Below are 115,343 nucleotides of genomic sequence, written 5' to 3'. Positions count from 1 at the left end.
CGAGACTTCATTGCCGACCAAGTAGGAGATGCAGTTGTTATCGTCCCTTCTCGCGCCTTAATCGCTGAATATGTAAACACCATGAAAAGGAAATTTAATGGTGATAAGGGAGTAATGATTTCAGCCTTTGTTGATAATATTTTTACAAGCCGAAATTTAAGACGAATTTTCGTGCTTACACCCGAAAGAGCACGAGATCTATTCCTAAGTAATCTTAAGTTAAACATACGTGTATTTTTCTTCGATGAGGCTCAGGTTTCAGAGGAGAAAATACGTGGAGTTATGTTTGATGTACTTGTTAGAAGAATCCAAAAAATATTTCCACTTGCAAAACTAATATTTGCTCATCCTTTCGTCGATAACCCAGACGCACAATTTAAGAAACATAACATATCTTCAGTAAACAGCTACGCCCGCTCATACACTCATGGTGCAGTTGGAAAGCTATGCATTCATCGCCACGCAAATGGTAGAACTTACTATTTTTCCCCATACATTAAGAGTGGCCATACTCTTAAAAATTGTAGTGAATTTCCAGATAGCTTCGAGGCCTTTGCCTTTAACGGCAATCATTCAATTTTAATTTATGTCTCCAAGGCATCCATCTACAACGGAACATTCATCGAAAACTTTCAAAGTCATATAGATGCATTTACCGAAATTACTCATCCAGAGGCAATTGAAATAATCGATACCGTGGAGCACCTTCTCGGCGCAGACCAGAGTGACCATAAGTCTAGAATGGTTTCACTTTTAAAGAAAGGTATCGTTATCCATCATGGATCAGTCCCATTAGAAGTTCGTTTTTTGCTCGAAGACTTCATAAGAGGAAAATTCGCAAAAATCTGCTTCGCTACAAGTACCCTGGCGCAGGGCGTCAATATGCCGTTCGATATTGTCTGGTTAGATAATATGCGATTTCTTGGTGACGGAGACGATGATAAGTCTTTGGCTTTTAAAAACCTCATCGGTAGATCTGGCCGCTTATCCACAGAGCAGCGATTCGACTACGGATACGTGTACACAGCCAACCCGAAACTATTTATCGAAAGAATCAACAATAATTTCAAACTAAACGAAAAATCCGTTATTGACTTACCACTTGACAATGAAAACTCCGACTCCAAAGAACTCATTGAGTCAATCAAAGGTGAGACATTTGATGATGATCTACATCTCCCCACATCGAAAGCGGAAAGGTTGATAAAAGCAGAAGTTCTAGCTCATGCAAAGAGAATACTTGATATCATATACCGCTCTGGCGGAACTATAAAAGATAACATTGGAGGACAGTCGAATCTAGGCGCTAGGACCGAGTTAGTTCAATGCTTTAAATTTATATTCGAAGTCGCCCTTGATCGCAATTTGTACGATGGAGAGAGCGCAGTATTTGAAACCGCAATAAATTTATTTATACAGTCCATTCAAGGTAAATCATTTAGAGAAATCGTGGGTGGCCGTTACAGTTATCTTTCGCGTAGGGATGAAGGGAAAAATGGTACTGCTAGGTTTTCACAACCAGCAAACAAGCTGCCCGATAGTACATTAAAGCGGAAGTTCTCCCTTTTCCCTAACATACCGGCAAAAGAAGTAAGTTATGATGCAATTGTATTTGATACCTACGACTACATGGATCAAGTAGTGTCATTCTCACTTTCAGACACTTTTACTGGCACCTTTAAAATATATTTAAGGCAAGCTCATGATCCACGAGCCGAAAAAATCATTGAGCTGCTTCGATTCGGAACCAACAATGTCGTACATACATTATTGATGCGTTATGGGTTCCCTCCGGAAGATGTTGCAGAAATAACCCCATATATCCAATCCATAAACGAAGCAAACATTATATTCAATAAAAATATAGATGATGCACCTTCTTACATCAGGCAGCTTTCCGATTGGTATCGCGGTTGATTAGTAAAATTCTAAAATCTTGAAACCTGGCAGTATGCACGCCAGGTTTAGCAGACTATAAACCCATTGACGCTGACAACAAAAAAGCAGCCCACACTTTCACTTCTTGTCCGCAATCGAATTGATGGGACGGATCTGAAGTTTCTTCGTATATAACGGGACTTTAAAGTACTGGTCAACTTTTTCAGCCGTTTCTATTAGCGCATCAATTTTCTCCTCAAGCCCGTCGTCCTTATAGGTAGTAGATCGATCATTTGCCGAGAACGGCAAGTCAGGATTCGATCTGAAACTTGGAAGAGAGGCATGCTCAATTTCTCGCAGATACTGAATAAAAGCGCCCTCTGCCATTACCAAACCATAACGACGCCACGCATATTTTTTACCCCAGCAATATCCATCTGTGACGAGCCCGCTACCTATCAGCTAACTCATCAATCTTAGCCGCGCTTAACTCATGAACTGCTTGGCTTAGCTTTTCCGCCACTAATTGTTCAAAGCCTTGGATATTATTGATACCGGAATGGGAAATGTCGACAATTAGTTCGGGGGAGTCGATAGGCTCGTGAGTGAAAGATAAGAGCGGATTGTCCCCCACTATCTGAATAGCGTTACCGACATTAAACAGGGCCAACCGAGCGGTTTTCCCTATATTTTTCTTGCTGGCCAGCACCCGCCGGATCTCTAACAATCTATTTTCATGGCTATACTGCTCGAAATACTCCAACCAATTTACAGAGAGATAGGACTCCTCATCACGAAGCATAAAAGCACCAGGGCCCGGGCATCCTGTCTCCGGATCTAGGTGAGAGCCGCCACATAGGCGCACTACATTATCGGTGTTAGGTAGAGTGTCTCCGTTCATTCTACAATCCACTCATGAATGCCCAGTGCGTTCGCGGTTTCCCTAAAAGAATCAACCATCGTTTGACCAGAAAAGTGATCGATTCGCTCTTCGTGTGTTGAGTTCCGTTTAAAGAGAATCCACTTAACCTCACTGCCTGCCAGAAACTGGATCCCTAGTCTTTGACTCTCATCATGTTTCCACTGCACATAGAGTTCTCCAGCGGGGGTTGCCGTAATAGTAGGAAACTTAGAGTTCGGATGGAAATTCAAAAAATCAATAAATGTAGCAAGAGACGAAGAAGACAACGCCTTCCCGTCATAATCCTCTTTATACAGCTCAAGTAAGTTGGCGGTACGATCAGCAATTCTATCGGCATGCCTGATAGACTTCTGCTCTCTCAGAGCATGTACATAGAACTCTATACCAGTAGTATCTGTTCTCCGGCGATCCAGTTCATCGAAGGCGGCGACTGACTGAGCATCGCAGAACAAGTCCTGAGAGGAGAAAACATCCGACGTAGGGGACATCGGGACAGCCCCCCTACAGATTGCCTTGGCAACGCGGATCGCATCACCATGATGACTATGTGACGTCCTTTCTGTTCGCGTACCCAGCGATGTGAAGTCATTGGCATCGCAGACAGCAAACGCCGTTAGTGCATCTTTCATATCTCGCGCCCCCACAGATCATGTGCTTCCTTACTCGTAAGATCAGTAAAGCCCCTTACAATCCACTCCCTAGCTAGGTCGAACCACTCTTTCATGGCAGCTTCCGAACGGTCTTTCACTGGGCCTCGCGCTGCGAGCTCAAAAATTTGAACCTTTGTTTCTTCGCCTTGAACTCTTCCGTTACCGAACTTTACCACTAAAGTTCCAGAATCATCGGGCATGTTAAATGTTGCTGCCCACGCTGGGTTCACAGGTTCAGGTAAGAACCGATCCGGATCTCGCTCCCAATGGAGATCTCTGAACATTTCCGCCAACGAATTAGGGGCGCCATCAAGGAGCACATGGTTTGTATATGTCAGTTCCCAAACCGTCGGATTAAATGCTCCCAAGCTGTTTTCGGCGACAAAATGCCCGAGGGTTTTGAAGTGTCGCTCAAAGCAGTTAAAAACCTCTGCGTATCGCGGATACGCCAATTCCCTTTCTCTTTTACGCCAGTTGTAATAGAACCTGTCCGGTTGAAATTGAATCAATCGGCTGTCAGTATTGTTGATGAACCATGTTCGAAGCGAAGGTAGATTGGTTTCTGGGTCTTCGGGTGGAAAGCCCTCAGCATTTGCGATGGGAAGGGCATGCTCGACCTTAGGAAAATCCTTTTTTAGTCGGTTCCACAGATCCCCAAAATGAGTCACCTTAAAATCCTTCAGCTGTTCAAACTGACACCCACAAACCACTTCATTTATTGGAGGCTTTTTAAAGCTAGGAAGTGGCTGATTCACTGACGTAGTCATTTGCGCCCCACGCGAGACAGCAGCGAAAATTGATGTGTGTTGCGATGTACATTAGCACGTTGATTGGAAAGCATGATCAATCGTTAAGGTCACTCTGTGCTACGTCGTTGCTGACGTTAGGTGGATCTCCCTCATGGGTTCAGCCCGGAGCTGGCTCATCAGTACCGCTTTTGACCCGCGGCTGCCTGCCTCACGTCCGGTGGCCTCAGATCGCAACCGGGCCTCGAAGTCTCAAATCCATGGAGGACTCGGCGGGATGAGCTGCCACGTGGATAGCACAGAGGCTGCTCCAGATAGGGTTCAAAAGGGGGGGATGACCAAATTTCCACTGCATTCCAGACTCCCATAGAATTGATATGATCCATACGCTATCTCCCTATGTAGTGGCACTAAGACACCACTCAGCCCTCCGGATGACTTATTCCAGCTCTGCCTATTTGCAAGAGATCGTCTATAGCCCAAGCTGGTGGTATAGCTCTGGCTCAGCACCCGAATTCGATTCCACTGAAAGCCATAACTAGCTGATTTATTTATAGTTACTAGTTGGGGTACGCCGAATTTTCCAGCGAACTCCAGATGCCCGAAAAAACTAGTCTCGCCGAAACATACCGTTCGTCTGGTGCCGGCACCATACAAAACGAAGCCTCTGCAGAAATGCAGGGGCTTTGTTGTTTCTGGCGTTTGGAACTCCCTAGGGGCTTCCGCATTGCTGCGACAAAACCAACAACGCCTTCTTAATCAGCAGAGCATACCTGCCCGCGCGCCTCGACCCGTTACAATTTCACATCAGCCCAACATTGATGGGCTCTTACACCTACCTATAATGCACCCCAACACACCCGCCAAGCCTAGGTTGACCCAGTCAGCAAGCTCAAATCGTGCGGGTTTTTTTTTGCCTGGAGAAAACTACATGAGGCCCTTCGACAAGCCGGCCCTCAGCGCAGAACAGCAACTGGAACTGCTAAAGCAACGGGGCCTGCAAGTCGCAAACGACGACCGCGCCATGCGTTTCCTGGAAGTGGTCACGCTGTTTCGCCTGAGCCCCTACATGCGCCCTTTTCAGGAAACAAACCCTGAACACACCTTCAAGCCTGGTAGCACTCTGAAAGCAGTCGTCGACATCTACCGCTTCGATGGCTCGTTGCGACGCATAACCATGGATGCTATCGAACGTGTCGAAGTCTCCATACGAGCGACTATCAGCAATCACATGTGCCCGAAGTACGGACCTGACTAGATAGCTGATGCGTCAATCTTCTCCTCGTCATACTCACATTCGGATTTATTGCGGCCCCTGCGAGATCAACTGAGCAAGGAACGCAACAAACTTGGACGTGAGATTGATCGTATAAAAAAGAGCAGCCGAGCAGATCAGATCCAGCAGCAGCGAATTGAAAATCGCACGCGCGATAACTATTTTCGATTCTACGGATCAACCTATTCCCATACCGAGTTGCCGCCCGCCTGAGCTGTTCTGGAAGAGCTCAGCCTTGGAACGGTGTCCACCCTTTTCAATGCCATAGGCAAAAGCGTCGACAAAAAAACGATCGCGAGCAGATTCAATCTCCCCTTCGAAGTACTGGCCTCCTGGCTCCACACTCTGACCTTCATTCGCAACTGCTGCGCCCACCACTCACGACTATGGAACAGAGAACTCTCGATTCGACCATCCTTACCTAAAGAATGGGTCATCCAAAATGCACCTGGCGATCGGCCTCAGCCCAAGCAGCGGCTATATATAGTGCTAACGATGCTGGCATATCTAACCGATTTGATCAGTCCAGACAGTCAGTGGAAATTTCACCTGGCCGAAATGATGGACGAAAGAGAGCCGGGTTATTTGAAACTTATGGGATTTCCAGATGACTGGAAACGGCAACCGCAATGGTGTTTGGGGTAAGGGAAGCCAGACGTCATGTTTTTTGCCATTGCGCCCGGAGAAGTATCAGGAGCGAAAGCTTGCCTAAAGCAAAATGTGGTGCGTAAACCACAGATTGCTAAATATGGACAATTTCACACAAAGCCGCAGAACTCCCAAAAAGTTCGACCCATAATCCGAATTATCCACAGGCGTAGAAAGGATCGGGCAAAGCGCTGTCGTTGACAGCAACCCAGGTAGCCAGAACCTTTAAGGCTACGCCACACCGTGGTAGTTCTCCCAAAGTGCGATTAGCGTCCGGTGGCTCGCACGGTCACAGCGATGTGATGGATGCCTACTTTTACCAGTGCCCACTGCGGCAACTTCCCCCTTTCATAGCTGCCCTGCAGCAACCTATCCGCTTGGCCATTCCCGTGCGCCAACCTGCGCCCGTCTCTTTCTCCCGGAAAGAGACGGGCGCTCCTACCACTGCTGCAGCCCAACTCGTACAAGGCTTTGCGGCATTCCCCCCGTGACAATCGGCGTGACAAACACCGAAGTCACCAGCAACAGCGATGCAGATGATCGTGCCGCAGCCCAAGGAATGGACTGCACCTGACTGACAGCCAGGCATGCCCCGGTAATCGCTTCACTGCCTTCACCCGACTCAGGATCTCGCGGCACTGGTCTCGTCAGCAAGTGCAACCTCCACCCGCCCACTTCTTCGGAAGTGCTCAGGAGGTCAGATCATGAGATGCCCAAGCTCTTGGTCGTAAGGAGCCGCGAGTCCCGCGTTAGTGGACAACCCTCACAGGTCGCAGGGGCCTTGATCCCTGATAACACTCAACATCCTGGCGGGATGACGTGGGGAAAGTTCCAAGGATTTGGCTTTCAGAGGAGTTTGATCATGGCGTTGGTAGACGGGATGGGCAGAATTTTGGCTATGGCCGGCAATTGAGTTATGCCCTAGCCGGACCGCAAGCACTACGGGATATGTTTGGCGGCGGGCATCAAGGGACCATCAAAGGAAACGCTACAAAAGTCTCGATTTTTGGGAGAGATTTCCAACAGCTTTCAAGGTTGCCGAGTGGAAAGGTATATGGATAGTTCCTAAGGTCACTGCCAATGCGTCTCGGTCGAAGTCAATCAAAGCGCGCATAGCACCATAATTTCCTTATCAATTGGTGACTTTTTTATCGTTTACTGCTTTGCGTTTTTGCGGCTGTCCGCGGGATACCTTTGGGTATGCCGGGTTTCTTGACTCCCTATCCGCACACAAAAACTGACAGTCCTGCCTCCATTAACTCCATTTGCTAATCCACGCGAAAAAGATCCAGAACAAACATCGAAAGAATTTCTCAACAAGCCCCGTACAAAATCCTCTGATACATGGTAAATTCCCAGTCATCCCTATTGACGCTTGCAGGATGCATTGTGAACTCCAGCCAAAGAGCAGAACAACTAACACAGCTGTACGAATTAGTGACAAATTATAGTCTTTCAAAACATTTAGAGAAGCAACTAAACATTGACCACAATTCATTCAAGTGGTTTGAGCAATTTAAGCTGTTAGACTCAAAAACCTGGAAAACAGCTCCCGAGAAAATACCGTACATTGCAGCCACAACACTAATAGACTCATACTCATGTCTCCCTAAACGCCCTGATATGGCGTTCACTTATCTATGGACCGCCGTAAATAGCTGCTACAACGATCTTTTCCTAAAAACAAACACCACCAGTGCGAAACTAACAGACACTGGCTCGATTTCAAACTCTATAAACATTATATCTACACATCTACAGACCGAAATACCGAACACCCAATCAGCAGCCTCTCAGACCATAGACGAAACTATCGTCGATTTTGCAAAACGTATTCCAGACAAAACTCTGCATTTCGTGGCAACTTACTTACTCAAAGGCATCGCCATAGAAAGCTATAACAAAACCTGCTCAAGTAACTCAGCGCAAAAAATCAGAGACATCCACATAAGTTCGACATACTCCAGCTTCAAGAAAAGATTTGGCGTAATTCACAACTATGTCGAGTGGATGTTTGGAAAAAAATACTCAGCGATTTGCTCTATATCTGAGGCTTCCGGAAAGACAGACGTAGACTTCGGAATATCCACAAAAGACAAAATCAAATCCAGAGATATAATACACGCTCTCGGAAAAGAACTTCAAAAGATCATCATTGAGCGCCCTAATCTTTCTCAATATAATGACAAGGGTATCAAGACCTCAGACGCCCAGTCGATTGGAACCGAAGCTCAGCGCCTCGAGCTCTTAGTCTTCGGTATTCTCTATGCATCCAGAAACAACAATGCGCACGGAAATGTAGCATCTCGCATAAACAGCATTTACGCCAACGCTGAAAGCATAAAGTCCGCGACATGGGTCTATCTTTTTTCTTACTTTTATCTCTCACTACTACTCTACTGCTTAAACTCTATCCTGATAGACGACTTAGAAATTCACACTTCAAATCTAACACTTCTGCGTCTAACCAGTAAAACCCTGCCCCATAAACCTTGATTTACTCTACAAAAAACTGGACGAATTTATTGTTTGCCGATACGATCTGGCGGATAAATAAAGCTGTCCATTTTCACTGTCGAATTTAAATTAGCAACCCTAGATGACAATCAAACCTTAACTGTAATTTCGCTGACTGTCTCGATGCCCCACTAAAAAAGCAAAGGTAAAAAATGGACTTTAATAATATCCCCGACATTCTAAGAGAGCGATACAAAAATATTTCCGGCATAAATTATGGGCCAATTAAAATTACTCTCCTTGAAGAGTTAAATAAGAAATGTATGCCACTAAGCCCTGCGCACGACAGTAAGTCATATGAAGTTTTTGCTAATGAGTTTAATTCAACTATGCTGACTGCTCATTTTTTTGAGAACTTAGTAATATTTGAGGATAGATGGCATGAGCGAGAGGGGTACCATGACTTTCATTTAAAGATACCAGAAGTCTATTTTCAGCATCCCAGCTTCAATAGCCCCCCATCAATTGATGAAGCTGACGCCAGCGAAATATCGAGAACATTGGTGGCCATAAAGGAAAAGCTCCACTACTCACAGGATCAATCATTTATTTTAAGTCAACTACACAAGCTCGAGTTTCTCTCAACATACTCCCATTTAGAGGCATACATCGAAAGCTTGCTAGTGGAGTTTCTGAATAAAACACCCGCAGAAGCCGCTGCAAAAGTACGCCGAGACCCCCTCCCATCACTGATGAAGGAAGTATTTGATTGTATTGATCCTAGGATCACATACTCCATAGCCACCTTAGAAAAAGACGCTTTAAAATTTATTGATTTTTGCCGAAAAATAAGAAACTTGCACACCCACAATCTCGGCGTAGTAACGGAATACTTTTTTAAAGAAGGCATAGAAAATGAATTTTTATGTCACGACACATACGCCGAAACATCGGAGCCCGTCCTATACTACGCTAGACCTAATTTCAGTTTTTTAGACTATATATTTGAAGTCGGTAGACACGTAAATCTAACTAGCATATCCCAGCCATTTCGACTTTTTGCGAGAGAGATAGTCCACATTTCAGAGGTATTTTGCAAAGAGAAGCACGCGGATTAGCTCAGATAGGTTCATCCTATGTGCTCGGCTCTCACGCGGAATGGATGGTAAAATTTTATTATCAAGGAATGTCGACTTTGCCGGCTCCGGTCATTCGCGACTGGCAGCAAACGACCTAGGCGATGTGAAAAAGTATGCACCGTTTTGTGGTCTGCGTTGCCACGTAAAATCTATCGACGTTTGGTGAGTCAGTAGACCAAAAAAGTTAGGTAGGAACGCGATTTTCGTTTCAATTCTGACTGTAAAACTTGTTCTAGAACGCTTTCATATTACCTGGCCCATAACTGCCAATTACCGCAAACAGTAATCGGCAAAAACTAAGCGTCATTGTGTGTCTATGGATCTCGAGCAATCACCTGGAAAGACATCATCAGATCAGCGCACCGCTATAATAGCCTCTTTAAGCGTCATAAGCTGGTCAGCCGCTTCTTCAGCCGCCTTGGCCGGACTCTAGACATCCGCTCTACGCAATACCATCCAGTCTTCGTCCTGCTTGCGCGTGCGAATGCCATTATCGAATCAACGTCACCTTAGTCATGTGAACCGTTAGCGAAAGAGGTGGCGGTAGACAGTTATCGCTAAGGCGAAAATCAGGTCTTGACAGGCAACCGTAGTGATATGCTAGTGTGCTTAATGAGGCTTACAGGCAGATTTTTTGCCACGGTTCGTGGTATTTGAAACATTCGTTCGGGAGATTGCTCCTTCGCGACTCACAGTTTGACGCTAAGATGAATAATCCTGGCGGACGCATATGAGTGCCTGTAAGCCTCTTTATTTACTCAAGGATGGGTTATGTCGGACCTACACAAACTTCAAAAAGCTTCGACCCTACATGACCTTGCTGTAATCCTGAACTATGAACCAAAATTCCTAGCCTACTTAGTATATAAAAAAACCAACAAGTACTCACAATTTACTATTCCAAAAAGCAGCGGAGCACCTAGAAACATCTCCGCGCCGTGCGACGAATTAAAAGCGCTGCAGCGAAAGGTAAAAATACTTCTAGACAGATGCCTAGAAACAATAACGCTCCAAATACCTAACTTAGCAACACTTTCGCACGGATTCAGAAAAGATCACTCAATCATTACGAATGCTGACAAGCACAGAAAAAAGCTTTACGTGTTCAATATCGATATAAAAGATTTCTTCGGATCCATCCATGTTGGGCGGTTACGCGGGTTCTTCATTACAAATAAAAATTTTTCCCTGCAGCCAAAAATCGCCACTATCTTAGCTCAGATCATGTGTCATGAAGATGCTCTACCGCAAGGAAGCCCTACGTCTCCGGTAGCATCGAACCTTATCGGTCACTTGTTAGACATCAGAATGGTCTCGCTAGCGTCAAAAAACGGCTGCATATATTCAAGATACGCCGATGACATTACATTCTCGACAAATAAAATTAAGTTCCCACAAGCGGTCGCCTACAAAATTGATGAAAGTCACGATTGGATCCCTGGCTCTGACTTGTTGAAAATAGTTAGCAAGAGCGGCTTCGGATTAAACCATGATAAAACACGCATGCAATACAGCCGAGCTCAACAAACCGTAACAGGTCTCATAGTAAACAATGTAACACATACCCCCGCAAATTTTCGCCGCACCGTTAGAGCTATGGCGCACAAGCTATTTCTGGATGGTGACTACTACATCCAGGAAAAACCAAAGCACTTAAAAAACGAGAAGATCTCAATTCCTCGAGGGCAATTGAAAAAACTTGAGGGGATGTTTAGCTACATCTACATGGTAGACAATTTCAACAGATCCAAGATCGTAAGCAATAGCAGTAAAAGACAAGAGGAATTCCCACTAAAATCCATAGAACGAATACATGGAGACTTCCTATTTTACAAAAATTTCTATGGTTCATCTGCTCCAACCATTATGTGCGAAGGCAAAACAGATAACGTATACTTAACTTGCGCCATAAAGTCACTTCACACCAAGTATCCCGAGCTTGCGTCGCCAAACAAAGACGGTAAAACAAAGCTCAACCTACGCTTCATTAACTACTCCAACTTAACACATAGAGTTTTAGGGCTAAATGGCGGCAGCGCCGACATAGGTCTTTTCATTAGGAACTATGCAAGGCAATGTGGCAAATATAAGGCACATCCACCATTGTATCCGACCATCATAATCGTTGATAACGACAGTGGGTCAAAGCCTATATTCAGCGCCATCAAAGATGTCACCGGAAACACATATGCGATCCCCAAAGGAAAAGGAACCGTTTTAGATACGAGCAAGTCATTATATAAGATAGCTCAAAATCTCTATGTTATCCTCACGCCTAGAACAGGCGGCAAAGACACCATGATGGAGAATTTTTTTCCGGCTGCAATTTTAACAACACAACATAAGGGAAAAACTTTTGAGGTCGTAAGAAGCGGCCCACCAAGTACTACCTATAGCAAACACGTATTTGCACAAAACATCGTAAAAGCCAATCAGAAAAATATCGACTTCTCTGGTTTCGAACCTATCCTAGACTCAATCAAGCTGGCCTTAAAGGATTACCCAGCCATCAAAGCACCCTAAGTAACAAAAGTATTCTTTAATACAATAAATTTCAACTTTAACCTTTCCCTCCTAGGCATGCGACCGCAAGCTATTACTCAAGCACGCGGCACCGTGCACGTCCATTCAAGCCCAAACCGCCACCATCAATAATTAGTTTCAAGCCCCTAATGGGGCTTGAATTACTTGACGAGCCTTAATACTGCAGTAGGCTGAGAGCACGGAGTATCCCCCGAAGGCTTTGGCACAATTTCTGATAAAAAATCTGACGTAACACCTAATTGTTCAGCTAAAGCACTATGATTTATACCGTGATATTCACGAAGAACCTTTAAAGCCGCAGGTATAGTTTCGGCTTGCTCCCTTTGACAAAAGGCGTCTTCTTTCTCCTCAATATTCTCACCTTGATTTTTCAGGTAGATTACCGCACCTCGATACTGATAATCATCTATAACACCCAAGGATTTAGCTCGGTAGAGAATCGCGGCTTTTGAAACTTGAAAATCCATCTTCATCTTGCTTATCCCAACCCAATCTAACCTACTACCTCGTCGGGGAAAAGCTTTTACAAAAGTTGTTCTTGGCAACAAAAAAGCAGACGCAAACCGGTTAGCTTCGGATTCGGTTTTCCTATCACCGGTTACTTGCCCTTCGTGTAAGACTAAATGACCTAATTCATGGGCAATATCGAAACGCAGTCTAAAGGGGCTCTGCTTTGCATCATTTCTGACTATTACTGGTCTTCGTGACACAATAGAAAGAGCATCTACTTCTGTTGAAGCATCTTGGAAAAATGCAATTACAGCACCTGCCCGCTCCACAACCCTAACCATGTGTGAAACAGGCCCAAGGCCAAGTCCCCAATAGGTGCGAAGGCGCTCCGCCGCCTGCTCAATCTGCTCGGCAGTTTCCGCACCCGACTCATCAGGAAAATCAACAGTAGGAAGCCGCACTTTAGTGTCGATGAACTCTACCAACTGATCAAACAATGTTCCACGAGCTAAAACTTTCTGCTTCACACTAGCTTTTGTAGTTGCCAACTTACGAAAGTGAGCTTGCTCCTCAGACAACGAAGCCCCGACAGGCTTGAAAAAAAATGTCGGGGCTACTTTTAATGATTTTGCTAAAGCATCTGTAATTTGATCCTCTAACTTCAGTTTACCCTTGCCAGTTTCCAATTGAGACACGTACTGTCTAGTACATCCAATTTCTTCAGCAATGTCATTAAGGGTTTTACCCCAGTAATGACGGGCAAGCCGAAGCTGACTACTCTTGAATATCCCGTCCTGCACCATTGACGGCTTCATAATCTTCGCCTTCCGCCGTATCTTCATCTATAGGAGAGAGCTTAATAGGTTCAAGCTCCGTAGCAGCCGGTATGTACGAATCGACCGCTGCTAGAGTCCTTACACCATCATCGTTGTAGCGCCACTCAGCCACCAAATTGCCATCTCGCTCGGAGTGGGCTTCGTAGCCGACAAAGTAGACCTGGTGGTCTTCATCGTCTGTAACAGCCTTTTCGATAATAAAACGCCACAAAAATTCCGAATGGGCATCATCTTCGAAGAGTTGAATCTGTTTGGCTTCAGCACTTGTGGGGTTCAGCACCCTCAATTTCTTAGGTTGTTCATGATCATCAAGGAAAAACCGCACAGATTCCTGTCCGATACCAAGAACCAAATCATTACCTGAGTGCTTAACCGTCAGCCAAGAATGCTCGGCGGATTTTGCCATCTGAAGAAGGGCATTTTTTATTCGCGCCCATGACAAGGTCCCTCGACTGTAGGAGCAGTCGAGATCAGTGCTCGCCGTGCGCAAGGCATCGTCAAGGACATCCAGTATTCGCCGGGAAATGACGCTCAAGCGGTCAGATGAAAGACTCACAGATATTTCAGATGGTTTCAGCATGCTCACCGCCTAAACGTTCTATTTCCAATTTTTGTAAAGCGATTTTTGTTCCAAAATTTATTTTTGTCAAGCTTCTTACCGCTTTTCGCCCATATGCCCTCCTTACGAGGTCGACGTACGTAGAAACCCGCTGACACGAATAGAGAAAACCTGAGCGAAGGGGAGACAGACGCAGCTTGTGTTGAGCGACGTCTTGCTAGAGAAATGACGTGCCAAAAAGGATAAATTTAGGGATAGAAGAATACGATTTTAATTTTATTATCTTATTTAACAGTGAGTTGTGGAGTTATTCGACTCCTGGTGCCGCACCATACAAAACGAAGCCCTCGCAGAATACGAAGGCTTTTTCTTTCTGGCGTATTGATATCCCTACCCCCTGCCTCCGTCGCAACTCGCCAAGACCTATGCACACTTTAATTTCGCAAGAAATCCAGGATCGCTTGACTGGTAGCTTCCGCTTTTTCCTCAAGCACCCAATGCCCAGTATTTTGCAAGATCAAGGAATGGGGCTGCGAGGTAATGTGCTGCACTTGCTCGGCCAACGTCTTGCCTCTTGAGTGATCTCCGCCAATGGTGAGGACCGGGAGGGTCAGTTTATTTTCAGCGAATGCCTGATTGTCATTTGCGTCATGCTCTATCCAGGCCGAATAAAGCTTGAAAGCCGCGCCCATGCGCCCTGGCCGGGAATAATCGTTCAACAAGGCCTCACGCACCTCTTGCGTTACCTTGGGATTTCCTGGGTAAACGAACTCATCGAAAAACATGTCCAGGTAAATTTTTTCTTTGCCCTTGATCATTTTTTCGGCAGTGCTTCCAAAGAAGCGAAAATGCCACTTGCTGGAGATACCGGTTGCGGGATTGCCATTAAAAGGAATCTCCCACCCTGGAATACCCGGGATAAAGCCGTCCATTAAGACGATGTGTTTGGTTTCATTGGGATAAAGTGCGCCGTAGGCATAGGCGACAATCAAACCCATGTCGTGACCCACAGCATCAACCCGATTCATCTGCAGTTTTTTAATCAGCTCATGCAGATCCAGCGCCATGTTCTTCTTATCATAACCACTGGCTGAAATATCCGTTTCTCCGGCGCCACGATAATCAGGAACGACAGGGGTGTAGCCAGCGCGCACCAAGCGTCCCATCACGGCCTCCCAGTTCCTCCAGCTTCCCGGAAAGCCATGGATCAGGAGCACCGGTCTTTCACCGTTACCGCTCACCAGATAGTGCATGCGAATGCCGTTCACATCCGCGTATTCACTTCTAAATACTTCACCGTCAATGACCATGCCAGACCCTTCCATTAATGGAATCGTTGCATGCGACTGGGCGGACAAGGCTGGAAAAGCCAAGATGTCGGAAAGAATAAATTGCCTCATCCTGAAGACCACCTTGAGCCAGATGACTTCTCCCACACTGTGCCCAGACTGGACAAACCTAGCTTGGATGTATCCCCGATAAATTCGCTACTGTCAGAACTGACAGTGGCGACGAGTGGGCATTGATGATGAAAAGAAGGTTTCAGACTACTGGACTCCCGCCAGTTAGAAGCTACACGCCAGGTAAAATCTGGATACGTAATTTCGGATTCGCCAGCATCGCGCCACGATTGCCGCTGCTCCAATCGCTCACTACTCTTCAGCAGTCGCTGCCAATTCAGCGACCGGGCCTGAGAACCCGAGTAAGATGCAGGCGCTACAGCGCCCGAACCACGTTTTGCGGCGTTTTTTTATGTCCGCATTCCGTGCTATGGCGGCTGTGCGTGGGAGACCTTCGGGTCTGCCGGGTTCCTGTATCTCCGGTTTCTCAGCCTGCGCACAGCTGCCACCCATTCGCCTGAGAACGAACGTGGCAGCTCTCATCTGATATGGGAGTTTATCGATGCATGCCATGGATCTGCTGCAGCCTCGCTTTATCGCTTTGCTAGTCACCCCCCGTCGCCATTTGGTAACCGGAGGTGCGCAATGACCCATCCAAAAGACCTCAAAACCCCAGGCCTAACCCCCTTCTGCTACCACGCCGACCGCCCGCTCTTCCGCGTCAACAGCGGTATACCCATCGGCGAAGCCCTGTCCCACGCTTCCGACCTGCTCCACGTTGCCAAGGTCCTGGCCGAGGATGCGGCGATGATTCGCGGCACGGATCGGTATGCCTGGGCGTCGTGTTATTTGCAGGATATGAGCAAGGCCGTCATCGATGACGTGGTGAAGGTGCTGGAGGCGCCAGGGAGCAATCCTGCTTAAGAGCCGCAGGCCCAATGCTGCTCACTGGGTCGGGCAGCATTGGGTTTTTCTGTATGACGGAAAATATTGAAGAAGGGCTGCTTCGCAGCCCAGCGGGAGCAAGCTCCCTCACCACGAGTTTGCGGCGTATTCATCTAATCAATTCCCCCGCCGATAGCCTCAGATAAGAGCAGGCCTTGTCCCCAAGGCTCCGCTTGCGCTCGACTACACTTCCCAGAATTCCCCCGCTCCAGGAGCAGTAAGCGATGAAGATCCGCACCAAAGTCATAGGCTCGGGGTTGGTCAGTCTTTCTTTTGCGTTGCTGCTCGGCGGGATCGGGCTGTGGGGTTATCACTCCATGACCGAGGCCTTGGTGCAGAACGAGACCAGTATTTCGGCCATGCGCAAGCACATGGAAGCGGACATGATGCACGACGCCATTCGTGCCGATGTGCTCGCCGCCTTGCTGGTGAAGCCGGGGGATGCCCAAGGGGCGAAGGAGGTGTTGGAGGCGTTCGATGAGCATACGCAGCGGATGCGCAAGGTCATCGCCGAAAACGCCGAGGCGAAGTTGCCGGGGGATGTCGCCAAGGCGATTGGCGAGCTCAAGCCACAGGTCGAAACCTACATTGATAAAGCCAAGCAAGTGATTGGCAAGGCGCTGGGCGGTGCCCAGGATGGCCAGGCGTTGCGGGCGGAGTTCGACGGCGCGTTTTCGGCGTTGGAGGAGCGCAACGAGGCGGTCAGTGAGCTGATCGAAAACCAGGCGCAGACGTCCCGCGAGCATCAGGACAGCAGTATTCAAAGCTCGGAGCGTTGGCTGGTCGTAACATTGCTGGCCACCTGCGTGGCGCTGGCGCTGTTGTCGTGGAGCTTGCTCAAGGCGGTGCTGACGCCGCTGAACAAGATCATCCTCAATACCCAGGCGATTTCCCAAGGGGATTTGCAGCGCTCGATGGGGGCTCAAAGCAAGGATGAGTTGGGTCAGTTGCAAGGTGTGATCGAGCAGATGCAGACCAATCTGCGGCAGATGATCGCCACGATACGCGGCCAGAGCGATGAGTTGCACGGCACGTCCCGGCATTTGGGTGATACGGCGCGGCAGATTGTGTCCAGCGCCGACCAGCAGGCCCAGAGCGCAACCAGCATGGCGGCGAGCATGGAGCAGATGATGGCGAACATCAGCCAGATCCATCAGCACGCCGACAGTGCCCGGACGATTTCGGCGCAGTCCGAGCATTTGGCGAGCAGCGGTGGCCAGGTGATTCTCGGGGTGGTGGAAGGCATGAACCGGATCGCCGAGGTGGTCAACCAGTCGTCCAGCAAGATCACGGCGCTGGATGCCTCGTCCGAGGACATTCATTCCATCATCCAGGTGATCAAGAGCATCGCCGAGCAGACCAACTTGCTGGCCCTCAACGCCGCCATCGAAGCCGCCCGCGCCGGTGAGGCGGGGCGTGGTTTTGCGGTGGTGGCCGATGAGGTGCGCAACCTGGCGGCGCGCACCACCCAGTCCACCCAGGAAATCACCGCGATGATCGAGCGCATCCAGTCCAGCGCCCGGGACGCGGTGGCGAACATGCAAGCGTGTGTCAGCCGTGTGGACGAAGGCGTCAACCTGGCCCAGCAGGCCGGGGTGTCCATCAGCGAAATCCGCACCGGTGCCCGGCATGCGGCCGAAGTGGTGGAGGAGATTTCCCAGACCATCGCCGAGCAATCGAAGGCCAGTGATGAGATGGCCCAGCGGGTGGAGTCGATTGCCGAGCAGTCCCGTGAGAACACACGCTCGATTCACAACCTGACGCAAACGGCGGATCAATTGAACGATGCGGCGGGGTCGATGCAGGCTTCGGTACAGCAGTTCAAGATCTGATCAATCGGCACTTGTGGCAGGGGGGCTTGCTTCCGCGGGCTGCACAGCAGCCCTTCAGTCCCTACTGATCAGCGAGCAAACGTTTCGCTTCCAGTCTCCCGCAAATCTTATGCTAAATTATGGCTCAGCAATAATTATGGCTAATCCATAAAACAGGATAATTGCATGAGCAGCATTTTTCAGCGCCCGGAACTGGCTGAAAGCATGGCCAACCAGCTTCTTAATCCGGGGGTTCTTGACGAAGGTTTGCGTTCAGGTCTGTTTCTGTCCGGGCTGCGCAGAACCGGCAAAACGACCTTTTTGCGAAGTGACCTGATCCCAGCCCTGGAAAAAGAGGGGGCGCTGGTCATTTATGTGGACCTCTGGAGCGACACCCTCGCCAACCCAGCCACCTTACTGCATGACGCCATTCGTAAAACGCTACAGGAATTACAGACCCCCGCCTCTGGGCTGCTTGAAAAACTCAAGCGGGTCAGCGGCGTCGATGTCGGTGCGGCAGGATTCAAGTTCGGGTTCAAACTTGAAGGAATCGGTGATGTTGGGGGCACGACGCTCGCGCAAGCGTTCACCGAAGTTGTCGATCAAGCCAAGACTGACTTGGTGCTTATCGTCGACGAGGTACAACACGCCATCGCCTCTGAAGATGGAAACCAGATGTTGCTCGCGCTGAAAGCCGCTCGTGACGCCATCAACCCTCGTCCCAATACTCCGGGTTACTTTCTGTTCATCGGCACCGGCTCTCACCGAGCGCAGGTCAGCGAACTCACGGCAAAACGTAACCAGGCTTTTTCCGGCGCAACTTCCACGGCGTATCCCGTCTTGAAGGGCGATTATGTCGAGTATCTGTTGAACCGCCTGGCAATGACTGTCAGCCAGCACAAACTGCCGTCGCTTGAAGTCGCAACGGAAGCTTTCAATACACTTGGCAACCGCCCAGAAGAAATGCTTAAGGCCCTTAGGCAAGTCTTGCAACAAGAGGGGAATCCAGACCTATTCTTGCCTGTCATCGCCAGTACGCTGCGCTCCGCCGCAGCCAACATAGAGCTCGAGAAGGTTGAGCAACTGGGCAGTCTGGCTCAAGCCATCTTCAATAAAATCGCCTCGACAGCAGGTGATGCTCGCGGCATTTTTTCCGTTGACGCGGCAGCAGAATACTCAAAGGCCGTGGGTCGCGATGTTCGTATAGAAGAAATTCAACCCGTGGTGATTGCCCTGGTGGCCGAAAATATCATCATCCGTCGCGGACATGGGATCTACGCGATTACAGATCCGTTCGTTCAGGAAATATGGCTGGAAGAACAAGCGTTGATCGCGGCAAGTTGACTCACAAACAGGGCTGCTGCGCAGCCCAGCGGGAGCAAGCTCCCTCGCCACGAATTCACTCCCTGTAAGTAGCACTGCTGATTCTGTCAGGTGTTTTTTTATTCCAACTCACACCTGACTCACCTCGAACACAAACGAAATCTCCCGCTTCTGGGCGCTCCAGACGTACCGAATATGCTTGCCCTGCACCGGAATCGACACTGCCGGAGGGCGAAACGCGGCCACGCATTCGTGGCCAGGCAGGCGGACGCTGTTGTACAGCAGCCCCCACGACAAGGTTTCACGCAGTTGCCGGGCGAACACTTGGGACGGACCATAGGCCGTAGGGTCCGGGTCGTGGAGGTGGGGGTAGTCGTGGCGGATGTCGTGCAGGGGTTTGACGACCTTGTTGACGTAGGTACGCATGGTCAATTCCAGGTCTGGCTCGTTGGTCGCCCCGAGGAAGCGTGCCTGGTGGTAGCAGGTTTCGGCGATGGCGGCTTCCTGGCTGCTGGCGGCGTAGTAGACGCCGAAGGTGCCGTCGCTGAAGCGGCTGCTTTTGCCGATGTGGGTAAACGCCGCCATCACGGGCGAGGAGCCGGGCCCGGAAACGCGGTCTTCGGGGCGCACCCGCGACAGAACGCCGGCTTCTGCCATGAGCCGGTCATTGGTCAGTGCTTCAAGGGCATACGCAGTGGGCAGGTCTTCGGGGTCGAGCACGTCCTCAAACAGTGTGATCGGCGGGAAGCTGCTGTTGACGATCCGATAGGCCCGTTTCCATTGCGGGTCCGCCAGTGGTGGCATCATCAACCGCGCACTCCGTCGAGGTAGCGCCGCACATCAGCGATGTCCACCACTCGACCGGTGAGCATGTAGGACAGCGCCGACTGGCCGTTGAACGGTGCCGCGGTGTTCGGGCTGCTGATCCACTGGTAGGCACGGTCCCGGCTGTTGCTGAAGATAATGCTCAGTGCCTTGTGGATACCCATGAGGTAGGAAATGCGCTCGAGCGTATCGCGAGGCAGCTTCACGTTTTCCGGCAATTGTTTGTATTTGTAGAAGGTCGTGTTTCCCACCTTGCCCAACAGCGTGCGCTGCTGCTCGACGCTACAGCCCCACAACGCCATGAGGTTGAAGAAAAACTTCAACGCAACTCGACCCGCATCCGGGGAATCCAGTTGTTGCTGCGCATTGAGCGTGATGGAGGAAGTCGCCATGGGTTTGGCTCCTTTATCGCGGGGTGGTGCTTAGAGGATAGTACAGATATGGATTGTTTTTAAGTTTTTATTCGCATGCGTACTCAGTCGATTCTATTTGAATAATTCGGCGTGGCTTCCCGCAGCTACTGGGCAAAATCCCCAAATCCCGCATAAGCTCCAACCATCGACTCCCGGCGCTTTTCGGCACAGTATCGCGACAAGCGCGGCAAGGTGCATGATGATAGCCAGCATGGCCACCTGGCCCGGCTCAGGTGCACAACAATAGCGAGCCCACTTAAGCAGAGGGCATTACCTCATGGATAGCAGAACCCTACGCAACCTCATGCGTATCGTGCAGACCGGCTCGTTGTCGGCAGCGGCCGAACATTCGTGCCTCACGGTGCAGGCATTGGCGGCGCAGTTGAACAAGGTCGAGGAGCAGTTCGGTTTCCGGCTGTTCCGGCGCTCGAACAAGGGCCTGACGTTGACGAGCCAAGGCTCGGAACTGACCCCCTTCATGGATCAGGTGCTGAAGGCCACCCGGCAATTGGAAGAAAAAGTCGCGGCGCTCAAGACACCGCGACAGCGCACGCTCAAGGTGGCGCTCAACACCACCCTGCCGGCAGAGTTCAACCGACGGATGATCGATCGGTTGATCGCCGTGTTCCCCCAGTATCAGCTGGAATTCAGCTACGCCGAGTCGATGGAGAACCTGAGCAAGCTCAGGAACGAAGATTTTGACCTGGCGATCCTGATTGGGCAGCAACAGAGCGGTTTTACCAGCATCACCATGCCGGACGTGCAGGTTCAGGTGGTCGGTGCCCATTGTGGCGACGAGGACGACTCCCTTGGCCTGCTCGGAGACAAGTTTCAGGTTCGTCCGGCAGAAGAGTGTCCGTATTCCCACAGTTTCCTGCGCTTTCTCGACGCTGGCCTGGGTGAATACGGGTCGAGCCAACGCATGGTGTATTCCTGCAGCGAGACGCTGACGCTGTCGTTGATCACGCAGCTCGATGGCCTGGGGCTGGTGTCCCGGGAAGCAGCGCTGCGCAATGACCTGGCGATTTTCCCCGACTTCGAGGATTTCCTCGAGGTCCGCCTGGCGGTGAACAATCCCGAGCTGTCCACGCAGGCGCTTCACGATGTGGTGGACCTGACCCTACAGGAGCGAACCGAGCGCGATGTACGCCGCCGTGCCCAGCGCCACACTGAGAAACAGATTGCGGCTGAAATACGCACATAACAGCGTCGGAATCGCGGCATAAAACTCAGGGCGATCGAGTTGTATCTGCTGGTCCTTGATCAACAACGGGGTCAGGCTGATGGCAGCGACGATCGCCACTGGCAGGTATTCCAGGGCACGGGCAACGAAGGGCGGCCAGTGGTCGGTATTGATCTGCAACGGCAGGGCCCGCGGCAGGAAGGTCACGGCCATCATCAGGACCACGACCAGGATCAGGAACGTTTGGTCAGGCATACGCCCACCCCGCAGCCAACGAACGTGGCAATGAAGACGTTGAACGGCGAACTGCCCAGCAGGCTCAGCCCGCCCATGCAGACGACAGCCGCCAGGGCCGCGATCAGTTTGTTGCGGGTGTCGCACAACGAAACCAGCACATAGAGCATCATCGCTGTCAGGGCATAGTCGAGCTGGTATTTGATGAGGTGCGCCGCGTATTGCGCGCACACCGCGCCCAGCAAGCCACCGAGCACCCAGGAGGTGTGGCAGAACAGGTTGAAGCCAACCAGGTAGCGCACGCTCACCGGTGCCCCGCTGCCAAGCTTGACGCTGTGGAAAGCGAACGACTCGTCCGTCAGCCCCGCCGCGTAGCACCAGCGTTCGAAACGACTGAGACCCAGTGCACGCAAGGCCTTGGCCATGTAGACCGACATCAGCATGTGCCGGGCATTGATCAGGAATGTGGTCAGTACGATGGTGGTCAGCGAGGCACCGCTGGAAATCAACGCCAGCGCCGCGAATTGTGAAGCGCCCGCGTAAACGAACAGGCACATCGCTACCGGCAACCACAGGGGCAGCCCGGCGTTGACCGCCATCAGACCGAACACAAACGAAACCGTGAAATAACCCGCTACCACCGGACTGGCTTCAGCAAAGGTACGCGAGGCTTGTGGTTCGACCGCCAGCGGCTGGCTGGAAGTCTTGTTCATAAATCCCTCTCGAAGGTGATTTCACCCCGGGGTTCACAGAACCCCTGGGCGGCCCAGAAACGCTTGCCGGCCAGATTAGCATCGTCGACAAAAAGGAACATGCGCAAGACGCCTACCCGCTTCATATCAGCCGATGCGGCCTCGACCAGGCGCTGGCCCAGGCCCTTGGTGCGATGCTGCGGGCTGACCGCCAGGTGATTGATCGTGCCGCGGGTACCGAGCATGCCGCCGATCACCGCGCCCACCACCTCGCCGTTCGCATCGATGGCCAGGTACGCGGTGGTGGTGTCCTGCAACAACACACCGCGCAAGAATCGGGCGTCCTGCCATTCGCAGAACGACACTTCGTCGAAACCGCGAAAGAACCGCTCCAGTCGCTCGGCGTCCCGGACCATGGCCCGACGCAACAGGACCTGCTGCGTCGAATCGTCCATGGGTTCGAGCTGTTCAGCGAACAATGTCGAAAGCGGTCCCGGGCCGCGAGAAGGAAATGGCCAGGATCTGCCGGTACGCCATCTCATGGCTATGGGTGTTGCGAGCCGGGGTCACGTAATGACGCATGTCGCGATCCAGGAAGAACGTGGTGTCGAGGATGTCCTCGTAAGTGGTCGCCGCCAGTTGTTCTTCCTGGGCGGTGTACAAGCGGCTCTCCGCGCCCGCCACATTATGGCGGCCCCAGAAATGCACGCCGCTGAACGGATAGCCGTCGCAGTGAATCCCTTCGGGGGTAATTTCCAGCTGTTTGCCCGGCTTGATCTCGATGCGGATCTGATGGATCTGGCACTGCCAGATTTCATCGTGCAGTTCCTGTGGCAGGACGTGCTTGTATACCTCGAAGTCCGTGTCGATCAGGCTGCGCATCACCGGCGAATTGATCACTTCGTTGGAGAAGTCCTCGAAGTGCCGCTCCAGTCCGCCGACATAGCTGTTGTTGGCCTTGGACTGAACGTAGGCCCGGTGCTCGAGTTGCGTGAGTTCGCGGGTCGTCGGGTTGTACTCGAAGTCGCTGTAGCGACGAAAACGCATGCCTGACTCGGCCTGGCCGTAGTAACTGTCGGGCTCCATGTTTTCCCAGCTCTTGGTCAGCCGGACAAAATCGCCGAAATGACCGTAGAGGTTGAAGTCCCCACCGCGAACGTTGACGTATTTGTCACGTCTCAGCGCTTCGCCCACTTCCCTGTTCAGAACGATCATTTTTCATAGGTCTCCACTGCATTGAGCGGCCTAATCTAGTAGGTGCAGGATTTACGTCCATGAGAAAGTATTTGAGGCATTTCAAGCGGCGCTTGAAACGGTGGACAACATGACATGATTGCGACTTTTTCTAGGGAAAACAGGCGATTTCAGTGGCTTTTCTTGCGCCAAAAGCCAAAAAGACCCGAGTTCGGCGTCGTAGCGCGATTCACTTCCCAGGTATGAATCAGTCGTGGCGAGAGGGTAGCCCCACTTGAGTACGCAGCGCTCACACCACAAGGGTGCCGCGCAGCCCAGCGGGAGCAAGCTCCCTCGCCACGGTTCTATACGCTTGTTACCTGTTCAGGCATCAGAAGACGCTGATCGGGTAATCCACGAACACCCGCAGCTCATTGCCGCTGACGTTGTACTCGCTGGACTTCTGCGACACCCGCAACACAGAGCTGCGCAACCTGACGCTCAAGTCCTTGGCCGGGCCGTTCTGGACCACGTACTTGAACTGGTTGAAGATCTCGCGCTCGGTACCGCCTTCGCTGGTGGACGTGGTGATGTTATCGCCACGCACATAAGCAACGTTATAGGTCAGGCCCGGTACGCCGAAGGTGGTGAAGTCCAGGCCATAGCCCAACTGCCAGCTGCGCTCATCCTCGGCGTTGAAGTCGGACCAGTAGGAGTTGGCCAGGTAGATCGTGTTGCCACCATCCCCCACACGATTCTGCCCACGCTGATAGCCACCGTAGGCGTAGCCCAGGTTGCTGTCGCCGGTGCTGCGCTGGTGGGCGAGCGTGAAGCTGTGCGGGCCGGTGGCGAAGGTGGCGGCCAGGCTCCAGATCTTGTTGTCGTCGCCGGTGACGTTGTTTTCGCGAACGTAGCTGTTGTCCAGCTTGGTGCGATAACCGTTGAAGTCCAAGGTCAGGGACTGATCCTTGGCCAGCGGGAACACATAGTTGGCGTTCACGTATTGCTTCTTTAATACGTCCTCGACATCCGAGGCGTAGAGCGAAGCCTTGAACTGCTCGGTGAACTGATAGCTGCCGCCCAAGACGTTGATCGACTTCAGGCCACCGCTGTCGCGGCCTTCGGCGCTCTTGCGCGATTCAGCGGTGAAACGGCCGGCATTGAGTTCCAGGCCCTTGATCTCCTTGGAGGTGATCAGCGTGCCGGTATAGCTTTCCGGCAACAGGCGCGAGTTGTCATAGCTCAGCACCGGCAGGGCCGGCATCTGGTCACCGTAGGCCAGTACGGTATTGGAGACGCGGAACTTGACCGCCGCACCGAACTTGGACAAGTCATCGGCCGCGTTGCCGCTGTCGCCTTGCTTGAAGAAATCGATGCCTTGCGCACCACTACGGCCCTTGCCGCCGTCCAGACGCAACGCGTACAGGCCAAAGGCATCTACACCCACGCCCACCGTGCCCTGGGTGAAACCGGACGAGAACGTACCGATGGCCGCCTGGCCCCACTCGGCCTTGTCCTGGTTGCCATCTTTATAGTCGCGATTGATATAAGCGTTGCGCAACAGCACTTTCAAGCTGCTATCTTCAACGAACCCTTTTGACTCCGCCTGATCGTTGGCCATGGCGTGTGTCGTGCTCAAGATCCCCAGTGCGATCAAACTAATGCGTTTGTTCAACATGATTATTTTTCCTTGTACGGGTTGATACGCACCGTGGCGAGCAGCCGAAATGGCGCTTTTGCGCTCTTTTTCGGACTCTTGCTCCTGAAAATAATGAAAAGGCCCGCCCACGTCTGATCGTGTCGGGCCTTTTTATTATTTAAGAGTCATGGCTGTCAGCCACAGGCGTAGGACGAATCCTAGTCTCGCCCTCATCGGTGTGTCAATTTCGTGAATCGTCTGTAATTAGGCGGAAAAAATCTAAGAATCGATCAAAACGAACAACCCTCCAGACCGCAGGCCACGGACGGAGTGGCGGCCTGCACCGGGAAGGTTTGCGTCAGCCATTGGGCAAATGCCTCGGGCTTGCCGAGCCAGGGGCCGATGTCGATCAGCGTGAACTGGCCATCCCGCTCCAAGGCCAAGGTTGGGAAGCCCTGGCCGCCGACCTGGGTCAGCAAGGTTCGACTGGCCTTGATGTGCCCTTGCACATCAACCGTTCTGAACGCCTCCAGGAACGCCTGGGCCGGCAGGCCAATGGATTGCGCAAGTTCCAGCAGGACGGCTTCGTCAGCGATGCGCCGGCCTTCGACGTAGTGTGCGGTTTGCAGGTGCCCGAGCAATTGCAGGCCGTGGCCGCCGAGCTGTTCGGCAACGAGGATGGCGGCCGTCGGCGGCGTCGAATCGAACACGGCGCTGTGGTCTCGCAGCAAACCTTCGAAATAGGCCTCGCCAAATGGCTGCCCGGAGTATTCAGCGATCCGCCGGTCGTGGGGCATCACGTAATTGCGCAATTGCGGCGAGACCTGCTGGCGATTGGCTCCGGTCATCATGCCGCCGCCATGGGCGATCACCGGCAGCACCGCCCGGGCGGCCTGCACCAGCGGTTTGGCGCCGTAGCACCAGCCACACAGCGGGTCGTAGATGTAATGAAGGGTGGTCATGGGGGACTCCGCTAACCATGGGGTTTGGATGGCAGCAGGATAGTCTTGGGAGCGCTGCGGAAAAACGCTGGAATGGCTTTCAATCTGTTTCACGGATCGTTCGAATGTCCTGTGGGAGCGGGCTTGCTCGCGAAGACGTCGGGTCAGCTATATATACAGTGACTGACACACCGCTTTCGCGAGCAAGCCCGCTCCCACAGGGTCTGTATCAGTCCATAGATCCTTCGGACACAAAAAAAGCGCTGCCATCACGGCCAGCGCTTTTTATCAATCCGTCGAATTCTATCCTTGCATTACATCCCACAACGCTTCCAGCTCAGCCTCACTGAACAGGCCAGCGGGGTAGCGCTCAACGATCATCCGGCGCGGATCAGGTTCTCTGATCTGACGCGTTCCGTTGGACTTCAACCACTGCGCCAAGGCTTTAAGCGACTCACCATTTACGGCCAAGGGATGGCATGTGCGCTCGCTTGTCATATTCATTCCAGCGCCCTCTCCTGGTTGATGAGCGGCTAATTTATCCAAGGTTTATGACAAAACAACTCAGCTCCACTCCCCGGAACTGCTACTGATCCAATACAAGAGCTATGCCAATGTGTTCACGCTCACGTATGAACAGGCATAAAAAAACCCACGGCCCAATCGGGCCGCGGGCTTGCCGGGATGGATCCAAAATCGCCCATTCAGAACCGGTGCAGGCGCTCTCAGCAGGCTGTTACATCGCCACTCATTTTACGTGGGGCGCCGGCTGCTGTTGGGTAAGGCAATGGATATTCCCACCCCCCAGTAACAGTTCGCGCCCTGGCACCATGACCACTTCGTGCTCTGGGAACAGGTTCTGCAGGATATCCCTGGCCTGGGCATCCAGCGGGTCGTCAAAACTGGGCGCGATGATGCCGCCGTTGACGATCAGGAAGTTCACATAGGAACCGGCCAGCCGCACGCTCGGATTACGCTCCTGGGAACCCTCCACCGCATCCACACCCGCGCATTCCTCTTCGGTGGCATACAGCGGCCCCGGGATCGGCATTTTGTGCACTGTGAACGGGCGTCCCTTGGCATCAGTGCTGTTTTGCAGGACGTTCATCGCCGCCTGGCAGCGAGTGTAGTTCGGGTTTTGCGGGTCATCGGTCCAGGCAAGCAGGACTTCGCCAGGCCGTACGTAGCAGCAGAAGTTATCCACATGGCCGTCGGTTTCATCATTGAACAGACCGTCCGGCAACCAGATGATCTTGTCCACCGCCAATTGCGCGCTGAGCACCGCCTCGATTTCCTCACGGCTCATGTGCGGGTTGCGATTGCGGTTGAGCAGGCACTCCTCGGTGGTGATCACCGTGCCTTCGCCATCCACGTGGATCGACCCGCCCTCGAGCACAAAACCTTCCGTGCGATAACGCGGGCTGCGTTCGATCTCCAGAATCTTGCCGGCCACTTGCGAATCACGGTTCCACGGCGCGTACAGGCCGCCGTCAAACCCGCCCCAGGCGTTGAAATCCCAATCGATGCCGCGCACTTCGCCGCTGTCATTGATCACGAACGTCGGGCCGGTGTCGCGGACCCAGGCGTCGTCGCTGGACATTTCCACCAGGCGGATATTCGGCACGTCCAGGCGCGCCCGGGCATTTTCGTATTGGGCTGCCGACACCGCCACGGTTACGGGTTCAAAGCGGGCAATGGCCTTGGCGACCGCCACGTGAGCAGCCTGGGCGGGCTTGCCGCCCAGGCGCCAGTTGTCCGGGCGCTCAGGCCAGATCATCCAGACCTGGGTCTGAGTCGCCCATTCGGCAGGCATGTGGAAACCATCCGCACGCGCAGTGCTGTGCAACGTTGTCATGAATCAGGACTCCAGAGAGCAATGCGAAAAAGAGGAAACGCACGTATGGCGTGCTGCGTGGACTTTATAAGCGATAAAAATCGGCTTTTAAAGTACAAAGCCATGAGAACCATGAAAAAAAGGCTAAAAACATCGACAAAAATCGATATTAAACCCTGTGAGAGCGAGCCTGCTCGCGATACGATTTTCCAACCGATTCGTAGTCGTCTGGCTACCGCTATCGCGAGCAGGCTCACTCCCGCAGGAGGATGTGTATGCCCCTCGGTGGTTACAACCCTTCCTCCAACACCTTAGTCAACATATCCACGAAAAAGTCCACGCTCTGGCGGGTCGTGACCATCGGCGGCTTGATCTTGAGGATGTTCAGGTAGTCGCCCGTCGGTTGCATGAAAATCCCGAGCTCACGCAAGCGATTGCACAGCGCCGTGGTTTCTTCAGTGGCCGGCTCCAGGGTTTCGCGGTCGCGGATCAGCTCCACGCCCAGGTAGAACCCGGAACCGTGCACCGCGCCGACCAACGGATACTGGTCGATCAAGGCCTCCAGCCGAGCCTTGAAATGCCCGCCAACCACCCGGGCGTTTTCCCAGAGGTTGTCTTCCTCCATGACATCCAGCACCGCCATGCCGATCTGGCAACTGACCGGACTGCCACCGGCCGACGAGAAGAAGTACCCCTCGGCCTCCAGCGCCTCGGCGATTTCCCGGCGGGTGATCACCGCGCCCAGTGGCTGGCCGTTGCCCATGCCCTTGGCCATGGTGATGATGTCCGGCACCACGCCTTGTTCTTCGAAGCCCCAGAAAAACTCACCCATGCGCCCGTAACCGACCTGCACCTCATCGGCGATGCAAACTCCACCGCGCTCGCGCACCATCGCGTAGACCTGCTGCAGGTAGCCGGGCGGCAGTGCGATCCCACCGGCGTTACCGTACACCGGCTCGCAGATGAAGCCGGCGAGCTGACGCTTGCTCTCGGCAATTTTCGCCAGATTGTGCTCGACACTGCGCACGTAGTCCGGCGCACTGTCGGGGCCACGGAATTCGCCGCGATAGGTGTTCGGTGCGGTCACCGGGTGCACCCAGTCGGGACGGCTGCTCAGGGCCTGGGGGTTGTCGGCGATGGAGGTCGACACCGCATCGGCGGCCACCGACCAACCGTGGTAGGCCTCCAGCACGCTGAGCATGTCCCGTCCGCCGCTGTAGGCCCAGGCCAGGCGGATTGCCAGGTCGTTGGCCTCGGTGCCGCTGTTGACCAGGAACACCCGGTCCATGTTGGACGGCGACAGCGCCAGCAGGCGCTCGGAAAACTCGGCGATCGCCGCGTAGTGGAAACGCGAGTTGGTATTGAGCAGCGACCATTGCCGGGCAGCCACCGCCGCCATGCGTGGATGGCCGTGGCCCAACACGGCGACGTTGTTGAGCATGTCCAGGTACGAACGACCTTGCATGTCGATCAGGTGGTTGCGCCAGCCGCGCTCGATGCGCGGCGGATCGACGTAATAGTGTTTCTGCGAACGGGCGAAGCTCGCATCGCGACGGGCCAGCAGCGCCTCGGGATCGATCTCCGGCTCGGCATCGCACGCCAGCCCCAGCAGCACCGCCGGCGAAGGACACAGCGCCTGCCAGGCCTGGGCCCTGGAGGGCGTGCAGAACAGCGGCGGATTCACCTGGGCGCCGCGGCACAACTGGACCCGCAGCGGCCCCGTCACGTCGCCCAGCACCTGCCCCTTGACCAACGCCGCACCGGAATGCAACGGCGATGTCACCCCCCACAACCGCACGCTCAACTGCGCACTGTCCAGTTGCAACATGCCATCGGCAGTCTTGTGCACGACCCCGGCGAACGGCGATTCGAGGGGCGTGCCTTGGGGAACACTCAACGCCACGTGCAAGGGATAAGTGTCGGGTTCGACGGCACTGTCCGGCCGGGTGCGAGACAAGCGGTACTGCCCGTAGCGGCTGGCGGCCAGGCCGTGAACCCCGGCGGCTTCCTCCAGCAGTCGCTGGTCGATCCCCGGCTGTTCCCAATTGCCGGCTTCGAAATGCGGGCTCAACACCCCCAGGTCAATCAAGGCGAACTCACGCCCTACCAGGGTCGGCAACAGCGGTGCAAAGCCGTCGCTGGCAATGGCCGGCAGGCTATGACCGACGGCAGTCAGAATGGCCGCTTCCATCAGTTCGAAGGGCACCGAATGGGCGACGCGGAAAATCTCCCACTCATGGGCCAGGTTGTCACGGCTGTATTGGTTGTCCGGGTCGATGGAAACCTGCTGCTCACCGCTGAGCACCAGGACCGCGGCGCGCGCCACGATCAGCGGCCACAGGGCCAGCAGCTCCTGGCGTTGCAAGGGGTTGACCGCGTGGTAGGCCTGGATCGCCGGCAAGATGAAGAACGGATCGCCGTCGGCGTGATGCAACAGGGCTGCGCACGTTACCGACAAGTCAGTGATGCGCCAGGTACGGACCAGGTCGCCGAAATCGATGACGCCCTGCAATTGCCATTGGCGCTGGGCATCGCGCTGCCAGACCACGTTGTCATCGGTGATGTCCATGTGGATCGCCTGCACCGGCAGGCTGGCCTTGAGCGGCAGCAAGCGCCGCTCGGCCTGTAGCGCGACCTCGGCGACCAGATGGCGCCGTTGTTCATCCTCGATGACAGGCAACAGGTACTCGACCAGGGCCGGCGCATGGCGCGCGTCCCACTGCAGGGTGCGCTCCAGGCCCGGGTGGTCGAATGTCGCCAGGGCCAGGTCCATTTCCGCACACAGGCGGCCCAGACCGGTCACCAGCTCGGGCGTCAGGTGCTTGAGTTGCGTGAGGGACTGGCCGTCGATGTATTCCAGCAGGCGCATGTGAATCGCTTGGCCGTTGACGTCCAATGTCAGCAGGTCCTGCCCGTTGCTGGCCGACATCACTCGCGGCACTTTCACCGTGTCGTGCCCGGCCAACTGCTTGAGGGCGGCATGTTGGGCCTGGATTTCCTGGATCGCGTAGTCACCGTGGCAAATTTTCAACACAAAGCGCCCGCGCTCGCTGTCGACGCGGTAGTTGAGGTCCTGGTTGCTGCCAAGGGGTCGCAGGTCGCCGCTGAGTCCGTAATTCGAGCGCAGCAGCACCAGCGCTTGCTCGGCGCTGATCTGTGGGCTTGGCAAACTGGCGCGATGAACCAACGTAGCGAGTGGCATACATGACCCCTGAGGTGGTTTTGTTCGGATGCCTATCTCGCCACTGAGTCAGGGGATAAGCAACCCCTACTGTTCAAATATATGCACAGCCGCCTGGAAAGCTGTCGAGGGTGTGTCCATGGGATATTGCTTGCACCGCTCCCGCCATGCCGACAAGCTATGCTCCTATGCTTTGTCGTCCCACGGAAAAAAGGCTTAACTTGGATGCGCATTCTCATCACTGGCGGTGCTGGCTTCATCGGCTCGGCACTCATACGGCACTTGATTCTCGAGACCGAGCACCAGGTCCTGAACCTCGATAAGCTGACCTACGCTGGCAATCTCGAGTCGCTGAGCAGCGTCGATCACGACAGCCGCTACGAGTTCGTCCAGGCCGATATTGTCGATCAAGCGACCGTCAGTGCGCTGCTCGCGCGATTCAAGCCCGATGCCATCATGCACTTGGCGGCCGAGTCCCATGTGGACCGCTCCATCGATGGCCCGGCGGACTTCATCCAGACCAACATCGTGGGCACCTACAGCCTGCTGGAGGCCACACGTGCCTATTGGCAGACGTTGGCCGAGCCACAGAAGCGCGCGTTTCGCTTCCACCACATCTCCACCGATGAAGTGTATGGCGACTTGCACGGCGTGGATGACCTGTTCACCGAAACCACCGCCTATGCCCCAAGCTCCCCGTACTCGGCGAGCAAGGCGGCGTCCGACCACCTGGTCCGCGCCTGGCAACGCACCTACGGTTTGCCCGTGCTGTTGACCAACTGCTCCAACAACTACGGGCCGTTTCACTTCCCCGAGAAGCTGATTCCCCTGGTGATCCTCAACGCGCTGGCGGGTAAACCGCTGCCGGTCTACGGCAACGGCCAGCAAGTGCGCGACTGGCTGTTCGTCGAAGACCATGCCCGAGCGCTGCTCAAAGTCGTCACCCAGGGCGCGGTCGGCGAGACGTACAACATTGGCGGGCACAACGAGCAGAAGAACATCGACGTGGTGCGCAGCATCTGCGCGCTGCTCGAAGAGCTGGCGCCACGCAAACCCGAAGGCGTCGAGCACTATGCCGACCTGATCAGCTTCGTCCAGGATCGCCCCGGCCATGACCTGCGCTACGCCATCGACGCCAGCAAGATCGAACGGGAACTGGGCTGGACACCTCGGGAAACCTTCGAGACCGGACTGCGCAAGACGGTGCAGTGGTACCTCGAAAACCTGCTGTGGTGCCAACGTGTCCAGGACGGCAGTTATCAGGGCGAGCGCCTGGGCTCGCTCGACAACAAGGATTCAATTGCATGATGAAGGGTATTGTTCTGGCCGGCGGTTCCGGCACCCGCCTGCACCCGATTACCCTCGGGGTGTCCAAGCAGCTCTTGCCGATTTACGACAAACCAATGATTTATTACCCGATCTCGGTGCTGATGCTCGCGGGCATCAAGGACATCCTGGTGATTTCCACTCCCCAGGACCTGCCGCAATACCGCAACCTGCTGGGCGACGGCCACCAGTTTGGCGTGCAGTTCAGCTACGCCGAGCAACCGTCGCCCGATGGCTTGGCCCAGGCATTCCTGATCGGCGAGCAATTCATCGGCAGCGACCCGGTGTGCCTGATCCTCGGCGACAACATTTTCCACGGCCAGTATTTCGGCGAACAATTGCAGACGGCCATCAACCGCCCAAGTGGCGCGACGGTGTTCGGCTACTGGGTCAAGGACCCCGAGCGATTTGGCGTGATCGACTTCGACTCGGATGGGCGGGCAATGTCCATCGAAGAAAAGCCCACCGCACCTAAATCCAGCTACGCAGTGACCGGCCTGTATTTCTACGACAACGACGTGATCGAGATCGCCAAGGCCATCAAGCCATCCAAACGCGGCGAACTGGAAATCACCGACGTCAACAATGCCTACCTGCAACGCGGCGACCTGCATGTCGAGCGCTTCGGCCGCGGTTTCGCCTGGCTGGACACCGGCACCCACGACAGCCTGCTGGAAGCCTCGCAGTACGTGCAGACCATCGAACATCGCCAAGGCCTGAAAGTGGCCTGCCTGGAAGAAATTGCCTACCAACAGGGTTGGGTCAGCCGCGAGCACATCCTTGAGCGCGCCCAGTATTTTGGCAAGACCGGCTACGGCCAATACCTGTTCAAGATCGCCGGAGAAACACGTTGAACGTTATCGCCACCCGTTTGCCGGAGGTCCTGATCATCGAACCGAAAGTCTTCGGTGACGATCGGGGCTTTTTCTACGAAAGCTTCAATGCCCGGGCGTTCGCCGAGGCGACCGGCTGCACCCTGCAGTTCGTCCAGGACAACCATTCACGCTCCACCCGGGGCGTGCTGCGGGGCCTGCACTATCAGATCGAACAGGCCCAGGGAAAACTGGTACGCGTCACGGCCGGTGAAGTGCTGGATATCGCCGTGGACATTCGCCGCAGCTCGCCGACCTTCGGCCAATGGGCAAGCGTTCGCCTCTCGGCGCAGAACCATCGCCAGTTGTGGGTGCCACCGGGATTTGCCCACGGCTTCGTCGTGCTGAGCGAATCGGCGGACTTTCTCTACAAGACCACCGATTACTACGCACCCTCGGCCGAACGCTGCATTCGCTGGGACGATCCACAACTGGCCATCGATTGGGAACTGGACGGCGCGCCGATCCTCTCGGCCAAGGACCAGAACGGCAAGGCCTTGCACGAGGCAGACCTGTTCCCATGAATGCTCCCTTGCGCATCCTGATCATCGGCCGCAATGGCCAGGTTTCCCGGGCACTCCAGTCGCGCCTGAACGGCATGGGCGAGTTGCTCGTATGCGGCAGCGACCAGCTCGACCTGGCGCAAGCGGACGCCCTGCGTGCCCCTATCGAGGCCCTGAGGCCCGGGCTGATCGTCAACGCCGCTGCTCACACGGCCGTCGACCAGGCCGAGAGCGAGCCGGAACAGGCGTTCGCCATCAATGCCACGGCACCGGGCATCCTGGCCCGGACGGCGGTCGAGCTGGGCATCCCGTTGATTCACTACTCCACCGACTACGTCTTCGATGGTCTCAAGCCCGCCCCCTACACCGAGGACGACCCAACCCACCCGCTGAGCGTCTACGGACGTAGCAAACTGGCCGGCGAAAATGCCATCCGCGAGGCTGGCGGCCAGCACCTGATTCTGCGCACCAGTTGGGTGTACTCCACCGAAGGCCGCAATTTCCTGCTGACCATGCAGCGCCTGTTGCAGGAAAAACCGCAACTGCGGGTGGTGGCCGATCAGATTGGCGCACCGACCTGGGCGGGCACCATTGCCGACAGCACTGCGCAACTGATCGAGCACTGGCAGGCCGGTCAGGCCGGAGCCTGGGGCACCTATCACCTGACGGCCCGGGGCGAAACCTCCTGGTTCGGTTTCGCCCAGGCCATCGGCGAAAACCTGCTCGAGCGGCACAAGCCGTGCGCGCTGCTGGAGCCCATTGCGTCCAGCGATTACCCGACGCCGGCCCCTCGACCGTTGAACTCGCGCCTGGACTGCACCCGCCTGTTCAAGGAATGGGCGGTGAGCCAGCCCGACTGGCGAAGCGCGTTGCAGCAGTGCCTGGCCGGACAAACCTAGTACGGCCTTACAAATAGTATTTGCGGGGCAACTAGGCATAATACGCCTGTCACCACAGGCGCCCCATGCTCATGAATTCCACCCTTCCCCGCAGACCCCGTTGGCGCAGCCTGGCCTTGCTCGCGCTGTGCCTGGCGCCGTTGCTGTGGCCGTTGGAGCACCTGGCCGAACGTTATTACCGCAGTGAACTGGCTGGCCAGAACCGCCAGACACTGGACCTTTACGTTGCCAACCTGCTGGGCACGCTGCACCGCTATGAGGTCTTGCCACAGATTCTCGGCGAGCTGCCGGCCTTGCGCGCTGCCTTGTCGGCCCCGGACGACGGCGTGACCCAAGGCAACGCCAACCGGCTGCTGAAAAACATCAGCACCCAGACCGGTGCCGAAGTCATGTACCTGATGGACCCTTCCGGCAAGACCCTGGCCGCGTCGAACTGGGACAAACACGACACCTTCGTCGGACGCAACTTCGCCTTCCGACCGTACTTCATCGAAGCCATGGCCGGGCGCCTGGGGCGCTTCTTCGGCCTGGGCACTACGTCCGCCAAGCGCGGTTATTTCTTCGCCGCCGCCGTTCGCGAGCGCGAAAAAGTCATCGGCGTGCTGGTGGTCAAGGTCGACCTCGACCACACCGAGAGCCTGTGGGGCAAGACCCCGGAACAGTTGCTGGTGACCGACCACAACGGCGTGGTCATCCTCACGTCGCGCCAGGAATGGCGGTTTCGCGCGACCCGGCCGTTGAGTGACGACGAGCGCAAGGCCATCAGCGCGGTGCAACCTTATCCTACCCGCGACCCCAAGCCGCTGAACCTGGACGCCAACGCCTGGCTGCCCCAGACCCAGTCCATCGAAGAGACCGGCTGGAGCGTGAGCATTCTTGCCCCGCGCACGTTGATCGATCGGCCGGTGCGCACCGTGGTCGCCATCGGTGGCGCGGCATTGCTGGTCTTGATGCTGTTGCTCGGGTTGATGATGCAACGCCGGCGCCATTACCTGGATCGGATCGCCTTCGAAGCCAAGGCCCGACAGGAACTGGAGGGCCGGGTGGCCGAACGGACCAGTGACCTGGAGGGGCTGAACCGGCGCTTGAAGCAGGAAGTGCTGGAGCGCGAGCAGGCGCAGCAGGAGTTGGTCCGTGCCCAGGACGACCTGGTGCAGGCCGGCAAGCTGTCGGCCCTGGGAACCATGTCGGCGAGCATCAGCCATGAGCTCAACCAGCCGCTGGCGGCAATCCGCAGCTACGCCGAAAACGCCGAGATCCTGCTCGACCACCAACGCACCGAAGACGCCCGCGGCAACCTCAAGCTGATCGGCGAACTGACCGGGCGCATGGCGTCGATCATCGCCCACCTGCGCGCCTTCGCCCGCCGCGACCGCCATGCCCCGGAAAGCGTCGCCCTGCAACCGGCACTGGACGATGCCCTGGCGCTGCTGGCCAAACGCCGACGCAGCATGGAAGTGGAACTGATCCGCGACCTGCCGGCCGCCACGCTGTGGGTCGAAGCCGGCGAAACCCGCCTGCGCCAGGTACTCGGCAACCTGCTGGCCAACGCCCTCGATGCGCTCACCGAAAAGGGCCCGCCACGCAAGCTCTGGCTCAGTGCCCAGGCCACCGATACCGGCGTCAACCTGTGCATCCGCGATAACGGCCCGGGCTTTTGCATGGAAGCCCTGGGCCGCGCCGGCGAACCTTTCTACACCACCAAGACGCGCACCCAAGGCCTTGGCCTGGGGCTGGCGATCTGCGACACCCTGATGCGCGCCTTCGGCGGCGAACTGTCGTTCGCCAACCACAAGGAAGGCGGCGCCCTGATCACCCTGAAGCTGCGCGCCGGCGCGCCCGGGGTGAGCCTGCAACCGTCCGAGGACCGAAGTGTATGACCATCGATAACCGGATTGAGGTGGTGCTGATCGATGACGATCCCCATCTACGTCAGGCCTTGAGCCAGACCCTCGACCTGGCCGGCCTGAAAATCCTGCCCCTGGCCGAAGCCAAGGGCGTGGCCGGGCAACTGCCCCGTGACTGGCCAGGCGTGGTGGTCAGTGATATTCGCATGCCCGGCATGGACGGCCTCGAACTGCTGGGCGAACTCCACGCCCAGGACCCGGAACTGCCGGTGCTGTTGATCACCGGCCACGGCGACGTGCCGCTGGCGGTGCAGGCAATGCGCGCCGGGGCCTACGACTTCCTGGAAAAACCTTTCCCCAGCGATCATCTGCTCGACAGCGTACGCCGCGCCCTGGCCTTGCGCCGCCTGGTGCTGGACAACCGCAGCCTGCGCCTGGCCCTGAGCGATCGCCATGAACTCAGCGCCCGCCTGGTCGGGCAATCGTCCCCGATGCTGCGCCTGCGCGAGCAGATCGGTGCACTGGCCGCCACCCGCGCCGATGTGCTGATCCTCGGTGAAACCGGCGCCGGCAAGGAAGTGGTCGCACGTGCATTGCACGACCTCTCGGGCCGACGCAACGGCCCCTTCGTGGCGATCAACGCCGGAGCCCTTGCCGAGTCGGTGGTGGAGAGCGAACTGTTCGGCCACGAACCCGGTGCTTTTACCGGCGCGCAGAAACGCCGCATCGGCAAGTTCGAGTTCGCCAACGGCGGCACGCTGTTCCTGGATGAAATCGAGAGCATGAGCCTGGATGTCCAGGTCAAGCTGCTGCGCCTGCTGCAAGAGCGCATGGTGGAGCGACTGGGGGGCAACCAACAGATCCCGCTGGATATCCGCGTCATCGCCGCCACCAAGGAAGACCTGCGCCAGGCCGCCGACCAAGGGCGTTTTCGCGCCGACCTGTATTACCGCCTGAACGTCGCACCACTGCGCATACCGCCCTTGCGTGAACGCGGCGAGGATGCGCTGATGCTGTTCCAGCATTTCGCCAACGAGGCCAGTACCCGCCATGGCCTGCCGCCCCACGAATTGCAGCCGGCCCAACGGGCGTTGCTGCTGCGCCACAGCTGGCCGGGCAACGTCCGGGAACTGCAGAACGCCGCCGAGCGTTTCGCCCTGGGCCTGGAACTGGCCCTGGACAACAGCGCGCCCGATGGCAACCCTGGTGCACCGGTAGAACTGGTCAGCGGCGGCTTGAGCGAGCAGGTGGAAAACTTCGAGAAAACCCTCATCGCCGCCGAACTGGCCCGCCCCCACAGCTCGGTACGCAGCCTGGCCGAAGCCCTGGGCATTCCCCGCAAGACCCTGCACGACAAGTTGCGCAAGCATGGCCTGACCTTTGGCGACAGCAGCCAGGGTTCGGCCGATGAGTCCGATTGAATTATCGTCATTTCCCCGTCAAGCAAGAGGCCCCGCAATGAACCGCGACAGCCGTTACCTGGAATCGATCCTGCACCACGACATCCCCTTGACCCGGGACATGGGCCTCAAGGTGCTCGATTGGCAGGCCCGGAAACTGCGCCTGTCCTTGCCGCTGGCGGCCAACGTCAACCACAAGAGCACCATGTTCGGTGGCAGCCTGTATTGCGGCGCGGTACTCGGTGGCTGGGGCTGGCTGCACCTGGCCCTGCGCGAGGAAGGCATCGAAGATGGGCATATCGTGATTCAGGAGGGGCAGATCAGCTATCCGGTGCCAGTGACCCGCGATGCGACTGTTGTCTGCGATGCGCCCGAGGAGAAGCTCTGGAAACGCTTCCTGGCCACCTACCGGCGTTATGGACGGGCGCGGCTGTCGTTGCAGACGCGGGTGATGAATGCTGGGAGCGAGGAAGTGGCGGTGCAGTTCGAAGGGCAGTACGTGTTGCACCGCTGACGTCGGAAAACACCGCAAAACCTTGTGGCGAGGGGATTTATCCCCGTTGGGCTGCGCAGCGGCCCTGTTTTTTGGGGCTGCTGCGCAGCCCAGCGGGGATAAATCCCCTCACCACAGATAAATCCCCTCGCCACAGAGTGTCGGAGGTGGCTTAAGAGCGGGCCAGTTCCAGTAACCTGCCCCGCCACGGGGCTTTCGCCGGCAACGCCAGGAACGACGCATTGAGCAGCGACTCCCGTGGCGGGTAACAGAACGGTTCACCGCTCAAGTCCAGCACCTCGCCACCGGCTCCTTCCAATACACCCTGGGCAGCGGCAGTGTCCCACTGGGAGGTCGGTGCCAGCCGTGGGTAACAATCCGCCGCACCTTCGGCCACCAGGCAAAACTTCAACGAACTGCCGATACTGGTCAACTGCAGCTCGCCCAGGCTCGCGCTCAAGCCATTGAGCAGGCGTTCCTGCGCGGGGCTGGTGTGCCGGCGACTGGCGACCACGGTGAACGCTTCGCCCGGCGCCACTACGTCACGAACCGCGATAGGCAAGGGCACGCCGCCCTTGTCGCCACGCCAGGCCCCCAGGCCCGCGCCGCCCACGTAAAAGCGACCATTGGTGGGCATCGATACCACGCCGAACACGACACGGCCCTGCTCCACCAAGGCGATGTTGACGGTGAATTCTTCGCTGCCGGAAATGAATTCCTTGGTGCCATCCAACGGGTCCACCAACCACCAGCGTTGCCAGCCGGCACGCACGCTTTGGGCAATGTCGGCGTCCTCTTCGGAGAGGATCGGAATATCCGGGGCCAGCGCCGCCAGCCCGGCCACGATCACATCGTGGGCCGCCATGTCCGCGGCAGTCACCGGCGACTCGTCGGCCTTGTGGTTGACCTGCACGTTGGCGCGCCAGAACGGCAGGATCGCCTCGCCGGCCTCGAGCGCCAGCTCGATGACCGGGGCCATCAGCGAATAAGGAAAAGTCATGACAGGAACGCTCCACGCTGGGTCAGCAGGTCACGGGCCAGGTACAGCGCTGCCAAGGCCCGGCCCTCCGTGAACTGCGGGTTCTGTGCCAGGGCCGACAGCTCACGCAGGTTGACCTTGTCCACGCGCATCGGCTCGGGCTCGTCACCCTCCAGCCGTTCTTCATACAGATCGGTCGCCAGCACCACCTGGATCTTCTGGCTCATGTACCCGGGGGACAACGACAACTCGGTCAGGTGTTCCAATTGGCGGGCACCGAAACCGGCCTCCTCCTTGAGCTCCCGCTCGGCCGCCGCCAGTACATCTTCCCCTGGCTCGATCAAGCCCTTGGGCAGGGACAGTTCGTAGGCGTCGGTGCCCCCGCAATACTCTTCCACCAACACAGCGTGGTCGGCATCGAGCATCGCCACGATCATCACCGCGCCGTAGCCCGCCCCCTTGCTCGCCAGACGCTCATAGGTACGCTCCACACCATTGGAAAACCGCAATTTCAGTTCTTCCACACAGAACAGACGGCTGGTAGCGACGATCTGGCGATCGAGTATGGTGGGTTTCTGGCGCATAAACGGCTCCCTGGGCAATAGCGGGCTACTATACCCGGCCTATTCTGATTGTTTGTGTCGGATATCCGATTACCGCTGGAGAAGTTTTATGGTTTTGCTGCCCTGGCATGAGATCGATACGGTTCTGCTGGACATGGACGGCACCCTGCTGGACCTGCATTACGACAACCATTTCTGGCTCGAACACCTGCCCCAGCGCTACGCCCAATTGCATGGCGTGAGCCGGGCGATGGCCGAGATGGAGCTGCAGCCGCTGTTCGAGCGCAACGCGGGTCAGTTGCAATGGTATTGCTTGGATTTCTGGAGCGCCGAGCTGAAGTTGCCGGTGCGCGAACTGAAGCTGGAAACCGCGCACCTGATCGCCTTGCGCCCGGACGCCGATACGTTCCTGGCGGCGATCCAGCGGGCCGGCAAGCGCGTGGTGATGATCACCAACGCTCACCGCGACTCGTTGTCCCTGAAGCTGGAGCGCATCGAGCTGGCCCCCTACTTCGAGCGTTTGATCAGTTCCCACGACTACGGTTTCCCCAAGGAAAATCCGCAATTCTGGGACGCGCTGCAAGCCGACCTGAATTTCGACCCGGCCCGCAGCCTGTTCATCGACGACACCTTGCCGGTGCTGCGCAGCGCCCGGGATTTCGGCGTGGCGCACCTGTTGGCGGTCAGCGAGCCGGATAGCCGCAAGGGGCCAAAGGACACGGGAGAATTCGCTGCGCTGGGGGATTACAGGGAACTGCTTGTCGGGCTTTGAGGCTGTTGTGGCGAGGGGATTTATCCCCGCTGGGCGCGAAGCGACCCTGTTTTTTTGGGGCCGCTACGCAGCCCAGTGGGGATAAATTCCCTCGCCACAGGTAAAGCTACTCGGGAATACGCAGCACCTGCCCCGGATAGATCTTGTCCGGGTGCGACAGCATCGGTTTGTTGGCCTCGAAGATCTTGTTGTACTTGTTCGCGTCGCCATACTCGACCTTGGCGATGGCGCTGAGGGTGTCGCCCTTCTTCACGGTCACGAAACGCGCCGCCTGTGCCACTGGGCCAGTCACGGTGATCTGGTCGTCGACACTGCCGACGCCGGCGATGTTGCCGACCGCCAACAGGATCTTTTCCTTCTCTTCCTGGCTCGCCACTTCACCGGTGACGATGACTTTGTCGCCCTCGACGGTCGCCTGAACGTTCGGATTGCCCAGGCCGACCTTTTCAATATGCGCTTTCAGTTGTTCGCTGGCATTGGCGTTACCGGGGGTCAGCAGGTCGATCAGCTTTTCACCGGCTTCCTTCACAAAGCTAAAGATACTCATGGCACACGCTCCTTGATTTAAGTGTCCAGACGCAAAGACTAGACCAGGCGAGACGAACCCGGTTCCCAGCCGACCAATGACCCCGCCTCGCGCAAGCGCTAGAATCCGAACCTTCCCGCGCCCTGGAGCGAAGATGGACATCAAGCAGCTGAAATTTCTCATCGCGCTGGACGAAACCCGTCACTTCGGCCAAGCCGCCGCACGCTGCCATATCACCCAGCCGACGCTGTCGATGCGCTTGCGCAGCCTGGAAGAAGAACTCGACCTGCCGCTGGTCAATCGGGGCCAGCGTTTCGAAGGCTTCACCGCGCCGGGAGAGCGGGTACTGGCCTGGGCGCGCATGGTGCTGGCGGCCTATGACGGGTTGCAGGCCGAAGCGGCGGCCTGTCGGGGCAACCTGGTGGGCACGCTGCGCCTGGGCGTGGTGCCGTTGTCGGACTTCGACCCGCTGGCGATGATGCAGCGCCTGCACACCGAACACCCCAGCCTGCGTTTCGAATTGTCCTCCCTGAGCTCCGAACACATCCTCGAACAGTTGGCGAACAACCGCATCGACCTGGGCGTGTCCTATCTGGAACGCCTGGACAACGAACGCTTCGAGGCCCTGCCCTTCAGCCCCACCCGCATGGGCCTGCTTTACGACCAGCGTTATTTCTTTTTCGGTGAACAACCGCTGAGCTGGGAGGCGCTGATCGAACTGCCCTTGGGCATGCTCACCAGCGGCATGCATTTTCGCCAATCCATCGACCACAACTTCCACAGCCGGGGTCTGACGCCCCAACCGCTGTTGCAAACCGACGCGGTGCACCAATTGTTACAAGCTGTGCACGGCGGGCTGTGTTGCGCCGTGATGCCCCTGGACAGCGGCCTGGACGTCTTGACCGAAGACTTGCGCATCCAGCCCATTGAAAGCGCCCGGACGCTCGTCCCGCTGGGCTTGATCATGCGGCGTGGCGCTCCCCGCTCGGCGTTGGCCGAGGCATGTTTCGCCCTCTATCAGAAATCAGCGACGACTTCTTGATCGACGTCATCTATTGGAAGATCAGTAATAGCGATTAGACGTGGCAGATTGCCGCATTTAGTCTTAACACTATTCCTACTTTCAGTGATGCCTATGAACGACAAGCCTCCGGTCAGTCCAGCGCCAGCGGTGGAAACATCCGCGCCGGCCGCCAGCCAGAGCTATCGCTACTGCAATCTGGACCACGCCCAATCGGACAGCACCGCGCTGGCCGAGGAAGTGGCGCTGGCGATTGCCTATAACGGCATCAGCCAGGCGGTCATGCTGGTCACCCCCACCGACCTTGAAGACTTCATCGTCGGCTTCAGCCTCGGCAGCGGCATCATTGAAGACGCATCGGACATCTATGACCTGCAACTGAGCGGCACCGGTTCGGCGCATTATGCCCAGGTGACCATCGCCAACCGCGCCTTCTGGAACCTCAAGCAGCAGCGCCGGCAGTTAGCGGGCACCAGTGGCTGCGGGTTGTGTGGCGTGGAAGCGGTGGAACAGGCCTTGCCCAACCTCAAGGTGCTGCCCGGCGCACCGCTGCCCGCGGCGCAATGGCTCGATGGCCTGCGTGACCGTATCAGCCAGTTCCAGCCCCTGGGCCAACATTGCGGCGCGGTGCATGCGGCCTTGTTCATGAATGGCCAGGGTGAATTGCTGCTGGGCCGCGAAGACATTGGCCGACACAACGCCCTCGACAAGCTGATTGGCGCGCTGATCCGGCAACAGGTCCCGGTGGCCGGCGGCGTGGCGATCGTCACCAGCCGTTGCAGCCTCGAACTGATCCAGAAAGTACTGCGCGCCGGCATCCAGACCCTGGTCAGCCTGTCGTCGCCCACCGGCCTCGCCGTGCAATGGGCCCGCCAACACAACCTCAACCTCATCCACCTGCCGCAAAAAAGTGCGCCGCGGGTCTACAGCCCTGCGATGGAGAAACACCCGTGAGCAATCATCAACAAGCCGACCAGAAACCCGTACCACGCTACAAGCCTTACAAGGGCCCGGCCGGTGGTTGGGGTGCGCTGATCAGTGTCGCTCAGGCCTGGTTGACCAGCGACAACGCGCTGAAAAACATCCGCATGATGCTCAAGACCAACCAGAATGGCGGTTTTGACTGCCCTGGCTGCGCTTGGGGTGATTCTCCGGAAAGCGGCATGGTCAAGTTCTGCGAGAACGGCGCCAAGGCCGTGAACTGGGAAGCCACCAAACGCCGCGTCGATGCTGCATTTTTCGCCAAGCACAGCGTGACCTCGCTGCTGGAGCAGAGCGACTACTGGCTCGAGTACCAGGGTCGCCTGACCGAGCCAATGCGCTACGACGCCGAAACCGACCGCTACAAGCCCATCAGTTGGGAAGCGGCGTTCACCCTGGTCGGCAAGCACCTGCAAGGGCTGTCCAGCCCCAACCAGGCCGAGTTCTACACGTCGGGCCGGGCCAGCAACGAAGCGGCCTACCTGTATCAATTGTTCGTGCGCGCCTATGGCACCAACAATTTCCCCGACTGTTCGAACATGTGCCATGAAGCCAGCGGCGTAGCGCTGTCCCAGAGCGTAGGCGTGGGCAAGGGCACGGTGACTTTCGACGATTTCGAGCACGCCGACGCGATTTTCGTCTGGGGCCAGAACCCCGGCACCAATCATCCGCGGATGCTCGAACCATTGCGCGAGGCTGTGAAACGCGGCGCCCAAGTGATCTGCATCAACCCGCTCAAGGAGCGTGGCCTGGAGCGCTTCCAGCATCCGCAGAGCCCCATCGAAATGCTCACCAATGGCAATAAGCCGACCAACACCGCGTATTTCCGCCCGGCCCTGGGCGGCGACATGGCGATCTTGCGCGGCATGGCGAAGTTCCTGCTGCAATGGGAGCGTGACGCGCAGCACAGCGGGGCGGCTGCGGTATTCGACCATGCGTTCCTCAATGAGCACAGCACCAACGTGCTGGACTACCTGGCGGCCGTCGACGATACGCCATGGGAACAGATCGTCGAGCAATCGGGCCTGACCCTCGTCGAAATCGAGCAGGCGGCGCGCATGTACGCCAACAGCGAGAACGTGGTCATGTGCTGGGCGATGGGGATCACCCAGCACCGTCACTCAGTGGCGACCATCCAGGAAATCGCCAACGTGATGATGCTGCGCGGCAACATTGGCCGGCCAGGCGCAGGCTTGTGCCCGGTGCGCGGCCACAGCAACGTGCAGGGCGACCGGACCATGGGCATCAATGAACGTCCGCCGACGGCCTTCCTCGACGCGCTGGAGCGGCGCTTCCAGTTCAAGGTACCGCGTGAAAACGGCCACAACGTGGTCGAGGCGATCCACGCCATGGCCGACGGCCAGGCAAAGGTGTTCATCGCCCTGGGCGGCAACTTCGCCCAAGCCACCCCGGACAGCCATCGGACGTTCCAGGCTTTGGCCAATTGCGACCTGACGGTGCAGATCAGCACCAAGCTCAACCGCAGCCATCTGGCTCACGGCAAGGACGCGCTGATCCTGCCGTGCCTGGGCCGCACCGACATCGACCTGCAAACCGAAGGCGCGCAAGCGGTGACCGTGGAAGACTCCTTCAGCATGGTGCATGCCTCCATGGGCCAGTTGCAGCCGCTGTCGAACCAGATGCGCTCAGAACCCTGGATTATCGCCGGCATCGCCGCCGCCACGCTGGGTAGCCGTCCGGTGGACTGGAACTGGCTGGTGGCCGACTACCGTCGTATCCGCAATCTGATTGCCGATACCGTACCCGGCTTCAAGGACTTCAACGAAAAGCTGAAAAACCCGGGTGGGTTCTATCTGGGCAACAGCGCCAGTTCGCGGCGCTGGAACACCCCGTCGGGCCGCGCCAACTTCAAGCCCAACCGGTTGCCGAGGGACCTTGTGCATGAACGCACCCGTGCCACCGGCCAGTTGCCCGATCTGATCATGCAGTCCATGCGCTCCCACGATCAGTACAACACCACCATCTATGGCCTCGATGACCGCTATCGCGGCGTCAAGGGCCAGCGTGATGTGTTGTTCGTCAACGAAGCGGACATCATTCGCCTGGGCTTCAAGCCGGGTCAGAAAGCCGACATCGTCTCGCTCTGGGAAGACGGTCGCGAGCGTCGGGTCAAGGGCTTTACCTTGCTGGCGTTCGACATTCCGGCCGGGCAGGCTGCAGCCTATTACCCCGAAGTGAACCCACTGGTGCCACTGGAAAGCACGGGCGACGGCAGCCATACCCCAACGTCGAAATTCGTCGCGATCCGTCTGGAAGCGGCGAGCGAAAATGGACTGATCCTGGCCAAGTCGGCCTGACGTGGGAGCAAGGCTTGCCTGCGATGAAAGCGATGCGGTCTTTCTGAGATAGAGTCGCCTGGGTCGCGAGCAAGCTTTGTTCCCACACAGCCATGCTCTCACGATCCTATTTTTCGAACGCCCACAAAAAAGGCCGTTTTCCATAGAAAACGGCCTGTCCGAAGTAGCTAAAGACCGGTCAAAACACCTTAAGTTCCGCACTAAAAACAATAACTTAGTGAATTGTGCACAAGTCGTGTTACTCGTCGGATTTCGATTGTCACCCAGCGAAGCCAGCCTCAGGATCGCGCCGTCATCCCTTTGAGGCTCCTCTATGAAGTTCTCCTCCATTCTCTTGTTGTCCCTTAGCCTGGCCAGTGGCATCGCTTCTGCCGGTGGTACTGCCGAAGCAGGTGTGGGCGGCGCATTGGGCGGGGTTTTGGGTTCGGTCGTCGGCCAGTCCCTGGGCGGCAACACCGGTTCCACTATCGGCGCGGCGCTGGGCGGTGCGGGCGGTAGTGCAGTCGGTGCAGATAAACACAGCCGCGGCGAAGCAGCCATCGGCGGCGCCCTGGGCGCCGCTGGCGGCAACGTGGTCGGCCGTAGCGTCGGTGGCAGCACCGGTAGCCTGATCGGTGCGGCGGCGGGCGGTGGCGCTGGCGGCGCCCTGGGTAACTACATGGGCAAGGACGATGACGATGACCGTCGTTATGACGGTCGCCGTGGCGATCGCCGCTACTACCGTGACGGCCACCCAGGTCGTGGCCATGCCTACGGGCATCGCAAGCACAAGCATAAACATCGCTATCACGATGACTGACCGCTGGCTCTGATACCAGCCGGTAAAAGATCGCAGCCTTCGGCAGCGCTTCACAGAGCCTGACCGGAGGCTGCGACTCTCGTTTCAGACCACCAATCGCTCCAACGCCCGGCGTAGCCGATCCGGAATCGCCACCGGCCGATTCGACGCCCGGTCCACGAATACGTGAACAAAACGCCCCGCCGCGCACGCCTCCTCCTCGCCCGCCTTGAACACCGCCAGTTCGTACTGCACCGAACTGCTGCCCAACTTGCCGACCCGCAGGCCGATTTCAATCCGGTCTGGAAAGGCGATCGAGGCGAAGTAGTCACAGGCCGAACTCACCACGAACCCCACCACCTCTCCGTCATGGATATCCAGGCCACCGACCTCGATCAAATAGGTATTCACGGCGGTGTCGAAAAAGCTGTAGTAGGTGACGTTGTTGACATGACCGTATACATCGTTGTCGTGCCAGCGCGTGGTAATGGGTTGCAAGTGTCGGTATTCGTTGCGTTGGGGCATCAGGTGTCCTTTACGGTTGTTCAATGATCTTGACATGGCCCGGCCTCAGGCCTGCGCGAACCCCTTGCCCTGCGCTGCCAGCTCGCCAATCAGGCGCACGGGCTTCCACTGGTCGCCCTGCTTCGTTTCGAGCGCCAGCAGGCGTGCGTGGATATCCTCCAGCCCCTGCCCGTCGGCCCAGGCCATCGGCCCGCCCTTGTCCGCAGGGAAGCCGTAGCCGTTGAGGTAGACCAGATCGATGTCGTGGGCCGACTCGGCAATGCCTTCCTCCAGGATTTTCGCTCCCTCGTTGACCAGCGCCAGCAAGCACCGCTCGAGGATTTCCTCCGGGCCAATCTCGCGCCGCTGGAAACCCAGCGCTTCACTGACCCGTAGCACCAGCGCATCGACCTCGACATCATGCTCGGCCTGTCGACTGCCCGGCTCGTAGTGATAGTACCCATTGCCGCTTTTCTGGCCGAACCGGCCCAGCTCGCACAAGCGGTTGTCCACCTGCACCTCGGGCGCATCCTGGCCCTTGCCCGATAGCTCACGGGCGCGCCACTCCAGGTCGATGCCAACGACGTCGTACATGCGAAACGGCCCCATGGCGAAGCCGAAGCCTTGCAACGCCGCATCCACCTGATGGGGGAACGCCCCCTCCAGCAGCATCTTGCGGGCCTCCAACACATAGGGGTGGAGCATCCGGTTGCCGATGAACCCGTGGCAATTGCCCGAGACCACGCTGACCTTGCCCATGCGCTTGCCCAGCATCAGCGCCGCGTCCAGCACCGCTTTTGAGGTGTGTGCACCGCGAACGATTTCCAGCAGCTTCATGATGTGCGCCGGGCTGAAGAAGTGCAGCCCCAGCACCTGGCCGGGTCGACCGGTGACCGCCGCGATGGCGTCGATGTCCAGCGCCGAGGTGTTGCTTGCCAGGATGGCTTCGGGCTTGAGCGCGGCGTCCAACTCACGAAAGATGGCCTGCTTGAGCTCAAGGTTCTCGTACACCGCTTCGATCACGAGGTCCACGTTGCGGATCGCGGCGTAGTCATCCGCCCGCGTGACCCGGGCAATCCGGGCGTCGGCCTCGGTCTGGTCGATACGGCCCTGGCGGACGTTATGGGCATAGGTCTGGGCCACGGCCACCAGCGCTTGCTCGAGCATCTGAGGATTATTGTCGACCCACTGCACCGCCACGCCTGCATTGGCCAGGCACATCACGATGCCCCGCCCCATGGTGCCTGCACCGACCACCGCGGCGCGCTGAATATCGAAAGGTGTCTGGCTCATGTTGGCTCTCTTGTTGGCGATCCAAAGACAGCCTTCACCTTAGTCAGCCACCGAATGTTTTTGAAATTTATTCGTGTGATGGCGGGCATTCATCGGATGGATGCAGTTCACAGGTGCGCTTGAGCCCACTGACGAACTTCAGCGTATGGATACGCCTCCAGTGCAGCATATCCGCGGATCTTTCGCGCCTTCAACCGGGTGAACAACGGCACGCTGATTCCGCACAGAAACCGGGTCAATCGCTCGGCGGAAGGTGGGTTGCCAGTGTGCTCCTCATGTCTGTGGATAAAGTCACCGCACAGCGTCTCGAAGTTTTTATCCACAAGTGCCGGCAACGACGGCGGTTCCGGCAATCGAGCGACCTGTCCGTGGCACACCGAGCAATGACCGCACTGCTGCGGCGCATGGTCGTCGCCGAAATACTGCGCCAGGCGATAACCGAGGCAACGGTCGGTGGCGAACAATTCAAGCATGGCGTGGATCCGCGCGATTTCACCTTGTTCGTGCCGGGTGAAATAAGCATGTAGCTCGGCGCTCAAGACCTGCGCATCCAGGTCCGTTTCCAGCACGCTGTACACCTCGGTCATCTGTTTGCTTTCCAGCTCGATCCAACCCTTTTCCTGGAAGTAATCCAGTGCCTTGACCACCCGATTACGCTCAGCGTGATATTGCTGGTACATCCCATCGAAACTCACCGTGGCCCAGGTCCGGGCGCGACTGGAGGTCTGGATGATGGCTTCGACGAAGTCCCTTCGTTCCCCCGCGAAGCGCTCCAGCAGCTCGTGCGGCTCGGTCAGGAACTTGAAGCGGTACTCTGCGAAATAGGCATAACGCGGCGCGATCAGCCGACGCAGTTCCAGCTGGACCAGCAGCGTCTTGAGTGGCAGTTGCCGGATGTTGCTCTGGTCCGCCAGCGGTCCCAACAAGAACTCCCATTGCCCATCGGGCGCGGCGGCCTTCAGCTCATCGAGCACACAACGAATGCCTGCAAGCTCCGGCGTATCGCCATACACAAAGTTCTCCAGCACGTTGAGGCTGTCGCGGTTGGCTAGTACCAGGCAATCGGATGGCAGGCCGTCCCGCCCGGCCCGGCCTATCTCCTGACTGTAGTTTTCGATGGATTTGGGCAGGTCGAAATGCACGACATTACGGATGTCACTCTTATCGATACCCATGCCGAAAGCGATGGTCGCGACGATGCAATTGGATTGTCCATCCATGAACCGTCGCTGGATGGCTTCACGCTGTTCATGGGGCAAACCGGCGTGATAGGCCTCGGCCTGGATACCCTGCTGGCTCAGGTGTTCGGCGATCTGCTCGGCGGTGCGCTGCAAGGTGACATAGACGATGCTCGGTTGCCCGGCGCGCTCGCCCAGCCACTGCACCAGCCGTGCGCGCTTGTCGGCGCCCGGCACGGGTTCGACCAGCAGATTGAGGTTCGACCGATAGAAACCGGTGGTCACCACATCGGTGGCGGCAATGGCGAATTTGGCCTGCATGTCGGCGATGACCTTGGGTGTGGCGGTGGCCGTCAGCAGCAATACCTGGGGAATGTTGAACTGGTGTTGGTAATCGGGAAGCTTGAGGTAGTCAGGGCGGAAGTTATGCCCCCATTCCGAAATACAGTGCGCCTCGTCCACCACCAGCAACGAGATCGACACTTGCTGCAGGAAATTGCGAAAGCGCTCGTTCTTCAGGCGCTCCACGGAAATCATCAGGATCTTCAACTCCCCCGACCGGGCCCGCGCCATGGCGTCGTTGGCTTCGTCACGGCCCTGGGCCGAATCGATACTGGCCGCCGCGATGCCGTGGCGCTTGAGGAACATCAACTGGTCCTGCATCAACGCCAGCAGTGGCGAAACCACCAGGGTCAGGTGCGGCAAGAGCAGGGCCGGCAATTGATAACACAGGGACTTGCCCGAGCCAGTGGGGAAGATGGCCGCCGCCGACCGACCAGCCAGTACGGCATCGATGGCCGCCTCCTGCCCGGGACGAAACTGTGGATAACCGAAAACCTGTTCCAAGGTGCTGTGCATAAGCGGTCGCTCCTTTGACTGCTGCGATGCCCAAAGCCTAGCGGGACAACGCAGCGCGTCGAGAAAAGGTCGGGGTCAAAAACGATACTGGATGATACAGCCTCGATGCCGTTTGCTTGCCACGAGGTGATACAAATCCGGGCACTTTAATGTCTCGTCCCGGCTTCGCCACCACGGTAAGGTGCGTCGGCAATTCATGCAGTACGTCAAGGCCAGGAAGCCTGACGCTCGATTTCACTTCTTCAAGGAACGAACCATGCCACACCCATTTTCCGCTCTACGCGCGCTGACGATCACGTCGGCCTCATTACTCGCCGGTTGCTTGACCGTCCCCGATCCACCCGGCGTGGATCCTACCCGGTTCGAAACCCCGGAGTATCACGCTCAGTCAGGCTTGGCCGTCGTCAAGGCGTCTGCGCTCTATGCTCGTGGCGGGACCGGCCAGGATGTCGTCGTGGCGTTGATCGACTCGGGGCTCAACGCCAGCCTCGAGGAGTTCGAGGGCAGGCTGGGTGATCCTGGATTCGACCATGTCGAAGACCGTCCCGGCACCGTTGATCGCATCGGCCATGGCACGCAGATGGCCGGTATTCTCGCCGCCAACAAGGACGACCGGGGCATGCACGGCATCGCGTTCAATGCGCGGGTGATCCCCTTTCGCTTTGGCGACGACAACGAGCCGTTTTTCTTTGACAGCGAAATCGCCCGGTCCTGGCAAAGTGGTTTTGACAAGGGTGCCCGGCTGTTCAACAACTCGTGGGCCAACGCCATCCCCGCCACCGAGATCAATGAGGCGCGCTACAACCAGGTGATGCCCGACTCCCTGGCCGTCGCTCGAAAACTGGTCGCGGCCGGCGCCGTGCTGGTCTTCCCCACCGGTAACGAACTCAAGCGCGAGCCCCTGGCCGAGCCAGGACTGCCGGTCGCATTGCCAGAACTGGAAAAAGGCTGGCTCGCAGTGGTGGCGTTGAAGAACGACGGCAGCGCCATCAATGGCAAATCCAACTATTGCGGCGTCGCAGCCGCCTGGTGCATCGCCGTCCCTGGCGGCGACGTCGGTGCACAGGCCGGCCTGCTCACCGTTGGCAAGGATGGCCGCTACGTGCAAACCGCTGGCACATCCCCCGCCGCCGCGTTGGTCAGTGGCGCACTGGCGGCGCTGCAAAGCCTTCATCCGCAACTCAGCCCGCAGCAGATACGCGAACATTTGCTGGCGACAGCCAACCGCACAGGTATCTACGCCAACAGCGAAGCCTATGGCAGAGGGTTGATGGACCTTGAGGCCGCCGCGCTACGCATGCCTGAACAAATGGCTGACTGAAACCGCCCCCTTATCGCTCGCGAACTGGCAGCAATCGACTCGCGAAACCTACGGACACTCTGCGCTCACCCACCAACGGCAGGACGCCCGCGGTTCGCAGCTTGAAAAAGGAAATAACCATGTCGCACAAACTGAGCCCACCTACTGTCCTGATGCTGTCCCTGCTGCTGGGCGGATGCATGAAGTTCCCCGACACCCCGCCAATCCTCGCGACAGTCAAAACTGCAATCGCGACGCCTGCGATTCTTGATTGCAGCGCTCTTCTTTTTCCAACGGGCAACGATTTCCCCCTAAACTTTCCACCGGTACAGACGCGCCTCTTTTATCCGGACATTTCATCATGCACCTTGCGCCAGACTTCCCCGACGACCATGCCATGCGCCAGCTCATAGAACTGCTCCATGAAGAAATCGGCCTGCCGGAGCGCAAGACCATTCGCCTGGACACGGCGATCAATCTCGATCTGGGTTGCGATGGCGCGGACGCCCGGCAACTGATGGAGGCGTTGGAGGAGCGGTTCGTCATCGATCTTATCGACTACGACGCTTATCGCTACTTCCAGCCGGAAGGCTTCGATGTGTTTCAAAAGCGCAGGGCCAAGGGCCGTGCCCATAAGATGCCGCTGACCATCGGCATGCTCTACAAGGCTATCAAGGCGCAACGGTGGGACACGCAGGAAGTGGAACGGGCCAGTTGATTCAATAGACGGCAAGAGGCTGGCTGTTCAGCTCGATTTCGGTTGAAGATTGGCAGCGTTCCTCCGAATGGCTGCCCATGAAAAAACCGCCCATGAAGGGCGGTTTCTTTCATTCACCAACCAAGTCTTACAGCTGCGGTCCTGCAGCCTTGATCGCGTCGCTCACGTCGAACTTCTTGAAGTTCTCGGTGAACAGACCGGCCAATGCCTTGGCCGCTTCGTCGTAGGCGGCTTTGTCGGCCCAGGTGTTGCGTGGGTTCAACAGGCCAGTCTCGACGCCTGGAACGGCCAGCGGCACGTCCAGGTTGATGATGTCCAGGTGTTCGGTTTCAGCACCGATCAGCGCGCCGCTCTGGATCGCCGCGATCACCGCACGGGTGGTCGGGATGTTGAAACGCTTGCCGACGCCGTAGCCGCCGCCGGTCCAACCGGTGTTGACCAGGTAGACCTTGGAGCCGAAACCACGGATGCGCTTGATCAGCAGCTCAGCGTACTCACCGGCTGGACGCGGGAAGAACGGGGCGCCAAAGCAAGTGGAGAAGGTCGACTTGATGCCGCTGCCCGAACCCATTTCAGTCGAGCCCACCAATGCGGTGTAGCCGGACAGGAAGTGGTAGGCGGCTTGTTCTTCGCTGAGGATCGACACAGGCGGCAGTACGCCGGTCAGGTCGCAGGTCAGGAAGATCACGGCGTTTGGCTCGCCACCGAGGTTTTTCGGCGCGCGTTTTTCGATCAACTCGCGCGGGTAGGCGGCGCGGCTGTTCTGGGTCAGGCTGTCGTCGGCGTAGTCGGCTTTCTTGGTGACGGAGTCCAGGACAACGTTTTCCAGTACGGCACCGTGCTGGATGGCTTTCCAGATGACCGGCTCGTTCTTCTCGGACAAGTCGATGCACTTGGCGTAGCAACCGCCTTCGATGTTGAAGACCACGCCCACGCCCCAGCCGTGCTCGTCGTCACCGATCAGGTAACGGCTTTCGTCGGCGGACAGGGTGGTCTTGCCGGTGCCCGACAGGCCGAAGAACAGGGTCACATCGCCCTCTTCGCCCATGTTCGCGGCGCAGTGCATCGGCAGCACGTCAACAGCCGGCAGCAGGAAGTTCTGCACGGAGAACAGGGCTTTTTTCATCTCACCGGCGTAGCGCATGCCGGCGATCAGCACTTTCTTGGCCGCGAAGTTGATGATCACGGTGCCGTCGGAGTTGGTGCCGTCGCGCTCAGGCTCGCAGACGAAATTCGGCGCGTTGAGGATCTGCCACTCGTCCTTGCCGCCGGCGTTGTATTGCTCGGGGTTGATGAACAGGCAACGGCCAAACAGGTTGTGCCACGCCGTCTCGGTGGTCATCTTGACCGGCAGGTAGTGCGCGGGATCGGAACCTACATGTACGTGGGAGACAAAACGCTCGCGCTCGCCCAGGTAGGCTTCGACGCGGTTCCACAGGGCATCGAACTTGTCGGCCGGGAACTTGCGGTTGATCGGGCCCCAGGCAATGGCGTCCTGGGTGGTTGGCTCTTCGACAATGAAACGGTCGACTGGCGAACGGCCGGTGCGATGACCGGTACGAACGACCAGTGCGCCGGTATCGGCAAGCTCGCCTTCACCGCGATTCAGGGCTTCTTTGACCAGTTCATCGACACTCAGATCGGTGTACACGGCGTTATTGGCTTGCGTCATGAGATTCCCCGTCGGCCCGTGGCCGAGTGCTCCAAACGTTTTGTAGTAGGAAGTCGCGCACTACTACCCGAAAAAAGTGGGCCGGATTATGCCAGAAAACCCCAAAAAGAGTAGGGCCCTCCCGTCAGTACGGCGTAAATCCGGCGTTTGTCAGGAGATTTACCTGCGCTGAACCGTTTTAGTGTCGAGTATCTGACGGTGTGTCGACACCCGCACCGGCGAACAATTGAGCGATGTCCGCCGCGTCGAACAGGTAGCGCTCGTTGCAAAACTGGCAGTCGATCTCGATGGCGCCGCCATGCTCGACCACCAGTTGCTGCGCATCTTCCAGACCCAGACTGACCAGCGCATTGCCGGAACGTTCACGGGAGCAACTGCATTGGAAGCGCAACGGCTGGCCGTCGAACAAACGGACCTGCTCCTCGTGGTAGAGGCGATGCAGCACGGTTTCGTTGTCCAGGCCCAGCAACTCATCGGCGCTCAGGGTACTGGCCAGCGCGGTGATGTGCTGCCAGCTGGCGTCACGCTCCTCCGGGTCGCGCAGGCGATCGGCAGGCAGTTGTTGCAGCAGCAAACCGCGCGCGCGCCGCCCGTCGGCGTAGAGCCAGAAGCGGGTATTGGTCTGCTGGGACATGACGAAGTAATTGGTGAAACATTCGGCCAAGGTCGCGCCGTCGAGATCGACGATGCCCTGGTAACGCTTGCCATGGGTCGGGTCGACCGTCAGGGCCAGCACGCCGTTGGGCATCATGTCGGCCAGGGTCGCGTCGGCCGCGATCTGCTCGGCGTCATAACGGGCTAGGCCACGGATCTCGCGCTCGCTGGAGCACTCGATCATCAGCAGCGGGACCGGACCGTCGGAACGCGCCTGGAGAATCAGCAAGCCATCGAACTTCAAGGTGCCCACCAGCAACGCCGCAGCCGCCATCAGTTCGCCGAGCAGTTGAGCGACCGGCTCCGGATAGGGGTGCTTGGCGAGGACTTCGGCGTAGCTACGCTCCAACGCCACCAGCTCGCCACGGGCATCGCTGTCATCGAAGATGAAACGTTGGGTGTAGTCGTTATCCGGTAAATCAGTCATAGAGTCTGGTATCTGAGGTGATGACAAATGATGGCGGGCATTTTATGGCCAATCAGGGACGGGTTCCAAGCAACGCGAAGGTTGCCCGACGGGCAGGGATCGAGAAGTCGCACTCATCAGTAACTCGCATCACCTTTGTGTGGCGAGGGGATTTATCCCCGCGGGGCTGAGCAGCGGCCCCTAAAAACCAGGACCGCCAAGCGCTCCAGCGGGGATAAATCCCCTCGCCACACATGAATGCCTCACTCCGGCATGCATTCAGCTCTGTAGAAGCGTGTTACTCGTTATGACGGCCATGAAACTTGAACAGGTCCCGGCGCTGCTTGGTGCTTGGCTTGCCATCGGTGCTGACACCCAGGGCCCCCGCCTTGCGTTGCGCGGCGGCGGCTTCGCGCTTGGCGATGCTGGCCTCGGTTTCCCGATACAAAGCCTGCGCTTCAGGTGCACCGCGACGCACGATCGACAGGGCCTCGACCACTACGGTCTTTTCGTCGAACCCGGTGCGGATGACAAACTCATCACCGATGCGCGGCTCCTTGCCCGGCTTGCAACGCTCTCCCCGATGATGGACCTTGCCGCTTTCGATGGCGGTCTTGGCCAGGGCTCGCGTCTTGTAGAAGCGCGCCGCCCACAACCATTTATCGAGACGGACCTTGTCGTCCTCTTCCTTTTCCTTTTTTTGCGCCACTGCCATTCCTCTTTCTGCCGATAGCCGGAACTGTACTACCGTTTTTGTCGAGCGCACGAATCCGGTCCGACGGATAGAATGCCCGCCAAACCGCCGCCACACACATCGCTGGGGACGGAATCGGTTACAAGCACACACAAGTGCGTAGATATCTGTCGCCATTTTGTGATTATTCTGCGTGAATACCGCGATTCGCGGCGTCCACGATCCGATGCATTGATCGCAGGTTTTTTTATTGAAGACTTTTGACCATTTGACCGTTGTCGGTCTGCGCGAGTGGGTGGCGCTCCCGGACCTGGGTGTCGCGGGCCTGCGGGCAAAAATCGACACCGGGGCCAGCACCTCCAGCTTGCATGCCACTGACATCGAACCGTTCGAGCGCGATGGCGAAAAATGGGTGCGCTTCACGGCGCATCTCGGCACGGTGGTGCAGTTGCGCCATCGCCGTTGCGAAGCCCCGCTGGTGGCACGCAAGACCATAAAGAGTTCAAACGGCCACGCTCAGGTCCGCTACGTGATCAGCACCACGTTGGCACTGGGCGACCGGATCTGGCGGGTCGAGTTCACCCTGGCCTGCCGCAAATCCATGCGCTATCGCCTGTTATTAGGTTCCAAAGCCTTGATCGACGGCCAACTGGTGGTCAATCCGGGTACCAAATATGTTCAAGAAAAGCCGGTATTCCCGGTGTCCACTACCTCTGCCACAGGTGTTGCATGAAGATCGCTGTGCTGTCGCGTAACCCGCGTCTGTATTCCACTCGTCGCCTGGTTGAAGCCGGGACCGAACGTGGCCATGAAATGGTGGTGATCGATACCCTGCGCGCCTACATGAACATCGCCAGCCACAAGCCCCAGATCCATTACCGTGGCAAGCCGTTGGAAGGGTTCGATGCGGTGATCCCGCGCATCGGTGCGTCCGTGACCTTCTATGGCTGTGCGGTGTTGCGCCAGTTCGAAATGATGGGGGTATTTCCCCTCAACGAGTCGGTGGCCATCGCCCGCTCCCGAGACAAGCTTCGCTCGCTGCAACTGCTGTCACGGCGCGGGATCGGCCTGCCGGTCACCGGTTTCGCCCACTCCCCCGACGACATTCCCGACCTGATCGCGATGGTCAACGGCGCCCCACTGGTGATCAAGGTGCTGGAAGGCACCCAGGGCATCGGCGTGGTCTTGTGTGAAACCGCGACGGCGGCGGAGTCGGTGATCGAGGCCTTCATGGGCCTGAAGCAGAACATCATGGTCCAGGAGTACATCAAGGAAGCCGGTGGCGCCGACATTCGCTGCTTCGTGGTCGGTGACAAGGTGATTGCCTCGATGAAACGCCAGGCCAAGCCCGGGGAGTTCCGCTCCAACCTGCATCGCGGCGGCAGCGCCAGCCTGATCAAGATTACCCCGGAAGAGCGCATGACCGCCCTGCGGGCTGCGAAAGTCATGGGCCTGGCCGTGGCCGGCGTGGATATCCTGCGTTCCAACCATGGGCCGCTGGTGATGGAAGTCAATTCCTCGCCGGGCCTGGAGGGCATCGAGACCACCACGAACAAGAACGTGGCGGGGATCATCATCGAGCACCTGGAAAAGAATGGCGGGCCGAACATGACCCGGACAAAGGGCAAGGGCTGACTCAACACAAAACCCTGTGGGAGCGAGCTTGCTCGCGATGGCGTCGGATCAGCCACATCGATGTTGACTGATACACCGCCATCGCGAGCAAGCTCGCTCCCACAGGTTCTCTGTCTTATTTGAGAAAGACCGCTACACAGCATCCCGAGGCAGCATCAGTCCCAACGGCAATCGGACACGGGCTTCCAACCCGCCACCGGCGCGGTTGCGCAACTCGACGTTGCCGCCGTGCATCGAGGCGATGCGCTTGACGATGGCCAGGCCCAGCCCCGTGCCCTTCCCGCCGCGGGCGCGATCGCCCCGGGTGAAGGGGTTGAAAATGGCTTCCAGCTCCGAAGGGTCGATACCGGCGCCACGGTCCATCACGCTCAGCACCACATAAGGCGCACTGGTGTCGCCGGAGACATAGGCCGCGACTTCGACGCCAGCGCCGGCATGGTTCAGGGCATTGCCGATCAGGTTGTTCAGCAAACGCTTCATCGACACCCGACGCAATGGGAACGGCTGGATGGGCTCCAGGCGCAGGTGCACTTTCTCGTCGTTCTGGTTATAGGGCGCGACCACTTCCCGTACCAACTCGCTGAGGTCCACCTCCTCCACGGATTCATCGCGACCGTCGCGAATGAACGCCAGGAACTGGTCGAGAATCGCGTCCATGTCTTCGATGTCGCGAACCATCTCGTCGGTCAGGTCGGTGTGCTCGCCCATCAACTCCAGCGACAACCGCAACCGGGTCAGCGGTGTGCGCAGGTCATGGGAGACACCCGCCAGCATCAGTTCGCGCTCGCGCCCGGCCTGTTCCACATCCTCGGCCATCTGGTTGAAGGCGCGGTAGACCTCGGTCATTTCGCTGGGCGTATCGCTGATGGGCAGCCGCACACTGCGCCCCTGGCCCAGTTGGCGGGCTGCGTAGACCAGGCGTTTCAACGGCTGATTGAGCTGGCTGACGAAGATCCATGCCGACGCCGTCGACAGCAGGCCGATGGCCAGGAACCAGCCGAGCACGTTCCAGATTTTCTGGCCGCGCAGCGGATGCGGGTACAACGGCACTTTCAGCCAGCCATCTCCCAGGCTCGGGGCCCGCACCCACAGCGCGGGCGGCGAGTGCATGCGCAAGCGCACCTCGGTATCGGCGCCCAGTTCGGCCTGCATCTGGCGTTGGTAGATCTCGCTGTAGGGCCAGTGCTGCTCGCCCTCCGGAACGCCGGCACCGACGACACGAATCAGTGTCGCCGCCTCGGCGATCTTCGCCCGGTTGGTTTCGTCCGCCGCCCAATAAGCTCGCAGGGTCAAGGCAACGCCGTGGCTGTACTGCCGGTCCACGAGCACGTCTTCGTTCATCAGCAGGTACACCAGCGTCAGTGCCTTGGAGAAGAGCACGACGATCAGCACCAGCCAGAGGGTGCGGGAGAAGAAACTCTGGGGGAACCAAACGGGGGTTTTCATGAATTACCGCTACACACTTGCAGGAGCGAGCGATGCTCGCACAATGACAGACCGCGAGTCGCCTGGAAGAAGACATTTCAACCGGCCAGGCCACCCGCTCCTACAAATCGCCGATCACTTGCTGGCGGCGCCATCCGGCACGAACACATAACCCACGCCCCAGACGGTCTGGATATACCGAGGCTTGGACGGATCGGGCTCGATCATCCGGCGCAGGCGGGAAATCTGTACGTCGATGGAACGCTCCAGCGCATCCCATTCGCGACCACGGGCCAGGTTCATCAGCTTGTCGCGGGTCAGCGGCTGGCGGGCGTTCATCACCAGGGCCTTGAGCACGGCGAACTCACCGGTGGTGAGCATGTGAACCTCATCGCCGCGCTTGAGCTCGCGGGTGGCCAGGGACAGCTCGTAGTCGCCGAAGGTCACGCTTTCGTCTTCGCTGCCCGGCGCGCCAGGCACCGGCGCCGACTGACGACGCAGCACCGCCTTGACGCGGGCCATCAGCTCATCGGGGTTGAACGGCTTGGCCAGGTAGTCGTCGGCGCCCAGTTCAAGGCCCTTGATACGGCTCAGCTCGTCGCCCTTGGCGGTGAGCATGATGATCGGGATCTGGTTGTTGGCGCCGCGCAGGCGGCGGCAGGCGGTCAGGCCGTCTTCACCGGGCAGCATCAGGTCGAGTACGACCAGGTTGAACACTTCACGGGCCAGCAACCGATCCATTTGCTCGGTATTCGGGACGGTGCGGGCGCGGTAGCCCTTGCTGACGAAAAAGCGCTCCAGCAGGCTGCTCAGCCCGGGATCGTCGTCAACAATAAGAATTTTTTCGCCTTCAGCAGTTTGTGCAGTGCTGCTCATAGGAAGCTCCTTTGATCTCGGCGCGCATTATGGCCTAGCTGCCGTTATACGCACCGTGTGCATTGTTAGCAGATTTTTCCTCTATCTCCACATATCCGGGCATCAAGCCTACAGACCATGTCCCCCCCTCAGGACGGAACGCTGGTTATAATGCGCGGCCTTTTGCGCCGAGGAAGGTCGATCGTGACCCCGGCGTGCCATTTTCCCTTTGGCCAGGCAGCACTTTTTGAATTTCGCGGGTCAACAGGCAGCCTTTTGACCCAGGCAGCGGCGCATGCCAGGCCGCTCAACCCGTCTCGCCGAGCCCGGTATCTGTGGTGGCGAGCCTGATTTCACAATTTGTCAGGTGGTTTTATGGACAGCATCAACAGCCGCATCGCCGAGGAACTCGGTGTACGCCCACAACAGGTCGAAGCGGCCGTCGCGCTACTCGATGAAGGCTCCACGGTGCCTTTTATCGCCCGTTACCGGAAAGAAGTGACCGGCAGCCTCGATGACACCCAATTGCGGCATCTGGAAGAACGCCTGCGCTACCTGCGAGAACTCGACGAACGGCGCATCAGCATCCTGGCCAGCATCCAGGAACAGGGCAAGCTGACCCCGCAACTCGAGCGCGACATCAAGCTGGCCGACACCAAGACCCGTCTCGAAGACTTGTACCTGCCCTACAAGCAGAAGCGCCGCACCAAGGGCCAGATCGCCCTGGAAGCGGGCCTCGGCGAGCTGGCCGACGGCCTGTTCAACGACCCGACCCTGGCCCCGGAAACCGAAGCCGCGCGCTTCGTCGATGCCGAAAAAGGCGTGGCGGACGTGAAAGCGGCGCTCGAAGGCGCCAAGTACATCCTCATGGAGCGTTTCGCCGAAGACGCCAACCTGTTGGAAAAACTGCGCAATTTCCTCAAACAGGAAGCCATCCTCAGTGCTCGGGTCATCGCCGGCAAGGAAGAGGAAGGCGCGAAGTTCCGCGACTACTTCGAACACGACGAACCGCTCAAGAGCATGCCGTCCCACCGCGCCCTGGCAATTTTCCGGGGTCGCAACGAAGGCATTCTCAGTTCCGCCCTGAAGGTCGGTGAAGAATTGCCCGGCACCATGCACCCCTGCGAAGGCATGATCGGCCAGCAGTTCGGCATCCAGAACCAGAACCGCGCCGCCGACAAATGGCTGGCCGAAGTGGTGCGCTGGACCTGGAAGGTCAAGCTCTACACCCACCTGGAAACCGACCTGCTGGGCGAGCTGCGCGACAGTGCCGAGACCGAGGCGATCAACGTATTCGCCCACAACCTGCACGATCTGCTGCTGGCCGCACCGGCCGGCCCGCGCGCGACCCTGGGCCTGGACCCGGGCCTGCGCACCGGCTGCAAGGTGGCGGTGGTGGACTCCACCGGCAAGCTGCTGGATCACGCCACGGTCTACCCGCACGTGCCGCACAACAAGTGGGACCAGACCCTCGCCGTGCTCGCCGCCCTGTGCGCCAAGCATTCGGTGGACCTGATCGCCATCGGCAACGGCACCGCCAGCCGCGAGACCGACAAACTGGCCGCCGAGCTGATCAAGAAATACCCGGCCATGAAAATGACCAAGGTCATGGTCTCCGAGGCCGGCGCTTCGGTTTACTCGGCATCGGAACTGGCCTCCAAGGAATTCCCGGACCTGGACGTGTCGATCCGTGGCGCGGTATCCATCGCCCGCCGCTTGCAAGACCCCCTGGCGGAGCTGGTGAAGATCGACCCCAAATCCATCGGTGTCGGCCAGTACCAGCACGACGTTTCCCAACTGAAACTGGCCCGTGGCCTGGACGCGGTGGTGGAGGATTGCGTGAACGCCGTGGGGGTGGACGTGAACACCGCTTCGGTGGCGCTGCTGGCGCGCATCTCCGGCTTGAACGCCACGCTGGCGCAGAACATCGTCACCCACCGTGACGAACACGGCGCATTCAAGACCCGCGCCGCGTTGAAGAAAGTCCCGCGCCTGGGTGAAAAAACCTTCGAACAGGCCGCCGGCTTCCTGCGCGTCATGAACGGCGACAACCCGCTGGATTCTTCGGCCGTCCACCCTGAAGCCTACCCGCTGGTGCAGCGCATCGCCGCCCAGACCGACCGCGACATCCGTTCGCTGATCGGTGACGCCGGGTTCCTCAAGCGCCTGGATCCGAAGAAATTCACCGACGAAACCTTCGGCCTGCCCACCGTCACCGACATCCTCCAGGAACTGGAAAAACCTGGCCGCGACCCGCGTCCCGAGTTCAAGACCGCCGAGTTCCAGGACGGCGTCGAAGACCTCAAGGACCTGCAACCAGGCATGATCCTCGAAGGCGTAGTGACCAACGTCACCAACTTCGGTGCCTTCGTCGACATCGGCGTGCACCAGGACGGTCTGGTGCACATCTCGGCCTTGTCCGAGAAGTTCATCAAGGACCCGCGCGAAGCGGTGAAGGCCGGTGATGTGGTGAAAGTGAAGGTCATGGAGGTCGACATCCCGCGCAAACGCGTTGGCCTGTCGATGCGCATGAGCGACACGCCGGGCGAGAAAGTCGACGGTGCCCGTGGTGCGCGTCCCGGCTCGACGCCGCGTCAGTCGCAGAACACCGTGCCGCGCAAGGAAACCGCCACGGCGGCTCCGGCCAACAACGCCATGGCTTCGTTGTTCGCCAACGCCAAGCAGTTGAAGAAACGCTGATGGACGTGCCAGCCGGGTTGGTGGAGAGCGCATTCTTCAAGCTGCTCGGCTGCCGTCTGCACAGCCTGGGGGACGGAGTGGCGCAAGTCGCCCTGAGCCTTGAGCCGCCACTGCGCAACCGCGGCGGCAAGCTGCACGGCGGCGCGCTGTTCAGCCTGGTGGACATCGCCATGGGACTGGCCTGCTCCAGTGTCCATGGCTTTGACCAGCAGAGCGCGACCATCGAATGCAAGATCAACTACATTCGCGCCGTGTCCGACGGCGACGTGTTGTGCACCGCCCGGGTCATCCACCCGGGCCGGCGCACGCTGGTGGTCGAGGCCGAGGTGATGCAAGGCGACAAACTGGTCGCAAAAGCGCAAGGCACGTTCGCTGTCCTATAGCTCCCTGTCATCGATTTGAGTTAATTTCGATGCCATGAATGCAGTGTCGGGCTTTCCTGTGGGAGCGAGCTTGCTCGCGATAACGGAGGGTCAGTCAAGATCAACGTTGCTGATCCACCGCCATCGCGAGCAAGCTCGCTCCCACAGTGGGGTTGCGGTGGCTAGCTTTTGGCATGAAAACCAGGCGAAAACGCCAGTTTCAACTTCACCCTTGTAGACCGTCTTGCCCACCCCCATATTGGGGCGACTGACGCGTGAAGGAATTCAACTTGAGCGACCTTTTAAACCGCCGCCTGGCCCTGCTCGGCGAGCGCGCCAACCTCTCCCTGCTCGAACAGTGCCTGCACGGCATCGAGCGCGAATGCCTGCGCGTCACCGGCGAGGGGCACTTGGCGCAGACCCCGCATCCCCAGGCTCTGGGCTCGGCGTTGACCAACGAACAGATCACCACCGACTATTCCGAGTCGCTGCTGGAGTTCATCACGCCAGCCCTGGCCAACCCCGCCGATACCCTGCGCAGCCTCGACAGGATCCACCGGTTTGCCTACAGCAAACTCGGCGACGAGTACCTGTGGAGCCCGTCGATGCCGTGCCCACTGCCGGCGGAAGAAGACATCCCGATCGCGTATTACGGCACCTCGAACATCGGTCGTCTCAAGTACGTCTATCGCAAGGGCTTGGCCCTGCGCTACGGCAAGACCATGCAATGCATTGCCGGGATCCACTACAACTTTTCCCTGCCTGAAAAGCTCTGGCCCCTGCTCCGGCAGGCCGAAGGCATCGAGGCCAGCGACCGTGATTTCCAGTCGTCGGCCTACATCGCGCTGATCCGCAATTTCCGCCGCTACAGTTGGTTGCTGATGTACCTGTTCGGTGCCTCGCCGGCCCTGGACGCCGGTTTCCTGCGGGGTCGCCCGCACCAGTTGGAGCAACTGGACCCGGACACCCTGTACCTGCCCTACGCCACCAGCCTGCGCATGAGCGACCTGGGCTACCAGAGCAACGCCCAGGCCGGCCTCACGCCTTGCTACAACGACCTGGTGAGCTACACCGACAGCCTGCGCAAAGCGGTGGCAACACCCTACGCGCCGTACGTCGAAGTCGGCACTCACCAGAACGGCGAGTGGGTGCAACTCAATACCAATATCCTGCAGATCGAAAACGAGTACTACTCCAACATCCGCCCCAAACGCGTGACCTACACCGGCGAGCGGCCGATCCAGGCCTTGATGGCCCGGGGTATCCAGTACGTCGAAGTGCGTTGCCTGGACATCAATCCGTTCCTGCCGATGGGCATCGACCTTACCGAGTCGCGCTTCCTCGATGCGTTCCTGCTGTATTGCGGCCTCAATGACAGCCCGCAGCTGGAAAACAACGAATGCGGCAACGCCACGAGCAACTTCCTGACCGTGGTCAAGGAAGGCCGCAAGCCAGGCCTGCAATTGCAGCGCCAGGGTCAATCGGTGGACATGCAGGCCTGGGCCATCGAACTGCTGGAAAAGATTGCCCCGCTGGCCTCGCTGCTCGACCAAAGCCAAGGTGGCGCTGCCCACCGCCAGGCGCTGGACGTGCAACTGGCGAAAGTTCGCGACCCGTCCCTGACGCCCTCCGCCCAGGTGCTGGCCGCCATGGCCGAACATCAGGAAAGCTTTGCCCAGTTCTCCCTGCGCCAAAGCAAGGCCCACGCCGAATTCTTCCGCGCCGAGCCGTTGCTCCCCGAGGAACAGGCGACATTCGAAGAAACCGCGCGCGACTCGCTGGTCCAGCAAGCTGAGCTGGAGCAAAACGAGGTGGGCGATTTCGATGTGTTCGTAGGCGCCTATCAGGCGAGCATCCTGGCGATCAGCAACTAGATCGCCCTGTGGAGCAAATCATCGTGGCGAGGGCGCTTGCCCCCTCGCCACGATGATTGTGTGCAACTGATCGGGGGTGTTAGTCCGCCATCGACGGTTTCTCCCAGAGATTGATGCCGCCCTCCTGGGCAAACCGGTCGATCTGCGCCAGCTCTTCGGCACTGAAGCTCAGGTTCTGCAACGCCCCTACGTTCTCGATGATCTGCTCCGGCCGGCTGGCGCCGATCAGGGCCGAGGTGACGCGTGGATCGCGCAAGGTCCAGGCCAGGGCCATTTGCGCCAGGCTTTGGCCGCGACGTTGGGCGATTTCATTGAGGGCGCGCACGTGGGCGATGTTCTCCTCCGACAAATGGGAAGCCTGCAACGAGCCACCTCCCGGACGATTGACCCGCGCATCGGCCGGAACGCCCTTGAGGTACTTATCGGTCAGCAAGCCCTGGGCCAACGGGGTGAAGGCGATCACACCGGTGCCCAGCTCCTGCGTGGCGTCCAGCAGGTCTTTTTCCACCCAACGGTTGAGCAGGTTATAGGCCGGCTGGTGGATCAACAGCGGGACTTTCCACTCTTTGAGCAACGCTGCCATTTCCCGGGTCTTCACGCCCGAATACGATGAAATACCGACGTACAACGCCTTGCCCTGCTGCACCGCGGTGGCCAGCGCACTGGCGGTTTCTTCCAGCGGGGTGTCGGCGTCGAAGCGGTGGGAATAGAAGATATCCACATAGTCGAGCCCCAACCGTTGCAGGCTCTGGTCAAGACTCGCCAGCACATACTTGCGCGAGCCACCACCCTGGCCGTACGGGCCGGGCCACATGTCCCAACCGGCCTTGCTGGAGATGATCAACTCATCGCGGTACCGCTTGAAATCTTCACGCAGCAACCGGCCAAAGTTGATCTCGGCGCTGCCATAGGGAGGGCCGTAGTTGTTTGCCAGGTCGAAGTGGTTGATCCCCAGGTCGAACGCCGTGCGCAGCAGGGCGCGCTGGGTGTCGATGGGCGTACTGTCGCCGAAGTTGTGCCACAACCCCAGCGACAGCGCCGGCAGCACCAGCCCGCTGCGACCGACGCGGCGATAAGGAATGGACTCGTAGCGGTTTTCGGCAGCGGTATAGGTCATCGAAAGGCTCTCTGTTCGGGCGGCGGGTGTGGATGGCAAAAGCTAACATTTCACAGACGCATCGGTCAGGCCGAAAGTTCGCAAATCGGGTGGGGGGGCTTGCTCGCGAAAGCGGTGTGTCAGCCAGCACAAATCTTGAATTTGCCGACGCATTCGCGAACAAGCCCGCTCCCACAGGGTTTTGCAGTGCCAGATAGTCGGAGGCCCCGCTAACGCGCCTGCGCAAACACCTCTGCCACCCAATCCACGAATACACGAACCCGCGGCGACATGAGTCGGTTGTGCGGGTAGAGCACCGACACCGGCATGGACGGTGGTGGGGTGGCGGTGAGGACTTCCTGCATCAGGCCTTGCCGGATCGGCTCTTCCATCCGGTAATGCGGGCATTGGATCAGACCCAGGCCGGCGATGGCCGAGGCGGCGTAGATTTCGGCGCCGGACACCGACAACGAGCCCCCGATCGCTACTTCCTTGAGTTCGCCATCGACCATGAACTGAAACGGATAGAGTTTGGCGGTGGTCCGCGAGACGTAATTCACCGCCTTGTGATGTTTCAAGTCATCGAGGCTCTTCGGCTCGCCGTACTGGCGCAAGTAACCGGGACTGGCACAGGTAATCTGCCGAAGATTGGCGACACGCCGTCCAATCAGTGACGAATCCGCCAGCTCACCGGAGCGCAGTACGCAATCGACGCCTTCGGCAATCAGGTCGACGAAACGATCGGCCTCGCTGATGAACAATTCTATTTCGGGATAGCGGGCCATGAATTGCGGCAACGCCGGAATCACGAAATACCGTGCCTGGGTGCCGTGCAAGTCCACCCTCAACTTGCCTTTGGGCGCTACGCCGCGAAACGCCAGTTCGGCCTCTTCAAGTTCCGCCAGCAATTGCACGCAGCGGGGGTAGTAGGCTTCGCCGTCGAGGGTGGGGCGCACCTTGCGGGTGCTGCGTTCCAACAAACGAACACCCAGCCAGGCTTCGAATTGATTGAGCGTATGGGTCAGCGTGGCCCGTGGCATGCTCAAGTCTTCGGCGGCCAGGGTAAAACTGCTTCGCTCGTAGATGCGCACGAACACCTTCATGGCTTTGACTTGATCCATCTGAATCTGGCGCCTTTATTGTTAGTGATTATTGAACAGTCAAGGCAACTTTCGGGCATTTATCGCCGGGAGTAAACATGTGAACCTGGCCTCACCCACTTCAAGAGGACTCAAGCATGCCGACTCAAACGTCCAAAGTTGCCCTTGTCACCGGTGCTTCCCGCGGCATCGGCGCCGAAATCGCCAAGCAACTGGCCAGCGAAGGTTTCGCCGTCGTCATCAACTACGCCAACAGTGCCAACGAGGCGTCCAAGTTGGTGGTGCAATTGCGCCAGGCCGGCCACCAGGCCATAGCGATCAAGGCGGACGTATCCTCTGCCGCCGATGTGCGCCGGATGTTCGATGAAACCGAAGCCCTGCTGGGCAAGGTCGATGTGCTGATCAACAACGCCGGCATCCTCCAGGTGATGCCCCTGGCGCAGCACAGCGACGAGCTGTTCGAGCAGACGTTCGCCATCAACACCCGTGGCACCTTCAACACCTTGCGAGAAGCCGCGACCCGCCTGAACGACGGTGGCCGGATCGTGAATTTTTCCAGCAGCACCGTAGGCCTGAACCTGCCTGGCTACTCGGTGTACATCGCCAGCAAGGCGGCGGTGGAATCCCTGACCCAGGTGTTCGCCAAGGAACTGCGCGGGCGCCAGATCACGGTCAATGCCGTGGCCCCGGGCCCGGTCGCCACCGAACTGTTCATGCACGGCAAGAGCGAAGAACAAGTGCAGCATTACGCCAAGATGCCGCCCCTGGAACGCCTCGGCCAGCCGCAGGACATTGCCAGCATCATCGCGTTCCTGGTGAGCCCGGCCGCGAGCTGGGTGAACGGGCAGATCCTGCGGGCCAACGGTGGGCTGGTCTGAAGCTTCGCCCGGCGGCGTCCGCCAATCCGCTATCGCGAGCAAGCTCGCTCCCACAAGGGAACCGGCAGCCCTCCAAGAAGGAATCACTTGCCCCTGTGGGAGCGAGCTTGCTCGCGATAGGGCCGGCGCAGCAGATGAAAACGCTCGGCCATGTCAAAGCCTCGCTCAGCGCACCAAATGCAGGAACTGCAGGTGCCGCTCGTACTGGTCGAGGATGTCGTTGATGACTTGCTCCTTGGTATAGCCCACCAGGTCGTAATCCTGGCTGCCTTCGCTCAAGTGCACCTCGGCGCGGTAGTAGCGACGGTTGTTCAGTTGCTTGGACCCCATGCCGCCACGGGCGAAGGATGGCGTGAAGTAGCCGCGCATCTGCACCTGGTAGATGAACGGATGCTGCTCGCCGTGGCCAATTTCCAGGCTGACGCTGTCGTTGGCCGGGTCGGGCTGGGTCACCACCGTCAGGCCTTTCTCGACGAACACCGCGGTCACTTCTTCAATGGCCGGGCGCACCGTGGTGTCGAGGAAACGGTACACCTCATCCCGGGACGGAAAATGCACCGCCTGGCTCAAGCGCTGGCGCCAGCCGCCTGTCCCCCGGCGCGATCCCGACACCGGCGCCAGGGAATGCAATTGCGCAATCTGCTTCTGGGACTCCAGATAAAACGCCTTGTGCAGCCCCCACATCATCAGCAGCAAAATCAAAGAGAACGGCAAGGACGTCAGCACCACCGCCGACTTCAAGGCATCGATGCTGCCGGAGAACAACAACGCACTGGTCACCAGGGCCGTCATCGCGCCCCAGAACACCCGCAGCCATTTCGGCCCGTCCTCATCGGGGCTGCCGCCCTTGGCCGACAGCGTCGAAAGCACCACCGTGCCCGAATCGGCGGACGTGACGAAGAACACGAAGCTGATGAACACAGTGACCGCGATGACCGTCTTGCTCCAGGGGTAGGTTTCCAGCAGCAGGTAAAGGCTCATCGATGGGTTTTCCAGGGCAGACATGCCCAAGGCACTCATGCCGTGGTTCAACACTTGGTCGATGGCGCTGTTACCGAAGATCGACATCCACGCCAGGGTGAACCCCAGGGGAATCAACAGCACGCCAAAGACGAATTCACGGATGGTGCGGCCACGGGAAATCCGTGCGATGAACAGCCCCACGAACGGTGACCACGCGATCCACCAGGCCCAGTAGAACACCGTCCAGCCGCCCAGCCAGTCGCTGGGCTCGTTGTAGGCGTACAGGTCGAAACTCTTCATCGGCAAGGCGCCGAGGTAATCGCCGATGTTCTGGATCAAGGTGTTGAGCAAATGCTGGGTGGGCCCGGCGAACAGCACGAACAGCAACAATGCACAGGCCAGCAGCATGTTGATGTCGGACATGACCCGCACACCCTTGTCGACCCCCGCCACCGCCACGATGATCGCCGCGCCCATCATCAGCACGATCAGGCCGACTTGAATCCACTGGGTGTGGGCGATGCCGAACAGGTAGTCGAGCCCGGAATTGAGGTGCAGCACACCAAAGCCCATGTCCGCGCCGAGGCCGAACACCGTCGCGATAATGCCGAAACCGTCCACGGCGTAGCCGATGGGGCCGTTGATGCGCTTGCCGATCAGCGGGTACAGCGCCGAGCGCAGGGCCAGGGGCAAATTGTGCCGGTAGGCAAAGTACGCCAGGGCCATGCCGACGAACGCGAAAACACCCCAGCCGTGCAAGCCCCAGTGCAGAAACAGGATCTGCATGGCCTGGCGCGCCGCCTCCGCGGTACCGGCCTCGCCTTGGGGCGGTTGCACCAGATGGGTCAGTGGCTCGGACACGCAGAAGAAAAACAGCGTGATGCTGATGCCGGCGGCGAACAGCATGCCGGCCCAGGACAGGTAACTGAATTCGGGCTCGTCGTGGTCGGCACCGAGCTTGATCTTGCCGTAGCCGGACAAGGCGGTGACCACCACGAAGACCAGATACAGCGTCATCGCCAGCATGTAGTACCAGCCGACCGTATTAGCCGCCCAGTTCTGCGCGGCCAGCAACCAGGCGCCGGCCTGCGCGGGCATGGCAATCACCACCAGACCGAACAGCAGGATGAAGGTCGCGGCGAAGTAAAAGACTGGCGGGTTCATGCGGACCAGGCCGCTGGGTGGAAGGGACGAGGCACTCATGAACGAAGCCCCCCGGGGAACGAAAGGGTGGCAGTGGAATACGGACTCGGCAAAGGCAAGCCTCCTGTTGTGAGCGGGCAGCAAACCGACGGTTTAACTTGAATGAACGTTCAAGTTAAACATGAATAGCTAGCTAATGACTAATCGCAGGGCTCAATGGCATCTTTCCTACGCTAGCCTACGGGAGGGTATGACGTTGCCTGATGAGCATTCGTTCATTACCGCCAAACACCGCCCCTGTGGGAGCTTGCTCGCGATGGCGGTATGTCAGTAAATACAGAGGCCAACTGAACCACCGCTATCGCGAGCAAGCTCGCTCCCACAGGTTTTTCCGGCGCTCACACATCATTCGTGCGCCCAATCCCGCGCTGGTTTACTTCCAAACAAATGATTGCCGGTTGCCCACGAATATCCGCGTGCCTATAGTCCGGACATCGCCTACAACCAGTACGGACCCATGATCAAACAACAGCTGGCCCGCTTTAACCGCCTTGAACTACTCGGCCATCCGACACCGCTGGAAAAACTCGACCGCCTCTCCACCTGGCTCGGCCGGGACATCTATATCAAGCGCGACGACCTGACGCCCCTGGCCATGGGCGGCAACAAACTGCGCAAGCTCGAATACCTGGCCGCCGATGCCATCGCCCAGGGCGCCGATACCCTCATCACCGCCGGGGCGATCCAGTCCAACCACGTGCGCCAGACCGCCGCCCTGGCCGCGAAGCTCGGCCTGGGCTGCGTGGCCTTGCTGGAAAACCCCATCGGCACCGAAGACAGCAATTACCTGGGCAACGGCAACCGGCTGCTGCTGGAATTGTTCGACGCCAAGGTCGAGCGGGTGGACAACCTGGACAACGCCGATGAGCAGCTACAGGCCCTGGCCGGTCGCCTGCGCAGCAACGGGAAAAAACCCTACCTGGTGCCGATTGGTGGTTCGAACGCCTTGGGCGCGCTGGGTTATGTGCGCGCCGGCCTGGAACTGGCCGAGCAAATCAAGGACACCGGAATCGAGTTCGCCGCCGTGGTGCTGGCCTCAGGCAGTGCCGGGACCCACAGCGGCCTGGCGCTGGCGTTGAGTGAAAGCCTGCCGGCACTGCCGGTCATTGGCGTCACGGTTTCGCGCAGCGAGGAAGACCAGTTTCCGAAGGTCCAGGGCCTGGCCGAGCGCACGGCCGCGTTGCTCGAAGTCGCCCTTCCGGAGGCCTTCAAAGTGAACCTGTGGGATGAGTATTTCGCCCCCCGCTACGGCGAGCCGAACGCCGGGACACTGGCGGCGGTCAAGTTGCTGGCCAGCCAGGAAGGGCTATTGCTCGACCCGGTCTATACCGGCAAGGCCATGGCCGGCCTGCTCGACGGCATGGGTCGCGACCGTTTCGACGAGGGCCCGATCATCTTCCTGCACACCGGCGGCGCACCGGCGTTGTTTGCCTATAACGCGGCGTTCGAGGCTTAGTGGAGACTTCTGTGGGAGCGAGCTTGCTCGCGATAGCGGTATGTCAACTGCATAAATTTCGGCCGATCCACCGTGATCGCGAGCAAGCTCGCTCCCACAAGCAGTCATTCCAAAGAGACATATACGATTGATTTAATATTATTTTCCAATCTATAAACGCCAACTTATAGTCTCGCCGCAGGCGCATTTGCCGCGAGACGCCCAGGCTGCTTTAGGGCAGGATGTGGCAATCTTTTCGGATCGCGGCTACGCCTTATCTCAGCCAAAATAACCGCTTCATAAGAAAACACAGGGGCTTGTCATGAATTTTTCCGCATTACGTCGCAACCTGTTGGTGGGTTCGCTGGGCCTGGCGTTGAGCGCCGGGCTGCTGGGGCAAGCGGTTGCCGGTGAGCAACTGCAGAAAATCAAGGATGCCGGTGAAATCAAGATCGGCCTGGAAGGCACTTATCCACCGTTCAGCTTCGTTGATGACAGCGGCAAACTGACCGGCTTCGAAGTGGAATTCTCCGAAGCCCTGGCCAAGGAACTGGGGGTGAAGGTCAAGCTGCAGACCACGCCATGGGCCGGCATCCTCGCGGCGTTGGAATCCAAGCGTCTGGACGCCGTGGTCAATCAGGTGACCATCTCCGAGGAACGTAAGAAAAAGTACGATTTCTCCGAGCCGTACACCATTTCCGGCATTCAGGCGCTGGTCCTGACCAAGAAAGCCGACGAGTTGAACATCAAGAAGGCCGCTGACCTGGACGGTAAAAAAGTCGGCGTGGGGCTGGGCACCAACTACGAACAATGGGTCAAGGCAGAAGTACCCGGCGCCCAGGTCAAAACCTACGATGACGACCCAACCAAGTTCCAGGACCTGCGCGTCGGCCGTATCGATACCATCCTGATCGACCGCCTGGCCGCGCTGGAATATGCCAAGAAAGCCAAGGACACCACCGTCACCAGCGAAGCCTTTTCGCGCCAGGAAGCCGGTATTGCCCTGCGCAAAGGCGAGCCTGAGCTGCTGGCAGCCGTGAACAAGGCCATCGAGAAGCTGCGCGCCGACGGTACGCTGAAGAAACTTTCGGAAAAATACTTCAGCGCTGACGTTACCCAATAATGGAAGCAGCTCTTCAACTCGCACTGGACTCCGCGCCCTTTTTGCTCAAGGGCGCGTACTACACGGTCATCCTCAGCCTGGGCGGCATGTTTTTCGGCTTGCTGCTGGGGTTCGGCCTGGCGCTGATGCGCCTGTCGAGCTTCAAGCTGGTGAACTGGATCGCTCGCATCTACGTGTCGTTCTTTCGCGGCACGCCGTTGCTGGTGCAGTTGTTCGTGATCTATTACGGATTGCCGCAGCTGGGCATCGAGCTGGATCCGCTGCCGGCGGCCCTGATCGGCTTCTCGCTGAACATGGCGGCCTATGCGTGTGAAATCCTGCGGGCCGCCATCAGCTCCATCGAGCGCGGCCAGTGGGAAGCGGCGGCGAGTATCGGCATGACCCGCGCCCAGACCCTGCGTCGGGCCATCCTGCCGCAAGCCGCACGCACGGCCCTGCCACCGCTGGGCAACAGCTTCATTTCCCTGGTCAAGGACACCGCGCTGGCGGCGACCATCCAGGTACCGGAGCTGTTCCGCCAGGCACAGCTGATCACCGCGCGAACCTTCGAAATCTTCACCATGTACCTTGCCGCCGCGCTGATCTATTGGGTTCTGGCCAGCGTGCTCTCGCACCTGCAGAACGTCTTGGAAGCCCGGGTCAATCGGCATGACCAGGAGTCCTGACCCATGATTGTCGTGGAAAAACTGACAAAGCAGTTCAAGGGTCAGGTGGTGCTCAACGGCATCGACCTGAAGATCGAAGAAGGCGAAGTGGTTGCGATCATCGGCCCCAGCGGCTCGGGCAAGACGACGTTCCTGCGCTGCCTGAACTTCCTCGAAGAACCTACCAGCGGCCGGATCAAGGTCGGCGACATCGAGATCGATGGCAGCCGCCCGCTGAACCAGCAACAAGGCCTGGTGCGCCGTTTGCGCCAGCAGGTGGGCTTCGTGTTCCAGAACTTCAACTTGTTCCCCCATCGCACCGCCTTGGAAAATGTCACCGAAGGCCCGCAGGTGGTTAAGAAAATCCCTCGTGCCGACGCCGAAACCCTGGGGCGCAAGCTGTTGGCCAAGGTCGGGCTGGCCGGCAAGGAGGACGCCTACCCACGGCGCCTTTCCGGTGGACAGCAACAGCGTGTGGCGATCGCCCGGGCGTTGGCGATGGAACCGGCGGTGATCCTGTTCGACGAGCCAACCTCGGCCCTCGATCCGGAGTTGGTGGGCGAGGTCCTGGCAACCATTCGCGGCCTGGCCGAAGAAAAACGCACCATGGTCATCGTGACCCACGAAATGGGTTTCGCCCGGGACGTGGCCAACCGCGTGGTGTTTTTCGACAAAGGCGTGATCGTCGAACAAGGCGAAGCCAAGGCCTTGTTTGCGGCCCCCAAGGAAGAACGCACGCGACAGTTCCTCAGCAAGTTCCTCTCTGCCGGAAACGGCAACCCGTAAAACAGTGCGATCACTTCCAGGGATGGAAGTGAAATCACCGCTCAACTAACACGGCAGCACCCACTTCCCCTCAACGACACAACTTGCAACTTCCCCTCTACAACTTCATTGATCACTTCATGTAGACAGCCGTTTACATAGAACTCTCGTAACACTTCCCGTCAGCCCGACCCTCTAGGCGTTAGTTGCCATACGCTGTTTCAAGTCCATTTCCAGAAACGACGCCCCTAGGAAACAGGCCTGCCGCGCTGCGCATTCTTGACTCGCACGCGTAGGATATTTCTGAAGCCTTTCACAATGAGTTATTAAGCAACTGCCTCTATTGACACTGAAACTATTGAACCCTTATCTAGTGTCCAACAGGCAATACGCGTTATTTATGTTCTGCACAGTCATCAAGCGCAGACAGCCTATAGGGCTGCACTCATGAAAAATATGTCGCGATGATCCCGCGCTTTTTGATCTTCGCGAAACGGACTTAGTTTTCAAGCATCAAGGAGAACACCATGACATGTAAGTCGAAGAGTCCTGAACTGGCCGCCCCCACGCTGGCCAATGCCCACCCGGCCGGTATCAACATCGCCAACGCCGCTCACCTGGAAGTCACCATTGCACCCTATCCCGGGATGGACGCCGGCGACCTGATCGAACTGTTCTGGGACAACTGCTACGTCGGCTCGCGTGCGCTGTCGCAGGCCGAAGTGTCGGGCCCCATCACCCTGCGCGTTCCGGAGAGCTTCATCGCCAACGGCAACTCGCACATCCATTATCGGCTGATGCAAGTTGGACGCGGGCCGGCGCTGTCAGCCAGGCAACAGGTGCAGGTGAAGCTCGATTGCCCCGGTGGCCAACCGTCGGCCCTGAGCGGCGACGAAAACCAGGGCCTGGCGCCCGTGCGCATTCCCGCCACCATCCGGCGCCAGGGGGTGAACCCGAACCAGATCAAGCGCGGCGTACCGCTGAGCATCGAGCCCTACCTGAACATGGCGGCCGGCGACGCCGTGACCCTGCGCTGGGGCGACGTGCGCATGGACCTGCCTGCACTCACCGCCAGCGACGTCGGCCAACCAATCAATGTCTGGGTTGCGCCGCAGGTCATCCTGGAAGCGGGGGAAGACCTGCGCCTTGAGGTGACCTACTGCATCCTCGACCGCGTGGGCAACAACTCCCTCTGGGCACCGCCACGGACGTTGAAGATCGGTTGCGTCAATCCGTACCTGAAAACACCGCCCAAAGAAGCCCTCATGGCGGCCGAGTCGCACCGACAAAAGTAAAAGACACTGGAAGGCTTCTGTGGCGAGGGGATTTATCCCCGTGGGGCGGCAACTCTGAGGGCCGCTCCGCAGCCCAGCGGGGATAAATCCCCTCGCTACACCATCACCCGGCAAAAGCCCTCTATTCATATTCCTAAAAGTTAGTTCAAAAAAGAATTACACGCGATTAGGGTATATAAACCGGACCACCGGACATTCTTGATTTTTGTTCGCCGCCTTCATCGCGGCGTTTCTTGAGATGTGAGGTGGGTATGGAACGAAACACAATCACCCCAGTGCGGTACGTCAAGGCACTGCCCGCAGCCACGGAGTGGCGGTAATGTCGGATCTGGCGCAAGCAAGGGTCCAGAGCGACCAGGACATCGCACCGCCGCTGTTGCCCGCACACGTGTTGCGCAACGATGCCGAGGCGATCAAAGCCGCCCATGAACTGGCGCAGGTCGCCCGCCAGCAAGCCGCCCGGCGCGACCAGCAACGCAAGCTGCCCTGGGCACAAATCGAGCAATTCACCCGCAGCGGACTGGGCAGCATCACCGTTCCGCGGGCATACGGCGGCCCGCAGGTTTCATTCGTCACCCTGGCCGACGTGTTCGCAATCATTTCCGCCGCCGACCCGGCCCTTGGACAGATCCCGCAAAACCAGTTCGGCGTGCTCCAGCTGATTCTCGGCACCGGCACCGAGCGGCAGAAAAAAAACCTGTTGCAGAGCGTGCTCGAAGGCTGGCGCATCGGTAATGCCGGGCCGGAACGCGGTACTCGCAATACCCTTGAGCTCAAGGCTCGAATCACCACTGACGGTGACGGGTTTGTCATCAATGGTCAGAAGTTCTATTCCACCGGCGCGCTGTTTGCCCATTGGGTCGCGGTCAAGGCGCTGAATGACGAAGGCCGCCAGGTGCTGGCATTCGTGCGGCGCGGCACCCCGGGCCTGCGGATCGTTGACGACTGGTCGGGCTTCGGCCAGCGCACCACGGCCAGCGGCACCGTGCTGCTGAACAATGTGCGGGTGGATGCCGAGTGGGTCCTGGACAACTGGCGCATCAACGAAACACCCGGCGTGCAAGGTGCGATTTCCCAGCTGATCCAGGCCGCCATCGATGCGGGTATCGCCCGTGGCGCCATCGACGATGCCATCGCTTTTGTGCGTGAACGGGCCCGGCCCTGGATCGACGCCAAGGTCGACCGAGCCAGTGACGACCTCTACGTGATCGCCGACATTGGCAAACTGAAAATCGAACTGCACGCCGCCGAAGCGCTGCTGCGCAAGGCCGGACAGGTGCTGGACCAGGTCAGTGCCGCTCCCATCACGGCGCAATCGGCCGCCCGCGCCTCGATTGCCGTGGCCGAAGCCAAGGTACTCACCACCGAGATCGCCTTGCAAGCCAGCGAAAAGCTGTTCGAGCTGGCCGGCAGCCGCGCCACCCTCGCCGAATTCAACCTCGATCGCCACTGGCGCAACGCACGGGTCCATACCCTGCACGACCCGGTGCGCTGGAAGTATCACGCGGTAGGCACCTATCACCTGAACGGCACCTTGCCAGCCCGGCATTCCTGGATCTGACGGCCCGACCTCTGGAGCAATACATGACGTTTTCCCACCACGTCGCGGTGATCACCAGCGATGAACAAGCCCTGATCGTGGCCAGTGACCTGGCCGATGACTTCAAGCGCGACAGCGCCCTGCGCGACCGCGAGCGTCGTTTACCGTACCCGGAACTGGAGGCCTTTTCCCGTTCTGGCCTGTGGGGCATCAGCGTGCCCAAGGCCTACGGCGGCGCCGCGGTGTCCAACGTCACGCTGGCCAAGGTGATCGCCTTGATCGCCCAGGCCGACGGCTCGCTTGGACAGATTCCACAAAATCACTTCTATGCCCTGGAAGTGCTGCGGGTAAACGGCAGCGAAGCACAGAAGCAACGTTTGTATACCGAAGTCCTGGCCGGCCAACGCTTTGGCAATGCCTTGGCGGAGCTCGGCACCCGGACCGCCCACGACCGTGTCACTCAACTGCGCCGCGATGGCGAGGGTTATCGCATCAATGGCCGCAAGTTCTACGCCACCGGTGCGATCTACGCCCAGCGCATCCCCACGTCGGTGGTGGATGAAAACGGCGTGCAACACCTGGCGTTCGTCCCTCACCACAGCAACGGCCTGACGGTGATCGACGACTGGAGCGGTTTCGGCCAGCGCACCACGGGCAGCGGCTCAGTGGTGTTCGAAGACGTGTACGTCGCCGCCGACGACATCGTGCCCTTCCAGAGCGCCTTCGAACGTCCCACACCGGTGGGGCCGCTGGCGCAGATTCTTCACGCCGCCATCGACACCGGCATCGCCCGCGCCGCCTATGAAGACGCCCTGCATTTTGTCCGCAATAAAACCCGCCCCTGGATCGACGCCACCAGCGACGTCGCCACCGAAGACCCGCTCACCCTCAAGAGTTTCGGCCAACTGAGCATCCGTCTGCACGCCGCCGAAGCCCTGTTGGAGCGCGCCGGTGAGTTTCTCGACCGAGCCCAGGCCGACACCCGGGCCGACACGGTCGCCGCTGCCTCGATTGCCGTGGCCGAAGCCCGTGCCATCAGCACCGACATTTCCCTGGCCGCCGGCAGCACATTGTTCGAATTGGCCGGCAGCCAGGCGACGCTGGCCGAACATGGCCTCGACCGCCACTGGCGCAACGCCCGGGTACACACCCTGCATGACCCGGTGCGCTGGAAATACCACGCGGTGGGCAACTTCTACCTCAACGATGAAAAACCGCCGCTGCGGGGGACGATCTGATGGCGGCCGGCAAGAAAAAAATCCTGCTCAACGCGTTCAACATGAACTGCATCGGGCACATCAATCATGGCCTGTGGACCCATCCCCAGGACACCTCGACGCAGTTCAACACGATCGAGTACTGGACCGCCCTGGCGCAATTGCTCGAGCGCGGATTGTTCGACGGGCTGTTCATCGCCGATATCGTCGGGGTCTATGACGTGTACCAACAGTCGGTGGACGTCACGCTCAAGGAGTCGATCCAACTGCCGGTCAATGACCCGCTGTTGCTGGTCTCCGCGATGGCCGCCGTAACGAAAAACCTGGGGTTCGGCCTCACCGCCAACCTGACCTACGAACCGCCCTATCTGTTTGCCCGGCGCATGAGCACCCTCGACCACCTGAGTCGCGGCCGGGTCGGCTGGAACATCGTCACCGGCTACCTGGACAGCGCCGCCAAAGCCATGGGCCTGGCGGCGCAAGTCGAGCATGACCGCCGCTACGACCAGGCCGACGAATACCTGCAAGTGCTCTACAAACTCTGGGAAGGCAGCTGGGAAGACGACGCGGTCATCAACGACCGGGAGCAGCGGATTTATGCCCGGCCAGAGAAAGTGCACAAGGTCCGGCACCAAGGCGAGTTCTATCAGGTCGAGGGCTACCACCTGTGCGAACCGTCGCCCCAACGCACGCCTGTCTTGTTCCAGGCCGGCAGTTCCGAGCGCGGCTTGCGGTTCGCCGGACGGCATGCCGAGTGCGTGTTCATCAGCGGCCAGGACAAACCGGCGACCAAGGCCCAGGTGGACAAGGTTCGCGCCAGCGCCGCCAGCGCCGGACGCAACCCCGGGGACATCAAGGTGTTCATGGGCCTGAACGTGATCGTCGGCGAGACCGAAGCAGCTGCCTGGGCCAAGCATGCCGAGTACCTGAGCTATGCCAGCGCCGAGGCCGGCGTGGCGCATTTTTCCGCGTCGACGGGCATCGATTTTTCCCAGTGCGCACTGGACGAACCGATCCAGTACGTCAAGAGCAACGCCATCCAGTCCGCCACCAAGACCTTGCAGAACAACGACTGGACCCGGCGCAAATTGCTCGAGCAACACGCCTTGGGCGGGCGCTACATCACGGTGGTCGGCTCGCCCGAACAGGTGGCCGACGAGCTGGAGTCCTGGATCGGCGAAACCGGCCTCGATGGTTTCAACCTGACCCGCATCGTCACGCCGCAAAGCTACGTGGACTTCATCGACCTGGTGATCCCCGAGTTGCAGAAACGCGGCTCGTACAAGACCGAATATGACAACGGCACCCTGCGCGAAAAACTGTTTCACGCAGAGGCTCACCTGCCCGAACAACACACAGGTTCGACCTACCGGCACTGACCCTGTGACTCATCCATCAATGACTGGAATACCCGACATGACCAAGCACTTCCTGACCCTGCCAGTCAAAACCCTGGCCCTGGCCCTCGGCCTGTTCAGCTCGGCACTGTTTGCCGCCGACGCACCGTTGAAGATCGGCACCACCGCCGCGTTCGCCATTCCTCTGGAGGCCGCCGTGGAAGAGGCCAGCAAGCAAGGCCTGAAGGTCGAACTGGTGGAGTTCAGCGACTGGATCGCGCCCAACGTCAGCCTGGCCTCCGGCGATATCGACGTGAATTACTTCCAGCACATCCCGTTCCTGGAAAATGCCAAGGCCGCCGCCGGGTTCGACCTGGTGCCGTTTGCGCCGGGGATCATCAACAACGTCGGCCTCTACTCGAAAACATACAAAAACTTCGACGAACTCCCAGAAGGCGCCAGCGTCGCCATTGCCAACGACCCGATCAACAGCGGTCGCGGCCTGCAACTGTTGGCCAAGGCCGGGCTGATCAGCCTCAAGCCGGGCGTCGGCTACAAGGCCACCGAAGACGACATCGTCGCCAACCCGAAGAAGCTCAAGGTCCTGCAGGTCGAAGCCGTGCAACTGGTGCGCGCTTATGAAGACGCCGACCTGGTGCAGGGATACCCCGCCTACATCCGCCTGGCCAAGACCTTCGATGCCAGCTCTGCCTTGCTGTTCGACGGCCTGGATCACAAGGAATACGTGATTCAGTTCGTGATCCAGCCCAAGAGCAAGAACGATCCACGGCTGATCAAGTTCGTCGACATCTACCAACATTCGCCAGCCGTGCGCGCCGCCCTGGACAAGGCCCACGGCAAGCTCTACCAAGCCGGCTGGGAAAGCTGACATGAACGCCGTCAACGCTCGACTTCGACAAGAAGCCCCCACGCCCCGAAGCGCCGGACACACCGAACTGCATCCAGAGCTCAACCGTGCCCATGTGCGCTTTATCGGCCTGGGCAAGACCTACAACGGCCGCCAGGGCCCGGTGGCCGCGCTGCAAGGTATCGACCTGACGATCCAGCACGGCGAAGTGTTCGGCATCATCGGCCGCAGCGGCGCCGGCAAATCATCGCTGATCCGCACCATCAACCGCCTCGAACAACCCACCAGTGGCCGGGTGTTGATCGATCAGATAGACATCGGCGAGTTCGATGAAGAGCGCCTGGCGGAGCTGCGCCGGCGCATCGGCATGATCTTCCAGCACTTCAACCTGATGTCGGCCAAGACCGTGTGGCAGAACGTTGAACTGCCGCTGAAAGTCGCCGGCGTGCCCAAGGAGCTACGCCAGCGCAAAGTCCGTGAGCTGTTGGAGCTGGTGGGGTTGCAAGGCAAGCACCAGGCCTACCCGGCGCAGCTGTCGGGCGGACAGAAGCAGCGCGTCGGGATTGCCCGGGCACTGGTGCATGATCCGCAGATACTGCTGTGCGACGAGGCCACCTCGGCCCTGGACCCGGAGACCACCCAATCGATCCTCGGCCTGCTGCGCGAGATCAACCAGCGGCTGGGCCTGACCATCGTGTTGATCACTCATGAAATGGCGGTGATTCGCGAAGTCTGCGACCGGGTGGTGGTGCTCGAGCAAGGGCGAATCATCGAGCAAGGGCCGGTATGGGAAGTCTTCGGCAACCCGCAACATGAGGTCAGTCGGACACTGCTGGCGCCGCTGCAACACGCCATCCCGGAAGAACTGCAAAGCCGCTTGCAGGTGCAACCAGCGTCGGCGGATGCGGCGACTGTGCTACGCCTGCAATTCACCGGCACAGATCATGATGAGCCGGATCTCGCCGCCTTGTTCAGCGCACTCGGTGGACGGGTGCGGCTGCTGCACGGCGGCATCGAGCGAATTCAGGGCCGCGGGCTGGGGCAATTGCTACTGGCCGTGAGCGGTTCGTCATGGGGCGCCGAGGAATTGCGTCAACGGGCGGGCCATTGGGCGCAACGGGCAGAGGTGCTGGGTTATGTGGTTTGATCGGTTGTTGCAGGGATTCATCGACACCTTTCTGATGGTCGGCGTGTCGTCGCTGATCGCGCTGCTGGCGGGCATCCCGCTGGCGGTGATCCTGGTGACCAGCGGCAAGGGCGGGATCTATGAAGCGCCGGCCTTGAACCGGGCCCTGGGCGCGTTCGTGAACCTGTTCCGCTCGATACCGTTCCTGATTCTGATGGTGGCATTGATTCCGTTCACCCGGCTGATCGTCGGCACCACCTATGGCGTGTGGGCCGCGGTCGTGCCGCTGAGCATCGCCGCCACACCGTTCTTCGCCCGCATCGCCGAAGTCAGCCTGCGGGAAGTCGACCACGGCCTGATCGAAGCGGCCCAGGCCATGGGTTGCCGGCGCTGGCACATTGTCTGGCATGTGTTGCTGCCCGAAGCACTGCCGGGCATCGTCGGCGGTTTCACCATCACCTTGGTGACCATGATCAACTCCTCGGCGATGGCCGGCGCGATTGGCGCTGGTGGGCTGGGCGACATCGCCTACCGCTACGGCTACCAGCGATTCGACAGCCAGATCATGCTCACGGTGATCGTGCTACTGGTGGCGTTGGTGGCAGTGATCCAGTTGGGCGGCGATCGCCTGGCACGCGGCTTGAACAAGCGCTGACTGGAGGAAGCAGTTGACCTGTGGATGTGCGGTATAGTCAGCCCAACGTTTCCCACCCAAGCCAATACCCATGAAGCACACCCGCAAAGACCTGCACGCCATCACCGCCACGACCCTGGGCCATTACAACGCCGTGGCAGAGAACTTCCGCGAAGGCACCCGCGACCACGATGTCAGCCAGAACATCGACGCCTTGCTGCGCCATATCCAGGGCCAGGCACCGCTGCACATCCTGGATTTTGGCTGCGGCCCGGGCCGCGACCTGCGCACATTCACGGCCATGGGCCATGTCGCGGTCGGCCTCGACGGTTCAGAAGAGTTTGCCCGGATGGCGCGCCAGGACAGCGGCTGCGAGGTGTGGCAACAGGACTTCCTGGAACTCGACCTGCCGGCCGGGCGCTTTGACGGGATCTTCGCCAACGCGGTGCTGTTTCATGTGCCCGTCCAGGAACTGCCGCGGGTGCTCAAGCAATTGCACGCCACACTCAAGCCCGGCGGCGTGCTGTTCAGCTCGAACCCTCGAGGCGAAAACCAGGAGGGCTGGAACGGCCAGCGCTTTGGTGCCTACCACGACCTTGCGGCCTGGCGCACATTGCTCACGGAAGCGGGCTTTGTCGAGCTGGAGCATTATTACCGGCCGGCGGGGCTACCGCGGGAGCAGCAGCCTTGGTTGGCGAGTGTCTGGCGCAGACCTTGAAGGCAGGCGGGTGGATGCCGAGCCCCATGGCGAGGGCGCTTGATTTCAGTTTTTCTCATCCTGCTTGCCCAACCACTTTTGCGACAACTGCTCCAGACGGCCGTCATCCTTGATACGCATCAGGGCGTTATCCAGGCTGGCCTTGAACGCCGGATTGCCCTTCTGGAACGGGATCACCAGGCTCGGCGCCGGGCCGCTCTTTTCTTCCGGTTGGAAAGACGGTGCCATGACCAACGGACGTTGCGGCGCCTCCTGGCTCGCCAGCAGTTGCGCATCCGGACGACTATAAGCCGCACTGAGGTCGAAACGTTCAGCCAGTTCCGGGGTCATTGCTATGTGGTTGATGGCGACGTCGTACTTGCCGCTCTCGACACCAGGCAGCAGGTCCGCGGCATCGGTGACAACGAAGTCGGGACGTACGTCGAGTTCAGCCGCGAGCATTTCACCCAGTTCCACTTCGAAACCGGTGAGTTTGCCGTCTTCCTTGAAGTTGAAGGGTGCGGTGTTGGCCTCGAGGGCGATGCGCAGTTCGCCACGGTCATTGATGTCATCGATCAGTTCGGCATGAGCCAGGGGGCTCAAAAGGGGTAGCAGGCAAATCAGGCCAGGCAGAAAGCGCATGGTCACTCCTTTGTATTTATACAAGCGACGCTCGTTTCAGGCTCGCTTTGCTATGGTTGTTGCAGGCTTCGACAACGATTGGTCATGAAGTTGTGATGGCCAGGCGGATTTCATGGAAAAACTGGAGAAAAAAATGAAAAGCTTTATGTCTCGTGCAGCGTTGGCCGGTCTGTTGCTGGGTGCCTCGATGCTGGCAACCGCCGCGACCCCGGCGCCCAAGGATGCGCAAGTGTTCATCGTTTCCCCGGAAGACGGCGCCACGGTCGCCCAGGAATTCAAGGTCAAGTTCGGCGTCAAGAACATCGCCCTGGCACCGGCGGGCGATATGACCAAGAACACTGGCCATCACCATTTGCTGATCGATGTCGATACCCTGCCCGCTGCAGGTGCGCCGATTCCAACCGACGCCAACCACATGCACTTCGGCAAGGCACAAACCGAGGCCACCATCAAACTGGCCCCCGGCAAACACACCTTGCAACTGATCCTGGGCGACTCCGGCCACATGCCATTTGACCCCTCGATCGTGTCCAAGAAAATCACGGTAGAGGTGAAGTAACCGTCCTGACTGACACGCCGTTTTTTGTGAGAGCGAGCTTGCTCGCGATAGCGGGGGGTCATCGATAGTGCTGTTGCTGACACGCCGTAATCGCGAGCAAGCTCGCTCCCACAGGGTCTTGATGTTGTGTCAGGCAAAAAAACGGGAGCCCTTTTGGGGCTCCCGTTTTTTATTGCAAGCCAGGCCTGCTTAGAACAAAACGCGGCAACGAATGGTGCCGTTGATGTGCTGCAGCTTCTCTTGCGCCAAGTCCGAATATTCGGCATCGACGTCGATCACGACGTAGCCGACTTTGTCGTTGGTTTGCAGGAACTGACCGGAAATGTTGATGCCGTTTTCGGCGAAGACCTTGTTGATCTCGCTCATCACACCCGGAATGTTCTCGTGGATGTGCAGCAGGCGGTGCTTGCCAGGGTGTGCCGGCAGGGCCACTTCCGGGAAGTTCACCGACGACACCGACGTACCGTTGTCGCTGTACTTGACCAGCTTCTCCGCCACTTCCAGGCCGATGTTGGCTTGGGCTTCAGCGGTGGAACCGCCGATGTGCGGGGTCAGGATCACGTTGTCCAGGCCACGCAGCGGGCTTTCGAAGATGTCGTCGTTGGAGCGTGGTTCCACCGGGAACACGTCGATGGCGGCGCCGATCAGGTGCTTGTCCTTGATCGCGTCGGCCAGGGCGTCGAGCTTGACCACGGTGCCACGCGCGGCGTTGATCAGGATCCCGCCCTTCTTGATCGCACGGATTTCCTTCTCGCCGATCATCCACTGGGTAGCAGCGGTTTCCGGCACGTGCAGGGTCACGATGTCGGACATGCCCAGCAGCTCGTGCAAGTCATTGACCTGGGTGGCGTTGCCCAGGGGCAGCTTGGTCACGGTGTCATAGAAGAACACTTGCATGCCAAGGCCTTCAGCCAGCACCGACAGCTGCGTGCCGATCGAGCCATAGCCGACGATACCCAGCTTCTTGCCGCGGATTTCGAAGGAGTTGGCCGCACTCTTGATCCAGCCGCCACGGTGGCAGGAAGCGTTCTTCTCAGGGATACCGCGCAGCAGCAGGATCGCTTCGGCCAGCACCAGCTCGGCTACGGAGCGGGTGTTGGAGTACGGCGCGTTGAACACCGCGATACCGCGCTCGCGAGCCGCGTTGAGATCGACCTGGTTGGTGCCGATGCAGAAGCAGCCCACCGCCACCAGTTTCTTGGCGTGGTCGAAGATCTCTTCGGTCAGTTGAGTACGGGAGCGAATGCCGATGAAGTGAGCATCGGCGATCTTTTCCTTGAGCTGGGCTTCCGGCAGAGAACTGGTGATGTACTCGATGCTGGTGTAGCCCGCCGACTTGAGGACGTCGACAGCCGATTGGTGGACGCCTTCGAGAAGAAGGAACTTGATCTTGCTCTTATCGAGAGAAGTCTTGCTCATCTGCGTAAACCTGTGTCCCGGAGAAAAATGGCAGGGAATCGGACAGCGCATGCTGGCCCGACCGGCGTGACAGCCGTCGCCGCAGAACAGCCGTTGGGCACTACGCTGCGGGGTCGGTATGCTAGCATACGCACCCCGCTAAACACTCATTCCTGCGACGTGAAGCGTTCTCAGGATGACCATGAATTGTTCGAGAGTTCTGTCGATGACCCATCCTGCCGTGATAGATGAGCTGAAGACCCTGGTTGAGCCTGGCAAGGTCTTGACCGATGCCGACTCCCTGAACGCTTACGGCAAGGATTGGACCAAGCACTTCGCCCCGGCGCCTTCGGCCATTGTCTTCCCTAAGACCACCGAGCAGGTCCAGGCCATTGTGCGTTGGGCCAATGCGCACAACGTCGCGCTGGTGCCGTCGGGCGGGCGCACCGGGCTGTCCGCCGCCGCCGTGGCGGCCAACGGCGAAGTGGTGGTGTCATTCGACTACATGAACCAGATTCTCGACGTGAACCTCACCGACCGCACCGCGGTCTGCCAGCCCGGCGTGATCACCGAACAGTTGCAGAACAAGGCTGAAGAACATGGCTTGTACTATCCGGTGGACTTCGCATCGGCAGGTTCCAGCCAAATTGGCGGCAATATCGGCACCAATGCCGGCGGAATCAAGGTCATTCGCTACGGCATGACCCGCAACTGGGTGGCAGGCATGAAGGTCGTTACCGGCAAGGGCGACCTGCTGGAGCTGAACAAGGACCTGATCAAGAACGCCACCGGCTACGATTTACGGCAACTGTTCATCGGTGCCGAGGGCACGCTGGGCTTCGTGGTCGAGGCCACCATGCGCCTGGACCGCGCACCGAAGAACCTCACCGCCATGGTGCTCGGCACCCCCGACTTCGCTTCGATCATGCCGGTGCTGCATGCCTTCCAGGGCAAGCTGGACCTGACCGCCTTCGAATTTTTCTCCGACAAGGCCCTGGCCAAGGTCCTCGGTCGTGGCGACGTACCGGCGCCGTTCGAAACCGAGTGCCCGTTCTACGCCCTGCTGGAATTCGAAGCCACCACCGAAGAAGTCGCCAACCACGCCCTGGAAACCTTCGAGCACTGCGTGGAACAAGGCTGGGTGCTGGACGGCGTGATGAGCCAGAGCGAAACCCAGTTGCAGAACCTGTGGAAGCTGCGCGAGTACATCTCCGAAACCATCTCCCACTGGACACCGTACAAGAACGACATCTCGGTGACCGTCTCCAAGGTCCCCGCCTTCCTGGGGGAAATTGACGCGATCGTCGGCGAACACTACCCGGATTTCGAAATTGTCTGGTTCGGCCATATCGGCGACGGCAACCTGCACTTGAACATCCTCAAGCCGGAAAACCTCAGCAAGGATGAGTTCTTCGCCAAATGCGCGACCGTGAACAAATGGGTCTTCGAAACCGTCGAGAAGTACAACGGCTCGATATCCGCCGAGCACGGCGTGGGCATGACCAAGCGCGACTACCTGACCTATAGTCGTTCGCCCGTGGAAATCGAATACATGAAAGCCGTAAAGGCCGTGTTCGATCCGAACGGCATCATGAACCCGGGCAAGATTTTTGCGATCTGATGCCTGAAAACACCTGATGAACCCCAGAAGCAGGAGTCGGTAATGAGCTATCAGCACCAGTATGTCGACGGTACACGTATTCATTTCCCGGTCGGAAAAGTGGTGTGCATTGGCCGCAACTACGCCGAACATGCCAAGGAACTGGACAACCCGGTGCCCACGGAACCTTTGCTGTTCATCAAGCCAGGCAGTTGCGTGGTGCCGTTGGAAGGCGGTTTCAGCATTCCCGCCGACCGTGGCTCGGTGCACTACGAGGCGGAAATCGCCGTGCTGATCGGCAAGCCGTTGTCCACCAAGCCCAGCGCTGAAGAAGTACTGGACGCCATCTCCGGCTTCGCCCCGGCCCTGGACCTGACCCTGCGGGACAAACAGGCCGAGCTCAAGGCCAAGGGCCTGCCATGGGAAGTGGCCAAGTCTTTCGACGGCGCGGCGGTGATCGCCCCCTTTGTTTCGAACGCCACGTTTGCAGACCTGACCGACATCCCCGTACGCCTGACCATCAACGGCGAAGTGCGCCAGGACGGCAACAGCAGCCTGATGCTCAACCCTATCGTGCCGATGATCCAATACATGGCCGGTTGCTTCTCGCTGCAGGCCGGCGACGTGATCCTCACCGGCACCCCGGCGGGCGTCGGGCCGCTGAATGCAGGCGACGAACTGGTCCTGGAACTGCCCGGGGCGAGCCGCTTCGAAAGCAGCGTTCGCTAACGGCTGATCTTTGTTCCCTTGTGGGAGATTCTATGGTTGAGGGAAAGCCCTCAAGCCGCGTTAGGTTGGTATTCGCTTTGCCCTTTCAGCAGAGCGAATACGATCCGAGCAAGCTTGCGAGCCAGCATTACCAACGCCTGAGTGGTAGTGAAACCGCGAGCTCTTTGCTTTTCATAGAAGCCTCTCCAGGCGGACGTGCGGCTAGCCGACATGGCGGCATTGTGTAACAGCCGACGGACTTCCGGGTCGCCTCGTTTACTCAAGCTACGGCGCCCATCTTTTTGTCCTGATTTCGACACTCGCAAGTCCATTCCCAAAAAGGCAATGAAGGCGTCTGAGTTTCTGAAATCCCCTCGTTGAAATGCCGTAAGCAAGCGGGCTCCGGTCAGAAATCCAATGCCCTCAACCTTCAAGCAACGGTTCAACTGACCCTGCAAACCGGCATCCCTCAGATGATCCTTGATCGTCTTCTCGATCAATGTCTCAAGCCTCTGCATGGCTGCAATTTGTTCGGCGAAAGCGGTCTTCAGCAGCGGCTCGTTAGCCCAGCTTTGTACCAGGGCCACTCGAGCCTGAACCAGGGCTGCGCGACGGCGGAAAAGGCTCAGGAGCTGGCGATACAGCGGAGATGGCGGGGTCCAGGGGTTAAGCTCATGCCCTTCGTTTTTCAGGTAACGGGCCAGCAGCTTGGCATCCAGCGCGTCAGTTTTGGCGCGGATTTTTACGCCTTCGCGGTAGTGATGCAGTTCATAACCGCCCACCATGTAGATCTCGCAGCCGGCCTCATAGGCCAGATCAGCGAATTCCAGGTGATAGATATTGGTCGACTCAATGGCTACAGCGACGGGGCCCGGCAATGCTTTCAACCACTTTTTGATGGCCGCTTTGTTGTTGGGAGTCGCCTCCAGTACGTCAAGTTCGGCGTGATAGATCACCAGTTCGTTCTTGGCGACATCCACGCCCACAATCGGCTTTGTGACAGAAACCGGCATTGCCATTGAAAATTCTCCGGGCTAAGGTTTGAACACTTGAAGGGTTCACCCAGAGGCGCAGGCTTGTTCCTATCGTCGGTTTAGGCCAGATGCATTCTTTATCGGCGCTTGGGTGAAAGGAGGAGGGGCGAAATCTCCCACGGTCTGTACTGCGGCTAACAGTCAGAATCGAGCCTTGTCCCTCCTCCTCCCTTCAAGTCCTACCATACAAGCGAGCTTGCTCGCGATAGCGGTGTCAGCCAACAGCCATGCTGAAGGTGATGGCCTCATCGCGAGCAAGCTCGCTCCCACGGGGTATACATGACGCATCTGCGATCATTTACCGTTTTTTTCACATGCCATCCGGATAATTCCAGGGAATGCGGCATCTGAGCCAGCCACTCCCCAGCCGAATTTTCTGGAATGCATCCCCCGATGGCCAAAACCCAAGCACTGCCTGCCACCCAACCTGCCCGCCGCTCTCGCTTCGCCCTGCCCTGGTATGCCTGGTCGCTGCTGGCAGTGGCCGCCGCCTATGGCCTGGCGTTTGCGATGCATTGGGACGACCGCGGCCTGCTTTGGCTATCGGAACACTTCCAGAGCCCGGCCCAACGCCAGGAAAGCATCTGGTTGCCGGACTACCGTGCCGTGATCGACGCCAAGCCGTTACCGGGCATGGAGAAGGACGAGGCGTCCGATGTGACCTATAACCCCCAGACCAAGACCCTGTTCGCGGTCATGGGCAAGAAGCCGTTCCTGGCGGAACTGACCCTGCAAGGCGACGTGCTGCGCAAGATGCCCCTGGTGGGCTGGAGTAACCCTGAGGGCGTAACCGCCATGGCCAACGGCCTGCTGGCGATTACCGACGAGCGTCAGCACACGCTGACGATCGTCCAGGTAAAGGCCGACACCCGCGAACTGAACAACACTGACTTTCCTCACTATGATTTGGGTGCCTCGGAAAACCAGAACAAGGGGTTCGAAGGGATCGCCTGGGACCCGCGCAACCAGCAACTGGTGCTCGGGGAGGAACGCCCGCCGGCGCTGTTCACTTGGAAAAGCGACGGCAGCCAACAGCTCAAGGGCGACAAGCAGATCCATGTCAGCAATGAATTGGACCTGCGCAACCTCTCGGCACTGGCGATCGACCCGCGCACCGGCCATACGCTGGTGCTTTCGGCCGATTCCCATTTGCTGCTGGAACTGGACGAAAAAGGCGAGCAGGTCAGCTTCATGACCTTGCTGGGGGGCTTCAACGGCCTGAAAGACACGATCCCTCGTGCCGAAGGCGTCACCATTGATGAGGCCGGCAACCTGTACATGGTCAGCGAGCCGAACCTGTTCTATCGTTTCGAAAAACAGCGCTGACAGCACTAACTCTGTAGGATAAGTCTTCCTTCGTTGTAGGGTGTGGCACACAGCCATTAAGTTTCAGTTCAGGCAGTCGTGGTATTTCCACTCACCTGTTCTCATCCGAGCCCACCCCAACATGCGTCGACTCGCCCGTCCCAAACCCTTGCTCCTTATATTGCTGACGCTGGCGCTGATCTTTCTGATCGGCGTCGGACAATACCTGCGCCTGTTCGAACGCGCCTGGTTCAACCTCAATACCTATTGGAAACCCATCAGCGAAGAAACCATCGCCCTGGACCAATACCGGGTCACGGTCGAAGCGCAGGTGATCGACGGGCTGGACGATGACGTTTCAGCGCTGACGTACGATCCGACCCGCAAAAGCCTGTTCACCGTGACCAATAAAAATGCCGAACTGATCGAGCTGTCGCTGGACGGCAAGATTTTGCGACGCATCGCCCTGATCGGCTTTGGCGATCCGGAGGCGGTGGAATTCATCAGCGAAAACACCTACGTCATCACCGACGAGCGCCAGCAGCGCCTGATCAAGATTCATCTGGATGAAGACACCCAATTCCTCGACGCCGCCGACGCCGAGCAGATGACCCTCGGCGTGCATATGCGCGGAAACAAGGGGTTTGAAGGGCTGGCCTACGATTCAGTGGGCAAACGCCTGTTCGTGGCGAAGGAACGCGACCCGATGCTGATTTATGAAGTGCATGGGTTTCCCCACCACAATCCGGAAAAGTCCTACGCGATCCACGTGATCAACAACCCCAAGCGCGATGCCGGACTGTTCGTGCGCGACCTTTCAAGCCTGCAATACGACGAACGCAGCGGCCATTTGCTGGCGCTGTCGGATGAGTCGCGGCTGATCATCGAGTTGGATATCGACGGCCGGCCATTGAGTACGCTGTCGCTGAGCAAGGGTCGCCAGGGCCTGCAGCAAACCGTGCCCCAGGCCGAAGGCCTGGCCATGGACGACGATGGCAACCTCTACCTGGTGAGCGAGCCGAACCTGTTCTATGTGTTCAAGAAGCCGCAGCCCGATCGATAAAAATCAAAAAACCTGTGGCGAGGGGATTTATCCCCTCGCCACAAGAGTGCCAGTCACAACATCGGGTCAAGCCTTGAGGGTCTTCACCCCTTCAGCGGTCCCCAGCAACAGCACATCCGCCGGACGCGCCGCGAACAGGCCGTTGGTGACGACACCCACGATGGCGTTGATCTGGCTTTCCAGCGCCACCGGATCGGTGATCTGCAAGTTGTGCACATCGAGAATGATATTGCCGTTGTCGGTCAGCACGCCCTCGCGGTACACCGGGTCGCCGCCCAGCTTCACCAGTTGGCGAGCCACGTGGCTGCGGGCCATGGGAATGACCTCCACCGGCAATGGGAACGCGCCGAGCACGGGCACCAGCTTGCTGGCGTCGGCGATGCAGATGAAGGTCTTGGCCACCGCCGCAACGATCTTCTCGCGGGTCAGGGCCGCGCCACCGCCCTTGATCAGGTTCAGGTGCGCGTCGCTTTCATCAGCGCCGTCGATGTAGAACTCCAGGTCACTCACGGTGTTGAGCTCGTAGACCGGGATCCCATGCCCCTTCAGCCGCGCGGCGGTGGCTTCGGAACTGGCGACCGCGCCGTCGAAGGCCCCCTTGTGCCTTGCCAATGCATCGATGAAGCAATTGGCCGTGGAGCCGGTGCCGACCCCGACGATGCTCTTGTCATCCAGTTTCGGGAGGATGAGATCGACGGCGGCCTGGGCCACGGCCTGTTTGAGTTGATCCTGGGTCATGCGGGCTCCGAAGGTGCCGAGAGGGAACGAAAGGCCGGCATTATAGGCGCCGAAGCGGCCTCGGTCATTGCCTGATTGGCACCGATCCCCTCGATTCGTGTGGTCGCCCGGCCAAAAGCCGGGTTAGACTCCTTGGCCCTGCCCAACCCCGCTCAGTGATGCTTTCCGATGCTTGAACAGTACGTCAAAAAGATCCTCACCTCGCGCGTTTACGACGTTGCCGTGGAAACCCCGCTGCAGACCGCTCGCCAGCTCTCCGAGCGGCTGGGCAACAGCGTCTTGCTCAAGCGTGAAGACTTGCAGCCGGTGTTCTCGTTCAAGATTCGTGGCGCCTACAACAAGCTGACCCAGCTCAGCGACGAAGAACGCGCCCGTGGCGTGGTCACGGCTTCGGCGGGCAACCACGCCCAGGGCTTGGCCCTGGCGGCCAAGGTGCTGGGGGTCAAGGCTACCATCGTGATGCCCAAGACCACCCCGGAAATCAAGGTCGAAGGCGTGCGCTCGCGCGGCGGCAAAGTGGTGCTGCACGGCGACTCGTTCCCCGAAGCCCTGGCCTATTCGCTGAAACTGGTGGACGAAAAGGGCTACGTCTACATCCACCCGTATGACGATCCCCACACCATTGCCGGGCAGGGCACGGTGGCGATGGAAATCCTGCGCCAGCACCCTGGGCGCCTGGATGCGATCTTCGTCCCGGTGGGCGGTGGCGGGCTGATTGCCGGGATCGCGGCCTACGTGAAATACCTGCGCCCGGACATCAAGGTCATCGGCGTCGAGCCCGACGACTCCAACTGCCTGCAAGCGGCCATGGCCGCGGGCGAGCGCGTGGTCCTGCCCACCGTGGGGCTGTTCGCCGACGGCGTCGCCGTGGCGCAGATCGGCCAGCACACTTTCGATATCTGTAAACACCATGTGGACGAAGTGATCACCGTCAGCACCGACGAGATCTGTGCCGCTATCAAGGATATCTACGACGATACCCGCTCGATCACCGAACCTGCCGGTGCCTTGGGCGTGGCCGGGATCAAGAAATACGTCGAGTCACGGGGCATCACCGGCCAGACCCTGGTGGCCATCGACTCCGGCGCCAACGTCAACTTCGACCGCTTGCGCCACGTCGCCGAGCGCGCCGAGCTGGGCGAGGGCCGCGAAGCGATCATCGCCGTGACCATTCCCGAGAAGCCGGGCAGCTTCAAGGCGTTTTGCGAAGCCGTCGGCAAGCGCCAGATCACCGAATTCAACTACCGCTACAACACCGGCAGTGAGGCGCACATCTTCGTCGGCGTGCAGACCCACCCGGAAAACGACCCGCGCAGCGCCTTGATCGCCAGCCTGACCGAACAAGGCTTCCCGGTGCTGGACCTGACCGACAACGAACTGGCCAAGTTGCACATCCGCCATATGGTCGGCGGGCATGCGGCCCATGTCATCGACGAAGTGGTGCTGCGCTTCGAATTCCCCGAGCGCCCCGGCGCGCTGTTCAACTTCCTCAACAAGCTGGGGGGACGCTGGAATATCTCGATGTTCCACTACCGTAACCACGGCGCAGCAGACGGCCGCGTGGTCGCGGGGCTGCAAGTGCCTCACGATGAACGCCACCTGGTCCCGGCCGCCCTGGAAGAAATCGGCTACCCGTACTGGGATGAAAGCGATAACCCGGCGTATCAGCTGTTTCTGGGGTGAGCCCGTCAGCAGCGCCGGACACCTCGCCACAGAGGCTAAGCTGCTGAGCAAGCCATAAGGAAATCGAACGATGGAAACGTTGACTGCGTTGAAGATTGCCCACGTCCTGGCCACCGCCCTGCTGTTGGCGGGCGCCCTGGGGCTGTCCGTCTGGGTTTGGCGCACGCGCCGCAACGGCGATGGCACGGCGCTCGCGCGTACGCTGCAACGTCCGCGGCTGTTCATCTGGCTGGCGATGATCCTGGCACTGGCGAGCCTGCCCGTCACCGGCTGGTGGATGGTTCATCAAGTCGGCTGGCCGCTGGGGCAGACCTGGCTGCTGGCTTCCAGCGTGCTCTACACCTTGGCGGCGCTGGCGGGGTTCTGGCTGGTGGTGCGGCTGAACAAAATGCGCAAGGCGCCGACGGCGGGCAACGGCAGGTTCACCTTTGCCCTGGCGCTGTTCAGTGTTGTCTGCTTTATCGCCATTGCGGGGTTGATGGGGGCCAAGCCGGTTTAATATCTGGGACCGGATTGGCTTCATCGCGAGCAAGCTCGCTCCCACAGGGGATTTGCGTCGATCACACAACCTCTGTGGGAGCGAGCTTGCCCGCGATAGCTGTTTCAGCCGCGCAGGCTGATCACCGGCCAACCCCGCTTCTGGGCCTCGGCCCGCAGGTTCGGATCCGGATCCACCGCCACCGGATTCGTCACCACCTCCAGCAACGCCAAGTCATTCATCGAGTCACTGTAGAAGTAGCTGTCCTCCAGCGAATGCCCGGTCTCTTCCAGCCAACGGTTCAACCGGGTCACCTTGCCCTCGCGGAAACACGGGACGTCGGTGCTGCGCCCGCTGTAGCGCCCGTCGATCATCTCGCACTCGGTGGCGATCAGGGTTTCGACACCCAGGCGCTCGGCAATCGGCCCGGTGACAAACCGGTTGGTGGCGGTGATGATCACCAGCTTGTCGCCAGCGTCACGGTGTTTTTCCAGCAATTCGATGGCCTGGGGCAAGACGATCGGCTCGATGCAGTCGCGCATGTAGTCCAAGTGCCATTGGGCCAGCACGTGCATTTCGGTACGGCCAAGGATTTCCAGGCAAAAATTCAGGTACTCGGCGTTGTCGAGCTTGCCGGCCAGGTAGTCCTGGTAGAACGCGTCGTTGCGTGCCTTGTACGCGACAGCATCCAGGAAACCGCGCTCGCACAGGTAATCGCCCCACGCGTGGTCGCTGTCGCCGCCCAGCAAGGTGTTGTCCAAGTCGAATAAAGCCAGCCGCATTGCAGTTACTCGCTGAAAAATCTGAAGAAAGGCGTCCAGAATACGGACTTTTCACAAGAGTGCACATAAGCTAGGCGGGTTCGTTGCTGCTTTCACAACCTTTGTGGAACAATGCGGCGACATGCGTTTGCGAGGTTGTTGCCGTGATCGATCCCGATGGTTTCCGTCCCAATGTGGGGATCATTCTTACGAATGATGCTGGGCAGGTGCTATGGGCACGCCGTATCAATCAAGACGCCTGGCAGTTTCCCCAGGGTGGGATCAACCCCCAGGAAACGCCGGAAGAGGCCTTGTACCGCGAGTTGAATGAAGAAGTGGGGCTTGAGCGAGAAGATGTCGAAATACTCGCCTGCACCCGCGGCTGGTTGCGCTATCGTTTGCCGCAACGCCTGGTCAGGACACACAGCCAACCGCTGTGCATCGGCCAGAAGCAGAAATGGTTTCTCCTGCGCCTGATCTCCAACGAGCAGCGGGTGCGGATGGATTTGACCGGTAAACCGGAGTTCGATGGCTGGCGCTGGGTCAGCTATTGGTATCCGTTGGGCCAGGTGGTGACATTCAAGCGCGAGGTGTACCGACGCGCCCTCAAAGAGCTTGCCCCGCGCCTGCTGACGCGCGACTGACGACGGAGTTCGACCCCGAGCCATGCTCAATACGCTGCGCAAGATCGTCCAGGAAGTTAACTCCGCCAAGGATCTCAAGGCGGCGTTGGGGATTATTGTATTGCGCGTCAAAGAGGCCATGGGCAGCCAGGTCTGCTCGGTCTACCTGCTGGACCCCGAGACCAATCGTTTCGTGCTGATGGCCACCGAGGGCTTGAACAAGCGCTCCATTGGCAAAGTCAGCATGGCCCCCAATGAAGGCCTGGTCGGTCTGGTCGGCACGCGCGAAGAACCCCTGAACCTCGAAAACGCCGCGGATCACCCGCGCTATCGCTACTTTGCCGAAACAGGCGAAGAGCGCTATGCCTCGTTCCTTGGCGCACCGATCATCCACCACCGCCGCGTCGTCGGTGTGTTGGTCATCCAGCAAAAAGAGCGCCGTCAGTTCGACGAGGGGGAAGAAGCCTTCCTCGTGACCATGAGCGCACAACTGGCCGGGGTTATCGCCCATGCCGAGGCCACCGGCTCGATCAGCGGCCTGGGCCGCCAGGGCAAGGGCATCCAGGAAGCCAAGTTCGTCGGCGTGCCGGGGTCGCCAGGTGCGGCAGTGGGCACGGCGGTGGTCATGTTGCCGCCCGCCGACCTCGATGTGGTACCAGACAAGACCATCACCGACATCAACGCTGAACTGGGCCTGTTCAAGACCGCCATCGAAGGTGTTCGCGCCGATATGCGTGCCCTGTCGGCCAAGCTGGCGACGCAGCTGCGCCCTGAAGAGCGTGCGCTGTTCGACGTTTACCTGATGATGCTCGACGATGCCTCCCTGGGCAGCGAAGTGACCACCATCATCAAGACCGGGCAGTGGGCCCAGGGCGCGCTGCGCCAGGTGGTGACCGACCACGTCAACCGCTTCGAACTGATGGACGACGCCTACCTGCGCGAGCGCGCCTCGGACGTCAAGGACCTGGGCCGGCGCTTGCTGGCGTACTTGCAACAGGAGCGCCAGCAGACCCTGGTCTACCCCGACAACACCATCCTGGTCAGCGAAGAGCTGACCCCGGCCATGCTCGGCGAAGTGCCCGAAGGCAAGCTGGCGGGGCTGGTCTCGGTATTGGGTTCGGGCAACTCCCACGTGGCGATCCTGGCCCGGGCCATGGGTATCCCGACGGTCATGGGCGTGGTGGACCTGCCGTACTCCAAGGTCGACGGCATCCAGATGATCGTCGATGGCTACCACGGCGAGGTCTACACCAACCCCAGCGATGTGCTGCGCAAGCAGTTTGCCGATGTGGTGGAGGAAGAAAAACAACTGTCCCTGGGCCTGGATGCGCTGCGGGACCTGCCCTGCGTGACCCTCGACGGCCACCGCATGCCCTTGTGGGTCAACACCGGCCTGCTGGCCGACGTGGCCCGGGCGCAGAAGCGCGGGGCCGAGGGTGTGGGCCTGTATCGCACCGAAGTGCCGTTCATGATCAACCAGCGCTTCCCCAGCGAAAAGGAACAACTGGCGATCTACCGCGAACAACTGGCCGCGTTCCACCCGCAACCGGTGACCATGCGCAGCCTGGACATCGGCGGCGACAAGTCCCTGTCCTACTTCCCTATCAAGGAAGACAACCCGTTCCTCGGCTGGCGCGGCATCCGCGTAACGCTCGACCACCCGGAGATCTTCCTGGTCCAGGCTCGCGCCATGCTCAAGGCCAGCGAGGGCCTGAACAACCTGCGCATCCTGTTGCCAATGATCTCCGGCACCCATGAACTGGAAGAAGCCCTGCACCTGATCCACCGGGCCTGGGGCGAAGTCCGCGACGAAGGCACCGACGTGCCGATGCCGCCGGTGGGGGTGATGATCGAGATCCCGGCCGCGGTGTACCAGACCAAGGAGTTGGCGCGCCAGGTGGATTTCCTGTCGGTGGGCTCCAACGACCTGACCCAGTACCTGCTGGCCGTGGACCGTAACAACCCACGGGTCGCGGACCTGTACGACTACCTGCACCCGGCGGTGTTGCAAGCCTTGCAGAACGTGGTCCGTGACGCCCATGCCGAAGGCAAGCCGGTGAGCATCTGCGGCGAAATGGCCGGCGATCCCGCGGCCGCGGTGCTGCTGATGGCGATGGGCTTCGACAGCCTGTCGATGAACGCCACCAACCTGCCGAAAGTGAAGTGGATGCTGCGCCAGATCAACCTCAGCAAGGCCCAGGAACTGCTGGCGGAAGTGATGACCATCGACAACCCGCAAGTGATCCACAGTTCCCTGCAACTGGCGTTGAAGAACCTGGGGTTGGCGCGGATGATCAATCCGGCGTCGAACAAGACGCTCTGATCCTGCGGCGCCCCTATCGCGAGCAAGCTCGCTCCCACAGTGGATCTCGGTGGTTCACAAAATTTGTGTTCACTGACGTTCGACTGTGGGAGCGAGCTTGCTCGCGATAAGGCCAGCAATGACACAGCAAAACTAAGCCCTGACCTCCACCTCCCCCAGATGCCCCCCATGGGGGCCGAAGCTGCGTTCGACCAGGTGTCGCGTTCCATCGGCATGGACGATCAACGCCGTGCTCGCCCGCGTCCCGTAGGCCGGGCTGGCGATGAACACACTCGAGAGCAGCATCTCGGTCGCCAGGCCCACGCCCGTGTCTGGCAGTTCCGCCACCGGCGCGGGTTGTGGGTCGTTCAGCAGTGCCAACAAGGCCTGGGGCTGCGGATCGTCCAGCACCTCGCCCAGGGCCGCCCGGGCCTTGAGCAATTTGGGCCATGGCGTGTTCAGCCCAGCGTTCGACAAACCATAGACACCCTCGGCCAGCCGCTGGGGCTGGTTATCTCGGGCATTGTGGTGCCACAGCTCGGTGCCATCGCCGAGCAGCAGGTTGAAGCCACCATACTCGTTCGCGCGGGGCACGATTTCGCTGAGGTAATCGGCAATCGACAGATTCCCGGTCAAGAACCGAGCTACCAGCTCACCGCGCGACTTGAAGGCCGGCAACTGGCCCGGGTCACGGATGTTGGTCAGGGCGGCAAACCGACCGTCGGCGCCAATGCCGAGCCAGGTACCACCGGCCTCCAGATCACGCCCGGCATGGATATGGGGCGCGTCGGGCCATTGGGCCAGGGGCAAGGTCGGCCGGGCGTAGAACTCGTCGCGGTTGGCCGCCACGATCAGCGGCCGGGCGTGGCCGGGTCGCCAGGCAAATACGATCAGGCACATCAGGTCGTCCTGTTAAAAGAATGAACCAAACACTCCACCTCTGTGGCGAGGGGATTTATTCCCGCTGGCTGCGAAGCAGCCCCAAAACTATCGAATCAATCAACCTGGCAAATCCGGCTGTCAGGTTTTCAGGGCTGCTTCGCAGCCCAACGGGGATAAATCCCCTCGCCACAGAGGTTCCGCTGCGAAGCAGCCAAGGATCACTCTACCCACACATCGCCCCGGCATCCATCGCCTTCAGTGGAGCCCTGGGCCCTGGATCCGTTACCATGCCGCTCTTATTTCGGGGATGGGCGGGAGAGGCTGGTGGAATTTGTGCTCTATCTGCTGCTCGGCGCCTGCGCCGGCGTGCTGGCCGGGTTGTTCGGCGTGGGGGGCGGGATCATCATCGTCCCGGTGCTGGTGTTCAGTTTCACCCTGCAGGGCTTCGACCCGCAGGTGTTGACGCACCTGGCCGTCGGCACGTCCCTGGCGTCGATCATCTTCACCTCGGTCAATGCCGTACGCGAGCATCAGCGCAAAGGCGCGGTGCGCTGGCCGGTGTTCGCCTGGATGACCGTGGGCATCCTGATCGGTGCCGGTTTTGGCGCAATCACCGCCGAAGCGATTTCCGGCCCGCACCTGCAAAAGATCATTGGCGTGTTCGCCTTGATCGTTGCCGTGCAACTGGCTCTGGACGTCAAGCCCAAGGCCAGTCGCACCGTACCGGGCAAGGCCGGGTTGACCGTGGCCGGCACGGTGATCGGCTGGGCCTCGGCGATTTTCGGCATCGGTGGCGGTTCGCTGACCGTGCCGTTCCTGACTTGGCGCAGCGTGCCGATGCAGCAAGCGGTCGCGACCTCATCGGCCTGCGGACTGCCCATCGCCGTGGTCAGTGCATTAAGTTTCATGATTCTGGGCTGGCACGATCCGCTGCTGCCGGCCCATAGTCTCGGTTTTGTGTATTTGCCGGCGCTGCTGGGCATCGCCTTGACCAGCATGGTCTTCGCCCGTTTCGGTGCGCGGCTGTCCCATCGCCTGTCACCGCGCTTGCTCAAGCGGTTGTTCGCCGCCTTGCTATTCTGCGTTGGCTTGAGTTTTCTGTTCTGACGCAATCCTGGCTTAATCCCGAGGTGACAGGGTCGCCCGGGTATTTTTGACGTTTACGAGGAATATCAATGCTGCCTTACCCGCAGATCGATCCGGTTGCCTTGGCCATCGGCCCGCTGAAAATCCACTGGTACGGCCTGATGTACCTGATCGGCATCGGCGGTGCCTGGCTGCTGGCGTCGCGCCGACTCAACCGCTTCGACCCGACCTGGAACAAGGAAAAGCTCTCCGACCTGGTGTTCTGGTTGTCCATGGGCGTGATCGTCGGCGGACGCCTGGGCTACGTGCTGTTCTACGACCTGAGCGCCTACCTGGCCAACCCGACGCTGATCTTCGAAGTCTGGAAGGGCGGCATGTCGTTCCACGGTGGGTTCATCGGCGTGATGCTGGCGGCGTTGTGGTTCGGCAAGCGCAACAACAAGTCGTTTTTCGAGCTGATGGATTTCGTCGCCCCGATGGTGCCGATCGGCCTGGGCGCCGGGCGCATTGGCAACTTCATCAACGCCGAGTTGTGGGGCAAGCCGACCGACGTGCCGTGGGCGATGATCTTCCCGCCGTTCAGCGACCCGGCGCAATTGCCGCGCCACCCGTCGCAGTTGTACCAATTCGCCCTCGAGGGCGTGGCATTGTTCCTGATCCTCTGGCTGTTCTCGCGCAAACCGCGGCCGACCATGGCGGTGTCGGGCATGTTCGCGCTGTTCTACGGGATCTTCCGTTTCATCGTCGAATTCGTCCGCGTCCCGGACGCCCAGCTGGGCTATCTGGCGTGGAACTGGCTGACCATGGGCCAGGTGCTGTGCCTGCCGATGATCATCGGTGGCCTGGCGCTGATCTGGCTGGCTTATCATCGCGCGCCGGCTGCGGCGGCCAAGGTTTAAATTCGAACCCCGGGGCGCAGGCCTCGGGTTCAAGGACACAGGTAACCCATGAAGCAATATCTCGATCTGGTGGCCCACGTCATCAAGAACGGCACCAAGCAAGCCAACCGCACCGGCGTGAACACCATCAGTTTCCCCGGCGCCATGCTGCGCTATGACCTGAAGGACGGGTTCCCGGCCATCACCACCCGCAAGATGGCCTTCAAATCGGCCATCGGCGAGATGTGCGGTTTTCTTCGTGGCGTGAACAATGCCGCCGAATTTCGAGCCCTGGGCTGCAAGGTCTGGGACCAGAACGCCAACGAAAATGCCCAATGGCTAGCCAACCCGTTCCGCCAGGGCGATGACGACCTGGGCGAAATCTACGGCGTGCAATGGCGCAAGTGGCCGGCCTACAAGCAGATCCCGGTGAGCAACCCGGCAGCCATCGAGCAGACCCTGGCCCAGGGTTACCGGCAGATCGCCGAAGGCGAAGAAAACGGCCAGGCCTACGTGGTGCTGTACAAGGCCATCGACCAGGTTCGCCAGTGCGTCGACACCATCATCAAGGACCCGGGCAGCCGGCGCATCCTGTTCCACGGCTGGAACTGCGCCCAGCTCGATGAGATGGCCCTGCCGCCGTGCCACCTGCTCTACCAGTTCCACCCCAATGTCGAGACCAGGGAAATTTCCCTGACCCTCTACATCCGTTCCAACGACCTGGGGCTGGGTACGCCGTTCAACCTCACCGAAGGCGCCGCGCTGCTGAGCCTGATCGGTCGCCTGACCGGCTACACGCCGCGCTGGTTCACCTATTTCATCGGCGATGCCCACGTCTACGAAAATCACCTGGACATGCTCAACGAACAACTCACCCGCGAGCCGTTCCCGATGCCAAGGCTGGTGATTTCCGAGCGCGTGCCGGAGTTTGCCAAGACCGGCGTGTACCAGCCCGAGTGGCTGGAGTTGGTCGAACCGAGCGACTTCTCCCTGGAAGGCTACCAGCACCATGCCCCAATGACCGCGCCGATGGCCGTCTAAGCCACACCACAATCCCCTGTGGGAGCGAGCTTGCTCGCGATGAGGCCCTTACATTCAACATAGAGGTTGACTGCTGAGCCGCTATCGCGAGCAAGCTCGCTCCCACATTGGATCTCCATGGGGTCAAGATCAGTGGGCAAGGGCACCTCAATGCCCGTGACTGCGCCCCACATGCGAAGGCTCCGCCTCCGGCACCACCGCCCCACTGATTTCCAGCCGCTGCAAGATGCCACATTGCTCCAGGTCCGGCCCTTCGCCACAGCGATGGCGCAGGTCGATCAGTTGTGCCTGCAAGGCCAGCAGGCCATCGATGCGCGCCTTGACGTGGTGGATGTGTTCATCGATCAGCGCATTGACGCTTTCGCATTGGTCCTGGGGGCTGTCGCGCAGGGCCAGCAGGCTGCGGATTTCTTCCAGGGTCATGTCCAGGGTGCGGCAGTTGCGGATGAACGTCAGCCGCTCGGCATGGGCCTGGGTGTAGACGCGGTAATTGCCGTCGCTGCGGGCCGGTTCCGGCAGCAAGCCTTCGCGCTCGTAGTAGCGGATGGTTTCGACCTGGCAGTCAGTGATTTTCGCCAGTTCTCCGATCTTCATGATGCGGCCTCCCAAATAGGTGCTTGACCCTATAGTGGCTACAGGGTCTTTACTGCGCAACAGGCACTTTTCATGGACGTCACCCAATGAGCGATTCCCTTCACATCCATAAGCCCGCCCATGGCCACGACCACGGGCATTCCTGCTGCGCCTCGAAAGCCGCGCCGTCGGTGGTCAACCTCGGCAAAACGCCGACGGACGGTGCGCGGCTGAGCAGTTTCCGCATCGAAGCCATGGACTGCCCCACCGAGCAGACACTGATCCAGAACAAGCTCGGCAAGCTCGAAGGCGTGCAGCGACTGGAATTCAACCTGATCAACCGTGTGCTGGGCGTGACCCACGATTTACCCAGCGACGCGCCGATCATCAAGGCCATCGAATCCCTAGGAATGCAGGCCGAGCCGCTGATCGCGGGCCAGAAACCGGAAACCAACGACCTGCCCGCCCCGGCCAAGCCTTGGTGGCCGCTGGCGCTATCCGGGGTAACGGCCGTGGGCGCAGAAGCGATCCACTTCACCAGCGCCGCGCCAGACTGGGTGGTCGCGTTAGTGGCACTGGTGTCGATCCTCAGCGGTGGCCTGGGCACGTACAAGAAGGGCTGGATCGCCCTGAAGAACCGTAACCTGAACATCAATGCGCTGATGAGCATCGCCGTGACCGGTGCCGTGCTGATCGGCCAATGGCCCGAGGCGGCCATGGTGATGTTCCTGTTCACCGTGGCCGAGTTGATCGAAGCCAAATCCCTCGACCGGGCGCGTCACGCTATCAGCGGCCTGATGCAAATGGCCCCGGAACAAGCCACCGTGCAACAAGCCGATGGCACTTGGCTGGAGCAGGCGGTGAAGGCCATTGCCCTCGGTGCGCGGGTGCGGGTGCGTCCGGGCGAACGCGTTGGCCTGGACGGTGACGTGGTCGCTGGCCGCTCGACCGTTGACCAGGCACCGATCACCGGCGAAAGCCTGCCGGTGGAAAAAACCGTGGGCGACAAGGTGTTCGCCGGCACCATCAACCAGGCCGGCGAGCTGGAATACACCGTGACCGCAGCGGCCGATCATTCCACCCTGGCGCGGATCATCCATGCCGTGGAGCAAGCCCAGGGCGCCCGCGCGCCGACCCAGCGCTTCGTCGATCAGTTCTCGAAAATCTACACCCCGGCGGTGTTTGCCCTGGCCCTGGCAGTCGCCATCATCCCACCGCTGTTCATGGGCGCGGTGTGGTTCGATTGGATCTACCGGGCGCTGGTGCTGCTGGTGGTCGCTTGCCCGTGCGCACTGGTGATATCCACCCCCGTGACCATCGTCAGCGGCCTCGCTGCCGCTGCGCGCAAAGGCATCCTGGTCAAGGGCGGCGTGTACCTGGAAGGTGGCTACAAGCTCGACTACCTGGCCCTGGACAAGACCGGCACGCTCACCCATGGCAAGCCGGTGCAAACCGACTATGTGGCGCTGGCCCCGAGCGTGGAAACCACTGCTCCGGCCCTGGCCGCCAGCCTCGCCGCCCGCTCCGACCACCCGGTTTCCCGGGCGATTGCCAACGCGGCTGTGGATAAGCAGCTGACACAGCAGGTTGTGGACTTCGAGGCGCTTGCCGGGCGCGGCGTGCGCGGCGACATCGGCGGGCATACTTATCACCTGGGCAATCACCGCCTCGTGGAAGACCTCGGCCTGTGCTCCCCCGAACTGGAAGAGAAACTCTTCGCCCTGGAAAAACAAGGCAAGTCGGTGGTGCTGCTGCTCGACGCTACAGGCCCCTTGGCGCTGTTTGCCGTGGCCGACACTGTGAAGGACTCCAGCCGCGAAGCCATCCGGCAACTGCATGACCTGGGCATCAAGACCTTGATGCTCACCGGCGACAACGCCCACACCGCCGACGCGATTGCCGCGCAGGTGGGCATAGACCAGGCTCGGGGCGACCTGTTGCCCGAAGACAAGCTGCAAGCCATTGAAGCGTTGTACGCCCAGGGTCACCGCGTCGGCATGGTGGGCGACGGAATAAACGATGCTCCGGCCCTGGCCCGCTCGGAAATCGGTTTCGCCATGGCGGCGGCCGGGACCGATACAGCCATTGAAACGGCCGATGTCGCCTTGATGGACGATGACCTGCGCAAGATTCCGGCGTTCATTCACCTGTCGCGGCAGACTTCAAGCATCCTCAAGCAGAACATCGCCCTGGCGCTGGTCATCAAGGCGATCTTTCTCGGGGTCACCTTCGCCGGGTTCGCCACCATGTGGATGGCGGTGTTCGCCGACATGGGGGTGAGTTTGCTGGTGGTGTTCAATGGGTTGCGGTTGTTGCGTAAATAAAGAGCGCTGGCGCTGATCTTGCGGCCGGCACATTACACCTTGTGGCGAGGGGATTTATCCCCGCTGGGCTGCGCAGCAGCCCCCAAAAGCAGCCAACCCGGTATGTCAGGTTAATGGGGTTGTCCTTTGAGGGGGCTGCTGAGCAGCCCAGCGGGGATAAATCCCCTCGCCACATGTGCCCATGTTTCAATCGCGCTTGGGCTCGCGGATCTTGTACCAGGCCACATACAACGCCGGCAGGAAAAGCAGCGTCAGCAGGGTGGCAATGATGATCCCGCCGATCATCGCGTAGGCCATCGGCCCCCAGAACACTTCCCGGGCAATCGGGATCATGCCCAGGCTCGCCGCGGCCGCCGTGAGCAGGATCGGCCGACGCCGGTGCTCGGTGGCTTCCACCACCGCATCCCAGGGCTCGTAGCCGTCACGTTCGTATTCATCGATCTGGGTCACCAGGATCACCGAGTTGCGGATGATGATGCCGATCAAGGCGAGGATCCCGAGGATCGCCACGAAGCCCATGGGCGTGCCCGTCGGCACCAGCGCCAGCACCACGCCGATCAACCCGAGGGGCGCGACGCTCGCCACCAGGAACAGTTTCTGCACGCTGTGCAGTTGAATCATCAGGAAGGTCGCCATCAGGAACAGCATCAGCGGCACGACGCTGGCGATCGGCCCTTGGGCCTTGCTGCTCTCCTCCACCGTACCGCCCGTGGCGACCTTGTAGCCCACCGGCAGGCCAGCGGCGAACTTGTCGATGGCCGGTTGCAGTTGCTTGACCAGGTCGGTGGGCTGGATCTCATCGCGCACCGCAGCCTTGATGGTGATGGTCGGTTTGCGGTCACGACGCCACACCAAGGGCTGCTCCAGCTCATAACGCACCGTGGCGAACGCCAGCAACGGAATCGAGGTGCCGCCCGGGGTGACGATCTGCAGGTTCTGCAGGGTCTCCGGCGAACCGCGCTCGGCGTCTTCGGCACGGCCGACCACATCGATCAGGTAGATATCGTCGTTGACCTGGGTCACCGGCGAGCCACTGACGATGCTGTTCATCAGCCTGGCCACGTCATCGGACGACAAGCCCAATTGCCGGGCCTTGTCCTGGGCGATGTCGATGCGCAGCACTTTGCCCGGCTCGTTCCAGTCGTAAATGATTTCGCCGATGTGAGAATTCTTGTCCAGCTCGGTGGCCAGCTCGATGGCGTGCTTGCGCACCTGGTCGACGTCCTTGCCGCTGACCCGGTACTGGATCGGCCGGCCCACCGGCGGGCCCATTTCCAGGGCCTGCACGTAGCTGCCGATGCCGACGAAGTCCTCGCGCAAACGCTTTTGCAGGCGTTCCGTAAGGGCGGTACGCGACTCCAGGCCTTTGCTGACGATCACCAGTTGGGCGTAGTAGGGGTTCTGCAGTTGCTGGTCCAGCGGCAGGTAGAAACGAATCGCGCCTTCACCGATGTAGGTGCTCCAGCGCGCAATGTCCGGGTCGTCCTTGAGCGTCGCCTCCAGGCGGTCGACGGCTTTGCGCGTCTCGTCCATCGAGGCGTTTTGCGGCAAGTTTAGGTCCACCAGGATTTCCGGCCGGTCCGACGATGGAAAGAACTGGTTCTGCACGAAGCGCATGCAAAACACCGCCAGCACGAACAGCAATACAGTGATGCCAATCGCCCACCAACGGTTGCGCATCGCCCACAGCAGGCCGCCATTGAACGCCCGGCCGATCCGCCCCGGTTCGGCGTTGTGGGGTTTGACGTCGGTGCTGAGGATGTGCACGCCGATCACCGGGGCAAACAGCACCGCGACGATCCACGACACCAGCATCGCCACGGCGATGACTGCGAACAGGGTGAAGGTGTACTCACCGGCGGAGCTTGCATTCAGCCCGATGGGCACAAAACCGGCGACCGTCACCAGGGTTCCGGTGAGCATCGGGAACGCCGTCGAGGTATAGGCAAAAGTCGCGGCCTGTTCCTTGCTGTCGCCTTTTTCCAGGCGCGTGACCATCATCTCCACGGTGATCATCGCGTCGTCCACCAGCAGGCCAAGGGCGATGATCAACGCGCCGAGGGAAATCCGCTGCATGGTGATGCCGCTGTATTCCATGAACAGGAAGACCATCGCCAGTACCAGCGGAATCGAACAGGCCACCACCAGCCCGGCCCGTACGCCAAGGCTGATGAAGCTGACGACCAATACAATGATCACCGCCTCGAACAAGGCGCTGGTAAAGCCGCCGACCGCCTCTTCCACCACCTCGGCCTGGTCCGACACGGTGTGCACGCCAACGCCCACCGGCAGGTCGGCGGTCAGTTCGTTCATGCGCGCATGCAAGGCCTTACCGAACTCCTGAATGTTGCCGCCCTTCTTCATGGCGATGGCCAGCCCAATGGCCGGCGTACCGTTGAAGCGGAACATCGGTGTGGCCGGATCCACGTAGCCGCGACGAATGTCGGCGATATCAGCCAGTCGATAGAAGCGGTCGTTAAGTCGCAGATTGACGTTGGCCAAGTCTTTTTCCGACTGGAACTGCCCGGACGTGCGCACGGAAATCCGTTCCGGCCCGGCGTCGATCACCCCGGCAGGCGTCACGGCATTCTGCGATTGCAGGCTCTGCACCACCTGGCGCTGGTCGATCCCCAGGGCGGCGAGCTTGCGTGTGGAGAAGTTCAGGTACAACACCTCGTCCTGCTCGCCCACCATCTCCACCTTGCCCAGGCCCGGTACATCACGGATCTCGGCGCGCACCTGCTCCACGTAGTCGCGCAACTGGCGCATCGACAGACCGTCGCCGGTGAAGGCGTACACCGAACCGTAGACATCGCCGAACTCGTCGTTGAAACCAGGTCCTTGCAAGCCTTCGGGGAAGTCGCCACGAATGTCGTTGATCTTCTTGCGCACCTGGTACCAGATCTCGGGGATTTCCTTGGCCCCGGTGGTATCGCGCAGGTACACGAACACCGTCGACTCGCCCGGGCGGGTGTAGCTTTTGACGTAATCGAGGGAATCGAGCTCTTCGAGTTTTTTCTCGATGCGGTCGGTGACCTGCTTGAGGGTCTCTTCCTGGGTCGCGCCCGGCCAGCGGCTCTGGATAATCATGGTCTTGATGGTGAACGACGGATCCTCCTCCCGCCCCAGGTTCATGTAGGAGAACACGCCCATCAACAGCGCCACGAACATCAGGTACCAGACGAACGACTGATGCCGCAGGGCCCATTCGGATAAGTTGAAAGGCCCTTTCATCGTGCGTCCTCGTCGAGTTTCACTTTCTGCCCCGGCGTGAGGCTGTTCACGCCGGCGCTGACCACGCGGTCGCCGGCCTTGATGCCATTGGCCACCAGCACCGAGTCATTCGAGCGCTTGAGGATCCGTACCTCGCGGGGCGAGACCGTCTGGTTCTGCGGGTCGATGAGCCAGATGCGCGCCTTGCCGTCGACCTCTTGCAGGGCGCTGAGCGGCAGCTCGATGCGCGGTTCGATGGCTGAACTCAGGGTCACGCTGATGGCCGTGCCCAGGCGAAAACCCGGCGGTGTGTCGCTCAGCGTCAGGCGTGCGCGGCGGGTGCGGGTAGCGCTCTGGGCTTGGGGTTCGATCTCGCGCACGATAGCGGTGGTATGGAGGCTCGGGTCCATTTGCGCGGCGACTTCGAACACCACATCGGCGGGCAGCCGGTCGACGAGATCGGCCGGCAGGTCGATCACCGCTTCCTTGATGTCCGGGCGGGCCAGGGTCACCACCTGCTGGCCGGCGGTGACCACCTGCCCGGCTTCGGCATTCCAGGCCGTGACCACCGCATCGTGATCGGTGTGCAGCTCGCTGTAGTTGAGTTGGTCGCGAGCCTGCTGCACCGCCGCCTTGGCCTGTTCGAGGGAAGCGCCGGTGGTCTTCAGGTCGGTCTGGGCGATGTCCAGTTGCGCCTGAGCCCCGACGCCACGGTCGAACAATTGCTGCTGGCGACGGGCATTGGCCTGGGCGTTGATGTACTGCGCTTCGATCCGCGCCAGGTCGCCCTGGGCGGCGCGCAACTGGTTCTGCTGGTCAGTGGGGTCGAGCGTGGCGAGCAGGTCGCCCTTCTTCACTTCGGCGCCGACATCGACATTGCGACTGGCGATGCGTCCTGGCACGCGGAAACCCACGTTGCTCTCGAAGCGCGCCTGGATGTTCCCGGCGAACCGTCCGAGCGCCTGCTGGTCGAGGGCCCGGACCTCAACGGACAACACCGGACGCACCGGTTCGGGCGGTGCTTCCTCCTTGGAACAGGCGGCCAACAAGAGACCGGCCGAGACCATCCACAAACGCTTCATGGCTGGGCTCCCGGCGTGGATTTTTCATAGGTGTTTTCAGCGATCTCGACGCCTACGCCGGGGTGCAGCAATTGTCCGCCGGCGGTGACGACTTTCTCACCGCCCTTGAGGCCGTCGCTGATGATGACCTTGCCGGTCAGGTAGCGGCCGACCGTCACCGTCTGCAACCGCGCCTTGCCCTCGCCGTCCACCAGCCACACGGCCGGCTCACTGAGGTTCTTGGTGAGGGCCGACCAAGGCAGCTCGAAGGCCGTCTTGCCGGCGGACTTGGCCGTGGCACTGACCACCGACCCCAGGCGCATGCCTTCGGGCAAATCATTGAGGGTGACCTTGACCTGCACGGTGCCGGTCTGGGCAGACACCGCCGGGGTGATTTCCCGCACCGTGCCGGTGGTCTTGATGGCCGGGTTTTCCAGCAGACTGATGGTGATGGCTGGGTCCGACGGTGCTTCGCTCAACAACGATTCATAAATGTTGAACACCGCGTCGCGCTCGCCGTCCCGGGCCAGGCTGAAGATCGGCTCCGTGGCCTGCACCACCTGGCCGACTTCCGCCTGGCGCGCCGTGATGATGCCAGGGGCCTCGGCAACCAGCGCGGTGTAGCTCAGTTGCTCACGGGCGTTGGCCAATTGGGCCTGTGCGGCGGTCAGCGCACTCTGACTGCTGCGCAGTTGGGCCTGGGCCGCGTCGTATTCGCTCTGGCTGGTGTAGCCCTTGGGCAGGAGTTTCTGTTGGCGCACGAACGCCGCCGCACTCTGCTTGACCCGCGCCTGCTCGGCTGCCACCTGGGCCTCGGCGGAGTCGACGCTGGTCTGCAAGTCCCGGGGATCGAGGCGGGCCAGCACTTGCCGGGCCGAGACCCGGTCGCCGACATCGACCTTGCGCTCGATGATCTTGCCGCCCACGCGAAACGACAGATCGGCCTGCACCCGCGCCTGCACGTCGCCGGTCAGGGTCACCGAGGCGGCGTATTCACTGGGCACGGCTTGCTGCACGAACACCCGTGGCAAGGCTTTTTCCTCGGCCTTCTTATCACCGCACCCCGTCAACAACACACACACGCCCAAGCCAACAATCAATTTGATTCCGGGACCAGCCATGCAGACTCCTTTGCGTTGTACGGACGTACCAGTGACGATACGACTGTGAGCTTAGAACAGGGTTCACTGAAAGCACAGCAATCGGGCAGACTTGGCCCGACGTCCATGCAAAGGACATAGGCATGCTCAAGACATTGGCGGTGGCCAACTACCGCTCCATCAACAAACTGGTCATCCCCCTGGGACGGCTGAACCTGATCACCGGCCCCAACGGCAGCGGTAAATCCAATCTGTACCGCGCCCTGCGCCTGCTGGCAGAAACCGCACAGGGTGGGGTGGTCAACGCCCTGGCCCGCGAAGGTGGACTGGACTCCACCTTCTGGGCCGGGCCGGAGGAAATAAGCCGACGCATGCGCAGCGGCGAAGTGCCCATCGGTGCTACCGTTCGGCTCAGTACCAAACGCCTGCGCCTGGGATTCGCCGCACAAGACTTCAGCTATTCGATTGCCCTCGGCCTGCCGGAACCGAGTTCATCGGCGTTTTCACTGGACCCTGAAATCAAGCGCGAGTGCATCTGGGCCGGCCCGGTCTTTCGTCCCGCCAGCTTGCTGGTGGATCGCCACGGCCCGATGATCCGAGCCCGCGACGGCCGGACGTGGGACGTCCTGGCCCAGCACACGCCCACCTTCGACAGCCTGTTCGACCAGGTCGGCAGCCTGCGCACTTCACCGGAAGTGCTACAGATGCGCGAGTTCATTCGTCGCTGGCGTTTCTACGACCACTTTCGCAGCGACGCCGACGCCCCGGTGCGCCAGCCACAACTGGGCACCCGCACGCCGGTGCTGCACCATGACGGCCGCGACCTGGCCGCCGCCCTGCAGACCATTCTTGAAATCAGTGACGACCAAGCCCTGCATGCCGCCATCGGCGATGCGTTCCCGGGTGCCCGGCTGCAGATCGAGAAGCTGCAAGGTGGGCGTTTCGGCATCGCGTTTCACCAACATGGCTTGCTGCGCCCACTGTCCGCCGCCGAACTGTCGGACGGGACCTTGCGCTATCTACTGCTGATCGCGGCGCTGCTCACCCCGCGCCCACCTTCGCTGATGGTGCTCAACGAACCGGAAACCAGCCTGCACCCGGACCTGTTGCCGGCCCTGGCGCGGTTGATCATCCGGGCTTCGCAGGACTGTCAGGTCTGGGTGGTTTCCCACGCCCGACGCTTGATCACGGCCTTGCAGAAGGACGACGAGTGCAATTGCATCGTGCTGGAAAAAGACCTGGGACAGACCGGGATCGTGGGCCAGGGGATGCTGGATGCGCCGGCATGGAACTGGCCGGATTGACCGACAGTATTTGCACATGCCTTGCCGGAGGACTATGTTCCTTGCGCTGCAGGACAGGCCTGATCACCCGCCAAGGAAACGCAGCCAACTGCCAGGCGCTCTGGTGACACTCACAAGGAGAATTGAAATGGCCGACGTGAAAGCCCCGCAACAACTCGACCCGCAAGACCTGGTCAAACTGCTCGTGGCCCTGCGCCGAGCGCTGAAGGACAGGGCTGCGTAGCCCTGCAGGATCGACGATCCATTGTGGCGAGGGGATTGATCCCCGTCGGGCTGCGAGGCAGCCCCTATGCAACTGACCGCATCTGCCTGACACACCGCACCGACTGGCCTGGGGTCTGCTGCGCAGCCCAGCGGGGATAAATCCCCTCGCCACAGGCTATTCGGAGCCTGACACGTTTGTGGCGAGCACACTCCCTCGCCACAGACGCGTCGGCTTGGCTCGATCAGAACGCCGGCAATACCGCGCCGCTGTATTTCTTCTCGATGAACGCCTTCACTTCAGGGCTGGTCAGGGCCTTGGCCAGTTTCTGGATGGCCGGGCTGTCCTTGTTGTCCGGACGGGCCACCAGGAAGTTGACGTAAGGCGAATCCGAACCTTCGATCACCAGGGCATCCTTGGCCGGGTTAAGACCCGCTTCCAAAGCGTAGTTGGTGTTGATCAGGTCCAGGTCGACCTGGTCCAGCACCCGCGGCAGCATGGCCGATTCCAGTTCCTTGAACTTGAAGTTGTGCGGGTTCTTGGCGATGTCTTTCGGAGTCGCCAAAGCGTTTTTCGGGTCTTTCAACTCGATCAGGCCAGCCTTCTGAAGCAGGATCAGGGCACGGCCGCTGTTGCTGCCTTCGTTGGGAAGCGCGATGGTCGCGCCATTTGGCAGGTCCGCCAGGTTCTTGTACTTCTTCGAGTAGCCGCCGAATGGTTCGACGTGAACGCCGATCACGGTCACCAGGTTCGTGCCTTTGCCTTCGTTGAAGTTGGTCAGGTACGGCAGGGTCTGGAAGTAGTTGGCGTCCAGGCGCTTCTGGTCAACCTGTACGTTGGGTTGGACGTAGTCGGTGAAGACCTTGATTTCCAGGTCCACACCTTCTTTGGCCAGGGCCGGCTTGATCAGCTCGAGGATTTCAGCGTGGGGTACCGGGGTGGCGGCCACGACCAGTTTCTCCGCGGCCTGGGCCAGGCCCGAAGCCAGGGCCGCCGCCAATGCGGTGAACAACAGAACCTTTTTCATGCAGTGTCCTTATCGAGAATCACAGTCGTCATGGACGACGGCTAACGGTAGAAGTGCCAGTGAAGTGCTATCGCTGGCGTGATGCGGACGATACCGATATTTTTTATTCCTTAACAATATCTTTTATTCAAGTTCATATTCATTTTACTCATATAGCTAACACCGCTTTTGTGGCGAGGGGATTTATCCCCGCTGGGGCGCGAAGCGGCCCTAAATGCCGGCACCCGGTGTGTCAGGCAGATTGAGTTGATCGCTTAGGGGCTGCTTCGCAGCCCAGCGGGGATAAATCCCCTCGCCACGAGTTCCGGTGTTTTCTACAGCGTTTGTTCCAGTCGACTGAGCAGCACCTTGAGTGCGGCACGCTCACCTTCCGATCCACCTGCGATGACCTGCGCCACTTGCTGCTCGATCAGTTCAGGCACTGAAGGCTGGGGCGGTAAATTCAGGTGCTCGGGTAAAATCTCGTCACCGGTGCTCACCAGCAACGCAAAGTGAATGACATTTTCCAGCTCGCGGGTGTTGCCCGGCCAGCTGTGTTGCTCAAGGGCACCTTGCGCCGCTTCACTGATCAGCGGCACGGCCAGGCCGAGTCGCTGGCTGTAGATCCCCAGGAAATATTCGGCCAGGGACAGGATATCGCCCACCCGCTCACGCAGGGCCGGCAGTTCGAGCCGGCCTTCGCCCAGGTAGTGGTAGAGGCGTTCGTGGAATTTCCCAGCGGCCACAGCCTGCGCCAAGTCGATGCTGGTGGCCGCAACCAGGCGGACATCCACCGGACTGGGCTGATGGGCGCCGACGCGGGTGACTTCGTGGTTCTCCAGGGCCGCCAGCAACTTGATCTGGATCGGCAGCGGCAAATCGCCGATTTCATCCAGGTAAAGGGTGCCGCCATTGGCCGAACCGAACCAACCGGCCCGGCTGCTGGCCGAGCCGCTGTGGCTGCCAGCGGCATATCCGAACAGTTCGGCGTCGGCGTAAGTCGGGCTGATGGCACCGCAGTTGACCGAAACAAACAATCCGGCACGATCACTCTCGCGATGGATATGCCGGGCCAGCAACTCCTTGCCGCTACCGGTTTCTCCGCGTATCAGCACCGAAATTTCACGGGGCGCCAGTTGCTCCAACGCCTGGCGCAACTGGCGCGAACGGGGGTCGACGAACACCAGCGCCTTGGCGCGGATGCTCAGGGGGCTTTTTTCCGCATCGGGAAAGGTCAGCAAGGGCTGACCGAAGGTTTCATCCAAACTCATGGCAGGCTCCCGCCCCAGACCGCCGGGAGACGGGGGGCGCTTAACATTCAGGCGCGACGCAGGGCGTGATGCTCCATGCGGTTTTGCAGACGGTAGAGGTAAGCGAAACCCTGTTCCCAACGCTGGTGGCCGGACTGCACGTTGATATGCCCCGCCCCCGCCAGGATCCCGGCCTCGGCGCCCCAGTTGCGGGCCAGTTCCAAGGCGCGCGGGGCGCTCACGGCGGCGTCGTTGTCGGAGCTGACCACTAGGCTTGGGAACGGCAACAGGTCGCTGGGAATCGGCGCGAAGTTGCGCAGTGCCGGGACGCAGGCCGGTCGTTCGACATCGGCCGGCGCCACCAGCAACGCCCCGCGCACCTGCCGCAGGCAGTGCACCGGCGCGGTCGCCGCCCAATGGGCCACCGTGATGCAACCCAGGCTATGGGCAATCAGGATCACCGGGGTGTTATCGGCGGCCACGGCCTCGGCCAGCGCGGCCACCCAGTCTTCACGCCGGGGCGTCACCCAGTCGGCCTGCTCGACCCGGGCGCTGTTGGGCAGGCTGTTCTGCCAGTGGGTTTGCCAATGATTTTCCGGCGATCCTTGCCAGCCCGGCACAATCAGGTAGCGAATCGATTCGTTGCGCATGGGTGCTCTCCTGCGTGTCTGTTCCGGGACGAGTATAGGGAGGAGAGTTGTATTATTTAAGGAATAAGAAGCTATTTGGTAAGACTTAAAAAGAATATAAACTCAAACCTGTGAGAGCGAGCTTGCTCGCGATAGCGTCAGGTCCGTTACATCAATGTTGACTGACAGTCCGCCATCGCGAGCAAGCTCGCTCCCACAGGTATTGCGTCGATCTCACTCGCTACGCCCCTTGCGCAACAACACATCCAACTGGTCTATCACTTCCGCCCAGTCCGCATCCTCGAGGATCTCGTCGCGCAGCAATTGCTGTTGGGCCTCGTTCCAGAAGAATGCATCGGCCAGGTGCAAGTCGGGCTTGAGAGGCGAGTGGGTGACGATGAACTGATCGATGCTGACGGCATCGTCAGGCAGGCCCAGTTGCTTGAACAGGGCAGAAAGGCTGTGAATCGGCGTTTCCATGGGAGGCTCCGGGGCACTTCAGGGAATGGCTGTTCTCTTGGCAGTCTAGCCCCTCGCCGACCGCCAGACTGATCAAAATTCAATCAACCTCCGACTCGACTAGACTTTGAATAAACATCCCGACAACGACACGTTGCGGAGGATCCCGTGAACATTCACTGGTTGACGGTTGCGCTGCTGGCAATCAGCGGGCCCGCGTTCGGTGCCGATGGCCTCATGCCACCGGGCACCGATCCCCTGGGTTTCTGGCTGATCGCCGTTGGCGTGGCCTTGCTGGTCTTCGAGGCGGCCCTGCCCAATTACGGCGTCGCGGGGCTGGGTGGCATTGTTCTGTGCGTGATTGGCGCGGTCATCCTGACCAACGCCGATGTACCGGTTCCGCTGATGCTCGGCCTGGGCCTGGTCAGCGCCTTGCTGCTGATCGCGTTGCTGGTCCGTGCGTTGAAGACCCGGC

Annotated in this window: 103 protein-coding genes (2 of these 103 only partly in view); 57 read left to right on the top strand and 46 right to left on the bottom strand. The window is 59.4% G+C overall.

Annotated features, from left to right (window positions below; genetic code table 11):
• Positions 1–1,917, top strand: the 3' portion of a protein-coding gene (locus tag ACMTA2_RS02760; protein WP_413793623.1) for a DEAD/DEAH box helicase. 366 nt of this gene lie to the left of the window's left edge; 1,917 of the gene's 2,283 nt are visible here — the last part of the coding sequence; the start codon falls outside the window, past its left edge; its stop codon occupies positions 1,915–1,917.
• A 99-nt stretch (positions 1,918–2,016) separates the two neighbouring features.
• Here the strand turns inward: ACMTA2_RS02760 and ACMTA2_RS02755 are convergent, their stop codons facing one another.
• The 4 genes from ACMTA2_RS02755 to ACMTA2_RS02740 all read right to left on the bottom strand — a co-directional run bounded on the left by ACMTA2_RS02755 (position 2,017) and on the right by ACMTA2_RS02740 (position 4,205).
• Positions 2,017–2,265 carry a hypothetical protein gene (locus ACMTA2_RS02755; RefSeq protein WP_413793622.1) on the bottom strand — a complete coding sequence of 83 codons (249 nt, stop codon included), beginning with the start codon at positions 2,263–2,265 and terminating at the stop codon, positions 2,017–2,019.
• Positions 2,266–2,329: 64 nt separating this feature from the next.
• Positions 2,330–2,680, bottom strand: coding sequence for a hypothetical protein (locus ACMTA2_RS02750; RefSeq protein ID WP_413793621.1), 351 nt, complete (start codon positions 2,678–2,680; stop codon positions 2,330–2,332).
• Between the two features lie 95 nt (positions 2,681–2,775).
• On the bottom strand, positions 2,776–3,429 hold the full coding sequence (locus ACMTA2_RS02745) for a hypothetical protein (RefSeq protein WP_413793620.1): 654 nt from the start codon (positions 3,427–3,429) through the stop codon (positions 2,776–2,778).
• On the bottom strand, positions 3,426–4,205 hold the full coding sequence (locus ACMTA2_RS02740; RefSeq protein WP_413793619.1) for a TIGR04255 family protein: 780 nt from the start codon (positions 4,203–4,205) through the stop codon (positions 3,426–3,428). Before ACMTA2_RS02740 ends, ACMTA2_RS02745 begins: the two co-directional genes overlap by 4 nt.
• 922 nt (positions 4,206–5,127) lie before the next feature.
• Between ACMTA2_RS02740 and ACMTA2_RS02735 the strand changes: the two genes are divergently transcribed.
• The 5 genes from ACMTA2_RS02735 (at position 5,128) to ACMTA2_RS02715 (ending at position 12,239) form a co-directional block, all read left to right on the top strand.
• Entirely contained in the window at positions 5,128–5,454 is a 327-nt protein-coding gene (locus ACMTA2_RS02735; RefSeq protein WP_413793618.1) for an Abi family protein, read from the top strand.
• Positions 5,455–5,691: 237 nt separating this feature from the next.
• Entirely contained in the window at positions 5,692–6,117 is a 426-nt protein-coding gene (locus ACMTA2_RS02730) for an Abi family protein (protein WP_413795581.1), read from the top strand.
• A gap of 1,392 nt (positions 6,118–7,509) precedes the next feature.
• Positions 7,510–8,616: a hypothetical protein gene (locus ACMTA2_RS02725; RefSeq protein ID WP_413793617.1), complete on the top strand. Its 1,107-nt coding sequence runs from the start codon at positions 7,510–7,512 to the stop codon at positions 8,614–8,616.
• 173 nt (positions 8,617–8,789) lie between these two features.
• Positions 8,790–9,695, top strand: a complete 906-nt coding sequence (locus ACMTA2_RS02720; protein WP_413793616.1) for a hypothetical protein — start codon at positions 8,790–8,792, stop codon at positions 9,693–9,695.
• Between the two features lie 792 nt (positions 9,696–10,487).
• Entirely contained in the window at positions 10,488–12,239 is a 1,752-nt protein-coding gene (locus ACMTA2_RS02715) for a retron Ec67 family RNA-directed DNA polymerase/endonuclease (protein WP_413793615.1), read from the top strand.
• Positions 12,240–12,400: 161 nt separating this feature from the next.
• On the opposite strand, the gene ACMTA2_RS02710 is transcribed toward ACMTA2_RS02715, so the two are convergent.
• The 3 genes from ACMTA2_RS02710 to ACMTA2_RS02700 form a co-directional block, all read right to left on the bottom strand.
• Entirely contained in the window at positions 12,401–13,525 is a 1,125-nt protein-coding gene (locus ACMTA2_RS02710; RefSeq protein ID WP_248692089.1) for an XRE family transcriptional regulator, read from the bottom strand.
• Positions 13,485–14,126, bottom strand: coding sequence for a hypothetical protein (locus ACMTA2_RS02705; protein WP_413793614.1), 642 nt, complete (start codon positions 14,124–14,126; stop codon positions 13,485–13,487). Before ACMTA2_RS02705 ends, ACMTA2_RS02710 begins: the two co-directional genes overlap by 41 nt.
• 413 nt (positions 14,127–14,539) lie before the next feature.
• The gene (locus tag ACMTA2_RS02700) at positions 14,540–15,505 is read right to left on the bottom strand and encodes an alpha/beta fold hydrolase (protein ID WP_413793613.1); all 966 of its coding nucleotides are present in this window, start codon (positions 15,503–15,505) and stop codon (positions 14,540–14,542) included.
• Positions 15,506–16,090: 585 nt separating this feature from the next.
• Here ACMTA2_RS02700 and ACMTA2_RS02695 point away from each other — a divergent pair.
• From ACMTA2_RS02695 to ACMTA2_RS02685, 3 genes are all read left to right on the top strand, one after another.
• Positions 16,091–16,369 carry a DUF3077 domain-containing protein gene (locus tag ACMTA2_RS02695; RefSeq protein ID WP_413793612.1) on the top strand — a complete coding sequence of 93 codons (279 nt, stop codon included), beginning with the start codon at positions 16,091–16,093 and terminating at the stop codon, positions 16,367–16,369.
• A 245-nt stretch (positions 16,370–16,614) separates the two neighbouring features.
• Complete coding sequence (locus ACMTA2_RS02690) at positions 16,615–18,222, top strand: methyl-accepting chemotaxis protein (RefSeq protein WP_413793611.1); 1,608 nt, start codon at positions 16,615–16,617, stop codon at positions 18,220–18,222.
• Between the two features lie 165 nt (positions 18,223–18,387).
• The gene (locus tag ACMTA2_RS02685) at positions 18,388–19,545 is read left to right on the top strand and encodes an AAA family ATPase (protein WP_413793610.1); all 1,158 of its coding nucleotides are present in this window, start codon (positions 18,388–18,390) and stop codon (positions 19,543–19,545) included.
• Between the two features lie 108 nt (positions 19,546–19,653).
• Here the strand turns inward: ACMTA2_RS02685 and ACMTA2_RS02680 are convergent, their stop codons facing one another.
• Together ACMTA2_RS02680 and ACMTA2_RS02675 are read right to left on the bottom strand one after the other, a co-directional pair.
• Positions 19,654–20,331 (bottom strand): RES family NAD+ phosphorylase, encoded by a 678-nt coding sequence (locus ACMTA2_RS02680; protein WP_413793609.1) that lies wholly within the window; start codon positions 20,329–20,331, stop codon positions 19,654–19,656.
• Entirely contained in the window at positions 20,331–20,741 is a 411-nt protein-coding gene (locus tag ACMTA2_RS02675) for an MbcA/ParS/Xre antitoxin family protein (protein WP_014336071.1), read from the bottom strand. Before ACMTA2_RS02675 ends, ACMTA2_RS02680 begins: the two co-directional genes overlap by 1 nt.
• 298 nt (positions 20,742–21,039) lie before the next feature.
• Between ACMTA2_RS02675 and ACMTA2_RS02670 the strand changes: the two genes are divergently transcribed.
• Positions 21,040–21,966, top strand: coding sequence for a LysR family transcriptional regulator (locus ACMTA2_RS02670; RefSeq protein ID WP_413793608.1), 927 nt, complete (start codon positions 21,040–21,042; stop codon positions 21,964–21,966).
• Here the strand turns inward: ACMTA2_RS02670 and ACMTA2_RS02665 are convergent.
• The 9 genes from ACMTA2_RS02665 to ACMTA2_RS02625 form a co-directional block, all read right to left on the bottom strand.
• Complete coding sequence (locus ACMTA2_RS02665; RefSeq protein WP_122565219.1) at positions 21,883–22,200, bottom strand: AzlD domain-containing protein; 318 nt, start codon at positions 22,198–22,200, stop codon at positions 21,883–21,885. The genes ACMTA2_RS02670 and ACMTA2_RS02665 overlap by 84 nt on opposite strands.
• Positions 22,179–22,892 carry an AzlC family ABC transporter permease gene (locus tag ACMTA2_RS02660; protein ID WP_053117411.1) on the bottom strand — a complete coding sequence of 238 codons (714 nt, stop codon included), beginning with the start codon at positions 22,890–22,892 and terminating at the stop codon, positions 22,179–22,181. The genes ACMTA2_RS02665 and ACMTA2_RS02660 overlap by 22 nt, the downstream gene beginning before the upstream one ends.
• Positions 22,889–23,326, bottom strand: coding sequence for a GNAT family N-acetyltransferase (locus tag ACMTA2_RS02655; RefSeq protein WP_413793607.1), 438 nt, complete (start codon positions 23,324–23,326; stop codon positions 22,889–22,891). Before ACMTA2_RS02655 ends, ACMTA2_RS02660 begins: the two co-directional genes overlap by 4 nt.
• A gap of 13 nt (positions 23,327–23,339) precedes the next feature.
• Positions 23,340–24,086 (bottom strand): 2OG-Fe dioxygenase family protein, encoded by a 747-nt coding sequence (locus ACMTA2_RS02650; protein WP_413793606.1) that lies wholly within the window; start codon positions 24,084–24,086, stop codon positions 23,340–23,342.
• A gap of 349 nt (positions 24,087–24,435) precedes the next feature.
• Positions 24,436–25,722, bottom strand: a complete 1,287-nt coding sequence (locus ACMTA2_RS02645; RefSeq protein WP_413793605.1) for an OprD family porin — start codon at positions 25,720–25,722, stop codon at positions 24,436–24,438.
• Positions 25,723–25,973: 251 nt separating this feature from the next.
• Positions 25,974–26,645, bottom strand: a complete 672-nt coding sequence (locus ACMTA2_RS02640; protein ID WP_413793604.1) for a DsbA family protein — start codon at positions 26,643–26,645, stop codon at positions 25,974–25,976.
• Positions 26,646–26,927: 282 nt separating this feature from the next.
• Positions 26,928–27,128: a hypothetical protein gene (locus ACMTA2_RS02635; protein ID WP_413793603.1), complete on the bottom strand. Its 201-nt coding sequence runs from the start codon at positions 27,126–27,128 to the stop codon at positions 26,928–26,930.
• 244 nt (positions 27,129–27,372) lie between these two features.
• A complete protein-coding gene (gene aguA, locus ACMTA2_RS02630) occupies positions 27,373–28,479 on the bottom strand; it encodes an agmatine deiminase (protein WP_413793602.1) in 1,107 nt (368 codons plus the stop codon).
• A 268-nt stretch (positions 28,480–28,747) separates the two neighbouring features.
• Positions 28,748–31,660 carry an aminotransferase gene (locus tag ACMTA2_RS02625; protein ID WP_413793601.1) on the bottom strand — a complete coding sequence of 971 codons (2,913 nt, stop codon included), beginning with the start codon at positions 31,658–31,660 and terminating at the stop codon, positions 28,748–28,750.
• Positions 31,661–31,864: 204 nt separating this feature from the next.
• On the opposite strand from ACMTA2_RS02625, the gene rfbB reads away from it, so the two are divergent.
• The 7 genes from rfbB (at position 31,865) to ACMTA2_RS02590 (ending at position 39,000) form a co-directional block, all read left to right on the top strand.
• Positions 31,865–32,947, top strand: a complete 1,083-nt coding sequence (gene rfbB, locus ACMTA2_RS02620; RefSeq protein WP_413793600.1) for a dTDP-glucose 4,6-dehydratase — start codon at positions 31,865–31,867, stop codon at positions 32,945–32,947.
• Positions 32,944–33,819 (top strand): glucose-1-phosphate thymidylyltransferase RfbA, encoded by an 876-nt coding sequence (gene rfbA, locus ACMTA2_RS02615; RefSeq protein WP_413793599.1) that lies wholly within the window; start codon positions 32,944–32,946, stop codon positions 33,817–33,819. The genes rfbB and rfbA overlap by 4 nt, the downstream gene beginning before the upstream one ends.
• Complete coding sequence (rfbC, locus tag ACMTA2_RS02610; RefSeq protein ID WP_413793598.1) at positions 33,816–34,361, top strand: dTDP-4-dehydrorhamnose 3,5-epimerase; 546 nt, start codon at positions 33,816–33,818, stop codon at positions 34,359–34,361. Before rfbA ends, rfbC begins: the two co-directional genes overlap by 4 nt.
• Positions 34,358–35,239: a dTDP-4-dehydrorhamnose reductase gene (gene rfbD, locus ACMTA2_RS02605; protein WP_413793597.1), complete on the top strand. Its 882-nt coding sequence runs from the start codon at positions 34,358–34,360 to the stop codon at positions 35,237–35,239. The genes rfbC and rfbD overlap by 4 nt, the downstream gene beginning before the upstream one ends.
• 71 nt (positions 35,240–35,310) lie before the next feature.
• Positions 35,311–37,119, top strand: coding sequence for a sensor histidine kinase (locus ACMTA2_RS02600; protein ID WP_413793596.1), 1,809 nt, complete (start codon positions 35,311–35,313; stop codon positions 37,117–37,119).
• Positions 37,116–38,507, top strand: a complete 1,392-nt coding sequence (locus ACMTA2_RS02595) for a sigma-54-dependent transcriptional regulator (protein WP_413793595.1) — start codon at positions 37,116–37,118, stop codon at positions 38,505–38,507. Before ACMTA2_RS02600 ends, ACMTA2_RS02595 begins: the two co-directional genes overlap by 4 nt.
• A gap of 37 nt (positions 38,508–38,544) precedes the next feature.
• On the top strand, positions 38,545–39,000 hold the full coding sequence (locus ACMTA2_RS02590) for a YiiD C-terminal domain-containing protein (protein WP_413793594.1): 456 nt from the start codon (positions 38,545–38,547) through the stop codon (positions 38,998–39,000).
• Positions 39,001–39,151: 151 nt separating this feature from the next.
• On the opposite strand, the gene cysQ is transcribed toward ACMTA2_RS02590, so the two are convergent.
• Both cysQ and nudE read right to left on the bottom strand, forming a co-directional pair.
• Entirely contained in the window at positions 39,152–39,979 is an 828-nt protein-coding gene (gene cysQ / locus ACMTA2_RS02585) for a 3'(2'),5'-bisphosphate nucleotidase CysQ (protein ID WP_413793593.1), read from the bottom strand.
• Positions 39,976–40,542, bottom strand: coding sequence for an ADP compounds hydrolase NudE (gene nudE, locus ACMTA2_RS02580; protein ID WP_003196729.1), 567 nt, complete (start codon positions 40,540–40,542; stop codon positions 39,976–39,978). Before nudE ends, cysQ begins: the two co-directional genes overlap by 4 nt.
• Before the next feature lie 88 nt (positions 40,543–40,630).
• On the opposite strand from nudE, the gene yrfG reads away from it, so the two are divergent.
• On the top strand, positions 40,631–41,293 hold the full coding sequence (gene yrfG, locus ACMTA2_RS02575; protein WP_413793592.1) for a GMP/IMP nucleotidase: 663 nt from the start codon (positions 40,631–40,633) through the stop codon (positions 41,291–41,293).
• A 106-nt stretch (positions 41,294–41,399) separates the two neighbouring features.
• Here the strand turns inward: yrfG and lysM are convergent, their stop codons facing one another.
• Positions 41,400–41,840, bottom strand: a complete 441-nt coding sequence (gene lysM, locus ACMTA2_RS02570; protein ID WP_413793591.1) for a peptidoglycan-binding protein LysM — start codon at positions 41,838–41,840, stop codon at positions 41,400–41,402.
• A gap of 133 nt (positions 41,841–41,973) precedes the next feature.
• Between lysM and ACMTA2_RS02565 the strand changes: the two genes are divergently transcribed.
• From ACMTA2_RS02565 to ACMTA2_RS02550, 4 genes are all read left to right on the top strand, one after another.
• Positions 41,974–42,861, top strand: coding sequence for a LysR family transcriptional regulator (locus ACMTA2_RS02565; protein ID WP_413793590.1), 888 nt, complete (start codon positions 41,974–41,976; stop codon positions 42,859–42,861).
• A gap of 93 nt (positions 42,862–42,954) precedes the next feature.
• Positions 42,955–43,794: a formate dehydrogenase accessory sulfurtransferase FdhD gene (gene fdhD / locus ACMTA2_RS02560; protein WP_413793589.1), complete on the top strand. Its 840-nt coding sequence runs from the start codon at positions 42,955–42,957 to the stop codon at positions 43,792–43,794.
• Positions 43,791–46,139 (top strand): FdhF/YdeP family oxidoreductase, encoded by a 2,349-nt coding sequence (locus ACMTA2_RS02555; protein WP_413793588.1) that lies wholly within the window; start codon positions 43,791–43,793, stop codon positions 46,137–46,139. The genes fdhD and ACMTA2_RS02555 overlap by 4 nt, the downstream gene beginning before the upstream one ends.
• Before the next feature lie 313 nt (positions 46,140–46,452).
• Positions 46,453–46,938, top strand: coding sequence for a glycine zipper domain-containing protein (locus ACMTA2_RS02550; RefSeq protein ID WP_413793587.1), 486 nt, complete (start codon positions 46,453–46,455; stop codon positions 46,936–46,938).
• A gap of 84 nt (positions 46,939–47,022) precedes the next feature.
• On the opposite strand, the gene ACMTA2_RS02545 is transcribed toward ACMTA2_RS02550, so the two are convergent.
• The 3 genes from ACMTA2_RS02545 to ACMTA2_RS02535 all read right to left on the bottom strand — a co-directional run bounded on the left by ACMTA2_RS02545 (position 47,023) and on the right by ACMTA2_RS02535 (position 50,750).
• Positions 47,023–47,442, bottom strand: a complete 420-nt coding sequence (locus ACMTA2_RS02545; protein WP_413793586.1) for an acyl-CoA thioesterase — start codon at positions 47,440–47,442, stop codon at positions 47,023–47,025.
• A 45-nt stretch (positions 47,443–47,487) separates the two neighbouring features.
• Positions 47,488–48,714, bottom strand: a complete 1,227-nt coding sequence (locus ACMTA2_RS02540) for a 3-hydroxyacyl-CoA dehydrogenase (RefSeq protein ID WP_413793585.1) — start codon at positions 48,712–48,714, stop codon at positions 47,488–47,490.
• A gap of 107 nt (positions 48,715–48,821) precedes the next feature.
• Positions 48,822–50,750 carry a RecQ family ATP-dependent DNA helicase gene (locus ACMTA2_RS02535; RefSeq protein WP_413793584.1) on the bottom strand — a complete coding sequence of 643 codons (1,929 nt, stop codon included), beginning with the start codon at positions 50,748–50,750 and terminating at the stop codon, positions 48,822–48,824.
• A 256-nt stretch (positions 50,751–51,006) separates the two neighbouring features.
• Here ACMTA2_RS02535 and ACMTA2_RS02530 point away from each other — a divergent pair, with 256 nt between their 5' ends.
• A complete protein-coding gene (locus ACMTA2_RS02530; protein ID WP_413793583.1) occupies positions 51,007–52,071 on the top strand; it encodes a S8 family peptidase in 1,065 nt (354 codons plus the stop codon).
• 340 nt (positions 52,072–52,411) lie between these two features.
• A complete protein-coding gene (locus ACMTA2_RS02525) occupies positions 52,412–52,768 on the top strand; it encodes a DUF1493 family protein (RefSeq protein ID WP_413793582.1) in 357 nt (118 codons plus the stop codon).
• 127 nt (positions 52,769–52,895) lie between these two features.
• On the opposite strand, the gene ACMTA2_RS02520 is transcribed toward ACMTA2_RS02525, so the two are convergent.
• The 3 genes from ACMTA2_RS02520 to ACMTA2_RS02510 form a co-directional block, all read right to left on the bottom strand.
• A complete protein-coding gene (locus tag ACMTA2_RS02520; protein WP_413793581.1) occupies positions 52,896–54,440 on the bottom strand; it encodes a phosphoenolpyruvate carboxykinase in 1,545 nt (514 codons plus the stop codon).
• Between the two features lie 178 nt (positions 54,441–54,618).
• Entirely contained in the window at positions 54,619–55,521 is a 903-nt protein-coding gene (gene hslO, locus ACMTA2_RS02515) for an Hsp33 family molecular chaperone HslO (protein WP_413793580.1), read from the bottom strand.
• Positions 55,522–55,798: 277 nt separating this feature from the next.
• Entirely contained in the window at positions 55,799–56,209 is a 411-nt protein-coding gene (locus ACMTA2_RS02510; RefSeq protein ID WP_413793579.1) for an RNA-binding S4 domain-containing protein, read from the bottom strand.
• A 235-nt stretch (positions 56,210–56,444) separates the two neighbouring features.
• Between ACMTA2_RS02510 and rimB the strand changes: the two genes are divergently transcribed.
• Entirely contained in the window at positions 56,445–56,927 is a 483-nt protein-coding gene (gene rimB, locus ACMTA2_RS02505) for a retropepsin-like aspartic endopeptidase RimB (RefSeq protein ID WP_438943880.1), read from the top strand.
• Entirely contained in the window at positions 56,924–57,829 is a 906-nt protein-coding gene (gene rimK, locus ACMTA2_RS02500; protein WP_053117324.1) for a 30S ribosomal protein S6--L-glutamate ligase, read from the top strand. The genes rimB and rimK overlap by 4 nt, the downstream gene beginning before the upstream one ends.
• A gap of 132 nt (positions 57,830–57,961) precedes the next feature.
• On the opposite strand, the gene ACMTA2_RS02495 is transcribed toward rimK, so the two are convergent.
• Together ACMTA2_RS02495 and ompR are read right to left on the bottom strand one after the other, a co-directional pair.
• Entirely contained in the window at positions 57,962–59,275 is a 1,314-nt protein-coding gene (locus ACMTA2_RS02495; RefSeq protein WP_060739672.1) for an ATP-binding protein, read from the bottom strand.
• A gap of 114 nt (positions 59,276–59,389) precedes the next feature.
• Positions 59,390–60,130 carry an osmolarity response regulator transcription factor OmpR gene (ompR, locus tag ACMTA2_RS02490; protein WP_003196691.1) on the bottom strand — a complete coding sequence of 247 codons (741 nt, stop codon included), beginning with the start codon at positions 60,128–60,130 and terminating at the stop codon, positions 59,390–59,392.
• Between the two features lie 354 nt (positions 60,131–60,484).
• Here ompR and ACMTA2_RS02485 point away from each other — a divergent pair, with 354 nt between their 5' ends.
• The 3 genes from ACMTA2_RS02485 (at position 60,485) to gshA (ending at position 65,045) form a co-directional block, all read left to right on the top strand.
• Positions 60,485–62,809: a Tex family protein gene (locus tag ACMTA2_RS02485; RefSeq protein WP_413793578.1), complete on the top strand. Its 2,325-nt coding sequence runs from the start codon at positions 60,485–60,487 to the stop codon at positions 62,807–62,809.
• Complete coding sequence (locus ACMTA2_RS02480; RefSeq protein ID WP_014336033.1) at positions 62,809–63,192, top strand: PaaI family thioesterase; 384 nt, start codon at positions 62,809–62,811, stop codon at positions 63,190–63,192. The genes ACMTA2_RS02485 and ACMTA2_RS02480 overlap by 1 nt, the downstream gene beginning before the upstream one ends.
• A gap of 269 nt (positions 63,193–63,461) precedes the next feature.
• Positions 63,462–65,045 (top strand): glutamate--cysteine ligase, encoded by a 1,584-nt coding sequence (gene gshA, locus ACMTA2_RS02475; protein WP_413793577.1) that lies wholly within the window; start codon positions 63,462–63,464, stop codon positions 65,043–65,045.
• Between the two features lie 79 nt (positions 65,046–65,124).
• On the opposite strand, the gene mgrA is transcribed toward gshA, so the two are convergent.
• Both mgrA and ACMTA2_RS02465 read right to left on the bottom strand, forming a co-directional pair.
• Entirely contained in the window at positions 65,125–66,162 is a 1,038-nt protein-coding gene (gene mgrA, locus ACMTA2_RS02470; RefSeq protein ID WP_413793576.1) for an L-glyceraldehyde 3-phosphate reductase, read from the bottom strand.
• 209 nt (positions 66,163–66,371) lie between these two features.
• A complete protein-coding gene (locus tag ACMTA2_RS02465; RefSeq protein WP_413793575.1) occupies positions 66,372–67,262 on the bottom strand; it encodes a LysR family transcriptional regulator in 891 nt (296 codons plus the stop codon).
• 116 nt (positions 67,263–67,378) lie between these two features.
• Between ACMTA2_RS02465 and ACMTA2_RS02460 the strand changes: the two genes are divergently transcribed.
• Positions 67,379–68,119, top strand: coding sequence for an SDR family oxidoreductase (locus ACMTA2_RS02460; protein WP_413793574.1), 741 nt, complete (start codon positions 67,379–67,381; stop codon positions 68,117–68,119).
• A gap of 165 nt (positions 68,120–68,284) precedes the next feature.
• Here ACMTA2_RS02460 and betT read toward each other — a convergent pair whose 3' ends face one another.
• Positions 68,285–70,246, bottom strand: a complete 1,962-nt coding sequence (gene betT / locus ACMTA2_RS02455) for a choline transporter BetT (RefSeq protein ID WP_413795579.1) — start codon at positions 70,244–70,246, stop codon at positions 68,285–68,287.
• Positions 70,247–70,742: 496 nt separating this feature from the next.
• Between betT and ACMTA2_RS02450 the strand changes: the two genes are divergently transcribed.
• The 12 genes from ACMTA2_RS02450 to ACMTA2_RS02395 all read left to right on the top strand — a co-directional run bounded on the left by ACMTA2_RS02450 (position 70,743) and on the right by ACMTA2_RS02395 (position 82,987).
• A complete protein-coding gene (locus ACMTA2_RS02450; protein ID WP_413793573.1) occupies positions 70,743–71,741 on the top strand; it encodes a D-cysteine desulfhydrase in 999 nt (332 codons plus the stop codon).
• 301 nt (positions 71,742–72,042) lie between these two features.
• Positions 72,043–72,843 (top strand): cystine ABC transporter substrate-binding protein, encoded by an 801-nt coding sequence (gene tcyJ, locus ACMTA2_RS02445; RefSeq protein WP_123345641.1) that lies wholly within the window; start codon positions 72,043–72,045, stop codon positions 72,841–72,843.
• On the top strand, positions 72,843–73,508 hold the full coding sequence (tcyL, locus tag ACMTA2_RS02440; RefSeq protein ID WP_413793572.1) for a cystine ABC transporter permease: 666 nt from the start codon (positions 72,843–72,845) through the stop codon (positions 73,506–73,508). Before tcyJ ends, tcyL begins: the two co-directional genes overlap by 1 nt.
• Positions 73,509–73,511: 3 nt before the next feature.
• On the top strand, positions 73,512–74,273 hold the full coding sequence (tcyN, locus tag ACMTA2_RS02435) for an L-cystine ABC transporter ATP-binding protein TcyN (RefSeq protein ID WP_413793571.1): 762 nt from the start codon (positions 73,512–73,514) through the stop codon (positions 74,271–74,273).
• A 506-nt stretch (positions 74,274–74,779) separates the two neighbouring features.
• Entirely contained in the window at positions 74,780–75,547 is a 768-nt protein-coding gene (locus ACMTA2_RS02430) for a hypothetical protein (protein WP_413793570.1), read from the top strand.
• A gap of 319 nt (positions 75,548–75,866) precedes the next feature.
• Complete coding sequence (locus ACMTA2_RS02425; RefSeq protein WP_413793569.1) at positions 75,867–77,108, top strand: SfnB family sulfur acquisition oxidoreductase; 1,242 nt, start codon at positions 75,867–75,869, stop codon at positions 77,106–77,108.
• Positions 77,109–77,131: 23 nt separating this feature from the next.
• Positions 77,132–78,325 carry an SfnB family sulfur acquisition oxidoreductase gene (locus tag ACMTA2_RS02420; protein WP_413793568.1) on the top strand — a complete coding sequence of 398 codons (1,194 nt, stop codon included), beginning with the start codon at positions 77,132–77,134 and terminating at the stop codon, positions 78,323–78,325.
• Entirely contained in the window at positions 78,325–79,683 is a 1,359-nt protein-coding gene (locus ACMTA2_RS02415) for an LLM class flavin-dependent oxidoreductase (RefSeq protein ID WP_413793567.1), read from the top strand. Before ACMTA2_RS02420 ends, ACMTA2_RS02415 begins: the two co-directional genes overlap by 1 nt.
• A 37-nt stretch (positions 79,684–79,720) precedes the next feature.
• Positions 79,721–80,530 (top strand): MetQ/NlpA family ABC transporter substrate-binding protein, encoded by an 810-nt coding sequence (locus tag ACMTA2_RS02410; protein ID WP_413793566.1) that lies wholly within the window; start codon positions 79,721–79,723, stop codon positions 80,528–80,530.
• A 1-nt stretch (position 80,531) separates the two neighbouring features.
• Complete coding sequence (locus ACMTA2_RS02405; RefSeq protein WP_413793565.1) at positions 80,532–81,656, top strand: methionine ABC transporter ATP-binding protein; 1,125 nt, start codon at positions 80,532–80,534, stop codon at positions 81,654–81,656.
• A complete protein-coding gene (locus ACMTA2_RS02400; RefSeq protein WP_413793564.1) occupies positions 81,646–82,290 on the top strand; it encodes a methionine ABC transporter permease in 645 nt (214 codons plus the stop codon). Before ACMTA2_RS02405 ends, ACMTA2_RS02400 begins: the two co-directional genes overlap by 11 nt.
• Before the next feature lie 70 nt (positions 82,291–82,360).
• Complete coding sequence (locus ACMTA2_RS02395) at positions 82,361–82,987, top strand: class I SAM-dependent methyltransferase (RefSeq protein WP_413793563.1); 627 nt, start codon at positions 82,361–82,363, stop codon at positions 82,985–82,987.
• Positions 82,988–83,032: 45 nt separating this feature from the next.
• Here the strand turns inward: ACMTA2_RS02395 and ACMTA2_RS02390 are convergent, their stop codons facing one another.
• Positions 83,033–83,608: a transporter substrate-binding domain-containing protein gene (locus tag ACMTA2_RS02390; protein WP_413793562.1), complete on the bottom strand. Its 576-nt coding sequence runs from the start codon at positions 83,606–83,608 to the stop codon at positions 83,033–83,035.
• Between the two features lie 133 nt (positions 83,609–83,741).
• On the opposite strand from ACMTA2_RS02390, the gene ACMTA2_RS02385 reads away from it, so the two are divergent.
• Positions 83,742–84,167 (top strand): DUF4399 domain-containing protein, encoded by a 426-nt coding sequence (locus ACMTA2_RS02385; RefSeq protein ID WP_413793561.1) that lies wholly within the window; start codon positions 83,742–83,744, stop codon positions 84,165–84,167.
• A 189-nt stretch (positions 84,168–84,356) separates the two neighbouring features.
• Here the strand turns inward: ACMTA2_RS02385 and serA are convergent, their stop codons facing one another.
• Positions 84,357–85,586, bottom strand: a complete 1,230-nt coding sequence (gene serA, locus ACMTA2_RS02380) for a phosphoglycerate dehydrogenase (protein ID WP_413793560.1) — start codon at positions 85,584–85,586, stop codon at positions 84,357–84,359.
• A 205-nt stretch (positions 85,587–85,791) separates the two neighbouring features.
• On the opposite strand from serA, the gene ACMTA2_RS02375 reads away from it, so the two are divergent.
• Complete coding sequence (locus ACMTA2_RS02375) at positions 85,792–87,186, top strand: FAD-binding oxidoreductase (protein ID WP_413793559.1); 1,395 nt, start codon at positions 85,792–85,794, stop codon at positions 87,184–87,186.
• A 42-nt stretch (positions 87,187–87,228) separates the two neighbouring features.
• Positions 87,229–87,894 carry a fumarylacetoacetate hydrolase family protein gene (locus ACMTA2_RS02370; RefSeq protein WP_413793558.1) on the top strand — a complete coding sequence of 222 codons (666 nt, stop codon included), beginning with the start codon at positions 87,229–87,231 and terminating at the stop codon, positions 87,892–87,894.
• A 50-nt stretch (positions 87,895–87,944) separates the two neighbouring features.
• Here the strand turns inward: ACMTA2_RS02370 and ACMTA2_RS02365 are convergent, their stop codons facing one another.
• Positions 87,945–88,892 (bottom strand): IS110 family transposase, encoded by a 948-nt coding sequence (locus tag ACMTA2_RS02365; RefSeq protein WP_413791447.1) that lies wholly within the window; start codon positions 88,890–88,892, stop codon positions 87,945–87,947.
• 408 nt (positions 88,893–89,300) lie between these two features.
• Between ACMTA2_RS02365 and ACMTA2_RS02360 the strand changes: the two genes are divergently transcribed.
• Both ACMTA2_RS02360 and ACMTA2_RS02355 read left to right on the top strand, forming a co-directional pair.
• Positions 89,301–90,233 (top strand): SdiA-regulated domain-containing protein, encoded by a 933-nt coding sequence (locus ACMTA2_RS02360; protein ID WP_413793557.1) that lies wholly within the window; start codon positions 89,301–89,303, stop codon positions 90,231–90,233.
• Positions 90,234–90,354: 121 nt separating this feature from the next.
• Positions 90,355–91,275 (top strand): SdiA-regulated domain-containing protein, encoded by a 921-nt coding sequence (locus tag ACMTA2_RS02355; protein WP_413793556.1) that lies wholly within the window; start codon positions 90,355–90,357, stop codon positions 91,273–91,275.
• Between the two features lie 66 nt (positions 91,276–91,341).
• Here the strand turns inward: ACMTA2_RS02355 and rpiA are convergent, their stop codons facing one another.
• Positions 91,342–92,013, bottom strand: a complete 672-nt coding sequence (gene rpiA / locus ACMTA2_RS02350) for a ribose-5-phosphate isomerase RpiA (RefSeq protein WP_413793555.1) — start codon at positions 92,011–92,013, stop codon at positions 91,342–91,344.
• Positions 92,014–92,181: 168 nt separating this feature from the next.
• Here rpiA and ilvA point away from each other — a divergent pair, with 168 nt between their 5' ends.
• Together ilvA and ACMTA2_RS02340 are read left to right on the top strand one after the other, a co-directional pair.
• Positions 92,182–93,696, top strand: coding sequence for a threonine ammonia-lyase, biosynthetic (gene ilvA, locus ACMTA2_RS02345; RefSeq protein ID WP_413793554.1), 1,515 nt, complete (start codon positions 92,182–92,184; stop codon positions 93,694–93,696).
• 70 nt (positions 93,697–93,766) lie between these two features.
• The gene (locus tag ACMTA2_RS02340) at positions 93,767–94,195 is read left to right on the top strand and encodes a DUF2269 family protein (RefSeq protein WP_413793553.1); all 429 of its coding nucleotides are present in this window, start codon (positions 93,767–93,769) and stop codon (positions 94,193–94,195) included.
• Positions 94,196–94,299: 104 nt separating this feature from the next.
• Here the strand turns inward: ACMTA2_RS02340 and ACMTA2_RS02335 are convergent, their stop codons facing one another.
• Positions 94,300–94,956 (bottom strand): histidinol-phosphatase, encoded by a 657-nt coding sequence (locus tag ACMTA2_RS02335; protein ID WP_413793552.1) that lies wholly within the window; start codon positions 94,954–94,956, stop codon positions 94,300–94,302.
• Positions 94,957–95,099: 143 nt separating this feature from the next.
• Here ACMTA2_RS02335 and ACMTA2_RS02330 point away from each other — a divergent pair, with 143 nt between their 5' ends.
• Entirely contained in the window at positions 95,100–95,579 is a 480-nt protein-coding gene (locus ACMTA2_RS02330) for an RNA pyrophosphohydrolase (RefSeq protein ID WP_003186867.1), read from the top strand.
• A 22-nt stretch (positions 95,580–95,601) separates the two neighbouring features.
• Positions 95,602–97,881: a phosphoenolpyruvate--protein phosphotransferase gene (ptsP, locus tag ACMTA2_RS02325; RefSeq protein ID WP_413793551.1), complete on the top strand. Its 2,280-nt coding sequence runs from the start codon at positions 95,602–95,604 to the stop codon at positions 97,879–97,881.
• Between the two features lie 132 nt (positions 97,882–98,013).
• Here the strand turns inward: ptsP and ACMTA2_RS02320 are convergent, their stop codons facing one another.
• Positions 98,014–98,760, bottom strand: a complete 747-nt coding sequence (locus ACMTA2_RS02320; RefSeq protein WP_413793550.1) for an NRDE family protein — start codon at positions 98,758–98,760, stop codon at positions 98,014–98,016.
• Positions 98,761–99,066: 306 nt separating this feature from the next.
• Between ACMTA2_RS02320 and ACMTA2_RS02315 the strand changes: the two genes are divergently transcribed.
• The 3 genes from ACMTA2_RS02315 to ACMTA2_RS02305 all read left to right on the top strand — a co-directional run bounded on the left by ACMTA2_RS02315 (position 99,067) and on the right by ACMTA2_RS02305 (position 101,747).
• Complete coding sequence (locus ACMTA2_RS02315; protein WP_413793549.1) at positions 99,067–99,849, top strand: sulfite exporter TauE/SafE family protein; 783 nt, start codon at positions 99,067–99,069, stop codon at positions 99,847–99,849.
• A 68-nt stretch (positions 99,850–99,917) separates the two neighbouring features.
• Positions 99,918–100,727, top strand: coding sequence for a prolipoprotein diacylglyceryl transferase (lgt, locus tag ACMTA2_RS02310; protein WP_039592606.1), 810 nt, complete (start codon positions 99,918–99,920; stop codon positions 100,725–100,727).
• Positions 100,728–100,775: 48 nt separating this feature from the next.
• Complete coding sequence (locus ACMTA2_RS02305; protein ID WP_413793548.1) at positions 100,776–101,747, top strand: thymidylate synthase; 972 nt, start codon at positions 100,776–100,778, stop codon at positions 101,745–101,747.
• A gap of 147 nt (positions 101,748–101,894) precedes the next feature.
• On the opposite strand, the gene cadR is transcribed toward ACMTA2_RS02305, so the two are convergent.
• Positions 101,895–102,341, bottom strand: coding sequence for a Cd(II)/Pb(II)-responsive transcriptional regulator (gene cadR, locus ACMTA2_RS02300; protein WP_413793547.1), 447 nt, complete (start codon positions 102,339–102,341; stop codon positions 101,895–101,897).
• Positions 102,342–102,427: 86 nt separating this feature from the next.
• Here cadR and ACMTA2_RS02295 point away from each other — a divergent pair, with 86 nt between their 5' ends.
• Complete coding sequence (locus ACMTA2_RS02295; RefSeq protein ID WP_413793546.1) at positions 102,428–104,644, top strand: heavy metal translocating P-type ATPase; 2,217 nt, start codon at positions 102,428–102,430, stop codon at positions 104,642–104,644.
• A 186-nt stretch (positions 104,645–104,830) separates the two neighbouring features.
• Here the strand turns inward: ACMTA2_RS02295 and ACMTA2_RS02290 are convergent, their stop codons facing one another.
• From ACMTA2_RS02290 to ACMTA2_RS02280, 3 genes are read right to left on the bottom strand one after another with little or no spacing between them, the layout of a single operon-like run.
• Positions 104,831–107,878: an efflux RND transporter permease subunit gene (locus ACMTA2_RS02290; RefSeq protein WP_413793545.1), complete on the bottom strand. Its 3,048-nt coding sequence runs from the start codon at positions 107,876–107,878 to the stop codon at positions 104,831–104,833.
• Entirely contained in the window at positions 107,875–108,939 is a 1,065-nt protein-coding gene (locus tag ACMTA2_RS02285; protein ID WP_413793544.1) for an efflux RND transporter periplasmic adaptor subunit, read from the bottom strand. The genes ACMTA2_RS02290 and ACMTA2_RS02285 overlap by 4 nt, the downstream gene beginning before the upstream one ends.
• A complete protein-coding gene (locus ACMTA2_RS02280) occupies positions 108,936–110,039 on the bottom strand; it encodes an efflux RND transporter periplasmic adaptor subunit (RefSeq protein ID WP_413793543.1) in 1,104 nt (367 codons plus the stop codon). Before ACMTA2_RS02280 ends, ACMTA2_RS02285 begins: the two co-directional genes overlap by 4 nt.
• Before the next feature lie 122 nt (positions 110,040–110,161).
• On the opposite strand from ACMTA2_RS02280, the gene ACMTA2_RS02275 reads away from it, so the two are divergent.
• Positions 110,162–111,322, top strand: coding sequence for an AAA family ATPase (locus ACMTA2_RS02275; protein ID WP_413793542.1), 1,161 nt, complete (start codon positions 110,162–110,164; stop codon positions 111,320–111,322).
• Between the two features lie 446 nt (positions 111,323–111,768).
• On the opposite strand, the gene ACMTA2_RS02270 is transcribed toward ACMTA2_RS02275, so the two are convergent.
• The 4 genes from ACMTA2_RS02270 to ACMTA2_RS02255 form a co-directional block, all read right to left on the bottom strand.
• Complete coding sequence (locus tag ACMTA2_RS02270; protein ID WP_413793541.1) at positions 111,769–112,551, bottom strand: MetQ/NlpA family ABC transporter substrate-binding protein; 783 nt, start codon at positions 112,549–112,551, stop codon at positions 111,769–111,771.
• Positions 112,552–112,865: 314 nt separating this feature from the next.
• Positions 112,866–113,801 (bottom strand): sigma 54-interacting transcriptional regulator, encoded by a 936-nt coding sequence (locus ACMTA2_RS02265; RefSeq protein ID WP_413793540.1) that lies wholly within the window; start codon positions 113,799–113,801, stop codon positions 112,866–112,868.
• A 47-nt stretch (positions 113,802–113,848) separates the two neighbouring features.
• Entirely contained in the window at positions 113,849–114,430 is a 582-nt protein-coding gene (locus ACMTA2_RS02260; protein ID WP_413793539.1) for an alpha/beta hydrolase, read from the bottom strand.
• A gap of 213 nt (positions 114,431–114,643) precedes the next feature.
• Positions 114,644–114,889, bottom strand: coding sequence for a DUF2789 domain-containing protein (locus ACMTA2_RS02255; protein WP_413793538.1), 246 nt, complete (start codon positions 114,887–114,889; stop codon positions 114,644–114,646).
• A gap of 147 nt (positions 114,890–115,036) precedes the next feature.
• Here ACMTA2_RS02255 and ACMTA2_RS02250 point away from each other — a divergent pair, with 147 nt between their 5' ends.
• Positions 115,037–115,343, top strand: the 5' portion of a protein-coding gene (locus tag ACMTA2_RS02250; RefSeq protein WP_413793537.1) for an NfeD family protein. 218 nt of this gene lie beyond the right edge of the window; only the first 307 of its 525 coding nucleotides appear in the window; the start codon lies at positions 115,037–115,039; the stop codon falls past the right edge of the window.

It is taken from the genome of Pseudomonas medicaginis (assembly GCF_965119365.1).
GTDB lineage: Bacteria > Pseudomonadota > Gammaproteobacteria > Pseudomonadales > Pseudomonadaceae > Aquipseudomonas.
Note: the sequence above shows the minus strand (reverse complement) of the source record. Positions and strands in the feature narration are given on the sequence as shown.

Coding starts and splice junctions, on each gene's coding strand:
- ACMTA2_RS02755 (WP_413793622.1), bottom strand. CDS start 2,265: ATGGCAGAGGGCGCTTTTATTCAGTATCTGCGAGAAATTGAGCATGCC.
- ACMTA2_RS02750 (WP_413793621.1), bottom strand. CDS start 2,680: ATGCTTCGTGATGAGGAGTCCTATCTCTCTGTAAATTGGTTGGAGTAT.
- ACMTA2_RS02745 (WP_413793620.1), bottom strand. CDS start 3,429: ATGAAAGATGCACTAACGGCGTTTGCTGTCTGCGATGCCAATGACTTC.
- ACMTA2_RS02735 (WP_413793618.1), top strand. CDS start 5,128: ATGAGGCCCTTCGACAAGCCGGCCCTCAGCGCAGAACAGCAACTGGAA.
- ACMTA2_RS02720 (WP_413793616.1), top strand. CDS start 8,790: ATGGACTTTAATAATATCCCCGACATTCTAAGAGAGCGATACAAAAAT.
- ACMTA2_RS02715 (WP_413793615.1), top strand. CDS start 10,488: ATGTCGGACCTACACAAACTTCAAAAAGCTTCGACCCTACATGACCTT.
- ACMTA2_RS02710 (WP_248692089.1), bottom strand. CDS start 13,525: ATGAAGCCGTCAATGGTGCAGGACGGGATATTCAAGAGTAGTCAGCTT.
- ACMTA2_RS02705 (WP_413793614.1), bottom strand. CDS start 14,126: ATGCTGAAACCATCTGAAATATCTGTGAGTCTTTCATCTGACCGCTTG.
- ACMTA2_RS02700 (WP_413793613.1), bottom strand. CDS start 15,505: ATGAGGCAATTTATTCTTTCCGACATCTTGGCTTTTCCAGCCTTGTCC.
- ACMTA2_RS02695 (WP_413793612.1), top strand. CDS start 16,091: ATGACCCATCCAAAAGACCTCAAAACCCCAGGCCTAACCCCCTTCTGC.
- ACMTA2_RS02690 (WP_413793611.1), top strand. CDS start 16,615: ATGAAGATCCGCACCAAAGTCATAGGCTCGGGGTTGGTCAGTCTTTCT.
- ACMTA2_RS02685 (WP_413793610.1), top strand. CDS start 18,388: ATGAGCAGCATTTTTCAGCGCCCGGAACTGGCTGAAAGCATGGCCAAC.
- ACMTA2_RS02680 (WP_413793609.1), bottom strand. CDS start 20,331: ATGATGCCACCACTGGCGGACCCGCAATGGAAACGGGCCTATCGGATC.
- ACMTA2_RS02675 (WP_014336071.1), bottom strand. CDS start 20,741: ATGGCGACTTCCTCCATCACGCTCAATGCGCAGCAACAACTGGATTCC.
- ACMTA2_RS02670 (WP_413793608.1), top strand. CDS start 21,040: ATGGATAGCAGAACCCTACGCAACCTCATGCGTATCGTGCAGACCGGC.
- ACMTA2_RS02665 (WP_122565219.1), bottom strand. CDS start 22,200: ATGCCTGACCAAACGTTCCTGATCCTGGTCGTGGTCCTGATGATGGCC.
- ACMTA2_RS02660 (WP_053117411.1), bottom strand. CDS start 22,892: ATGAACAAGACTTCCAGCCAGCCGCTGGCGGTCGAACCACAAGCCTCG.
- ACMTA2_RS02655 (WP_413793607.1), bottom strand. CDS start 23,326: ATGGACGATTCGACGCAGCAGGTCCTGTTGCGTCGGGCCATGGTCCGG.
- ACMTA2_RS02650 (WP_413793606.1), bottom strand. CDS start 24,086: ATGATCGTTCTGAACAGGGAAGTGGGCGAAGCGCTGAGACGTGACAAA.
- ACMTA2_RS02645 (WP_413793605.1), bottom strand. CDS start 25,722: ATGTTGAACAAACGCATTAGTTTGATCGCACTGGGGATCTTGAGCACG.
- ACMTA2_RS02640 (WP_413793604.1), bottom strand. CDS start 26,645: ATGACCACCCTTCATTACATCTACGACCCGCTGTGTGGCTGGTGCTAC.
- ACMTA2_RS02635 (WP_413793603.1), bottom strand. CDS start 27,128: ATGAATATGACAAGCGAGCGCACATGCCATCCCTTGGCCGTAAATGGT.
- aguA (WP_413793602.1), bottom strand. CDS start 28,479: ATGACAACGTTGCACAGCACTGCGCGTGCGGATGGTTTCCACATGCCT.
- ACMTA2_RS02625 (WP_413793601.1), bottom strand. CDS start 31,660: ATGCCACTCGCTACGTTGGTTCATCGCGCCAGTTTGCCAAGCCCACAG.
- rfbB (WP_413793600.1), top strand. CDS start 31,865: ATGCGCATTCTCATCACTGGCGGTGCTGGCTTCATCGGCTCGGCACTC.
- rfbA (WP_413793599.1), top strand. CDS start 32,944: ATGATGAAGGGTATTGTTCTGGCCGGCGGTTCCGGCACCCGCCTGCAC.
- rfbD (WP_413793597.1), top strand. CDS start 34,358: ATGAATGCTCCCTTGCGCATCCTGATCATCGGCCGCAATGGCCAGGTT.
- ACMTA2_RS02600 (WP_413793596.1), top strand. CDS start 35,311: ATGAATTCCACCCTTCCCCGCAGACCCCGTTGGCGCAGCCTGGCCTTG.
- ACMTA2_RS02595 (WP_413793595.1), top strand. CDS start 37,116: ATGACCATCGATAACCGGATTGAGGTGGTGCTGATCGATGACGATCCC.
- ACMTA2_RS02590 (WP_413793594.1), top strand. CDS start 38,545: ATGAACCGCGACAGCCGTTACCTGGAATCGATCCTGCACCACGACATC.
- cysQ (WP_413793593.1), bottom strand. CDS start 39,979: ATGACTTTTCCTTATTCGCTGATGGCCCCGGTCATCGAGCTGGCGCTC.
- nudE (WP_003196729.1), bottom strand. CDS start 40,542: ATGCGCCAGAAACCCACCATACTCGATCGCCAGATCGTCGCTACCAGC.
- yrfG (WP_413793592.1), top strand. CDS start 40,631: ATGGTTTTGCTGCCCTGGCATGAGATCGATACGGTTCTGCTGGACATG.
- lysM (WP_413793591.1), bottom strand. CDS start 41,840: ATGAGTATCTTTAGCTTTGTGAAGGAAGCCGGTGAAAAGCTGATCGAC.
- ACMTA2_RS02565 (WP_413793590.1), top strand. CDS start 41,974: ATGGACATCAAGCAGCTGAAATTTCTCATCGCGCTGGACGAAACCCGT.
- fdhD (WP_413793589.1), top strand. CDS start 42,955: ATGAACGACAAGCCTCCGGTCAGTCCAGCGCCAGCGGTGGAAACATCC.
- ACMTA2_RS02550 (WP_413793587.1), top strand. CDS start 46,453: ATGAAGTTCTCCTCCATTCTCTTGTTGTCCCTTAGCCTGGCCAGTGGC.
- ACMTA2_RS02545 (WP_413793586.1), bottom strand. CDS start 47,442: ATGCCCCAACGCAACGAATACCGACACTTGCAACCCATTACCACGCGC.
- ACMTA2_RS02540 (WP_413793585.1), bottom strand. CDS start 48,714: ATGAGCCAGACACCTTTCGATATTCAGCGCGCCGCGGTGGTCGGTGCA.
- ACMTA2_RS02535 (WP_413793584.1), bottom strand. CDS start 50,750: ATGCACAGCACCTTGGAACAGGTTTTCGGTTATCCACAGTTTCGTCCC.
- ACMTA2_RS02530 (WP_413793583.1), top strand. CDS start 51,007: ATGCCACACCCATTTTCCGCTCTACGCGCGCTGACGATCACGTCGGCC.
- ACMTA2_RS02525 (WP_413793582.1), top strand. CDS start 52,412: ATGCACCTTGCGCCAGACTTCCCCGACGACCATGCCATGCGCCAGCTC.
- ACMTA2_RS02520 (WP_413793581.1), bottom strand. CDS start 54,440: ATGACGCAAGCCAATAACGCCGTGTACACCGATCTGAGTGTCGATGAA.
- hslO (WP_413793580.1), bottom strand. CDS start 55,521: ATGACTGATTTACCGGATAACGACTACACCCAACGTTTCATCTTCGAT.
- rimK (WP_053117324.1), top strand. CDS start 56,924: ATGAAGATCGCTGTGCTGTCGCGTAACCCGCGTCTGTATTCCACTCGT.
- ACMTA2_RS02495 (WP_060739672.1), bottom strand. CDS start 59,275: ATGAAAACCCCCGTTTGGTTCCCCCAGAGTTTCTTCTCCCGCACCCTC.
- ompR (WP_003196691.1), bottom strand. CDS start 60,130: ATGAGCAGCACTGCACAAACTGCTGAAGGCGAAAAAATTCTTATTGTT.
- ACMTA2_RS02485 (WP_413793578.1), top strand. CDS start 60,485: ATGGACAGCATCAACAGCCGCATCGCCGAGGAACTCGGTGTACGCCCA.
- ACMTA2_RS02480 (WP_014336033.1), top strand. CDS start 62,809: ATGGACGTGCCAGCCGGGTTGGTGGAGAGCGCATTCTTCAAGCTGCTC.
- mgrA (WP_413793576.1), bottom strand. CDS start 66,162: ATGACCTATACCGCTGCCGAAAACCGCTACGAGTCCATTCCTTATCGC.
- ACMTA2_RS02465 (WP_413793575.1), bottom strand. CDS start 67,262: ATGGATCAAGTCAAAGCCATGAAGGTGTTCGTGCGCATCTACGAGCGA.
- ACMTA2_RS02460 (WP_413793574.1), top strand. CDS start 67,379: ATGCCGACTCAAACGTCCAAAGTTGCCCTTGTCACCGGTGCTTCCCGC.
- betT (WP_413795579.1), bottom strand. CDS start 70,246: ATGAACCCGCCAGTCTTTTACTTCGCCGCGACCTTCATCCTGCTGTTC.
- ACMTA2_RS02450 (WP_413793573.1), top strand. CDS start 70,743: ATGATCAAACAACAGCTGGCCCGCTTTAACCGCCTTGAACTACTCGGC.
- tcyJ (WP_123345641.1), top strand. CDS start 72,043: ATGAATTTTTCCGCATTACGTCGCAACCTGTTGGTGGGTTCGCTGGGC.
- tcyL (WP_413793572.1), top strand. CDS start 72,843: ATGGAAGCAGCTCTTCAACTCGCACTGGACTCCGCGCCCTTTTTGCTC.
- tcyN (WP_413793571.1), top strand. CDS start 73,512: ATGATTGTCGTGGAAAAACTGACAAAGCAGTTCAAGGGTCAGGTGGTG.
- ACMTA2_RS02430 (WP_413793570.1), top strand. CDS start 74,780: ATGACATGTAAGTCGAAGAGTCCTGAACTGGCCGCCCCCACGCTGGCC.
- ACMTA2_RS02425 (WP_413793569.1), top strand. CDS start 75,867: ATGTCGGATCTGGCGCAAGCAAGGGTCCAGAGCGACCAGGACATCGCA.
- ACMTA2_RS02420 (WP_413793568.1), top strand. CDS start 77,132: ATGACGTTTTCCCACCACGTCGCGGTGATCACCAGCGATGAACAAGCC.
- ACMTA2_RS02415 (WP_413793567.1), top strand. CDS start 78,325: ATGGCGGCCGGCAAGAAAAAAATCCTGCTCAACGCGTTCAACATGAAC.
- ACMTA2_RS02410 (WP_413793566.1), top strand. CDS start 79,721: ATGACCAAGCACTTCCTGACCCTGCCAGTCAAAACCCTGGCCCTGGCC.
- ACMTA2_RS02405 (WP_413793565.1), top strand. CDS start 80,532: ATGAACGCCGTCAACGCTCGACTTCGACAAGAAGCCCCCACGCCCCGA.
- ACMTA2_RS02400 (WP_413793564.1), top strand. CDS start 81,646: ATGTGGTTTGATCGGTTGTTGCAGGGATTCATCGACACCTTTCTGATG.
- ACMTA2_RS02395 (WP_413793563.1), top strand. CDS start 82,361: ATGAAGCACACCCGCAAAGACCTGCACGCCATCACCGCCACGACCCTG.
- ACMTA2_RS02390 (WP_413793562.1), bottom strand. CDS start 83,608: ATGCGCTTTCTGCCTGGCCTGATTTGCCTGCTACCCCTTTTGAGCCCC.
- ACMTA2_RS02385 (WP_413793561.1), top strand. CDS start 83,742: ATGAAAAGCTTTATGTCTCGTGCAGCGTTGGCCGGTCTGTTGCTGGGT.
- serA (WP_413793560.1), bottom strand. CDS start 85,586: ATGAGCAAGACTTCTCTCGATAAGAGCAAGATCAAGTTCCTTCTTCTC.
- ACMTA2_RS02375 (WP_413793559.1), top strand. CDS start 85,792: ATGACCCATCCTGCCGTGATAGATGAGCTGAAGACCCTGGTTGAGCCT.
- ACMTA2_RS02370 (WP_413793558.1), top strand. CDS start 87,229: ATGAGCTATCAGCACCAGTATGTCGACGGTACACGTATTCATTTCCCG.
- ACMTA2_RS02365 (WP_413791447.1), bottom strand. CDS start 88,892: ATGGCAATGCCGGTTTCTGTCACAAAGCCGATTGTGGGCGTGGATGTC.
- ACMTA2_RS02360 (WP_413793557.1), top strand. CDS start 89,301: ATGGCCAAAACCCAAGCACTGCCTGCCACCCAACCTGCCCGCCGCTCT.
- ACMTA2_RS02355 (WP_413793556.1), top strand. CDS start 90,355: ATGCGTCGACTCGCCCGTCCCAAACCCTTGCTCCTTATATTGCTGACG.
- rpiA (WP_413793555.1), bottom strand. CDS start 92,013: ATGACCCAGGATCAACTCAAACAGGCCGTGGCCCAGGCCGCCGTCGAT.
- ilvA (WP_413793554.1), top strand. CDS start 92,182: ATGCTTGAACAGTACGTCAAAAAGATCCTCACCTCGCGCGTTTACGAC.
- ACMTA2_RS02340 (WP_413793553.1), top strand. CDS start 93,767: ATGGAAACGTTGACTGCGTTGAAGATTGCCCACGTCCTGGCCACCGCC.
- ACMTA2_RS02335 (WP_413793552.1), bottom strand. CDS start 94,956: ATGCGGCTGGCTTTATTCGACTTGGACAACACCTTGCTGGGCGGCGAC.
- ptsP (WP_413793551.1), top strand. CDS start 95,602: ATGCTCAATACGCTGCGCAAGATCGTCCAGGAAGTTAACTCCGCCAAG.
- ACMTA2_RS02320 (WP_413793550.1), bottom strand. CDS start 98,760: ATGTGCCTGATCGTATTTGCCTGGCGACCCGGCCACGCCCGGCCGCTG.
- lgt (WP_039592606.1), top strand. CDS start 99,918: ATGCTGCCTTACCCGCAGATCGATCCGGTTGCCTTGGCCATCGGCCCG.
- ACMTA2_RS02305 (WP_413793548.1), top strand. CDS start 100,776: ATGAAGCAATATCTCGATCTGGTGGCCCACGTCATCAAGAACGGCACC.
- cadR (WP_413793547.1), bottom strand. CDS start 102,341: ATGAAGATCGGAGAACTGGCGAAAATCACTGACTGCCAGGTCGAAACC.
- ACMTA2_RS02295 (WP_413793546.1), top strand. CDS start 102,428: ATGAGCGATTCCCTTCACATCCATAAGCCCGCCCATGGCCACGACCAC.
- ACMTA2_RS02290 (WP_413793545.1), bottom strand. CDS start 107,878: ATGAAAGGGCCTTTCAACTTATCCGAATGGGCCCTGCGGCATCAGTCG.
- ACMTA2_RS02285 (WP_413793544.1), bottom strand. CDS start 108,939: ATGAAGCGTTTGTGGATGGTCTCGGCCGGTCTCTTGTTGGCCGCCTGT.
- ACMTA2_RS02280 (WP_413793543.1), bottom strand. CDS start 110,039: ATGGCTGGTCCCGGAATCAAATTGATTGTTGGCTTGGGCGTGTGTGTG.
- ACMTA2_RS02275 (WP_413793542.1), top strand. CDS start 110,162: ATGCTCAAGACATTGGCGGTGGCCAACTACCGCTCCATCAACAAACTG.
- ACMTA2_RS02270 (WP_413793541.1), bottom strand. CDS start 112,551: ATGAAAAAGGTTCTGTTGTTCACCGCATTGGCGGCGGCCCTGGCTTCG.
- ACMTA2_RS02265 (WP_413793540.1), bottom strand. CDS start 113,801: ATGAGTTTGGATGAAACCTTCGGTCAGCCCTTGCTGACCTTTCCCGAT.
- ACMTA2_RS02260 (WP_413793539.1), bottom strand. CDS start 114,430: ATGCGCAACGAATCGATTCGCTACCTGATTGTGCCGGGCTGGCAAGGA.
- ACMTA2_RS02255 (WP_413793538.1), bottom strand. CDS start 114,889: ATGGAAACGCCGATTCACAGCCTTTCTGCCCTGTTCAAGCAACTGGGC.